We start from the raw sequence: 115,343 nt of genomic DNA on the forward strand, positions 1-115,343 counted from the left end.
GTTTTTACGTTTACTTCAAATCATTGATGAGTTGCGTGAAAAATGTCCTTGGGATAAAAAACAAACCATTGAAAGTATCCGGCATTTAACGATAGAAGAAACTTATGAGTTAAGTGATGCAATATTAAGTGGTAAAGCAGATGATATAAAAAAAGAGTTAGGTGATATTTTATTGCACATTGTTTTTTACGCTCGAATTGCCAGTGAAACAAAAAAATTTGATATTGTTGAGGTAATTAACACCTTATGTGATAAATTAATATATAGGCATCCGCATATTTATGGTGATGTAAAAGCTGAGAATGAAGAACAGGTGAAACAAAACTGGGAGCAACTTAAGCAAAAAGAAAAAAACGGGAATACTTCTGTTTTAAGCGGTGTGCCTAATAGCATGCCTGCTCTTTTAAAGTCGTATCGTATTCAGGAAAAAGCAAGAGCGGTGGGTTTCGATTGGGAAGAACCTACGCAGGTATACGAAAAGGTAAAAGAGGAGTTGAATGAATTTGAAGAAGAAAGGAAAAAAGGGAATACAGTAAATGCAGAAAAAGAATTTGGCGATGTGCTTTTTTCTTTAATCAATTATGCCAGATTTATTGGAATCAATCCGGAGGATGCATTAGAACAAACCAACAAAAAGTTTATTCATCGTTTTAATTATATGGAAGAAAAAGTAAAAGCCAGTGGCAAGCAAATTTCGGATTGCAAGCTGGAAGAACTTGATTTATATTGGAACGAAGCCAAAGAAAAATAACTTGAAAACCCTCTCAAAAAATAATATCCTGCTTTTAATAGCCTACGTGTTTTTCTTAAGCATTGCAGCTTTTTATTTAATGAGCTATGGAAAAGTTCAAATTCATTTATATTTGAATCAATTGGTTGGAAATCCCGTTGTGGATTATTTTTTTTATTTTATTACGTACCTGGGTGATGGTGCTTTTACTTTGTTATTACTGCCCATCATTTTTTTTTATAATATTCGATTGGGTATTTGTGCCGGACTATCATTTGGTATCGCCGCGCTATCTACAAATTTAATGAAATACGGTTTTTATGATGAAGTGGTACGCCCCTGGTATGTTTTTCAATGGATAGTACACGAAAAAATAAATTATGTAGATACTAGCAGTATGCATTTACATAATAGTTTTCCGAGCGGTCATGCAACTCAGGCCTTTGCCATTTTTTTTGTTTTAGCATTATATGCAAAAAATTTATCAGTAAAGTATTTTTTTCTGGCCATTGCTTTACTTACAGCCTTTAGCCGAGTTTATTTGTCTCAGCATTGGTTAGTAGATATTACCATTGGTAGTTTAGTAGGCAGTGTAAGTGCAATTATTTTATTTTCTTTAATGATTCAAAAAAATAAAATGGAACGTTTAAATGTGCCATTGCTTAAACTTAAAAACAGCTGAGCTTTATTCTAAAAAATAATTTTTTAAGTCAGATTTTGATTGTCATCCTGGGCGCTGGTATTTTTATGCCCTTTCTTGGAAATTGTCCTTTATTTGATTGGGATGAAATTAATTTTGCAGAATGCGCAAGAGAAATGCTGGTGAGCGGCAATTATGAACGAGTGCAATTAAATTTTCAGCCCTTTTGGGAAAAGCCACCTGTTTTTATATGGATGCAGGCTTTTTTTATGAATATTTTTGGGGTGAATGAATTTGCTGCTCGTTTTCCAAATGCCTTGTGCAGTATTATTACGCTTTTATTCTTATTCCATGCCGGCAAAAAATTTCATTCTACGCAATTCGCTTGGTTATGGGTATTATTATACATCTCTCTTATTTTACCGCATTTATATTTTCGCTCCGGAATTATAGATCCTTGGTTTAATCTGTTTATTTTTTATGCCATTTATCAGCTTATGAAAATATTAAATTCTATTGGTGGAAAGTCAGAAATAAGTGCCGCGCTTTTAGCCGGAATTTCCTTAGGTCTTGCTGTTCTTACAAAAGGTCCGGCTGCTATACTTATAGTGGGATTAGTAATCCTTTTTGTGGTGGTACAAACTAAAAATTTTCAAATTGTAAAACGAAAATCATTTCTATCATTTGTTATGGCCACCGGTGTTGTTTCACTCAGTTGGTTTATGGTGGAGTGGCTCCGAGGAAATGGTGATGTGATTTCTGAATTTATAAATTATCAGAAAAGACTTTTTAATACCGGTGATGCCGGACATGATGGTCCGTTTTATTATCATGTTTTAGTTTTGTTATTAGGTTGTTTTCCGGCTTCCGTTATTTTTATATTTCTTTTTCGTAACAAAGAAAATTTAACGCCTTTTCAATTATTATTTCGAAAAACTATGCTTGTTTTGTTTTGGGTTGTTTTAATATTGTTTTCCATAGTAAAAACCAAAATAGTTCATTATTCTTCACTTTGCTATTTCCCATTAACTTTTATTACTACCATTGGTATAATGCAATATTCAGGCAGGTTGCAAAATAATAAATCTTTCAGGTTTTTATTTTGGTTGGTTGCTATACTTTTCACCATGGCTTTATTGGCCATATCTTCAATTCGTTTTTGGAAAGAAAATTTAATCCAGTCCGGTTTAATTAAAGATGCCTTTGCGCAGGCCAATTTAAATGCGGATGTGAGTTGGTCGGGATTTGAGTTTTTATTGGTCCCTCTTTTTGTGATTGCTTCTTTTATCATGTTTAAAGGATTACGGATGAACAACCTTAAAAAAGTTTTAGCGGCCATGATGCTTTTAATTGTATTTATTACAATGGCCACAGCTATTTTAATTCCTCGAGTTGAAATGTATTCGCAGCATGCGGCTATTGCATTTTATAAAGCTTGTGCAAAGCATAGTTGTTATGTAGAAACACATGGATTTAAAAGTTACGCTTATCTTTTTTATTCCGATCGTAAACCGGATGATTTCTCCAATCCTCAACAAAAACAATTCATTGAAAAATTTATTAATGAAAGAGAAGGAGAAGGTAAGGTGAGGTACGCTTATTATTCCAATGCCTATTGCCATTGGATGAAGTATGAAAAAATTGATAGGCCGGCCTATTTAGTTTGCAAAACCAAACAAGAAGATGAAATGAATGAAATAGGCTCATTTAATAAGTTGTACGATCAAAACGGATATAGTTTTTACGTTCGAATGCCTTAAATGTTAAGAACTGTCAAATGGGCACACTTTTTTAATGGCATAATTTGTGATTTTACTATATTTAAAGTTAAAGATATGATGTTTAAAGATTTAGAGGATATACGTTTGCAAGGTGGAAATGAGGATGATATGGATTTTATCCCGCTGCTAAGCAGTGAGGATGAGGATGCCATGCGAAAGGAAAAGATACCGGAGATACTGCCAATATTGCCACTTCGTAATACGGTTTTGTTTCCGGGAGTAGTAATTCCGATTACTGTGGGGAGAGATAAATCAATACAATTGATAAAAGATTATAATAAAGGCGATAAAACTATTGGCGTTGTTACGCAGAAAAGTGATACCATTGAAGATCCACAAGCTGAAGATTTATACGAAGTTGGAACAGTAGCTTTTATTATCAAAATGCTTCGCATGCCCGATGGAAATACAACTATTATTATTCAAGGTAAGAGAAGATTTAAGGTGGAAGAATATGTGCAGAGCGAGCCTTATCACAAGGCAAAAGTGGTTGAGTTTAATGAAGAGCGACCGGAAACAACAGATAAAGAATTTCAAGCTATCGTTTCTAATTTAAAGGAAACATCAGCGCAAATCATAAAGTTATCTCCTAATATACCTAGTGACGCAGGATTTGCCATCAATAATATAGATAGCCCGGCTTTTCTCGTAAACTTCATTTCCTCCAATATGAATGCAAAAACGGAGGATAAACAAAAGATGCTCGAAGTTCCGAATTTAAAGGAACGCAGTTTATTGGTGTTAGAGTATTTAAATAAAGAGTTTCAGATTGTAGATCTTAAAAATCAAATTCAAACCAAAACAAAAATTGATTTGGATAAACAACAGCGGGAGTATTACCTCAATCAACAATTAAAAACCATTCAGGAAGAATTGGGTGGGAATAATTTTGAACAGGAGATAAATGAATACCAGGAAAAAGCTAAAAAGAAGAAGTGGAGTAGCACGGTAAAAGAAGCCTTTGAGAAACAACTTTCCAAATTACAACGAATGAATCCGCATGCGGCAGAATATGGTATTCAAACCAATTATGTGGAACTTTTGCTTGAATTACCCTGGAATGATTACAGCAAAGATAATTTTGATTTAAAGCATGCGCAGGAAGTGCTTGATGAGGATCATTTCGGATTGGAAAAAGTAAAGGAAAGAATCATCGAACATTTGGCTGTACTCAAATTAAAAGGTGATTTTAAGTCTCCCATCATTTGTTTATATGGCCCTCCGGGTGTGGGTAAAACTTCGCTTGGGAAAAGTATTGCTCGGGCAATGGGACGAAAATATGTTCGAATGAGTTTGGGTGGTTTAAAAGACGAGAGTGAAATACGTGGACATCGGAAAACATATATAGGCGCAATGCCCGGCCGCGTATTACAAAATTTAAAAAAGGTTCAATCTTCTAATCCGGTTTTTATTTTAGATGAGGTTGATAAAATTGGAAATGATTATCATGGAGATCCTTCTTCGGCTTTGCTCGAAGTTTTAGATCCGGAACAAAATAATTCCTTTTATGATAATTTTTTGGAATTGGATTATGATTTGAGCAAGGTCATGTTTATTGCTACTTGCAATGATTTGTCAACTATACAACCTGCTTTGCGTGACCGTATGGAAATGATTGAAGTGAACGGGTATACCATTGAAGAAAAAATAGAAATTGCTAAACGACATCTAATCCCCAAACAGATTGAGGCTAATGGCTTGAAAAAAAGTCAGCTTAAATTAAATGATAAAATTATTTCTTATATCATTGAATCTTATACTTCCGAAAGCGGAGTTCGAAATTTGGAAAAAAGAATTTCTAAAATTGCCCGGCATGTTGCCGTAAACGTAGTAAAGGAAAACGAGCTGGAGAAAATTACAGAAGAGTTAGTTATAAAAATACTAGGTCCTTCACACACCAAAGATAAATACGAAGGGAATGAACATGCCGGAGTTGTTACCGGATTAGCATGGACCAGTGTTGGAGGAGATATCTTGTTTATTGAAACGAGTTTGAGTAAATCAAAATCTCCTAAATTAACGCTAACCGGTAATTTGGGTGATGTGATGAAGGAAAGTGCTACACTGGCTTTGGAATATTTAAAAGCGCATCCCGAATTGATTGGAGCCAAACAAGAAATATTTGATGAATACAGTATCCACATTCACGTACCGGAAGGTGCTACACCTAAAGATGGTCCAAGTGCGGGTATAGCCATGTTAACTTCTATTGCCAGCGCTTTTACAAAACGAAAAGTGAAAAAGGCTTTAGCCATGACCGGTGAAATTACCTTACGCGGAAAAGTATTACCTGTTGGTGGAATAAAAGAAAAAATATTAGCTGCTAAACGGGCAGGGATAAAGGAAATTGTTTTGTGTAAAGAGAACAGAAAAGATGTGGAATATGTAAAGCAAGATTATTTACAAGGCTTGTCCTTTAAATATGTGTCGGAAATGAATGAAGTGTTGGACTATGTTCTTTTAAATGAAAAGGCAAAACTTTAATTTTTGAAAAAAGTTTTAATACTTACTTATTATTGGCCTCCATCGGGTGGAGCCGGAGTTCAGCGCTGGCTTAAATTTGTAAAGTATTTGCGTGAGTTTAATTGGGAGCCTGTTGTTTATACCGCTTTGAACGGAGAAATTCCGGTAATCGATCATAGTTTAGAAAAAGATATTCCTAAAGGTATCACCGTACTCAAAACACCAATTTGGGAACCGTATAATTTTTACAAAAAATTCAGTGGCCGTAAAAAAGAAGATAAGATAAACGCATCCTTTTTAAACGAAAATAAAAAGGCGGGTTTAGCTGAAAAAATAAGTGTTTACATTCGTGGAAATTATTTTATTCCCGATGCCCGAAAGTTCTGGATAAAACCCAGCATTCAATTTTTAAGTGATTACCTGAATAAAAATAAAATAGACTATATCATTAGCAGTGGTCCTCCTCACAGTATGCACCTAATTGCTTTAGGGATAAAGGAAAAATTCCCGAATATAAAATGGCTTGCGGATTTCAGAGATCCCTGGACAAATATAGACTTCTATGAAAAATTAATGCTGAGTAAAAGAGCAGATCGTTTGCACCATGAAATGGAATTGAAAGTTTTGATGAATGCGGATTGTGTGTTAAGTATTGGTCAAGCAATGAGCGAAGAGTTTAAGGAGATGTATTTGAAAGCCGGAGGAAAAAACAAGGATAAGTTTAAAGTAATTACCAATGGTTTTGATGAAGAAGTTTCCGAAGAATTGAAAGTTATTCCGGATGCTAAGTTTACAATGGCTCATATCGGAACTTTGGTGAAAGACCGAAATCCGGAAATACTTTGGCGGGTTTTAAAGGAATTAATTTCAGAGAATATTGAATTCGAAAAAAAGTTTGAATTAAAATTAGTGGGTAAGGTGGATATTTCGGTAATGGAGGATTTGGAAAAGTTTGGCTTAAAAAAATATTTAAACAAAATAGATTATTTACCGCACGACCAGGTAATACTTGAACAAAAAAAATCGGCGGTACTTTTATTATTGGTGAACAATACCAAAAATGCCAAAGGAATATTAACCGGTAAATTTTTTGAATATATGGCCTCAGGCCGGCCAGTGTTGGCGATTGGACCCGTTAACGGAGATTTGGCGGAAATAATAAAAGAAACGAGTTGCGGTTATATCAGTAATTTTGATGATGTCGTTTCATTGAAAAAGAATATTTTAGAGCTGTTTGAAAACAGAAATGTGCCTTCCTCCAACGGAAATATTCAAAAATACAGCCGGAAAAGTTTGACTGGGAAACTGGCTGAGGTGTTGAATAATATTTTATAAAGGCTTACACGCTAATTCTTGCTTATCAGGATTATTACTTAATGTAACATTTCACCTGTTTTTGTAAATCCCGGGAAGTCTGCCTGGAATTGGTAGCAATAACATTTATATCAAGTTTAATCCTTTTTCAGATAAATATGCATTCTATTTTGAATCTTCAAAAATTATACTATATTTGGTATATCAATTAAACACCTGTATGAATTCATTTTTATTGAAATCTAACCAAAACTCTTTCACCCCCCCCCCTGAAAGAGAAAAGTTCTTTAATCAGCTTTAAACAATTACTAACGGGTATTTTTATGCTGTTTGCATTAACCAAAATACAATCACAGGCGCCCGGAAGTTCTTCGCTTATTCCCATCATGGTTCCGGCGGGAAATCAGATACTTTCCAATCAAAATCCCATTGGCAATGAAATGTGGTATAGTTTTTCACTCAACAGTCCGCAGTTTTATTCACATGTAAAGTTGAATACGCAGGGTGAAATTTATCCATTAATAGGAGCTGATTTTTATGTTTATGATCAACTCGGAAATCCAATTTTATTTCAAACCGATAGCCTTGTAAATGATAGTTCTTTTCTTTTCACCTACAACACCAATAACTTTAGCGATCAGATTTTTTTAAAATTAAAATTTAATGATGCCTGTGATTTGTGTTTGGGATTGACTAATTACAATTTGATTATTTCTTCACCGATTTCTGCCAGTTGTATTGCAACACCAACAACTTGCCAATACGTAGCAAATCATAGTTTTGAAAATTATCCTAATATGCCAAATATTTGCAATGGATTTTCTCTAACAACAACCGGAAATTATAATTTTGATGCATGTCAATGGGAGCAGCCTTGCAATACAGGAACTGCTTTAAACGGAACACCGGATTACTATAATGCGTGTGCTTTTATTAATAGTGCCTATATTCATCCGAATAATTCATATAATTTTTACACTCAATCTTATCCCGGAGGAATTGGACATGCCGGCTTATTTCTTTACTTAAAAACCACTGACGGACCACCTTCGAATAGAGAATATTTGAAAACAATATTGAACTCGAGCTTAACTCCCGGTAATACTTATACATTTTCAATTTGGACAAAAGCTGCAAATCTAAGTCACTTTTCCAACGGTTTGCAGGTAACATTTTTTACAGCCCCTTCAGCCACCTGTCAAAACAACGCGTATCCAATACCCCCACAAAACTCCCCAATTGCACAAACTTATACCATCACCAATGCAATCATTAGTAACACTACTTCATGGGTCAATTATAGTTTTTCATTTTCACCACCTTCGCAACCATGGAATAGCATCATTATCGGAAATTTTAATGACAACAATAATACAGCATTGGTTTTTAACCCGAATGGTGCTCCATTAATTTATGGGCAACCTTCTGCATATGTTTACATTGATGAGGTTTCAATTATCGGACCTGATGTACCAATTACTGTTAGCGCCTCGCCAACTAATATTTGTTACGGAACTTCTTCCACTTTAACTGCAAGTTCACCAGGCATTTCTTCCTTTACCTGGAATCCGGGAAATATTATAGCTAACAGCATTGTTGTTTCTCCTACCGTTTCAAGCATTTACACAGTTTCTGCAACCAACGCGGTGAATTCTGTAACTTCTCAAACGGTAGCCGTAAACGTTTACACAGCAACACCAAGTTTTTCAATCAATATTACCAATGAATTCTTTTGTATTCCGAGTGGACAAACATCAGGCTCCGTTAATTTAGTTGCAAGCCCGGCCGGCGTTTATTCTGTCATGTCACAAGGCTTACCTCTAACTCAATTTACCAATTCTATTACTTTATTTCCAACGGCAACTTCGGTGTATTCTGTTTTATCCACAGATGGGCAAGGTTGTATTACTAATAAAACATTTACATTGACTAAAATACCTTGTGCGTGTTTAGCAGCCTCGGGTCCAACCGTTGGGGGGTTAGTGAATGGAGGAGTGTTTTCGAATTATCTTTCAAAATTAAAAGTTGTTAGTGATGTTACTTTAGCAATTGTTCCTATACCAAACTATGAATGTGAAAACTTCAATATTCAATTAGCTTCTACTGAATATATTGTTTACCCCGGCGTAAGGATTACTTTACCAACTTCTCGCAATGGTACTGTAGCCATAGTTGGAAGTTATTTCCATGGATGCGGTGAATTATGGGAAGGAATTCATGTTCCTTCAAAACATGTAAGTGTTTTAATTCAACCTATATATGCCCCCGGCGGGTTTACAACCACGCTAATTGAAGACGCTAAAGTGGCTATTGAATTTACAAATCAATTCGATATACCTTGCACAACTAATATTCATTTGGATGCAAAGGAGGTTACCTTCAACAAAAATATTACCTCTATTAAAATTTCTAATTATCAGGTAAATCAAAATAATTATCCTTTTAAAATAGAAAATTGTTTATTTACCTGTAGAAGTTTACCAATTATACAAAATATAAATCCATTGAGTATTTCATCTTGGTCCAACACCCAGGATATTAAAAATTCTCCAAGTGGAAATACCAGTTCCTTACAAACGCCATGGATCAGTAATACTTTATTTCCTCCAAGTGCAATAACAAGTACTTTGTATAATTACTTCGGATATCCATCTAATGGTTTAGTATTGAACAATGTTGGTTATACTCAAATTCCGGCATACTTTTTTAGAGAAATGAAAATCGGAAAAAATGGCCCCAATGATTTTAACTGTTTTGATAATTTAATGGAGGATATTACAGCATTGAACTCAAATTTTTCAGTAATCAATACAGTATTTCAGGAAGGTCGACGAGCACGAGGAAGTACCGGAATTACAGGTGGCAAAGCCGTGGTTGCTAGCAGCGCATTTAATGAATATGAGGCTAATTACAATCGGGTAAAAATAGAAGCCGGAGCGGGTAATGGTAATTTTAATTGTCGCTTCTATGAAAAAGTGGCGGCCGTTGAAACTAATAATTATTACGCAACTTTCATTAATAACACTGAGGTATTCAGTTATGTGAATGATTACGCTTTGTTTCCTCAGAATAATACTTTGGGCGAAAGAGGTTTTAATATAAGAACCAATCATTATCAGATGATCGACATCAAAAAGAACAAACTGTACAATATTAAGAATGCCGTTATGATCGGATTGGATAATGTTGTTTTATTTGGAAATACATTCAGAGAAATAGGGTCAATATTTGTGGAAGAAAATAGTGTAAACCGTTACCTTGGTCCCATTCCCGGAACAGCGAATCCATATGTGAACATAGGAGTAAGCATCATGGATCCTCTTGCCCTTCCTACCCAAACTAATGTTGCAGTTTCTGCGGGAAATTTTGTCAATGCAAACACCTTCAGTAATGTGCACAATGCTGTGAGTGTGATGAATATCAGTCACAGCCCAACGGGCATCAATAACAATACCATCACCATGATAAACTCCACGGCGGCTTTTGCCTTTCAGCGAGGTGTGCACGGGGCGCAGTGTTTAAAATCATTGGGTATCACAAAAAATACAATAACCGGCCCTCCCAATTACATCACCAATCCATCATTGGGTGTAATGAAAGCCATTAGTGTTTCTATGAGTTCATCCTTAGCTGTGCGTTGTAATTCTACAAGTTCAACCACAAGAGGTATAGAATTTAATGGTACTACACAGTTCACTGATTATTTTGAAGACAATCACATGAGTAATCAGCAATACGGTTTGGTATTAGATAATAATGCGGTTATTTCAGGAAGTAATGCGGTTGGTGGCATAAACCGACCAACCAACAATGTTTGGAATGGAACCTGGTCTGTGCCGAATTATAAAACGGCCGCGTTCAGTGGAAGTACTGCTCAAAACAGTAGACTTTATATTTATTATGGATTAGGAAATATTGATCCAAATGGAAGCGCTGAACCATCTATTGGGCCTATAGATAGATTCTTTCATAATGCGCCTGGTTTTTTTCAAAATACACTCATAAGTTCAAATTATGTTTCTCTCGGTTGCAGAATCGGAGGTGGTAATAACGGTGGAGGAAATGGAAACGGCAATGGTGGTGGAAATATGGCAGCACGACTTTTATTAGAACAAGCGGTTAATAATTCTATTTCATACGCAAATAATGTAATCGAATCACAACATATCGATAAAACAAGTGCTTACAGGAGCCTTAAGGCCAACCCAACAATTATGAATGGCTCATCAATATTGAATACTTTTTATATAACTGCACAAACAAATTATTTGGAAGAAATGCTTAATGTGGAAGAAAGTTTAGCTATCAACAGCCTGAATATTGCTCAATCACAAATTTCAGCCTTAACTCCAACAAATGCAATTGAAAGTAACTATCAAAACTTTTACCAGATACATAAAAATTATAAGAACGGGTCTTATAACATAACAGACAGTTTAAATCTTATTTATATAGCAAATTTGTGTCCTTATGTTGATGGAGCAATTGTATTTCAAGCAAGGGCATTATATAATATTATTTATCAGGGATATTATACTTTTTTTGATAATTGTGTTATAGAACAGAATCGAATGGCTGAATCAACAAAATATAATGACAAAGGTGGGTTACAAAATCTTGTTAATTTAAAAACAAGTATTTCTCCTAATCCTAATAATGGTAAATATTCAATTTATCTGAATGAAGAATTAATTTCAAGAACGGTTTTTGTTAAAGTTTTTGATATTACTGGCAGGATTGTTTTTGAAAATAGCTATAAAAACGAAAACCAAACAAAAATTCAGGTTGAAAATAAACTGGTTAATGGCATTTATTTAATGGAAATTAGTACAGAAGAAGGAATTTTAGATATTCATCGACTGATAATCACCAATTAAGAATAATTAAATTATTTTTAAAAATGAACATTATAAGTAAATATAACATTATAATCATGTTATATGTTTTTCCTAATATTTCTTTTTGTCAAAAAGAAAATGCAATTTGGTACTTTGGTGGTAATCAAGGTGATATGATTCAAGTAGGTGCGGGAATAGATTTTAATTCCGGTTCTCCTGTTACTCTTACAAATAGTGCAATGCCTTTTACTGAAGGCTCTGCAGTTCAATGCGACAGAAATGGTAATTTGATGTTCTACACAAATGGTCAAACAATTTGGAATAAATCACATTCTGTTATGCAAAACGGAACGGGTCTTTGTGGACATTGGTCATCGCAACAATCCGCAATCATTATACCATTCCCATCAGACACCAGCCTATATTATGTTTTTTCTAATGCCGGGTATCCAACTGGTGGAGGTGGAGGTCTTTATTATTCGGTGATTAATAGCACGCTAAATGGAGGATTAGGAGCTGTTACCAATACTAAATGTGTTTCCTTATTGCCCTCCACAGGTGAAGGTTTTGCTGCTACATGGCACTCTAACACGAATGATTATTGGGTTGTAGTTAGTCAAAACAGCACAAGTGTATTATTTTCATTCCATATTTCTGCTCTAGGAATTTCGCCACCTGTCTTATCAAATTTAAATATTAATAATAAGTGGTGTTGGAAAATAGACTTTAATAATAAGGGAAACATGTTAACTTTACTTTCAGAGAAAAATGTTGCTGGAGTTTCTACGGCAAGATACATTTCATATTTTAATCAAAATACAGGACTAATTTCTACTCCGTTTTATGTTGATACAACAATTGGGTTTAGTGGTGCCTGTTTTTCAACAGATGACAATCTAATATATTATTATGGCGGTCCTACAAATTTGACATTGTATCAATGCGACTTAAACGCACCTGATATTCCTGCATCTAAGTTGCAAATTAAGCAATTTAGTTCAGGTATATTTCCATATTTAGATATGAAATTGGGTCCAGATGGGAAAATTTATTGTAATAAGAGTTTTAGTGCTGATTCAATTGATAGAATTAATTTTCCTAATATTCTGGGAGTTGGTTGTGCCTATGAATCAAACGCTATTTATCTTGGAGGTAAGAAATCGGGTAATCTTTTTTCAAGTAAAACTTTTGGTAAAAACATCAAACCAACTGGTTTAATTTATATTACAAAAAGTAATTCATTAAAAAGTTTTGTTCATCCCAACCCAAATAATGGAAGTTTTGTATTAAAACTTAAAGATTCAAAACATCAAGAATTTGAAATAAGTATTTATGATGTAGCCGGCAAACAGATTTATTTTGAAATGAAAAAAGAAACAATGCACGAAATAAAACTAAATTATAATTTAGTTAATGGTTTTTATTTTGTTAAAATTAAATTCGAAGATGGTACTGTAGATGTTCACCGATTAATCATAAGTAATTAATTTTAAAATTTTTTTGGAGATTATGTTCCTCTCAAAAAATAATAAGCCTAGGCTTCTGTTTTTTGTATTAAACGCAATTTTAACTATAAGCTTTGCACAAGTTAATTTAGTTCCGAATCCAAGTTTTGAGAATGTAATAGGTTTCGGTAATTTCCCCTGCAATTGTAATTTAATTGATAAAGCACCTCCTTGGGATTCTCTTAGGGCTGGTGGCGGTGGTGGTAATCTTGTTTTGTCTGGTTCAAATTTTTTAGGATATCAAATTGCCAGGACTGGCAATTATATGGCAAGTTTAAATTATTATTATGAGCCTTTAAATGCAACATGGAGAAGTTATATACAATCTCCATTAACTAAGAATTTAAAACCAAATAAGTCCTATTGTGTTACTGGTTATTTCAATTTACAAAATAAATTATCAAGGTTTGCGGTTGATGGGCTTAGCATTTATTTTGACAATGGAAGTATATTTGCAATTGGTTATGGACAAGTAGCGCAAGCCAATCCGCAAATAAAAAGTCCACCAAATCAATTTTATTCTGATACATTAAATTGGATGAAGGTCCAAGGAGACTTTATTGCAATTGGCACAGAGAGTTATTTAACAATCGGTAATCATAAGAACAATGCTAACCTTACCTACAGTTTAGTAAATCCTAGTGCTGTTTCGCTAGGCTCAGGCTATTTTGTCGATGACATCTCTGTAATAGAAGCCGATTTACCCGCTTATGCAGGCAGAGATACAGTTTTATGCATAGGTGATAGTGTTTTTATTGGTCGCCCACCAGAGGTAGGTTTAGAATGTATTTGGAACAGCACTTCGACGGGCTCAGTGCCCATTGCAACAGGAGGGGGATTTTGGATCAAGCCCGCAAGTAGTCAAACCTATATTGTTACACAGGATGTTTGCGGTTTAATTAAAAAAGATACCATACAAGTACAAATAAAACCTCCCTATAACGGTCCGCCAATTGGTTTAATTGCAAACACAGCAACCGCATGCCCTTCAACTACAATTAATTTAAGCATTCAAAACAACCCACCTGTAGTAAATGGTTATAATTGGTTGCCTTTAGGTGTATACGTTCAAACCAATAATATTGCTGCCAATGCAATGATTTCACAAAGCACCACATTTACATTAAACATAAATAATTTAGGTCAAGATGCTTTTTGTCCTTTTCAAAGAACAGCAAGTGTGAGTGTTTCCGTTCCGGTGTTTACAGATTCACCTATTCTTGTAAGTAATCAAAATCCAGTATGTCCAAATGATACTATAATTCTTTCCTATTTAAACCCAGCGCCCGGCAATACAGTAACATATCAGTGGTTGCCAAGTTCTGCTTATACATCTACCAATTATCTTTCCGCAAAAACAATTACTCAATTAGGTGATACTTATTTTTTAAATGTGATGAGTACTGGCAACAACAGTATTTGTGCCTTTACCAGAAGTTTGAGTATAACGATCAATGTAGCAGATACTTGTTTCAAAGAGCAGGTTATTCCCAATATTTTCACACCCAATAACGATAACGTGAATGATGTATGGAGTATCAAGTTCCCATTTGGGAGTACACTGAGCTCCGTCGAAGTGTACAATCGTTGGGGCACTTTAATATTTCATAGGGAGAATTTAAAATTCAGTAAACAAGGCTTTGCCAACATACATTGGGATGGTAGAAATGGTAGTGGAGAAGAATGCAGTTCAGGGGTTTACTTTTATGTGTTGAACTATCAAGATCGTTCCGGAGAGCAGCTGGTGAAAAAAGGAAATATTACTTTGATGCGGTGAATTTACACTGTCGCTACGAGTAGACAATAGTAGAAATGGTTATTGTCATATCGAGAAGCGTTGCTTTAAACACGCCTCGATACAATGCTCGTTGCCTCGCATCACTCGGCGTGACATTGTGGTTTTGTTATCCCGACGAACGAAGGATTTTTATCATAAAGATTTCCGGATGGATATTTCATTCCCCCTTCGGCATGGTTCGACAGGCTCACTATCCATCTCAGGGTTCAGTCAGGATGACATTTGGGAATCTGCGTGAGGCCTGCCTGCCGGTAGGCAAGGACAGTAGCGAAAAGCCCACAGCCCCGAATGCTTTCGGGGCGAGGACTTGCAGCGTATGGCCCGACGGCGAGTGAAGCTTATCAATGATAAAGCCGGCTGAACCTCGCCCGCACGCCCAAAAATTTAAAAGTTTAAACTGAAACAATAAAAAAAGAAATCGAGAACAATCACTGAATCAATTATTGAGAACGGACGCTGAAACAGAACAGATGCTGAAACAAGTTCAGCATGACCGGGTATTTTTTATTTCGCCTTCCTTTCCCAATACTTTTTTATCTTTTCCAGATCAGCTTTGTCTACGTATTTGCGGTAGTCTCCGTGAGATTTAATTTCACTGATGATTAATCCTTCTCCATTTTCTTCTCCTAAAAAGTATTTGTAAACATGGTAATCATTTTGGTTTGCGATTTTAGGACCGGCAAAACTTACTTTACCGAAATATATATTAGATAAAACTAAATGAGTAACAATTGTCTTAGATGTATCGTTTAATGCCAACAGTAATTGTTTTGAAATTTTCTTTCCTTTTCGAATTAATTTGTTTGCTGTTTTTCCCTCTAAATTAAAATCCGCCTTGTGTTCATGATTGATGATGAATTGGGTATTGTTTAACTCCGCAATCAGTTTCTCGGTACTTTTAAATTGAGCTTGTAGGCCAAGCGTTAGGATAAATGATATAAACAAAAGAAAACTTCGCATATCTTAAGATACACAAGTTTTATGCCTTTAAATGTTAAGATAATGCAAAAATAGAGTAGTGTTATACTAAAAAAGGAAGTAAATATTTTCTATTAACTATGTTTGCTTTAGGCTAGTGTTTAAAGCTCTTTATATATTGAGTTGGATAAGCTATATCAGTCTTCTATTGTTCCTGAAGAAATGGCGCATTTCGAAATCTTAATTGGTATTCTAAAAAGGCTTATCTTTATTTTCATTATTACAATATGAAATTAATTAAACTGCTTTCTTTTTTTAGCACTATATTTCTAGTAGGTTGTAAGACACCAACGCTTGGTTATTTTACCGTACAACCAAAAATTACCGAGAGTGATTTAAAATACAATAAAACGATTACCTTGGTTATTAACCAAAACATTCCGGATTCACTTATAGTCAGTAATGGTAAAAAGCATAAACTGATAGTTACAAAATTTAGACTTACTTTGGAACAGGGGCTATATAGTATTTTTAAAAATACCCACACCGACATAGTTATATCAAGTAAGGTTGATCCTAACGGAATGAACTTAGTATTAGACGGTATTATGCCGGATTGGGAATGGTACATGCCGGGATCTAGGAATACAGGTGGAAGTGTTGAGTTAGAATGTAAAATAACTTACTATGCATTTATTTATTCTAATGGGCGTAGAATTGGGAAAATAGATCGTACAATTTTCAGTAAAAAGAAGACAATTAATAGGCAAAGAAAACCTGAAGTATTTATGGATGGAATCAGAGTTATGTTTGAAGATGTTTACAGCCATACAATAAGCTATTATTAATTTACAACACCTGAAATTTTGAAATATTTGACTATTTATTTCACTAATCAAGGCGCATTTCAAGCTCAATATTCTAAAAGGATAATAGAATATAAATTTGTTATTTAGCCGGTAAAACGGTAGCTGTGCAATCTCCAAATCCTACTCGCTTTCCATCTTTTTCGCAATGTCCGCGTAAAATAATTGTGTCACCGTCGTTTACAAATTTACGCTCTGTACCGTCGTTTAATTTAATGGGTTTTGTTCCTTTCCAGGTTAATTCTAAAAAGCTTCCGTATTCGCCTGCTGTTGGTCCGCTAATGGTACCGCTTGCCATCAAGTCTCCCACATTAATATTACAGCCGTTTACTGTATGATGAGCTAATTGTTGCTCCATGGTATAATACATGTATTTGTAATTGCTGTTACAAATTAAATTTTCATTACCGTTTTCCGGTTTTAAATAAACTTCCAGTTTAATATCAACATTTTTTTCTCCTTTGTATTTTAAATAAGGAAGTAATTCCGGTTTTTGATCATACCCTTTTACGCGGAAGGGTTCTAAAGCATCCAAGGTTACTATCCAGGGTGAAATTGTACTTGCAAAATTTTTGGCCAAAACGGACCCAGCGGAACATATTCCCAGGTTTGAATATCGCGTGCGCTCCAATCATTAAACAAAACCATTCCGAAAATATAATCGTCGGCATATTCGGTACTCACGCTATCGCCCATTTGTGTTGACTTACCAATTACAAATGCAGTTTCTAATTCAATATCCAATAATTTACAAGGACCAAATACCGGATTTTCGGCGTCGGCAGGTTTGGTTTGTCCCTTTGGTCGGTGAAAACTATGGCCGCTTACGCAAATACTACTCGCGCGTCCGTGATAACCAACGGGCAAATGTTTCCAATTAGGTAAAAGTGCGTTGGCGGGATCTCTGAACATAGTGCCCACATTGGTTGCGTGATCAATGCTGCTGTAAAAATCGGTATAATCTCCCACCTTCACCGGCATAAGCATCTGCACATCACTTTGTTTTTTAAAAACGGTATTGAAGAATTTTTTATCCTTATTCAAAATATTATTTTCATCGCAAAGAATTTCCTGTAGTCTCTTTCTAACTTCACCTGTTCTTTTTTTGCCGAGTTTAATAAAACTGTTTAAATATTTTTTATCGAATACATTTCTGTTCAAATCCAACAAATCAGCGCTTTCCAGTTCAAATAAATCAATGATGTAATCGCCAATGGCAGAGCAGGCTCTGTATTTTACGTCTTTATCACTATAAATTCCAAAAGGAATGTTGTGAATGGAAAAATCAGAATCCGGTTTTACGTCAATCCAGGTTTTTAAGTGAGTAGCCATAATGAAATTTTTAATCAATTGTTTGTACTGCTTTTTCTTTTAGGCAGTTTATTAAATCGTCAATAAGTTCTTTATTCGGACTTGTACTTTCTTGAGCCAATTGCATGCCCTGTGTTAAAATTTTGGAATCAATTTTTGTTTCAATATTCTGAACTACAGTTAATGCTTCCATGGCAATAGCAAAGTCGTTTTCGCATGCAAGTTTGGTAAAAAGTAAAAAATAATTTGAGGCATCAAGACCGCTTTCCCATACTGCAGCAACTAACTTCGCCTTTTGTTCCTTGGATTTTACGGTGTTGATTGATTCGATAAGCATGGTTACATTTCCAAGCTCTTTAATGCTTTTGTAAATCTGATCTAACTCTTCTCTGGTAACTTCATTATCCAGCAATTTTTCAATCAAATCAGCAGAGTCATTTTGTTTTTTGGAAAATCCATCGCGATTTATCACTAAGGTTAAAAATTTTGAACTATCGAATAGTTCTTTGGGATTTAAAGCTTCGTCATCTAATAATTCGTCAATGGCCATTTTTACAAAATTTTATTTATAATATTTTCTACACTTACTCCTTCCGCTTCTGCTTTATAATTTAAAACTATTCTGTGGCGTAGGATTGGAACAGCAATTGCTTTCACGTCCTCAATATCCGGACTAAATTTCCCATTTATTGCTGCGTGGCATTTAGCACCGATGATTAAATACTGAGAAGCACGCGGACCCGCACCCCACAATAAATATTTTTTCGCTTCTTCACTGCTAAACTCACTATTCAATCTTGTTTTGTTCACTAATTTAACGGCATATTCCACTACGTTATCGGCAACCGGAATTTTACGAATCAATTCCTGATAAAAAACAATTTCTTCTGCATTTAATATTTTATTCAGATTAACTTTAGCATTAGCTGTGGTTAATTTTACCACTTGTAATTCTTCCTGAAATTTCGGATAATCCAGCCAAACGTTAAACATAAAACGATCGAGTTGTGCTTCCGGAAGCGGGTAAGTTCCTTCTTGCTCTATAGGATTTTGAGTAGCCAGAACAAAAAAGGGATTATCTAAAATATATTTTTTTCCGGCAGCGGTAACTTGTCTTTCCTGCATGGCCTCTAATAAGGCAGCCTGCGTTTTAGGTGGAGTACGGTTAATTTCGTCTGCTAAAACAATATTCGCGAAAACCGGACCTTTAATAAATTTAAAATTACGTTGTTCATCCAAAATTTCGTTTCCGATAATATCTCCGGGCATTAAATCCGGTGTAAATTGAATTCTGGAAAAGGAAAGGCCCAAAGCTTCTGAAATAGTATTTACTAATAAGGTTTTGGCTAAGCCCGGAACACCAACTAATAAACAATGGCCTTTGCTGAAAATGGCAATTAACACATTTTTTATGGTTTCTTCCTGCCCAACAATTACTTTGCCAATTTCTTTATTTAATTCTTTGTACTTCGCAACAAATCCTTCAATTGCTTCGGTATCTGATTTGTAATTCATAAGATAATAGTGGATTTAAATATAGGAATAAAATTGCAAGAGCAGTGTAAAACAAGTATGATTTTGGCATTTTTTTTCTTTTCTTTGAGCTATTAAAAACTCACCATTATGCAAGAAGGTTTTGTTAAGTCAAATATTGAAAACGGAATAGGAACTATTAGCTTTTTTCATCCGCAAAGCAATAGTATGCCCGGGTATCAGTTACGAGCTTTGGCCGATGAAGTTGCAAAACTTGGAAATGACGATGGAGTGAAAGTGATTGTATTAAAAAGTGAAGGGGAAAAAGCATTTTGTGCCGGAGCAAGTTTTGATGAATTAATCAGTATAAAAGATATAAATACCGGAACAACTTTTTTTAGTGGATTTGCCGGTGTAATTAATGCCATGCGTAAGGCCCCAAAATTTATTTTAGTTAGAGTACAAGGTAAAGCCGTAGGCGGAGGAGTTGGCATTGCCAGTAGCGGTGATTTTACTTTTGCATTACAAAGTGCTTCTGTTAAACTTAGTGAGTTGGCTGTAGGCATTGGACCATTTGTGGTGGGCCCCGCAGTAGAAAGAAAAGTAGGTAAGAGTGCCTTTTGTGAATTAACTATTAATGCAACAGAGTGGAGAGATGCGCAATGGGCTAAGGAAAAAGGATTATATAACGAAGTTTACGAGAATAATGAATTAATGGATAAAGCCTTGCAGTCGCTTGCTGTAAAGTTGGCGGGCAGCAATCCGGAAGCGATGGCCATGCTAAAAAAAATAATGTGGGAAGGGACGGAGCATTGGGATAAACTATTGATGGAAAGAGCGGGAATGAGCGGGCAATTGGTATTGAGTGAATTTACAATCAATGCTATCAATCAATTTAAATCCAAATAAAGCGGAATGATTACTTACACATTCCTTGCTATCATCTTAATATTTTCTGTGTATTGTTTTAACAACAAGCAAGCGATGAATAAATATTTATTTCATCCGTATTCGATTTATCATTTTAAGGAACATTATCGATTTTTAACGCACGCATTTATTCATGGGGATTTTATTCATCTCGCATTTAATTGTTTGGCTTTTTTAAGTTTCGGATTAAGTATTGAAAATCATTATTTCCCGGTATTATTCGGAGAAAAACTGGGGAAAGTTTTATATTTATTATTGTTTACGGGTGGAATATACGCCGCATCTATTACCGAATTTTTCAGAAATAAAAACAACAAGGATTATTCTTCATTAGGCGCGAGTGGTGCTATTTCTTCTGTGATGTTTTGCTGGATTATGTTGAGTCCGCTCGGAACTATCGGTTTTTTCTTTATTCCCATGAAGGGGTGGATTGCAGGATTGTTGTTATTGGGCGTGAGTTATTATTTAATACGTCGGAAAAAAACAAGCGATTACAATGATAATATTTCGCATGAATCTCATTTTTGGGGTGCGTTATTTGGAATCGCATTTATATTGGTAGCCAAACCGGCGGTGGCAAGAGCATTTGTGCAGCAGGTTTTCGGGATAAATTTGTAAATTTGTATCATGAAAAAGCTGATCATTTTTTCGATATTATTTTTGTTCTATAAAAGTAGCAAGGCGCAATGTATATTTGTTTATGCCAGTCAACGTATTAAAGGTGTAGAGATTCCGATTGAGCGTACCGAATTTGATATTGTTATTAATGACACGATTAAAAAGCACGCCACCAGTGCCAATGATGGTTCTTTAGGTAGAATTTCATTACCCCAGGGTATTTATGAAGTGAAAATTTCCAATCCTGAGTTTAATATTGGAATCAAAAAAAACGTAATTGTTCGCGAATCCAGAACAACCGATGTGATAATTAATTTAACAATGGCCGGAACTGTAAAAGAAGAAGATAAATTGAAAAAGATAATACAGGATTAATTATTAAATCTCTTCTTTCATTACCATTTGATGGGTGTTTCTGCTCCTTTGTTCAATTAAAATTAATTTTCCCCCACTTAGTTTAGCAATAATTTCTTCATTATAATTTCTGATGGTCATCAGCTGAACAGGCGTATTGTATAAAGTATTGAATTGTAATTGCAACTCTGCAATTAAAGGGTCAATTTTATGTACATCATAATCTAAACAAACACTAAAACTTATAGCCGAATTTTGAATCATGTTAGCGTGTACTTTGTGTTTGGAAAATAGACTAAAAATAAGTGCGAGATTTTCTTCGGCGATAAAACTAAAATCTTTTGGTTGAATAGAAAGTAAAATTTGATTTTCTTTAAAAATATAACTGGTTATGTTATTCCGTTTTTCATTGTCTTTAATAACTGTTCCTTTCTCGTCAGGTTTTAAAAAGGATTGCACATAAAGGGGTATATTTTTATTTTGCAGCGGTTTGATTGTTTTAGGATGGATAACCGAAGCGCCGAAGTAAGTTAACTCAATGGCATCATGATAGGTAAGTTCGTCTAGTTTTTTGGTATTCTTAAAATACTTCGGATCGGCATTTAATACACCCGGAACATCTTTCCAGATAATTACTTTTTCGGCATTGGTAAAATAGGCCATAAGCGCTGCTGTATAATCACTTCCTTCACGTCCGAGTGTAGTGCTGAAATTTTCGGAAGTACCTCCTATAAATCCCTGGGTGATTAGAATATTGCACTGTTCAAAAAGGGGCATTAAATTTTTCAGAATTAATGATTGACTGAGTTCATAATCTACTTTTCCTTCGCGGTAATTGTTGTCGGTTTGAATAAAGCTTCGCGCATCGAGCCAAATATTTTTAAGTTGAATGTGATTTAAATAAGCCGAAACAATTTTTGTGGCTAAAATTTCACCCTGAGAAACAATTTGATCGTAATGAAAATTATATGAACCCGAAATTTCTTCTTCTGTTGCCCATTCAATTTCGGTACAAACATTTTCAATTTCCTCTTCTATTTTTTTATGATTCTCACCAAACAATTCACGAATGATTTGTAAGTGAAATTGTTTTAATTCATTTAATAATTGATTTTGATCTCCTTCTTTATAAAAGTAGGCATTAGTAATTTCTTCCAGTTTGTTCGTGGTTTTTCCCATAGCTGATATAACAACTAAGGTAGCCTTGTCGGCTTTTTTCCGAAGTATGTCGGCTACATTCCGTACAGCTTCCGCATCCTTTACCGAGGCCCCGCCAAATTTAAAAATCTGCATAGTTGGTAAAGATAGATGATATTCATGAAAATTGAAATTAAGCGAACAAAAGCAATTGTAAAATACCCCTGAAACTAGTGTTTAATTCAATCAAATATTGTATTTTTTTATGAATTAATGTCTAGTTTCCGTCTCATTGAATTTCGTACTTTTAGTCCGTTGAAAAAACTTTTATACATAGGACTAGGATTACTGAGTCAGTTTATCATTTTGGCGCAGGAACCACCTGTTGTTCTTGATCGGGTAATTGGGGTTGTGGGCAAGTATCCTATTTTGTTAAGCGATTTGCAAACTACGATGGTAGAGCAGGAGAAAAGAGAAGCACCGTTAGATCTTTGTAAAGCGTATGAATTAATGGTGTTCCAAAAATTATTGATTGCCCAGGCTGATAGAGATAGTGTTACCGTTGGGGATGCAGAAGTAGAGAATGAATTGAATCGTAGAATGGCGTACTATATTCAGATGTTTAAGTCAGAGGAAGAATTAGAGAAATTTTACGGTAAACGTACCAATGTGATTAAAGATGAAATGCGCGGAGAAGTGCAAGAGCAATTGGTGGCTCAAAAAATGCAGGGCAAGATTACCGGTGATGTAAAACCAACGCCTGCCGAGATTCGATTATTTTTTAAATCTATACCCGAAGATAGCTTGCCCTTGATTAATTCGGAAGTAGAATTGCAGCAAATAGTTCGTAAACCCAACTACAGTTTTGAAGCCAAACTGGAGGCTAAAGAACAAATCGAATCTTACCGTCAGCGAATATTGAAAGGTGAGGCCTCTATGAGCACGTTGGCCAGGTTATACAGTGAAGATCCGGGTTCGGCAAAAGAAGGTGGCTTTTATGCCAATGTAGCCCGGGGAGTAATGGACCCGGCTTTTGAAGCAGTAGCCTTTAGTTTAAAAAACGGAGAAATTTCTAAAGTATTTGAAACTACTTACGGCTATCACTTCATTGAGTTGGTTCAACGTAAAGGAGAGCTTTTAGATTTACGTCACATTCTCATGATACCAAAAATGAGTAATTCTGATTTTTTCAGATCCAAATTGTTTTTAGATAGTGTGTATACTTTAATTCGAGAAGGGAAATATACCTTTGAAGAAGCCGCATATAAATTTAGCGATGATAAAGAAACCAAGCAAAATGGAGGTTTAATGATTAATCCTTCCACAGCAAGTACAAAATTCGACAATGAAGATTTAAGCCAGATAGATCAGAATTTAATTGTGACTTTAAATAGTATGCAAATAGGGGAAATAAGTAAACCTATGCAATTTACCGGAACTACAGATGGTAAGCCTGCTTTTCGAATTGTAAAATTGAAAAACAGAATTGATCCGCATAAAGCTAATTTGAAAGACGATTATCAAAAGTTGGCTTTAATGGCAACATCGGAACGAAACAGAAAAAACATCCGCGACTGGATAAGAAAAAGATCAAAGATAACTTACATTAAGTTGGATCCTGAATTTGCTTGTACTTTTGAAAGCGATTGGACGATTAATAGCGATTAGTTGTTTTTAAGTTTGTATTACTCCCACATTGTACTTTTTAGTGATTGGCGCATGATTAGCCATTTCAATTCCCATGCTTATTACTTTACGGGTTTCCAATGGGTCAATAATAGCATCTAACCAAATGCGTGATGCGGCGTAATAAGGTGTAGTTTGTGTATCGTATCGATCCTTTATTTTATTAAAAAGCTCTGTCTCTTTTTCCGGAGTAATTTCCTCACCCTTGGCTTTTAAGCTGGCCACTTCAATTTGCACCAACACTTTAGCCGCTTGTGCTCCACCCATTACGGCAACCTGTGCCGTGGGCCATCCAACAATTAAACGCGGGTCGTAGGCTTTGCCGCACATGGCGTAATTGGCGGCGCCATAACTATTACCTACAATAATGGTAAATTTTGGAACAACTGAATTACTCATAGCGTTAACCAACTTGGCGCCATCTTTAATAATTCCCCCGTGTTCAGATCGGGAGCCCACCATAAATCCGGTTGCATCTTGAATAAATACCAATGGAATTTTTTTCTGATTACAATTCATAATGAAGCGTGCAGCTTTATCGGCACTATCACTATAAATTACACCGCCAAATTGCATTTCTGTACTACCTCCCGGTTTTTTTCCCTTTACTACTTTTCTTTGATTAGCTACTATACCAACAGCCCAACCATCTACGCGAGCGTAACCACAAATAATACTTCTGCCATATAATTCTTTATACTCATCAAACTCACCATTATCAATAAGACGAGCAATTATTTCATACATGTCGTATTGTTTATCTCTAGTATCCGGAATGATTCCGTAAATTTCTTTTTGTTCTTTTTTAGGGGGCATGGGTTCAGTGCGATTAAATCCGGCCTTATCATAATCACCAATTTTGCTCATGATGTTTTTGATTCGCGTTAAGCAATCGGCATCATCTTTGCATTTGTGGTCGGTAACTCCGCTAATTTCACAATGCGTAGAGGCTCCGCCTAAAGTTTCATTATCAATATTTTCACCTACAGCGGCTTTCACCAAATAACTTCCAGCCAAAAATATTGAACCGGTTTTATCTACTATCATAGCTTCGTCACTCATGATGGGTAAATAAGCCCCACCGGCTACACAAGAGCCCATAACTGCTGCAATTTGTAATATGCCCATGCTGCTCATTACCGCATTGTTTCTGAAAATTCTTCCAAAATGTTCTTTATCCGGAAAAATTTCATCCTGCATAGGTAAATAAACTCCGGCGCTATCCACTAAATAAATAATGGGTAAATGATTTTCCATTGCAATTTCCTGCGCCCTTAAATTTTTCTTGCCGGTTATCGGAAACCAAGCGCCGGCCTTTACGGTAGCATCATTGGCTACCACTATACATTGCTTTCCGCTTACATATCCGATAACCACAACCACACCACCGGAAGGACAGCCGCCGTGTTCGGGGTACATTTCGTAACCTGCAAATGCGCCAATTTCTATGCGTTGTGTGTTTTTGTCAAGCAAAAAATCTATACGTTCACGAGCTGTCATTTTACCTTGCTCGTGTAATTTATCAATTCGCGATTTTCCACCACCTAAATATATTTTTTGCAGACGTTGTTCCATTTGCGAAATAAGCAAACGCATACAGTCATCATTTTTATTGAATTCCAGATCCATAATAAATTTTAATTCTTAAAAATAAGTAAAATCTGTTGAAGAGAAATGATTTATTTAAGGCAATTGAATAATAATAACTCCAGATAATGGAATAATCCGTTTAAATCTTTTTTATCCCTAAAACTGGTTAAAGTAGTTAAATTATTCATGAAGAATTTCTGACTATAAGTGGTTTCAATAAGGGTTGAAGCCAAAGAATTAGCATATTTGAATTTAGGCTTAAATTCGAGAATGAAATCTGAAATGCATTTCGTTAGGCTTTTCAAAGGTTTAAAATGTAACTCGCGATTGTCCACGGTGACATGTCGGGTTAAATAAGATTTAGCTCCCTCATAAACGAGTAATTGGTATATGTCTTTTTCAGATAAGTAATCAGATTGGTGTTTGGTATTTTCAGGTTTAGCCAAAATTTCAAGCACTTTAATCAGCTTATCTTTGGGATTTTTAATATTATTGGTATGATATATTATTTTAAATTCTAAAAACGACCAATACCAGGAAATGAGGTACGTTAATAGGCGATGTTTATTTTCAAAATATCTATAAATGCTGGCTTCGGTTGTGTTTATTGACTTGGCGAGTTTTTTAAATGTAAATTCTTCAAAACCAATAGAATTGATAAGTTCCAATCCTTTGGTTACAATTTTACGACCCAATTCCGACTGTTCAGGATCCTTTACAAAAAGATGTGAATTCATTTTTATTTTAACATCTATCATCATAACTCGGCACAAATATATATAAAAAATACTAAAACTGTCAAAAATGATAGTAAAACTATTATAAATAAGTTATTTGCTATTATATTTACAGCATGAAAACTCCATTTGACCTTTTTGTTACCTGGTTAAAAAATGAACGCAAAACCTTATCAAAGGTGTATTTACTGTCGGGTGTACAGGGCTTGATGTATTTATCTATACCCCTTTGTATACAGGGAATTATTACCTATACCATGGCAGGCAGATTTACTTCTTCCTTATTTTTAATTGCTTTTGTAGCCATATTAGCTGTAGTTTTTTTAAGTTATTTTCAGTTGTGGCAGTTAAGAATTAATGAAACCATTAATCAAAAACTATTTGCCACTTTAACAGACCGTATTTCTTCCTTATTACAAGTGACCAGTGACAGGGAACAAATTTCATTTAAAATTAATCAGTTTTTCGACGTGGTTACTTTACAAAAAGGGGTAGGTAAAATTTTATTAGACTTTACTTTTGCCATTATCAGTATAGTTATTGGATTACTCATTTTGCCGGTTTACAGTTCCTGGTTTTTAATATTTACCTTATTGATGGTTGGAGGTTTATATTTTATTATCCGAACAAAAGGTAGAGGCGCAATTCAGTCCAATTTGGAAACCTCCAGAAGCAAATATCGTTTGGCTAAGTGGTTACAAGAATCCACCTTGAAAATCATTAAAGAAGAAGATGATGAATACGAAAAGAGTGATAAATTTTTGGATGACTATTTATCGGCAAGAAAAAAACATTTTAAATCGCTGGAGTGGCAATTCAAAGGGATAATGATTTTTAATATTGTATTTGTTTCTATTTTATTAATAGTTGGTATTTTTTTGGTTCAAAGTGGTGAGTTAAATATTGGGCAGTTTGTAGCCACTGAAATTATCATTTTCTTAATTATTAACTCCGTAGAAAAATTAATTTTTAATTTGGATACCTGCTATGATGTAGTGGTTGCATTGGTGAAAATTGATGAAATGTTTGCCTATCATCCCGAAATTTCTTTTCTCGACAACGAACCCAATAAAATGCCGGCTGCGCAAAATTACTATAGCCATCACTATTCTAAAAAAATAAAAATGGCATTTTACGGAATCCTAATCGCTATAGTTATTGTTGTGTTTTTGCCGTGGACACAAACCATACGTGCCGATGGGAAGGTTACTGTAATTAATCCGGAAAAACAACCACAAACCATTCATACTCGCATTTCTGGACGAATAGAAAAATGGTACGTGAGCGAAGGGCAGTATGTAAAAAAGGGAGATACCATTGCTTTTATTTCAGAAGTAAAGGACGAATATTTGGATCCTTCCTTATTAACAAGATCCGAATCGCAAATAAAATCGAAGGAGCAAAATATTGTTTCGTATGAGAATAAAATAAATTCAATTGACGAACAAGTAGATGCTTTAACTAAAAACCTGCAATTAAAAACCGAGCAGTTAAAAAACAAAAGATTACAAGGTAAAAACAAAGTGGTATCTGATAGTATGGAGATGGTTACCGCAAAAAACAATTATATAGTGGCAGAAGAACAATTGAAACGCTATGAAGAATTGCTAAAAAAAGATGTTATATCAAAAACTGATTTTGAAAATCGGAAAATAAAATTGCAGGATGCCGGGGCCAAAATGATTTCAGCGGAAAATAAATGGGCAATCAGTAAAAACGAATTATTGAATATTGACATCGAATTAAATTCAATTCGGCAGGAATTCAATGAAAAACTAATGAAGGCTGAATCTGAAAAATTTTCCACTTTTTCAACGCTATATGATGCAGAAGCTACATTAACAAAAATGCAAAATCAATTGGCAAATTATTCCATTCGTCAAAATTATTATTATGTTTTGGCGCCGCAAGATGGATTAGTGATGCAAACATTTTATCAAGGTATTGGTGAAATTGTGAAAGATGGAGCTTCCATTTGCAGTATTGTTCCGGAAAGCAACGAACAAAGCGTTGAAGTATACGTAGATCCGATTGATTTGCCTTTGATAGAGGAGGGTAGGGTAATTCAATTGCAATTTGATGGTTGGCCTGCCTTTGTATTCAGTGGTTGGCCCGGGGTTAGTTTTGGAACTTATTCTGCTGAAGTTATTTCTATTGATCGAAATATAAGCGATAATGGAAAATTCAGAGTGTTAGCGATGAATAAATTAGCACAAAAATGGCCTGAAGCTATTAAGCCCGGCGGAGGAGTGGAAGGTTTTGTGCTCTTAAAGGATGTGCCATTGATTTATGAATTATGGCGAAAAGCCAACGGTTTTCCGCCGGAATTTTATAACTCATTAAATAAGAAGGATAACTCAGTAAATAAAGATAAAAAAGAAGAGGGTAAGCGTGAAGACAAATAGAAACATATTATTTTTATTTTTTGTAATTCAATATTTGAGTATTCAGTCGCAGAAAGAATACGTGTTTACATTTGATTTTTTCATGGAACATGTGAGTACCGATAATCCGCTGGCCGAAAAAGCTAATAATATTCAAAAAATTTCGAATAATAACTTTAAAGCATTTCGCGGTCAGTACGACCCACAAATAAATGCTTCAGTGGACAATAAACAATTTGGCGGGAAAGAGTATTACAATATGATTGGTGGTGAAATAAAACAGCCGATTTTTACTTCGCAATATTTGAAAGCCGGATTTGATTATGCAAATGGAGATTTTTTAAATCCGCAAAACAATTTGCCGGTGGCCGGTTTACCTTATGCCGGAATTGAAATGGGTGTGTTACAGGGCTTGATGATCGATAAGCGGAGAGCTGATTTATTAAAAGCCAAAGAACAAAAAACCTATTTTTCACTTGAAAAAGATATACAATTAAATAATTTATTTTTTGCCGCCAGTACTACGTATGCTAATTGGGTATTTGTTCAAAAGCAATTGAAATTATACGATTACTTTATTAAACTGGCTCAGATTCGATATTTAGGAATAGTTGAATTAGCTAAAATAGGTGAGCATGCCGGAATTGACAGTGTTGAAGCTTCCATTAATTATAAATCGAGATTATTAGATTTTCAAACTGCATTAATTGAATATCAAAAACAAACAGCTAATTTAAATGTGTTTTACCCTGCATTTTCAGATTCTTTAAATAGTGAACAATTCAACACGCCCGATTCATTAGAACGGATGTATTTACGTTTTAGAGGTTTTGCCGAGAAGGAAATTACTAATGTAGAGAATAACAATCCCTTAATTTCTCAATATTTATCTAAAGAAAAAATACTAACTATTGAGCGAAGGTTAAAACGAGAAATGATAAAACCAAAGCTGGATTTCAGGTATAATTTTTTATTAGGCCAAAATAATTCGGATGCCATTCTATTCTCTTCTAATAATTACAAGTGGGGGGCAGGCTTGAGCTTCCCCTTATTTTTATCTAATCCCCGAAATAATTTAAAAATTGCAAATCTTGAAATTGCGAATAATAAAATGGAAATGGAAAATAAAAGCAGAGAGTTAAATAATAAACTGTTTTATTTAAAAGAAGCCATTGTAGTTCTTTCTCAGCAAATAAATAACGCAATAAACAATGCTGAACTCAGTAAAAAATTGTTGGAAGCCGAAAAACTTAAATTTTACAATGGCGAAAGTTCCCTGTTTTTAGTAAATACCCGTGAAAATAAGTGGCTCGAAACAGAACTGAAAGAGAGCGAGTATAAACTCAAGTATATAAGTTATGTGCTCACCATGATTTATATTCAAGGTAATTTAAATTATAAGATATGATAACCTTTCACATTATATCATCCCATGAAGACGAAGCCAAGGAGATTGCGCGCGAAATTTTAGTTGCAAAATATGCTTTACATATGCAACTAGACCAGGAAAGAAAAATGATTCTGAATAATAATGGTGAATTAATGGATACCGTGAATTATAAATTGAGCTTTATTACCAAAGCCCTGTTATATTCGGAAATAGAATTATTTGTGAAAGAGATTGTGAAAGGAAAATTTGTTTACATGTATTCCCTGCCGATAAGTCAAATGAATGTTGAGCATTCGGCCTATTTGAGAGAAAATTTAAAATAAAAAAATTTTTACTCTAACAATTCAGATCTGTAAATGTCTCTTACTGTAACTGTTTTGTTTGTATAACCGGTGGTGCTTAGGTCTTTTTTACTGTCTGCCGATATGTTTAAGTCTTTTGGTTCGCATAATTTTACTCCCAAAGTGGACATGTAAATTTTCCAAACAAATTCCGCATTAAATAACTCCTCACTATTCAAACTTTCTGTATTGTCTTTTTTGTCTCCTATTTTTGCATTGCAATAGGTTTGCATTGTATTTACTGCCGATTGATCTACTAAATCTTTTTCCGCCAACCATTTAACGCTGTATTTTTTACCTTCACTTAAATCAATAAAATCCCAAATAATCATTTTCTTAAAAACATCGTCCATAAAATACACATACGCGTGTTCTTTATCGTGGATGATTAAACCTGTACAATTAAAATTTTTCTTGTCGCCGGGTTCATTCGCGGGCGGCATTTTCGGATTTTTGATAAATATAATGTCTCCATCCTGCCAGGTACTTTCAGTAATTCCCTGACTAAACGACTTAATTGAAAGAAGAATAATGATTAAAATGAGGGTATGTTTGATTGCTTTCATAAGTCTGGTGTTAATTCCTACTAATGTATACGTAAAAAACCATTTAAGGTTTGATTTTAGCTAATAAATATTGATTTTTGTCCAAATCCCAACCTTTTACTAAATTGTTTTAAATGCTAAAATTATACTTTTTTCAGTAACATTAATCCGTCTCTAACAGGTAAAAGGAGGCTTTCTACCCTTTTATCTTGTCTTACTTTAGTGTTAAAATCATGCAAGGCTAAGGTATCGGGGTCTTTTTTCTCTAATAGTATTTTGCCACTCCAAAGTACATTATCGGCAATGATTAAGGCTCCGGATTTTAGTACGTCAATTAATAAATCAAAATATAGGGAGTAATTTATTTTATCGGCATCAATAAAAATCAAATCGGGTTTGATATTTAAGGTAGGAATTAATTCGGCAGCATTACCCGTTAAAAGTTCTATTTGATTTTTGTAAATACTTTTTTGAAAGTATTCACTAGCAATTGCCTGAGTTTCCGGGTTGTTGTCAATGGTTATAAGCTTTCCATTTTTATTCAGCCCTTCGGCTAAACAAAGCGCTGAATATCCGGTGTAAGTGCCCAATTCCAGTATACAATCCGGTTTTTGCATTTTTGAGAGAAATGACAAAAGTCGCCCTTGTAAATGCCCACTTAACATCCTTGGCATTCTTGCTTTTAAATGAGTTTGACGGTTTAATTCACTTAGCAATTCATTTTCCGGACTCGAGTGCATTTCGCTATAAGCTAACAATTCATTACTTATAAATTCCATTTTAGTTATTTTTATTATTTAAAAATTTATTCATTGCATCATTCATAAAAGTATTGAAATTATTTTCCAGTAAATCGCGATTTTCAATGAAAACCGGTAATGATTCGTTCAAAGCAATTTTATGATTTATTCTATGCGAAAAGTGGGTAAGTATTTTTTCAATGCCTTCTTGTTTTGAATAATTAAAAAAGGCATTATGATTCAATACATAATTTAAAAATTGTTTACTTGATTCAGGGAGGTATTGACTGTTATTAGTATAGATTTTGTATACAGAATCACAATAATCCTGTAAATTAATAGAAGAATACATTTCAAATTTTGATCCAAGTAAATGGTCGAAATAAAAATCCACCAAAATACCGCTGTATTTTTCAAATTTATCGTAAAATACTCTTTTGCTATCTTTAAACAAGGGATGCGAATCTGTAAACGAATCTATTTGCCTGTGCAAATGAATTCCTTCCATAATTTCCAAAGGGTAATTTTCAGGTATCTGACCTTTAATATGATCAGCAATAAAATTACCAATTAATAATCCTTCTTGATTGGACGAAAGAAAAGAATGGGCCAGGTAATTCATACGTATAAAATTACGTATTTTTATCGGGTGAATATATTTCTAGCCGAAATACAAAATAAAAATGCTATTCTGAATGAGGAAGAAAGTTTGCATTGTGCAAAAGTGCTTAGAATGAAAGAAGGGGATGTTATTCAGTTGTTGAACGGAAGCGGTAAAAAATTCAATGCTGTTTTAACAAGGATTAATGCTAAACAGTGTGAAGCGGAAATTCAATCGGAGGAAAATAATCCATACCCAAGAAATTATTACTTGCACTTGGCCATTTCGCCCACCAAACAAAATGAGCGAATAGAGTGGATGCTGGAGAAGTGTGTGGAAATAGGTATTGACGAAATTTCTTTTATTCGATGTAAAAATTCTGAACGAACAGCCATTAAACTAGAGCGTATGAATAAAATTGTGTTGAGTGCTGTTAAACAAAGTCTGCAGTTTCAAATTCCAAAAGTAAATGAAATTAGATTATTCAATGATTTTATCGGAACTGTTTCTTCCGATTGTCAAAAGCTAATTGCTCACTGTGCAAATTCCGAAAAAAAGGACTTTAACGGATTCAAATTCAAAAATGAAAAAACACTTGTTTTGATTGGTCCGGAAGGTGATTTTACAAACGAAGAAATAGCTTTGGCAAATAATCAATCATTTGTCCCGGTATCGCTTGGAAATAATCGTTTAAGAACAGAAACGGCTGGCCTGGTAGTTTGTCAGACTGTTTCTATTTTAAGTGCGTTTTAATTTTGTTTAACAAGTCAATCGTTTCCTTATATTCGTCTTCACTCATTTCTTCTTTTTTTGCACTGGCGATTGCCTTATTCGCTACTTGTTCAGCTTCAGAATATTTTTCCAATTTAAATAAAATAGCAGCTTGCGTATCTTCATACATATACTGGGCCTTCAATTCACAGGCGCGGCGTGACATTTTTAGTGCGTCTTCCAGCAATTTTTTATCACTTACTTTTTCATAAAACTGCCAAGCTATTTGATTTAAGGCAGCTGCATTATTTGTGCTGTGCTTCAAGTGATATTCGGCAGCCAGGGGATAATACTTTTCTGTATCAAATTTCTGATAGAGGCTTAAATCGCTATTTATTAAAATTGATTCTGACATTGGATAATTAGATTTTGTGAATTCGGCCTTGGCATTTTCATAACCTGTTTTATCATATTCTTTGGCGTAAATAAATTTGCCAAAATAAGATTTACCTAATTTCAACATTTTCCCCTCAACGGTGTCCTTACCAAAACTGTTTTCGAATGTAGAATAGTTCGCTATAAAATAAGTTGCCGGTTTTGATTGAAAGTTATTGATATAATCTCTAAACAAAACCCAATTTGTTCTTTTCAAATAGTCTTTATCGTTGAGGTTTGCTAAGTAATTGTTTATTTCATTGCTTGGATCAAGGCAACATCCGCGCAATAATTGCGCATAACTTAATATTGTAGCTTCATTTAATTTTTCTTTTTCATAATTTGTTTTAATAGCTGTAAAATTTTTATCACTCGAATAGCCGTTTTTCCCAAAAGCAAGGAAACTTTCAACAGGTAAACCTCCGGCGCCGCGATGAACCAATTCACCTGAACTATTCAGAACAATTAAATTCGGGTAACAGCTTACATTGTATTTTTTTGCGAATTCTAATCCTTCGCCCTTCTCCATATCCAATTTATAATTGATGTACGACGTATTATAATAATCTGCTACTGTATCATTGGTAAAAATATTTTTAGCCATCCATTTGCAAGGGCCGCACCAAGTTGTGTAAGCATCAATAAATATAAGTTTATTCTCTTTTTTAGCTTTTTCAAAAACAGAAGCTAAATTTCCGTGTTCAAATTGTATTTCTTTATTTTGTGCCTGTAGCCCAAAAACAAATGTTAGAAACCCGGCAATTATTATTTTTTTCATGATGCTTAATTTAAACAAATATAGTAAAATTGTAAAAGGGATGAATTACCATTTAGATACAGATTGGCAAGTTTTATTGAAAGATGAATTTATTAAGGATTATTTTATTCGGCTATGCGATTTTTTGGATGAGGAGCGGGAGAATTATAAAATTTATCCGGAACAGGAATTGGTATTTTCTGCATTCAACCGAACAAAACCCACGCAAATAAAAGTTGTTATTTTAGGACAAGATCCTTATCACGGAATAGGGCAGGCCAATGGTTTATGTTTTTCGGTAAATGATGGAATGAAAATGCCCCCTAGTTTGGTTAATATTTTTAAAGAATTAAAAACAGATATAGGATGTGATATTCCGATAACCGGAAACTTAGAACACTGGGCTGACCAAGGCGTGTTTTTATTAAATTCGGTATTAACTGTTCGAAAAGATAATGCAGGAAGCCATCAAAAAAAAGGGTGGGAGCAATTTACCGATCAGGTAATTAATATAATTTCGGCTAAATACGAAGGAATTATTTTTATGTTGTGGGGAAATTACGCAAAGGAAAAAGCCGTATTAATAGATCATAACAAACATTTGGTGTTACAAGCGGCGCATCCTTCGCCATTAGCTCGGGGAGCATATTTTGGAAGCAAACATTTTTCTAAAGCCAATGTTTACTTGAATTCTATTGGTAAATCACCCGTTAACTGGTGTTTTTGATTACAGTAAAGAAGTGATTTCGTCACTTAGTGGAGTTACTTTGCTATTAAAAAATTTAATTACTTTTCCGTTTTCATCAATGAGATATTTACAAAAATTCCAAACGGGCGCATCATTACAACAACCATTTTCATCTTTATTTTTAAGAAATTGGTAAAGTGGATGGGTGTCATCGCCTTTCACACTTATTTTTTCCATCATAGGAAAAGTAACACCATACGTACTTGTACAAAAATTTTTAATTTGTTTATTATCGCCGGGTTCCTGCGCTCCAAAATTATTAGCAGGAAAACCTATCACAACCAATTTATCATTGTATTTTTCATATAAGGCCTGAAGGTCTTTATATTGTGGGGTATAACCGCATTCGCTGGCAACATTCACTAACAATAGCTTTTTCCCCTTGTATTTTGATAATGAGATACTTTCACCGTCAATAGTTTTAATTTTGAAATCGTATACATTTTTGCCGCCACTGGGGTGATTCTTTTTAAATGGCGTGAAGCTTAATAAACTCATAACTCCAATGAAAATTATGGATCCGGATTTGCGTATTATTTTATTGAGTTTCATATTTATTTTTATTATTGATTTAATAGTGTGCTGGCTTCTGCACCGAACAATTTAACCCCATCTTTATAAACTGTTATAAAAGCATCTGTAATACCGGCGTTAATAGCTTCTAGTTTTAAACTTTTAGCGAACTGCGCTGAGGTAAAGTTTCCAATATTATAAATAAACAAAGAGTTTACCTGCTTGTTTTCAATTGGCCAGGTTTTTATACTCATAAATTTAGCGGCCACATCATTTGGCACTTGTTTACTGTATGCGCCTATTTGTACTTTAAAACATACGCCTTCCTGACTTTCTTTAATTCCATTATCAGGTGTAGCTTTAGGGTATGAGCTTACATTATTTGTAAAAGGTTTTACATCTGTTGGAGCATTGTTTTTAGGTGTATTATTTATAGGTTTTTCAGGTTCCGGATTATTGTTTTCGTTTGCCGGATTAGCCGGAAAAATTATTGGATTTTCCGCTTCCAATTGGGTGGCCGCATTTTCTTTGGCTGTTTTTCCTTCAGCGAAACTAATACGTTTGCCATTTAAATAAGCACTTACAAAAGCATCTTTTACTCCATAAGTAACCACCTTAGCTTTATCACTCAATAGTTTTTCGGTATTATTATAAACGCCTGCCGTATATCTGAATAACCCGGTTGGCAGTTTTTCCGTATAAATCGGACTTAAATTCAATAATTGTTTTTTACTAGCTTGTTTTGAATAGACTCCAATTTGCACGGTAAATAGTAGGCCATTAATTTTTTCTAATTCTTGAGTAACATTGGCTGTTTCGTTATTAAGTGTGGCCGGTGGATTATTTACTTTAGGGATATTTACATTGGAAGTAATGCCCATAGAAGTTGGCGCATTGTTATCAATTTGCTTTCCTTCATTAGACATGATTGCAAGAGCTTCGGTTAATGAAATGCGTTTACCATTGTAATACACTACAACAAAAGCATCGCTATAGCCTAGTTTTTGCAAATCGTTTTTAACGGCATTGGCAATTTCAATTTTATTAAAATTTCCGGCTGTATAACGAATATATCCATTTGGAGCATTTTCTCCGTTTAATGGATTTAGTCCTTTAAATGTATTATTTGGCAATTGCGTTTTAAAGGCACCAATTTGAACGCGGAACATTAATCCATCAGGCATTTTTGCGTCGATTGGAATGGGTTTGGCGTCGGAATAAGCATTTCCTTTTACTACCGCAAGCCCTTCTATTTTTACAGTTTCATTACCACCGGTATTATTATTTGGCAATTCGGCTTTGGTTTTATTCTCTTTGTTGTTTTTGTTTTCGTTAGAATTATTTTGAGCAACATTCTCCTTCGGTTCTTTATTGGTTTTAGTTGTATTTACCTTATTAGTTTTGTTTTCTTTTAAAACATTTGTTTTTGTTTCTTTATTCGTTTTAGTTTTATTGTTAACGGCCAATTGATTATTGGATTTGTTTTGCGGGGTTATTTTATTTAGTTGTTCAACAGATTTTTGACCGATTTTAGCAGCTAAGGCCAGCTTATTATTTTTTTCCTCAAGATCGGATTCATTTTCTGCTTGAATTAAAATTCGTTTTGATTCAGCATTTAATTGTTCTGCATTCTGTTTCACTAAATTTTGATCTTCGTTTAAATTCTCAGGAAGATTGGTTTTATTCATTTCAAACTCCAAACTAAAAGCATTGGTTAACTTGGTTAATTCGCCTGATTCTTTTTGACCTAGTTCTTTTTTCTTCCGGGCAATTTCTTCAGGATTACTGTTGTCACTTAAATTCACAACAGCTTTTTTAGTCGTGTAATTTGGATACTGATTTTTTAATTCCATCAACACGGTGTTTTGAAGTATGATTAATTCATCTTCTTTTTCTTCTGCATTCATCATGGCTCCAATTTTTGCGTTGGTATTGGTTTGCCCGTTAGCTTCTTCCCTCAATTGATTGGATTGTGTATTTAAAGTATTTATATCATTTAATTTATATTCCAACTGTGAAGCTAAGGTTGGGTTGTCTGTTTTTGCCTTTTCCATTAACTCATTAATTGATTCTTTATTGGATTCGAAAATGGATTTATTGGCTGATTCGGTGAGTTGAACTGCGTTTAATTTTTTGGCTTGCGATTCTTTTTCGTGATTCATCGCTATATTCATGATGCTATCCTTTTCTTCTCCTTCCTTAGTATTTGCCAGTGTTCTTTCGTTATAGGCTTTCACACTTAGCTCTTCAGCTTCCTCTAAAAGCAATTCAGCATCGGATTTAACATTCTCGGCCGGTGAAATTTTCACATCAGCATTGCCTTTATTCTCATCTAGGTTTGTTTTTTGTTTTTGAATTTTTTCAAGTGAAGCAAGGGCTTCTTTCATTTGGGCATTGGCACCGGGATTAGTTATTAAATTCGGATTGGTGGATAGTTCTTCAATAACATTTTTAGGGGAAGTTTTTTCATTGCTTAATTCTTCAATAGAATATGTTTTTGTTTCAACTGCAATCGGATTTTCATTTGAATTGTTCTTTACTGCTTTATTATCCGTTGTATTGTTTTTGTTGTTATTTGCATTTTCGGTTACCGTATTGGTTACAACAGGTTGTTCTGTATTTTCATTGGTAGAGTTTTCAGTATTATCAGATCCCTTATTTTCATTACTTGTTTTGTTCTCCAAATTTTCATTGGATTTTGTGTTGGTGTTTACAGCAAGAGTTTGCGATGCTTTTTTATTAATTTCATTTAGCAATAGAATGGTTTCGATTTGCTTTTTGGAGGCGTTAATTAAAATATTAAGTTTTTCGGCTGAATTTTGTTGACTATCAGAATTTGATTTGTCTGTTTCATAAGCAGTAATGTTCGAATTGATTTTATTTACTTCACTTTTAAAGCTCGGGTTATTCAGTGCACCTGATTCATTAAGGCTAGATTTTAGTGAATTTATTTCAGATTGATTGGCTTCATACAATTTGAGATAGGCACCTAATCTGGAATCATTTAAATTATTTATAGTGTTGTTTACGTCGGCAAGTTGATTATTCAAGTCGGGGTTAGGAGCTGAACTAGAATTTATTTGAGGTTCTTTTAATGCAATATTGCCGGATGTTTTTTGCATGATATAAAGAGCTTGTTTTTGTTTGGATAGCGCTTCTGCTTCCTTTTCTTCAGCATTGCTGAAATTGCCGAGTTTGGCAGCCACATTAGATTGTGCGTTTCCTTCTTCGCGTATAGCAGCTGCTTGTTTAAAAGAAAGGTTAGCTTCTTCCATTAATCGATTGGTTTCATTAACATCCATCTCACTGGCTTTATTTAACTGAAGAAGTGTTTTTAAATTTACGGTATTGGTATTGAATACTTCTTTGTTATTGGATTCAAGAATTGCAACTGCCTCTAAATGCTTTTCATCTGCCTTTTTATCATTTTCATTCGCTTGCGCAATTAAATTATCTTTTTCGGTTCCGGTTTTTGTATTCGCTTCTTTTCTCAATTCAAAAGCCTTTAAACTTAATTCTTCTGCTTCAATATTTAGTTTTTCATAATTTGCATTGCTATTGGTATTATTTGAATTTGAGTTTTTAACCTTTTCGGTTGCCGCTTCAATATCTTCTTTTAGCTTTTTCTGTTGAACAACAGATTCATTAATTTTCGCATCTGCTTCTACCTTTAAACTTTGGGCTTCTGTATTCTGGTAGCTATTATAATCAAAGTTGGCATTATCATTTATCTTTAAGTTTACTTTTAATTTATCAAGTTGATTTAAGGCCTCTTGATTATTGTTGGCTGAGATAGGATTAATATTTGTATCAGAATTGGATTTTTCACTTTTTGCAAGTTGATCTAATTCACTGATAGATTTTTTGTTGGAAGCGATTAATTGTTGATTTTGCTTTTTAGTATTTTCTAATTTTTTAATTTCTTGCGATAGTTTTTGTTTATTGCTTGCATTTTTAGTTTTAGCTAATAGAGATTTGTTTTTATTTATAGCCGCATCTATTTCTTTGTTATAGTTGATTAATTGGGTATTTGCGATTTCGAAAGATGTTTTCTCTTTCGGGTTAGATACAGTTATTTTTTCCCCGTATTTATCAGCTAAAAGTTTGCTGTCATCAATTTTTTCAGCCGATGTATTGTTGTTTTTAGTTGGAGTTATTTCTGTTGTTTTGGTTTCGTTATTAGAAGCAACATCAATAGGTTTAGCTATATTTTCTGTTTTAATTTTGTTGGCTAATTCAATCGTGTTTTTGGCGGCCTCCATTTCATTTTTTGCAAGAGCAAGTGAGTTTTCATTATTTTCCAATTCTTTTTCTTTTGCGTTAAGCTCTTCGTTTAATTCATTTATTTTCGTCTGTATTGGCTCTTTGTCTTTTTTCTTTCGTGTGGTAGAAAGTTCCGTTTCTTTTACTTTGATTTCAGTTTTTATATCCGCAATGTCGTTTTTAATTGTTGTGTTTGCTGATTCAAGCGTTTTGAATTCCAGCTCTTTTTGATCTGCATTTAATTTCAAGTTGTTGAGTGTATTTTCGGAATTATTTTTCTTACTCGATGCTATGTCAATTTCTTTTCGGATGGTTTCGAGTTTTTCAAGGGACTCCGGATTTTTCTTTTTAGAAATCATTACTTTATCTAATTCGTCTACGTATTGTTTATTTAATACCGCAATTTGATTTTTGTTCTTGGCGTCGTCATCCAACACTTTAGCATAAGTAATAATTTCATTCGCGCTTTTTAATTCAGCTTCGCCTTCTTTAATTATTTTTTGCGCCTCCTCCGTTGCTGTCTTTTTTTCCTGTTCATCGGTTATTGACTCCGCATTCTGGAGCATTTCGTTTCCATTTTTTATTTTTTTCTCAGCTTCAATTTTTGTTAAGTTTCCAAGTTCAAAACCATCATTTGCATCTTGTTGCAGATTTTTAGCCTCAGTGCTAGATTCTTCTGCGTCTTGCTTAGCGATTTTTGATAATTCCTCATTATTTAGTTTGCTTGAGTTGGATGCAACAATACTATTGCTTACAACAGCTTGTGTTTGAGTTTTAACAGCCGTTGTATCTTCAATAACCGACGGTCCGGTATTGGAATCGGTATTTCCTAAATTACTCTTGATGGTATCGTTTTTAGCAATGGCAGTATTCAGGTTATTCTTGCCTTCATTTACTTCCAACTTAGCCTTTTGTTCAATTATTTTTAGATATTGTACGTAACTGTCATCGCTTGCTGTTCCTTCAAAATAATTGGTAATTTTTAAAACTCCCTTATCATAAGTAATCGTTTGCTTTAAAGCTTTAGAAGTTGTAGCTAATGGAAGAGAAACTTTATCTGATTGGGTACGTATTCCGGGCGTTTCCACAGTGAATAACAATTTGGATCCATTGGGTAAATCCATTAAATAATCGCCGTTTTCTTCACTTTCATAAACCCCAATCAAATTTCCACCATCTAAGTTTTTAACTGTTATTTTGCTTTTTACACTTTGCGATTCATTTTCTTTTAAAACGCTTCCTTTTAAAGCCAATACATCAATAGGTTTTCTTTCGGTATTAATTTTAAGTACATCAATTTTACCCGGTAAACTTTGTCGCCCTGTACTAAAATAGGCAGTCTTTTCTAAGGAATCTGTTACAAATAAAAAGTCATCGTCAGGTGAATTGATTGGAAATTCTAAGTTTACCGGTGCGGTCCATGAATTAGTTTCTTCAATAAAATTAGATTTAAAAATATCATATCCACCCATACTGTTGTGGCCTTTACTGGCAAAATATAAGGTTGTTCCGTTTGGATGAAGAAAAGGATAGTCTTCATCAAATTCGGTATTAATACCTTTAACAAGTATAGGCTCTCCAAATTGCCCATTAGCTTGTTTAGTCCGATAATAAATATCTTTTCCGGTTTCTTTATTAGGGCCGTAACTGCTATAGTAAACTACGTCATTTGATTTTGGTAGATAAACAATAGACTTATCCTTTTTTTTCTTATCCGTTGAAGTTTTAAAATCTTCGGGAGTTACTAATAATTTGCCGCCCAAACTTTTCACTTCATAACTTCGGAAAAAGTCTGCTTCGTTCAAGGTTTTTTTGTTTAGAATTTCAAGGTCTGTTAAATTGCTTAAAAGCCGTTTCCCATTCACGCAAGCGCGAATTTCGCGGTCAACCTGTAATTTTTTTAAGTTAGCTTTGGAGCCAATTTTTTGATAATCGTTATAATATTTTAGCGCTTCATCAAAACGATAGTTTATGTGCATGGCTTTCCCCATGTAAAACTTAACTTCTTTTGGGGCTTCTTCGGGTTGTTTATTTGCAATTTCTAAATAAGGAATACATTTTTTCTTATCCACTTCACTATAAATCATACAAACCCCAAGTTTAAAATTATATACTGGATCTTTAGGATAATTGGCTACAATCTGAGCGTATAATTTGTAGGCTTTAGTAAACTCATCTTCTTCGAATAGGCGGTTCGCTTCTTTGATAGTTTCCTCATTGGTCACTTGGCTAAGTACTTTATTATTAAGACTTAACAAAAAAACAAGACCAACAAAATTCCTTAAAAGAATACCGGGCGAGTTAAAATATAAGGCATTGAACCTTAATAGCATAATGAAGGTTTAAAGTTAATAATTCTTATTATAAAGATGCAATAAAAAGTAATATTTCATAATATATTCTCACACAATAATGTTAATTAATGAAAATAATAGACAATCTCATGCTGTATATATAAACTTTACCAATAAAATACGCTTAAGCTACTTAAATTTCAATTTAATTTCTGATTGGATTTAGATTTTGATAAGTAAAATAATAATTGACGATAGCATTTTATTGAAAAAGTTAGCATTTAATTTTATATTTTTGGCCTAATAACCAATAAAAAAAACTAAAATGATTAAAAAATTACTTATGGCCTCTCTATTAATAGGAGGTTTAGCTGCAAAAGCGCAAAATAAAGTTGAGCCGGAAATGTCATCATTTGTTAATGCTCCCCTTGAACAAAGCAACACTCAAAGTGTTAATAAAACTTCAGTAGTTAACATAACAGATACATTACTGTATTTTTTAAACAAGAATGAATGGAAGTATGGAAACAGTTATTTAACTGTAAAAACTCCTCATACAGGGTCTGTGCAAGTAAACACTGAGTTTGGTAGTTCTTTTTTGAACACAAGCGGAACACCAGTAACTATTACTAAAGCGCTTGTTTTAGCATCAAGACAAGCAAATTCAACATCAACAATGATACCACTAACGGTAACTCTTTATACAGCAAGTCCAACTGGTGTACCGGGCGCTTCAATTACTACTGCTACTTGTGCAATTACTAGTACAGCTGGACAGTTTGGTACATTTGCCACCTTTACCGCTCCTGTTGTTGCAAGTGGCGCTTTTTTCCTAAGTTATAGAGCAAATCCGATCAATCCTGCAGATACCTTACGTGTATTTTTTACTGCAGCACATACTGCAACTTCTGGCGCTCCAGCCACCCAAAAATTTGGTGAAAGTTTAGGATTTATCAGAAACAATGGTAATTTAATTTCTACAACTAACTATTACAACACCGGAACTCCAGGATCAGATTTAGAGGCAGTAGTTGTGCCATTTGTATCGTTTAATTTTACAGCTGACGCAAATGTTTCAGCTCCTAATTCAACCGCAACACCTGGTGCATATTGTGCAAATCTTGGCATTACGTATACAAACACTACTTCGGAAATAGCAAATAACCGCCAGTTTAACTATAATGCTTTTGCAACTTATTGGGCTCCGAAAACAGGTACAATGACAACGCCTGCTGTTGATCCTGTTTACAATTGGTCATTTAATGGTCCTCCAACGCCAACCGGATCGTATACTACGGCTAACGTTACGCATACTTATGCTACTGCAGGAAATGCATCAGCTGATATTATCGTTAAATACATGTACGGATTTAGCAAAGTAGGAAAAACTTTAGATACTAAAACTTGGACATTACAAATTGCTAACTGTGGAATTGTAGGTGTTGCTGAAAACCAATTAAACGCTAATTTAAATGTTTATCCAAATCCTGCAATCAGCGGTAAAGTAAACATCAGCGGTTTAGAAGGAAGCAATACAATTACAGTTTATAACAGTATTGGTCAATTAGTAAGTACACTTGTTTCTGAAACAGAAATTACTACAGTTGATTTAAGCGCTCAACCAACAGGTGCTTATTTAATTCGTGTTACTGATTCAAATAAAGCTTCAAAAGTTGTTCGTGTAATTAACGAATAGTAGAAGATAAAAACACAAATTAAAAGCCCGGTTTATTACCGGGCTTTTTTTTTCATAAATTATTTATGTTAAAGGCAATCGGAAGCAAATTTACAATGGATTTGCTAATGTACACCTCTCCTTTTTCTCCACTCATGATTAATCGAATCGGATAATTAAACTTCACTTCATATTCCAATAAACTTTGACGACAAGCACCACACGGACTTACCGGAATATCTATGCATCGATTTTCAGATTTTACGCTTATAGCAATAGTTTTGAATTTAATATTTGGATATAGAGACGATGCATGAAAGGCAGCCACACGTTCAGCGCACATTCCGGAGGGATAAGCCGCATTTTCCTGATTGTTTCCTGTAACAATTACATCGTTCTCCAACAATATCGCAGCGCCCACTAAAAATTTTGAATAAGGCGCATAAGCATTATTTAGGGCCACTTTAGCACTTTGCAATAAATGTAGATCTTCCTTATTAAGATCATTTTCATTGGCAAACACATCAAACGCAGCTTCTATTTTTAATTGATTCATGAGTGATAAATGTATTGAAATTATTTTAAGTCTTTGCTATTTTTTCAGCGGCTATTTTACCAACTAAGCTTCCAATGGCAACACCCATTCCCCCCATTCGAACAGCCAGTAAAATGTTATTAGAATAAAATTGAATAATGGGTTTTTTTTCTGAACCTACACCCATTATGCCACACCATCGATGTTCAATTTCATGTGGTATATTTTCGATAATAATATTTTTAAGCATTTCATCTAATTTGTTTTGTATAAGGGAATTCAATTGGAATGCTGATATAGTTTCTCCTTCAAAATCCAAATTTCTTCCTCCGCCCAATAAAATTCTATTATCAATATTTCTGAAATAATAATATCCTTTATCGTAGTGAAAACATCCTTTCAATTTCAAATTCTTTATAGGTTTTGTGATTAAAACCTGAGCTCTTGCCGGTAATACATCTTTTAATGGAATTAAATCTTTTACAAAACCATTGGTTGCAATTACTACTTTTTTGGCTTTAAATACACCCACGTTAGTTTGAAGTTCAACGCCATTTAAAGCATCCGATGTTTTACTTACATCTACCCCATTTAACAGCTTAACTCCGTTCGAAATTGCTAATTGCAATAAAGATTCCATCATTAATCCGGTGTCAATTTGCCCCTCATGTTGATTAATAACTAATCCTTTAATCAATTTTGGGTTAAAAAAATCTAATTTTTTTTTCTTGAACGTGTTATCTAATCCTATAGTTTCTTTAATTTTTTTGTTCAAAAAGACTAATTTATCCTCAATAAAATGCAATTCCTGTAGTGAATTAAATACTTCATAGCCGCCGCATGCAATAAAACGAATATTTTTTGAACCAAGTGTTTTTAAGAGCAATTGCAAGCCTTTCCATCTCATTTCAACTGTTTCAAACACTGTTTGCTCGTCACTTTTACTTAAGTCGTCGAACAATTCTGTTGCACTACCAAAACAAGCAAAGCCGGCATTTTTTGTGCTGGCACCATTCGGAAACAATCCTCTTTCAAGAATTAACACGTTAGCTTTTTTGTTTTTTAATTTAAACTGAAGAGCCGTGGTTAATCCTACAATACCTCCACCCACAACTATTAAATCATTTTCATTGAAATATTGTTTTAGTTCCCAATAACTGTTATTAACATTTTTATTCATAAAGAATTTTTTACTTCATTTCTTATGTGGTAAATTTTCGTAAATTTAATAGCGAATATTGTACTTTCAAAGCTATGGCATTTAAACGCTTAATTGTTCTTCTGTTGATTTTTTCTGTCAACATGCTTTGTTCGCAGGAAACAGTTACGCCTGTGCCAATTAAATTCCAGGGGGCTATTTCTGATGACCGCGGTGATGTAGGGGGTGCCATATTACAAATATCAAAAGGAGGTAAAGTAATTTCCAGTGTAACTAGCAATGCAAGCGGTGAATATAATTTTTCCATTGAACAGGGCGGCGAATATTTAATTACTGTGATAAAAGATGAATACGTTTCCAAAAGATTTTTTGTAAGTACATTGGGAATTCCACCTGAAAAAGCCGGTAATTCTTTTCCTGTTGTACAAGCTGATATGTCGCTTAATAAGCGAGTTGAAGGAGTAGATTATTCATTACTTAACCAACCCATAATTAAGTATAATTACAATCCTAATAAAGATAATCTGGAATATGATAAAGCTTATTTAGATAGAATGTTAGCAGGACTTCAAGCCATTAAAGAGGCTGAGAAGGCCATGAAAAATAAAGAAAAGGAAAAAGAAGCGAATTACCAGGCGGCCTTAAAGGCAGGCGATAAATCTTTTCAAAAGAAAGAATGGCAAGTTGCCATTTCCAGTTACGAACAAGCCAGTAGCATTAAACCGGCTGAAGCATATCCAAGAGAACAAGTTGCATTGATAAAAAAAATGATTGCGGAAGCCGAAGCAAAAGCTAAGGCTGACGCCGATGCAAAGGCGAAAGCTGATGCTGAGGCAAGAGCAAAAGCGGAGGCAGATGCTCTGGCAAAAAAGAAAGCCGAAGAAGAAGCTGCTGCAAAAGCAAAAGCGGAGGCAGATCGTTTAGCAGCAGAAAAAGCAGCCAAGGAAAAAGCAGATGCAGATGCAAAAGCAAAAGCCGAAGCAGATCGTTTGGCAGCTGAAAAAGCAGCCAAGGAAAAAGCAGATGCAGATGCAAAAGCAAAAGCCGAAGCAGATCGTTTGGCAGCAGAAAAAGCAGCCAAGGAAAAAGCAGATGCAGATGCAAAAGCAAAAGCCGAAGCAGATCGTTTGGCAGCTGAAAAAGCAGCCAAGGAAAAAGCAGATGCAGATGCGAAAGCAAAAGCCGAAGCAGATCGTTTAGCAGCTGAAAAAGCAGCCAAGGAAAAAGCAGATGCAGATGCAAAGGCAAAAACCGAAGCAGATCGTTTAGCAGCAGAAAAAGCAGCTAAGGAAAAAGCCGATGCAGATGCGAAAGCAAAAGCTGATAAGTTAGCTGCAGATAAAGCCGCGAAGGAGAAAGCAGATGCGGATGCAAAAGCAAAAGCCGAAGCAGATCGTTTGGCAGCAGATAAAGCCGCGAAGGAGAAAGCAGATGCGGATGCAAAAGCAAAAGCCGATAAGTTAGCAGCAGATAAAGCCGCGAAGGAGAAAGCAGATTCGGATGCAAAAGCAAAAGCCGAAGCAGATCGTTTGGCAGCAGAAAAAGCAGCTAAGGAAAAAGCCGATGCAGATGCGAAAGCAAAAGCTGATAAGTTAGCTGCAGATAAAGCCGCGAAGGAGAAAGCAGACGCGGATGCAAAAGCAAAAGCCGAAGCAGATCGTTTGGCAGCAGAAAAAGCAGCTAAGGAAAAAGCAGATGCAGATGCGAAAGCAAAAGCTGATAAGTTAGCTGCAGAAAAAGCAGCTAAGGAAAAAGCAGATGCAGACGCGAAAGCTAAGGCAGATCAACTCGCTGCGGATAAAGCAGCAAAAGAGAAAGCAGAAGCAGATGCTAAGGCCAAAGCAGAAGCTGATAAATTAGCTGCTGATAAAGCTAAAGCCGATGCCGAAGCAAAGGCAAAAGCCGAAGCAAATGCTAAGAATCTTGAATTGGAAAAGAAATATAAAGAGGCATTGAAAAAAGCCGACTATGATTTTGAATTAAAAAAATACCGCGAAGCTAAAAAGTATTATGAAGAAGCGTTAGTATACAAGAATAATGATCCATATGCTAAAGCAAAAATGATTGAATGTACTAAACTATTAACATCAGATAATTCTACTGCCGGAGTAAACAGAAAAAAAGATTTGTTATCTAAATATAAACAAGGAGTTACGGAAGAAACAATAACCGCGCCCGGAGTTACTATTTTGCAACGCGTGGTTGTAAAAGATGATTTAGTATGGGTGTATCAGAAAAAAATGTTTGATTGGGGAGGCGTTTCTTTTTTCCGTGATACCAATCCAATTACCGAACTAATTTTTGAACAGGAAACTAAACCCTAATGAAAAGCATTCCTTCTTTTATGGCCGAAGATATTCGGTGCTGTGTATGTTCTAATTCAAATTCAGAAAAATTTAATCTGCTTTATGAGAAATCGAATTGCGCTATTGTAAAATGTGTTGAATGTGATTTCACTTTTATTCCGCCTTATTATCGTAAACAAATAAAGTACGAAAATTATAAAAACGCAGATGTGACTGCTGCCGTAAGATCCGGGAATAATTGGATTAAAATTCAACGACATAAACTTCGATTTAAGTTTATACAGAAATTTGTGAAGAGCGGTTCTTTATTTGATCTGGGAGCGGGTTGGGGACATTTTATGTTGGCCGGAAAAGAATTGGGCTATGAAGTGTATGGGATAGAAATCGCAGAACAGCCCTATCAATATTGCGTAAATGATCTGAAATTGCCTGTTGATCATATTGATTTTTTTAAAATGAATGAAGAGAAAAAATTTGATGTGGTTACCATGTGGGATGTGCTCGAGCATATTGATCATGCTGATGTTTTTTTGGATAAATGCGCAAAGGTTACAAAGCCGGGTGGTTTTTTGTTTTTACAAGTTCCGCAAATTGATAGTTATTTTGCGAAAAAATACAAAAGTGAATGGAAGATGATGGGTTTGGATCATGTGAATTATTTTGGTAAGTCAACAATTAAAAAAATTCTTGCCAATCATGGTTTTGAAGTGGTGGAAATAAAATCTTCTTTTGAAATAAAACTTTTTATTATGTACACCATATTGCCGCTAATTAAAAAATTAAAATCGAAAGAAAAGCAAACTATAAACGAAGCGAGTACAACAATTAATGCGGCCGAACGACAAAATTATTTTAATAAATTCACCAAGCGCCCTATGTGGCAACTTAAATTATTTGTCTTTTTTCATAATTTCATTTATAATACCTTGTCGTTTTTTAATATCGGCGAAGAAATGATGGTGGCAGCGGTAAGAAAAAAGAATTAACATTAGTCTTAAATATACTGTTACTTGCTTAATCGCTTTATATTAAATTTGTCCACTTGAACTTATGAATATTGGTATGATTTGTTTTCCCACTTATGGTGGAAGTGGAGTAGTGGCCAGCGAATTAGGAATCGCCTTGGCAAAAAAAGGGCATAAGGTGCACTTTATGTCGTACACGCAACCATTCAGATTAAATATTTTTAATCAGAATTTATTTTACCACGAATTTAGTGTGAATGACTACCCTTTGTTTGATTATCAGCCCTATGAAAGTGTTTTGGCTAGTAAAATTGTGGATGTGGCTATATTTGAAAAGCTGGATGTTTTGCATGTGCATTATGCAATTCCGCATGCCTCCGTTGCTTACATGGCCCAACAAATTTTATTATCAAAAAACATTAAACTTCCTTATTTAACAACTTTGCATGGAACTGATATTACACTAGTGGGTCGTGATCCGGCATTTGAGCCGATTATTTGTTTTTCATTAAATCACAGCAACGCTATTTCGGCGGTTTCTGAAAGTTTAAAGAGAGAAACAAGGGAAATATTTCATATTGATAAACCAATTGAAGTGGTTCCTAATTTTATTAATGTGAATGAGTTTTCGAATACTGTAGATATGGATTTAAAAAAATCTTATGCGCCGGATGGTGAAAAAATAATTGTACATGTTTCTAACTTCCGCAAAGTAAAAAGAGTAGATGACGTTTTAAAAGTATTTGATCAGATTCGAAAAAAAATTCCGGCTAAATTAATTTTGGTAGGTGATGGTCCTGAGCGCCCGAATATAGAAGCCTTGTGCCGTCATTTAAATACATGTAACGACATAATTAGTTTAGGAAAAATAAATAATCCAAAACAGGTTTTGAGTATCGCAGATTTATTTGTACTCCCATCTGAAACAGAAAGTTTTGGATTGGCCGCATTAGAGGCAATGGCGTCCGGGGTTCCTGTAATTAGTACAAATACCGGTGGTTTATCAGAAGTTAATATTCATAATCAAACAGGTTATTTATGTGATGTAGGTGATGTAACAGCTATGGCGAATTTCGCGATTCAATTGTTGTCGAATGATGATTTGTTATCAAAGTTTAGAATGAACGCATTAAAACGTGCTTCCGAATTTGATGTAAATAATATTTTACCGATGTACGAAAAAATTTATGCCAATCTGGTCAAGAAGGGAATTTAGCTTTTAGTTTTCTATAAAGCGATCTTTAATCTGGTGCTCTGTATTAATTATGTGATTTATGAATTTAATGATATTCAATAAATGCAGTTGTTGATTTGAAGAAGAGATTAAATGGTATTTTTCAGGATGCGTTAATTGTAAGGAGGATGCAACATTGTAAACCGTTAGTCCGGCAACAGTATCATAATCGATAAATTGATTCTGAACAGATCCAAAATAATTCACAACTACATCTTGCAAATTATTCAATTGAATTTTTTGATCAATATTTAAATAGGTAATTGTAGCAGCTCCATATAATTTTGGACTAAGAACAGGTGTGTAATCCACGAGTTTAAAAAGGTTTGTACCTTCAATTAAAACGTCCATTTCCCCATTAGAATACGTTTTAAGTACACGTTTAATTTTCACTTCACAACCATAATCCATAACTTCTCCCTTTTCAACATAAGTTACTGCAAAAGAAGCCAAATTGGAAAGGCAATCTTTTACCAGTTCCTTATAGCGTTCTTCGTAAATATAAAGCTTGGTAGTTTCACCGGGCAATAATACTATGCTCAACGGGAGCATGGGTAAGGTTAGTTGACTTGATTTCATAATGTATTGTTTTAATCAAAAACTGTGCTAAAAAATAAACAATCGTAATTTGTTTATTATACAATACGAAACCAACCTCAGAAACGGTTGGATAATTAACAAAATTTTAGCCTTAAAATATGCTTTTGCTTCAGGTGATGCTATACAATTATTTAATTAGCAACACTTTAATTTATTGTGTAATTCCAAGCTTTTTCGCAATGGCAGCCGGTATAGCCTTTTTGTGTAACACAATACTAGTGGTTTTATAAAGCACATAGCTTTCGCTGGCATACAAATAACCGTCGCATTGATTACTTTCTTTCCCCCAACTGTTTTTAATAATATAATAAATTGTACCATTTTGATCTTTTACCTGACCAACTGCGTGCATGCCATGATCATCTTGCGTTTCATAATTATCAAATGCTTTTTGACGCATTTCCTGAGTAATTACAGCTTGCGCCACCGGTTCTTTTGCTGCTTTAGTTCTATCTTCTGCTGATTTAAAAGGAACTTCCGGAACAATAGCTAGGCCATCAGCAAACATAAATCCTTTTTCGCTTACGTCAGCAGCCCAGCCCCAGGTATAACCATTCAAAATTGAAGTACTCATTACTTCTTTCAATTCATTTAAAGGAAGATTATACATGTGCTCCCAATTCCAATTATCCGGTACTTCTAATACAAATTTTGAATAGAATGGATGATGTGTGAAAGAAGTTAGGAATACATAATCATCGGGATTAATTCCGGTGGCCTGCGCATAGGTAAGGGGAGTATATTCTTTTCCCTTATACGTAAATTTTTCAGGTGATTTACCCAGATATTCATCACAGGCCATTTCAACTAAGTTATGCAAAAACTGAAAGTCGATATGTTGTGTTTCGGTTGCTGCCGGAGATAAAATATTTTTTAATGTGGTTTCTAACAAAGCATGATTGTGTTGAGCGCCTGCTTCTTTTTTTCCGCTGAATATTTCCTCTGGCATGGCTCCGTATTTTTTAAATACACTTAAGGCGTCGGGAAAACCGCCACCTTCACCAAAATTTGTTTTACCATGCATACGAATAAACTTATCTGCTTTCCAGCTATAGGCTTTTTTGGCAATATACATTTCACTCAGATTAAAATCCTTACCCTTACCCATGCGTATTAATTCACTTTCTAAAAAAGATAGAGAAGAAAAAGACCAACAGGTACCTGTCATATTTTGATTCTGAACTTCTGTAGCTTCCAAATTTTTGACAACAGTAAATTTATAATCGCTTTCTTTCTTATTTGATTTTTCTTGCGCTGATAGCTTAGCAACGCATACCAAAATAAATAAACTGTAAATTATTTTCTTCATATGTTCTGGTGTTTAATAAAGTTTAGCAAATATCTAATTTCAAAAATAGTAAACAAAATATAATGCAATATAAAATGTACTGAAAACGAAATTAAATGGCTTTTATCGTAAAGTGCATATAGAAAAACTGCAAAAAACAACAATATTGTTTTAATGATGATAACGGATAGTATTATTTCAGTATTTTTTTGAGCCGATTTGAAATTGAAAAACCGGATTAATGATAATATGGATAAGCTTATAAAAAAAATTAAACTCCACCACCAATCCGAGTTATGCGCAATGTATGTATAATGTAGAATTAAGGAAAAGGTTAGGGAAATAACAGTACAAAACAATGTTGTTACTAAACCTTTAGCCATTATTTTTTTGGTTTAATGAAATCTTTAAGCACCAAATACATGGCTGCGGTAATACCGAATAAACTTAGTAAAATTGTACAAATGGGTTTGGCGTTCTGATAATGTTCATCAAGCTTTTTACCTCCCCACGCAGATAAGCCTATGGTAAGTGCCATTTGTACAGCAATGTTACTGTACTTAATGTAAGGATTAGGCTGTTTTGGAGGCGGCATTTAATCCTTCGCCGGGTTGATTGATATTTTTCACTTTCGCGCCCATATTACAAGTACCATTGAATATAGCACCAGATTCTATAGCTAATTTGCCAGTAATAATATCTCCCTGTATCCGGGCCGTTTTTTTAAGCGATAAACTTTCAGAAATTTTAATAGTACCTTTAATTTCACCGCTGATATCTGCGTTTCCGGAAATTACATTACCTTCTATAACTCCCTGAGGGCCAAGAACAAATTTGCCATTTGTGCTTAAATTCCCAACTAAATACCCATCAATACGGATATCACCGTTTGAGTTAATGTCGCCAACAATCTTGGTTCCACCACCGATTAAATTAACTGAACCTGTTTCGGTGTTACTTTGTTTTCCGTTAATACCAAGCATAATAAAAGTTTGTGCAAATGTACAAAAATGGATGGTTTTGAGCCCTTAAATCCTACTGTTTTTGGGTGTTATTTAGGAATTTTTTGTAATTATCAGCATAAAACAAGCCATATCCTTCAATATTCTTCTTTTTATACAATACAGGCATATTGCTGCCCAAAATCGGAAAAACATCAATTAATTCCTTTTTAACATCTCCGGTGAATATATCTTTATCTAATTTAAAATTTTCCTGATACGTCATTACTTCTTGGGCATTTAAAAATGATTTTAAAATCACCAGTTGTTTTCCATCTTTAAAAATATTTCCGCTCATGCTAAATACTCGGGTTGAATAATATTTTTTATTGAATGCATCCATATTCAGTTTAAATGCGTTGGCAATTTTAGGGTCATCCGGAACAATGGCAATAAAAAAATGTTCGGCATCAAAGTTTACGCTAAATGTATCTGTTTTCATGTTTAAGTCGTCAGGCGAACGAAACATTTCTGGATGTTTTTGTTTTTTAATGGATAATAAAATATCATTGGCTAGTGGTGTAACCGTTGATTTGGGATATTGAGCAACTAATAATTTCAATCCAAATTCTAAGGTGTCGGTCCCGTGCAATTTTCCCAAACTCATGGCCTTGATGAATTCAAACTGCGGACGATAATCATGCTTCCCGAACTTATTTATGCCTTCTTCTGCCAGGGTATAAGCGGAAGTGAAATCTTCTTTCTTATAAGCTGCAAACACCTGCGTGTAAAATTGTTCGGCTTCACTTTGACGTGAATTTGCTTCTTCAGCATATTTTGGATTTTTAATGAGCAAGGCAAATTCACTTTCCGGAAATTCAGTCAATATTTTTTCTTTGTATTCATCTGCCAGGTCATTTTTCTTTTCCGATTGATAAATCCGGTATAATGTATAATAGGTATTTAATAAATATTTGTTTTTCGGATAACGTTTGTTTAGTTCTTCAAAAGTATAAATCGCCTTTTTATTATTTTTCAGTTCTTCTTTATAAATGGATCCGGATAAATAGAAAGCTTCAATAATTTTATTATCACTAATTTTTATTAAAGAATCATTTAAGGGTAAATTTTTCTCAAATAACTCTTTAATTTTTTTCGGATTTTTAGCAATACTTGAATCTATTTTTGTTATTAAAGTGTTTTCGGTATTGCTATTATCCATGCTTAAGGCTTTGTTTGATCTTCTCCAGTTTTCTTCATAATTTCTGTTACCCCATCTTTTTGTGAATTCAGAAATACCAAACGCCACCGTATTTGGATTATAAAAATAAAAAGAAGCAGCATTATTATTTGTCTCTGCATTATTTTGGTTAGCGGCATTGACAATAGGACTGTTGTTATTGCTTAAGGCTTGCTCTTTGAGCTTTCTTTTTCGTTCTTCTTCTTTTTCAATATTATCAATTACTTTAAAAATGTAAGCATCCCGCTCACTTTCGCTCATGCGCGCTACACGTTGCAAACTATCCTCGTTTTGAATGGTTTTAATTTGCGTGATTAAAGTTTCTAAGGTTTTTTTACGGGCAACAATTACCTGATAATCCGGATGATCTTTAGGCAAAGTAACCACAGCACTATCGTAATAAGAGCCGGAAGGTTGATAATTTGCTCTTTCAAAATTAATCTCTGCCAGTTTTAAATAAGAAAGTGCTTTTTGCGTTTGATTAACTGAACTGGTTTGCACCGACCGCTTATAATAATGCTCTGCTTTGTCAACATGTTTTTCTTTTTCTTCTATATTACCCAGGGTATAAAATATCACATCAAAATAATCGCTGTTTTTAAATTCGCGCGACATTTTTAATAAATCTTTTTTAGTTTTTTCAGAATTGTTTCTTTTTACATCCAACAAACGCGCAATATTTATTTTGCTGTAAAAAACCAACTCGTAATTGGGTTTTAATTTTATGGTCTTTTGGTAGTATTGTATAGCCCTCTTATTTTCTTTTTGTTCTTCGTATAACTGCGCTATAATAAAACTGTATCGGGCTCTTTTGCTTTTAGGAACTCCGTTAAACATATTGGTATTTCTTACACAGGCCATCAACTGGGTGGCTGCTTCGGTGTATTGTCCGCGGCGGATATAATAATCTGCTCGTATGGCAGGCAATTCATTTTTTACTTTTTTAGGAAGTGTTTTTTCGTTCTTCAGCAAGCTTATCATTTGTTCGGAATTACTTACCGAGCCTATTTCATTATTTACTTTGGCAATCCAGGCCATGGCAACAAACTTATCTTTGGAGGTGTTAAATGTGCGCGCTACGTATTCAAAAGATTCTAATCCGCTGAAAATTTCTCTTTTATAAAACTGTGAAATACCAATATTAATCCAGCAATCATCAATCCATTTACCGGAAGAAGGAATTACTTCACCCTTTTTATCTTTAATGGCGTGCCGTTGTATACAATAAGAAGATTTTTTAATGGCTTTATCAAATTCGGCAAAAGTAGCTTTAGCCTTTTGTTGTTCGGGATAAATAAAAACCGGAAGAATTTTAGTGAAGTTGTCTTTATTGTTTTTTTCAATCTTGTATATCCCTTCATTTATATTTTCACAAGCATAATAATAACCATTATACCTTGCGGTAAGGTTATGATATCCTCTGCTCACCACCGTATTGCGTTTTGTACTGCAGGATGCCAGAATAAGGCCCAGTAAACTATAAATGGCTATTTGTTTCAGCATTTAAAAAGTATAACGCAAATACGTAGCAATTAGTGTGTTAAAAATTGAGATTATACCAATGAAATATCAAATTGTACCAATTCCACAAATTCCTGAATTCGCTCATCTACATCTGAATTTTTTAAACCAATTAAACGCTCTGTTCCAAAACGTTCAACCGTAAAACTCGCCATGGCGCTACCAAAAATAATGGCTCTTTTCATATTCTCGAAACTGATATCTTTTGTTTTAGCTAAATAACCAATAAATCCACCGGCAAAACTATCGCCTGCACCTGTTGGATCATACACTTCCTCTAATGGTAAAGCCGGCGCAAAAAATACTTCCTCTTTGTTAAAGAGTAAGGCTCCGTGCTCGCCTTTTTTAATTACCAAAACTTTAGGGCCCATTTTTAATATTTTTTGGGCGGCCTTTACCAGGCTGTATTCACCCGATAATTGTCTGGCTTCTGAATCATTTATGGTTAAAACATCAACCATAGCAATCGTTTTCATTAAATCTTCCATGGCAATATCCATCCAAAAATTCATGGTATCCAATACAATTAGTTTTGGTCGTGTGGTTAATTGTTTAATTACACTTTGCTGTACCGCAGGAGCGAGATTACCCAGCATTAAAAAATCCGGACTCTTACTGTTTTCAGGAACAACAGGGGTAAAATGTTCCAAAACATTCAATTGAGTTTCTAAAGTATCTCTTGAGTTGAGGTCGTTATGGTATTTACCACTCCAAAAAAAGGATTTTTCGCCCTTTTTTATTTCGAGGCCATCTAATTTTACTCCTTGGGCTTGTAAAGTTTTTAAAAATTCATTGGGAAAATCATCTCCGATAACGGATACCAATTGAATATCTCTGTGAAAATAAGAGGCGGCCAATGAAATATACGAGGCAGCGCCGCCAACAATTTTATCGGTTTTTCCGAACGGAGTCTCAATGGCATCAAAAGCAACCGTTCCAACAACTAATAGGCTCATGTAAAAGGTTTTAAATTTTGAGTAAAGTTATTGTTTATTTCGAAAAATGGTAGTAATATTGCAACCCTAATCAGAAAAAATCAGGTTTGCGCTTTGATTGAAGAAATTAGCGCAAATTTGAGAAAATTCCTTCTTAGCTCTCCCGATTAAAATCGGGATGGTTAGAGTGGAAAAGATTCCTTCTTAGCTCTCCGCCGCGGCGGATGGTTAGAGCGGAAAAAAATTCCTTCTTAGCTCAGCTGGTTAGAGCACATGACTGTTAATCATGGGGTCCCTGGTTCGAGCCCAGGAGAGGGAGCAACCCTGAAGCAGAATAAATTCTCTTCAGGGTTTTTTGTTTGAACATGTTTTTCGTCTATATTTTATATTCCCAAAAGCTTTCAAAGTACTATATAGGCACAACTGATAATATACAGGAACGATTAGTGGAACATAACCAAGGAGAAAATCGGAATTCATTTACTTTAAGAGGTCGACCCTGGGAATTATTTTTTTTAATTGAAGGTTTGGAAAGTAATCAAGCTTACGAAATAGAAAAACATATTAAACGAATGAAATCTTCAAAATTCATTGAGAATTTAAAGAAATATTCAGAGCTGGCGTATAAGCTTAAGGGGAGGTATAAATAGGGGTCCCTGGTTCGATCCCGATAGCTATCGGGACAGGAGAGGGAGCAAAAAGAGAAACGAAAGTTTCTCTTTTTTTGTTTTGGCCTGGGCGAGAAGTTTATCCCGCTGATGTAAGAAGCGGGAAGCCCAGGAGAGGGAGCAAATGAAAGCTTTGTAATTATTGAGTGACAGATTTTTTGTTTTAGAGATGAAGTGGAGTCACATAAAACAATGCGGCCTATTTTAAATATACGCAATGTGCACGTGTAAATTACCTTGAGAGCGCGGGTATAAATACCACTGATCCTGAAAATAAAAACAGCTTTGCGGTTGCCCATTCTTCCTGCCAATTTAAAGCGCCCTTAATTTTTCCCGGTTCCATAAAAATAATAACAAGTGTCGACTGGTTTAAAAACACCAGCCTGCAAACAATTATAAAATATACAATACAGAAAGCGATTTGGGAAATTAGATTAATTGGGCAAAAAAATTGATAGATTATGCGACTCGCCTTCCTTTAAACGATAATAGGCAAAATTTGGCCGATCAAATGTAACAGCATAGGAATGACTATTCTTAGTTTTAGCAGAAAAATAAAACTTTCCATTTGAATCTGTTTGGGTAATTAATGTGGCTGTTTCTTTATTTTTATAAATATCAATCAAGTAAACTCCTTTATTTGGCAGTGGCTTCCAATTAACATCTTCAACTTTTCCCTGACATTCCGTGTTTTTATGACAAAAAGTAAAAAATAGGATAAAGAAAATAGGTAAGCAAATATGCTTGAAAATACTATGTAATGTTTTCATAGATTAAAGTTTTAATTAGTATTTATTGAGCTAAAAAAAAATCAATTTTATTAATTTCGCCTTTCAATATTACGACACTCCCTGTGCGAGTAAACTCCGTACTTAAGACATAACTTCGATCCCTTTTGGATTTAAAGGTAAAGTTATAATTTCCGACTTGATCTGAATAGAATACTTTCTTGGATAAAGTTACCCCTGCTCTAATTTCCCTAAATGTTATTTCTCTATCCGGTACGGAGGTGGCACCATTAAGTAAATAAAGAGTTCCGGAACATTCTGTTTTTTTCCCACAAGAACACAACAATGAGATTAACACCAAAAGGAAAAATATCGTTTTCATAGTATAACTATTTTTTTAAATATGGTTTCGAATGTAACATTTTAGGAAAATTACCTTTATTACTGTGGTAAAATAATATCTTTTCGGTATTGTTTTCCGTGTTCAAGTGTAAAATACCCGTATCCTTCTGTCCCAAAAGTTACATAATAAGAATGACTTCGTTTCGTTTTTATTGTAAACTGATAATTTCCGTCGATGTCAGAAGTTGTTACAATTTTAGTTTTATTCTCAGATTTTTTTGAATCTGTTAAGTAAACGTTTTTGTTGGGAAATGGATTGAAATTTTTATCTGTTATTTTGCCGGAACAACCAGTTTCTTTTTCGCATGAGATTAAAACGAAAATCACAGATATTAATATACTAAATCTTTTCATGCAATTTACTTTTAAATTTGTTATTTATAAATGAACAAATCAAATTTATTGTTTTCGCCATTTATTAATATTATTGATTCGTAACAAGAATCACAGCCTAATGCATAAACTTTATTTTTTTTAGCGTTAAAAGAAAATTGATAAAACCCAGCAGAATTTGTTGTAGCAACAATATTCTTTGAGGAATTGAATCTGTTTGATACTGATTCCGACATATAGATAGGTCTGTCAGGAATTGCTTGCCCTGTTGTGTAATATAATGTACCTGAACAATTTGTTTTTTTTTGACAAGAAAACAGTAATAAAGAAAACAGAATTAGGATTAAATTTTCATTCATAATATTACTATTTTTTTAAATATGGTTTCGCCGGAATTTAATGTGAACTTAATTATATAAGTACCGGTATTGATATCAATTAGCTTAATGATTTTACTTTTAATTAGTTTGAGGGGGGGTAAACGTTGTTTTCATAAAAATGGATTGGTATAACGAATATAGTACAAATTTTTTATAAAACAAGTTTAATGAGATAAGCTTGTCCTTTTAGAATCAACAAAACTTTCTCATTCGTAATGATACGCGATGCGTGACTTTTTATCTGTAACCTTTTTTTATTTTCTGAATTACAATTAAAAAGAAGACTTATGAAAAAAATATTCGCAATTATTATACTGGCAAATTTCACATTATTAAAATCCCAGTCCTTAATTCCAAATGCTAAAATGGCCTTGTTAAATGGTACGGTTACAAATTTTAAAGGGAAAATTTTGGCCAACGAAATTATTTTTTTTGCCAATGAAAAAAACAAATCACTCTACAAAGCACACACTGATGCGCGCGGAAAATTTCAGATTTTAATTCCGGTGAATGCCGTTTATGCTTTGAAATACAAAAATTTTACAAGTGATGTGGAATACACCAAAATGAATGTGCCGGCTGATGCCGATGCAACTTATAAGGTGCAGATTAAAATTGATCCGCCCAAAGATTATATTTTAAGCAATGTTTATTTTGACACCGGAAAATCAAGTTTAAAACCCAGCTCAAGTAAAGCGCTGAATGATTTAGTGGAAGTTTTGAAGTTAAAATCGAGCATGGTTATCGAAATTCAAGGACATACGGATGATGTAGGCCAAGCCGGAGATAATTTACGTTTATCGCAACAACGTGCGGAAGCCGTGAAAACTTATCTTAGCCAGAAAGGTATTGCAGCTAAACGAATACGGGCGGTTGGTTACGGTTCATTGGAGCCTATTGCAGATAATTCAAGCGAGGAGGGCAGATCGAAAAACAGAAGAACCAGTTTGAAAGTGATCAGCGAATGAACTAGTGTGAACCCCAACGGTAACTGGGATTTTCTAAACCCGCTAAATCAATTATACGGTTAACTACTGTCATTGCTACTTCATCAATCGATTTTGGGTTATTGTAAAATGATGGCGAAGCTGGACAGATAATTGCTCCTGCTTCGGTAACGGTCTTCATGTTGTTGATGTGAATTAAACTTAAAGGCGTATCGCGTGTTACTAAAATTAATTTTCTTCGTTCTTTTAGAATAACATCGGCTGCTCTGGTGATTAAATCATTACTGATTCCTGTCGATATTCTGGCCAAAGTTCCCATGCTACACGGACAAATAATCATAGTATTGTATTGGGCTGAACCGCTGGCAAATGGTGCATAAAAATCCATTTTGCTGTATAATTTTACGCCCTCCGGTAATTGAAACTCCTCCTGCAATTCTTCTTTCCAAACCGTGTTAGCATTATCACTCATCACCAAAGCCAATTCTTCAATTTGATTATTTAAAGCGCCAAGACGATGTAAAAGTAATTTGGCATAAATACTTCCGCTGGCACCGGTAATGGCTACCACCATTTTATTTTTCTTCGGGTTCACGATTTTTTTTCTTTAAGTCGAGTTTATATCCAATCATAAAGGTAAGCACATTGTTGTATAATCCCTTATTAAAAAATGCGGCAACGGCATTGGGGTAAAATACGGCATTGGCAATTACCCCGTAACTTCGAATGGGCGTAATGGAATTGGAGGAACGTACTTCTACAAAAAATTTCTTTTTGATTAATTTACCCAAGGCAATATTCAAACCCAGTTCATAATTCTCAAAGGGATAAACACCGGTCCAATCTCCTCTTTCCGTTTCTTCGTAATATGAAATTAAGTAAGCAAAAGATGGACCACCACATAAATAAAAATCTTTATTCAGCTGTAAGTTGAGTGACAAAGGTAAATCCAGATAATTCAGATTCACAAAGTAAAAACTATAATCGTTTTTTTCGGGATTGGGATTGTGGCGCGAGCCTTTTTGAGAAAAATAGAAACCCTGATCTATACTTAATCTTTTACTCAATCGGGCATTTACCGATAAGCCACCAAACACACCGGCTTTATTAAATCCGTTGTAACTGTCGCCATGTATTTGCGCGCCGTTTAAACCAATTGCGGGACGCAAAGAAAAAACATTTTCTTTTTGGTCTTGCGCAAAAGCGTTCATATTTGAAATGAGGAGAAACAGTGCCCCTAAATAATACGGACAAAAAAAGTGACGGAGAATATTATTTTTCTTTTTTATCAATTAAAATTTATATCCGAATCCAATGGCAAAAGTTGAAATAATTTGGACACGCGGACCAAAAATATCATTCTTATGATCATACTTACCATCCTGATTCCAATCGCGTTTTATAGTAATATCATCATCATATAACATTTGAGATATGATTGTAGCCGTAAAATATTTATTCAGTTTAAAAGTGATTAAGTTATTAAACACGATGTCAATATTTTCGGGATTGTTCATGTAATTCGAGAATAAATCGAGATAAGAGTCAACGTTTACATGTTTTCCAATGTCTTTTTTAAATTTCAAAATGAATCTTCCTCCAAATTCCGTTCTGGTTTTTTTACCCGGAGTGATTATTTTTCCGGCAGTATCCAAAACGGCTTTTTCCACACCGTAGGCGCCGGCATCGGCCAGGTATTGTCTGTCAACCACGGTTATTTTTCCGGCAAGAGGTGCAAAAGTAGCGGTGAAATATTGTGTTGGTTTAAAATCAAGACCAATGGCCAACTGAATATATCCGGGCGACATAAAATCAGAAGTAGCATCGCCTGCAATAGAATCGCCCACATAATTATAACCCGGTGCTAATTGTGAACGAAAATCGGCCTGTGCCGCATAAAACCAATATTTATTAAATGCATTGAGATTATATTTGGTGACAGCAAATAACTGATCAATATTCTTTTTAAAAATTTTGGCTTCACCGGGTTTTATTAATCCGTATTGCGCATCAATTTTATTCAGCCAATAATGTTTTCCTTTTTTGTATTCTAATTGCGCATTGATAATGGCATTGATGGCCACATTGTCTTGTCCACCACCTTGCCAATTACTTAATGCCGTTTGGCTGGCATTTAAGCCGAGAAATCCGGTAGATTTCCAAGAGGTGTCTTTTTGCGTTTTGGTTTTTAAAGAATCGGGATTTGCATTTTGCCCCATGGCAAAAATGGAAATTAAACAGAAAAGCAGTGCGGTTTTTTCATTTTAAGTATATGTTTTTTTTATGTTGTATAAAGTATCGCGTTCAACAGGAATGCGATTTACATTTTGAATGAGTTCCACTAATTGTTCGGTAGTAAGTTTTGGATTTTGTTCTTCGGCGCCGGCCATGCTGTAAATTTTGGTGGTATCATCAATAGTTCCGTCTAAATCATCTGTGCCGAAATTGAGGGAGAGCTGTGCAGTTTTTCTCCCAATCATAGCCCAATACGCTTTAATGTGATCAAAATTATCCAAATAAATTCGGGAGATGGCGTAATTTCGCAGGTCTTCAATTACACTCACTTCGGGCACATGAGCCATTTCGTTTTCCTTATTGCGAAATTTTAGGGGAATGAAGGCATTGAATCCTTTAGTTTTGTCTTGCAATTGTCTTAACCTGTCCATATGATCAATGCGATGTTCAAAGCTTTCTATATGTCCGTACAGCATGGTTGCGTTAGAGAAATTTCCCATTTGGTGCCAGGTTTCATGAATTTCAAGCCATTCTTCCGCTGTACATTTACCTCCGGCAATTTGGTCGCGTATTGTTTTATCAAAAATTTCAGCGCCTCCTCCGGGTAAACTGTCTAATCCTGCATTTTTCATAATTTGCAATCCTTCTTTATAAGAAAGTTTTGCTTTTTTAAATATGTAATGAAATTCAACCGGGGTTAATGCTTTAATGTGTAAATCGGGACGGTGTTCTTTAATTCGTTGAAATAATTCGGTATAAAATGCAAGATCTTGTTTAGGTACTACGCCTCCCGTGATATGTACTTCAGAAACATTTTTTCCATCGTATTTTTTAATGATGTCCATTATTTCATTCACGCTCAATTCCCATCCGTCTGTTCTGTTTTTTATTAAACGAGAGTAGGAGCAGAAGGAGCAGGAGTAAACACAAACGTTAGTGGGCTCTACATGAAAGTTGTGATTAAAATAAACCAAATTGCCATTTTTCTTTTCCCGAATAAAATTAGCCAGTGTTCCTAAGAAACCTAGTTCACCATGCTTATATAAATAAACGCCCTCTTCAAATGAAATGCGTTGTTGAGCTAATACTTTATTTGCAATTTTTTGCAGCGTATCATCGAGGCCTTTGAATAGGGAGGGATTTAAGTTTTTAGCAGGTGCAATTGACATGGGTTAAAGGTAAGAAATAGATAAATAAAAAAACCCCCGTTGCAACGAGGGTTTTTTAAAATGTTTAAAAAGAAACTATTTTTCTTTTTCAGAAGATGTTTCAGCTGAAGCTTCAGCTTTTTTCTTGCAACAAGATTTTCCTTCAGCTTTTGCGCAACCTTCTTTCTTTTCACCTGCACAAGCTTTTGCTTCTTTTTTGCAACATTCCTTTTTCTTTTTTCCTTTATCGTCGTCACCACAATTTGCGAATGCAGAAGTTGCGAATAAACCGGCGAATGCTGCTAATAATAATACTTTTTTCATAATAAATTTGTTTAAACTAGTTTAGTCAAAGTTAATAATAATAATGTCGGAAAAATGTTAAATTATTACAAGTTAATTAACGTAAATCAACAATATCTAATACTACTAAAATGGCAAATAGCCAATATAGGAGTATAAAATGCAATAATAGATCAATCCAAAAATTGAGTGTTATATCGCCATCGTGTAAATAAACAGCAATTAAGGCCAAAATAGGAAACAGTGATAAAATAACCAGTACAACAATATTAACGTCGCTGTCCTTTTTATTTTTGGAATTAATTAAGCTTATAGAATCATGCGTCTTCAACAGTTTTGAAATGTTAATTTGATTAGACGTAGAAGTATATCCTAATTCAGGATTTGCTGGGTTGTTTAGTTTTGATTGTTTTTTAATAAAGTTTTTAGCCTTTAGTTTCATTTCAGGAGATTGATTTATTGAAGCAACAACAGGCTGCTGTATAAATTCATCAGAAGGGACATTGTTAATTACTACAACTTCCGGTTTTTCAAGTTCTACTTTGGATTGTGATTTAGATTGAATAGTGGTGTTTTTTTGTTTACCGCTATGAGCAATATAATAACCTTTATTGTACTTTCTTTTTACTATGCCGATTTTGCTGGAACAAGAAGCCAACATTAAAACGGCCAAACAGGCGATCGCTAAATTTTTCATATGAATAGGTTTTGGAGTAAAATTAAAAAAATAATTAAACCGAAAGACTATTGTTCAAAAAATGCAGTAATAGGATAATGATCTGTTAATGTTTCGCTGCTGCGCGTAAATTTTAAACATTTCAATTTTTCGCTGTGTAAAATAAAGTCGATTCTGAATTGCGGCCATTTACCGGCATAAGTTCTGCCAAACCCATAGCCTTTCTCCAAAAAACTATCTTCCATGTTTTCGGATAAGGTTTGGTAGGCATAAGAGGCTGCAGTGTCATTAAAATCTCCGCATAAAATAATTGGATATTTGCAGTTGTTCATATGAGCTTTAACTACATCCACTTGTTTGCACCGTAAATTAAAGGCTCTTTTTAAGCGCCTCACAATATTTTTACTTTTTTCAATTTCATTACTGGTGTTTTTATCCGACATCATTTCTTCCATAAACTTGGTGTCTTTATCACTGAATGAAATAGACTGCAAATGGAGATTATAAACGCGAACGGTATCCGAATTAATGACAAGATCGGTAAATATACAACCGTTATTTTCGCTGGTGTTGAATTGAATGGCACCTCTATTGATAATGGGGTATTTACTAAATGTGGCAATTCCCCAATGGTCGGTGCTGTCTTGTGTGAAAATATATTCAACATGATATTCCGGCAATTGAAAAAGTTGAATCACCGTATCAACATTGTGATAATCTTTCGGATTTTCAGAATTGTAAAATTCCTGCAAACAAAGTATGCCCGGATTGTTTTCGGCCAAATTGGAAAAAATAATCGGCCGGGTTTTTTTATTGTTTTTCCAATTGTATAAGTCAAACAACATGCTGTTATAGGTGGTTATTTTTATTAATCCGCTTTTATTTACGGATTCATCTTTAGAAAGATTAAAGTACCGCATAGCAGTAGGCATAGCTATAGCCATGGCCATGATTGGATAAAGTACAATGTGTTTTAACTGAAATAACCAGTAAAAAATAAATAAAAAATTAATAATAAAGATGAAAGGAAAGGCTAATCCAAAAAAGGCGGGAATCCAAAAGAGAACAGGGGGTATGTATTTTGCCGAAACGGAAAAAAGCAAACAGAGCATGAAAAAATAATTAATCCAGAGAATAAATTTGTTGAAACGGGAAAGTTTTTGCTCCCGTTTTAATTCTACATAATCTCTTAAATCGGAAAAATTTATTTTTTTCAAAATAAGTTTACTTTATTGAAGCGATTGCTTCTTCAATGAATAAATAGCTGCTTAATATTTCAGGTTTCCCATCGATAATAGCCACATCATGCTCATAATGCGCGCTTGGTTTACCATCTGCAGTAACAATGGTCCATCCGTCTTTTAATTGTTTAATATCTTTTTTACCCATATTAATCATGGGTTCAATGGCAAAAACCATTCCATCTTTTAATTTGGGTCCGTCTGTTTTCTTACCATAATTGGGTACTTCGGGTTCTTCGTGTAAATTTTTTCCTAAGCCATGTCCTACCAATTCTCTAACTACACCAAATCCGTTTTTTTCGGCATGTTGTTGTATGGCAAAACTAATGTCTCCAACTCGATTGCCGCTAATCATTTGTGCTATTCCTAAATAAAGACATTCTTTGGTAACCTCCATTAATTTCCGAACTTCCGGTTTTACTTCTCCCACAGCAAAAGTATAAGCGTGATCGCCATAAAATCCGTTTTTCTTCACCCCGCAATCCACCGAAATAATATCTCCTTCTTTTAAGGGATTATTGGTGGGTATACCGTGCACAACAGCTTCATTAATGGATATGCATAAAGTGGCCGGAAAATCAATTCCACCGCTTGCGCTTTTGTAACCTTTAAATGCAGGAACGCCGCCATTATCTCTAATATACTCTTCAGCTAACTTATCTAAAAAGAGGGGTGTAACACCGGGTTTAACTTCACGGGCAATCAATCCTAATGTACGCGAAACCATCAGTGCTGATTCGCGCATCAATTCAATTTCTTCTCTGTTTTTTAAATAAATCATTTTCCGAATAATTTTTTAAATAATCCTCCACTTTCTCCTTTGTTATAATTATGATGTGCTTCCGCATTTTTTAATTGATGTAAAAAATCTCCACCTTCGGGATGTAAGTGTTGCCAAACCTCACTCCATCCTAAAAATCCGCCCACGTTTCTATCGTCAATATATATATCGGCTATAATTTTTCTGGAAATATTTTCATCCAGCACTTCTTCGGGATAATTTTTATTCACGGCATAAAACTCAACACCGTTTTGTTTACAATATTCCACAGCTTCATCTAATGTTTTACCGGCTCTGTATGTCCATAGTATTAAACGATGTCCTTTTTTTTGTAATTCTTTTAATGTAGCAAAAGCAAATAACATTTCTTTTCCGATTGCCGGATATTTATGTTCAACAACAGTGCCGTCAAAATCTACGGCAATTATTTTTCCTTCGTTGCTTAATAAGTTGCTCATTTTATAAATTTTTTACGGATTGAATACTCATATCGTTGTTTAATTCGTAAAGGCGGGGTTGAGCGGTTCCTATTTCAAATTCTAATATTTGCGCGGGTGTCATCTTTTCCAAATACATAATCAAGGCACGTAAACTATTGCCATGGGCTGTAATAATTACATTTTTACCCGCCTTTAATTTGGGAACAATTTCTTTTTCGAAATAGGGAAGTACTCTTTCTGCTGTATCTTTTAAACTTTCGCCATTAGGCGGTGGAATATCAAAACTTCTTCTCCATATTTTCACCTGATCGTCTCCGTATTTTTTTGCGGTTTCTGCTTTATCCAATCCCTGCAAGTCACCATACATTCTTTCATTTAAAGCTGCATCGTAAATTGGAGTAAGTGGAGTATGACCTGCAGCCTGCATGGCCAGTGTTAAGGTTTTTTGCGCGCGGATGAGGGCAGAGGAGTAAGCATAATCAAATTGAAAGCCTTTAATTTTTTCACCTGCAGTTTTTGCTTCTTCAATTCCTTTTGGTGATAAATCTACATCCACCCATCCGGTAAATTTATTTTCCAGATTCCAAACACTTTGTCCGTGACGAAATATTACTAATTGTGCCATAATTTCAATGGCCAAATATAAGATTTAATTAAAAATGAATCGGGTAAAAAAATACCTAATTTTTAAATAGAAATGCTATTGTGAGCTACCTTGAAAATCACACACACATCTGAATCCCAGCCAAGCTGTTGTTCCGGTATAGGGAATATCATTTCCTGCTCTGCACTCTTCAAATAAATGTCTCCATCCTCCACCTTTGCAAATGCCTTTTTCGGCAGTCATTTCGGCTACATTGCCAAATAAATTATAAATTCCGAATCTGTTTTTTTGATAGGACAATATCGGTGCAGTTACATCTGCGGGATTGTTGGGTGTGTTAGCTGCATCGACGCTATCGGCGGCATACCTGTGATTAAATAAAATACAACCTTTGCTATTTCTGGCATATCCATACATTATATCTACACCACCCAAACTGATTTTTTCCCATTCTTCTTTGCTGGGTAATCGGTAATTAATTTTTAAATCTTTTTTATAACGGATGATATAAAATTCTTTTACTTTTTCTGTCCGCCATTTACAAAAAGCTAAGGCTTGTTCGTAGCTGATGCCAACCACCGGATAATCACGATACGCCGGGTGTCGATAATAATATTGCACATAGGGTTCGTTGCTGGAATTTTTTTGTCGCCATACCAAAGTATCGGGTAACACGGCAATATGTTCCTTAGAAAATTTTCCGTATTTAATTTTTGTGGCAGTTTCAAACTCTCTCCAGGCAGCGTTACTGATTTCGGCTTCGTCAGCAAAAAAGTTTTCGGTAATTGAAACTGTGCCGGGTGGTATAAATTTTTTAGGTTTGAAAAAAGTAAAAGAAAAACAGAAGCTTAAAAGCAGAAATAACCCGGACAAATAAATGTACTTTTTAAAACTTATCATTTAGGATTCTAATGCTTTTCTGAAATCAGCTACGTTTCCTGATTTTTCGGTTATATCACTTACTTTAAATTTGTTTTGTGTTTTGATTAAAGTCTGACTTACTTCATCTTTTTCAACTTTATAAATATTAGCACCGGCAAATACGATGATAGAATAAGATTCGTTTTTATCAAATGATAAAGTATTAAAACTTGGAGCTTGATATGTACCAACCATATTTTTAGTATGATTAACTACATACACATCTGTTGGAAAAACTGGCTTTAAGTCGGCCGTCACAAAGATAGGCTGAATGGGATTTACCATTGGTGCATAATGCGGACAATCAGAATTAAAAACACCAAATTTACTAAGATTAAATATTCTTCGCGTGAAAGTAGAATTGTTTAAGTTATTTCTGTTCTTATCCAATTCCTTCACTAAATTTTGTTGATATTCTACAGCTTTTTTGGCTTTCAATTTTTCGTATTCTTCTTTTTTCATCGCTATATCTTTCAAATACGCATCTTTCTTTTTCTCCATTTCCTCAAGCAATAATTTTTCATCATTTATTCTTTTCCCGGCAATGGCTTTATAATTTTCAAATTTCTTTTCATATTCACTTTGCGCTTTGGCATAATCATTTCCGGTAAGCACAGGATATACTACCAGTTTTTCAACGCGTTGATTATAGCGAAGCGTTAGTAAATAATTTACGCCTTTTGTGGGTCCTTCACTAATTTTTACATCGTGCCAGGTAATGGCATTCATCTCAGGCGTATAGTTTTTATTTTCGTTGCCCAATTCAAATACAAAATTTCCAAAGGCCTTTAATTCCGGAAAATCATCGGTACTGGCATCAATATTAAAAGTTTGTTTACCACTGGCTTTGCGAGGCTTCAATGGCTCTTTGTATTTAGGAAGAGCTGCCGTTTTTTTGCTGTACACTACTTTAACAGAATCAATTTTTTTAGGAATAATAACTTCTATTTCTTTTTTCAGTGTTTTTAACTTTTGACTTCCCCCTTCTAAATTATGACTTCCGCCTTCTAAATTTTCTAAGTTGTCTCTTCGTAAATATTCCCAATTTTGTTTAAGTGTATCCAAATAGTATTGATTAAATCGGTCTTGCGGATTAGCAGAAGCCAGTTCAACTTCTATTTCGTTGCGAATAAAAACCGGATCTCCGTTTTGCGAGCCTTTAATGTCAAACATGCCGGCACTTTCTAAATTGTATTTTTTTCCCGCACTATCATAAGCCATAGGAATACCGCTGGCAATAATATCGGCTTTATCATGAAATTCGCGATACTCAATGGTTACTTCGCCTACAATTTCTTTTCCGTTTTTATCTACGAATGCATTTTTTGGAATTTTTATTTTGCTGGAAGAAGGATGATTTATTTCTCCACCCGAACGACTATCAACTTTGTATTTGGAATAAGCAATATTGAGTTTAGCAGAAGGCGGTGCAATGAATTTCCTTTCTTGATTCTTGTTTTTTGTTGGAAGTGGAGAATTTTGAGTAATTAATGTTTCATTCGTTTTTGATTTTTCGGATTGGTTATGGAATAAACTGAGGTAAGTAACGGTGCAAATCACTGTGGCACCTGCAATAACGGCGGAGTATCGGACTTTTTTGCTCTTCCACCAACTCTTGTCGTGTTTCGCTTTATTTATACTTTGTTCTTTAAACTGATTAACCAGCTTTTCGAAATTTTTGTGTTTATTGATCTCTTCATCACTTACTTTCGGACGATCAATATTAAATTTTGGTTCCATTAGGTTTTGAGTTTGCTCAATTGTTTTTTTAGTTTTTCAATAATCCTGTACATGCGTACTTTAGCGTTTACCTCGGTGATATTCATAATCTCCGCAATTTCTTTAAAAGCTCTTTTTTCAAAGAAACGTAATTCCACCATTTGCAATTCCTCTTCTTTTAATTCTTGAATTAATTTTTTAATAGCCGGAATATATTCTTCAAAAAAAGGTTCTTCATTTTCCTCACAGATATATCTTAAATCACTCACATCTGCATTAATGGCTCTTTTATCTTTATTCATTCTGAATAACTGCATGAGTTCATTGTATGCGATACGATATAACCAACTTGCGAATGGCACACCTTTAAATTGATAAGTAGAAAGGTTGCTGAGTGCTTTTAAAAAAACCTGACTCGTTAAATCGAAGGCAGTTTCTTTATCATCCATCCGCTGATACAAATAATTAAATATTTGTTTGTAATACTTATCATACAAAGGAGCGAATTGTTGAGGATTAAGTTTTGCAGCCTCAATGATGGTCATTTCTTCAAGCAACTGATCGTTGGTATGATGATAGTGGGGATTTATGGCTGCAGCTTTTAAACTCATTACAAGGTTATAAGGCAAACAGGCATTTGGGGTTACGCCAGGATTTCAAAAAACTTTAACTATATAAGTAAGTACCTGAACCTCAGTTACAATATTTACACATGGAATGAGTGAAACATTGTTAATTTTGGGTGAAATGAACTTTTTAATGAGTGAATGGAGCAAAAAGGAAGGTATATGGAATAAATGTTCCGCTTCAAAAGCTATTTTTCGGGCATGTTTTTGCCATTAATTCACAATCCACTTATGAAAGAAAACTAGCCACCTGAACATTTTAAGAATTGCCCGTATTAAAAATTGCCTAACTTGGTATAAACAAAATTTTATGAAAAAAATATTTACGTTTTTATTGGTGATGGGAATTTATATTATGAATTCTCAATGTAGTTATACTATGGATATTCTAAGTCAAAATGGATATACGATTACCTGTGCAAATCCAACCATAAATTTAATTGCAATACAAAATTCAAATTACTTTTATCCAAATCATCTATGGACGGGACCTTCTTTCACTACCAATCTTCCCTACGCGAACGTTACTCAGCCGGGAATTTATACTTTAACAATTAGCGAAGGAATTACGAATTGTACTTTGACAACAACCGTTTCAATTGGAATAAATACAGCAGTTCCATCTTCATCAGTATTTCCAAATTCCGCTTCTGTTACCTGTAATAATCCGGTTACTTTTACCGCAATGGCTCTTACTCCAACATCCAATATTATGCACTCGTGGTACGTACCAGTAAGTCCATTTCCAAATGGTAATGAGAGTTATTTGAGCATTAATGTCACTGAAGTAACTAATTTTTACTCAGGACCTGGGGTTTACACACATAAACTTAAAGATTTAACAAATGGATGTTTTGTAACCCAAACCGTTAGTGTAACTTCTCCAGATGCCTATCCAACTTTTTCATTAGGTTCTTCAACCAACTATTCTTTCGGCTGTGCGCCATTAAATCAAACTACTATTTCTATCATTAATCCGGTTTCTACACAAACACCACCTGCAACTTGTAGTTACACTTTTATGGCACCTACATTTACCGGTATAGTTACGCCAAGTGTTATTTTAGGAAATAATTCTTCAACTGTTACTACTAGCCCAGGAACATGGTCAATAATTGTTCAGGATAATTCTAATTTTTGCCGAACTATGGTGGATGTTACTGTAAGTCAAAATACATTGGTTCCAAATGTGATAGCTTCAATACCGGCAAATACTTTAACTTGTAATAATCCTACATTTTTAACTCAAGGATTTTCTAGCACAAAACACTCAATAATTAGTTGGCAGGTTCCAATTCTTGGGCAACCTTTGACAACGACCTTGATTATTGGAGACATTTCTAACGGCCCACCGACAAGCACCATAGCCTTGTTTTATGCGAATTTTACTGTCGTTGCCACAAATTCAATAAACGGATGTCAAACATCTTCAATCATTCCCATCTACCAGGATTTTCGTGCCCCAAAATCCATTCCTGCAATTACAGGAACGCCAACTTCATTTTGTAAACCCGGTGATGTGGTTACGCTCAACTCCAATAATTCTTATGTAACTTCTGCGGGTCCGAGTCCGAGTATTATCGTCAATTCATGGATGGGTCCGGCTCCCCAAACCAGTGCAAGTACCAGCACTTATTCGGCTTATGTTACGGGTAATTATTCTTTAACAGTGGAAGATAGTTATAACGGCTGTAAAACCACCAGCATTATCAATGTACCCACTAACGCTCCGCGGTTTGGTTTACAGGGCACAGCTCCAAGCAGTTCGGCGAGTTGTGATGGAACAGTAATTGTAACTACACAAATTCCCAATGGCTATACTTTGTCTGCCACCACCGGTTTGTTAGATGGAACTACCATTAGTAATTTATGTTACGGTTGGTTAAAAGTATGCATGACCTTTACAGCCGGAGAATGTTACGCTTGTGATTCTATTTTGATCAATGCAGCCACTTCAATACGAGAAATTAATTTTAAGGATGAGATTTTGATTTATCCGAATCCGAGCAACGGAACTTTCTATATTAAAAACACATCAGGTAAATCAGCCACTATAAAAATATTTAATGTAGAAGGGAGGCAGGTTTCGGTGGCTGAGGCACTCGAAGCCACCGGCTCAGGAGCGTCGACCCTTCGAGAACCTCAGGGTCCGAAGTATTTGGAAATAAAAAATTTAAATGCCGGAATTTATTTTGTTGAGGTGAATATTGATGGATCGATAATCAGAAAAAAGATAGTGGTGTTGAAATAGTTTTCATTTTCTGAAAAGTCAAATATTTCATAAAATGAAAGCGTGTCAGGCGCCCAATAAACAAATATTCCTGCAATTATTTTTTTTCGCTAAGTAATTTTTTATACAACTTATCCATATCCGAACACAAGCGTTCGTAAGAGAATTTTTTAATGATCTCTTCCTGTCCCATTTTTGCATTCGCGCTAAAAATTTCAATATTTTGAAGGGCTTTTAAAAGATTTTGAGAAAATGCTGTTAAATCTCCTTTCGGAGAAAGCAAACCGCATTGTGGATTTAAAATATCTTCAATACCTCCTACATTAGTACTCACCACAAACTTACCCGCAGCCTGCGCTTCAATTAAGCTTACGGGTGTACCTTCATTATCGGAGCTCATACATACCAAATCAAAAGCCGGCAAAACCTGTTCCACTTCTTTTTCCCAACCCGCAAAAATAAAATCGGCGGTTAAGCCGGTATAACTTAATCCTTCCGATTTAATCAATTGTTGCATTTCATTTTTTAAAGGTCCATCGCCCACAAAAACAGCCTGAATTTTTTTTGCCGTGAAATTTTTAAGTACAAAAGCAACAGCTTTTATAAATAAAAAATGATTTTTTATGGGTGCAAATCTCCCAATAATGCCTATTAAAATAGTGTTTTCATCCACCGTATATTTATCACGAAACTTGCTGCGTTTTTCGGCTGCATTTTCCTGAAACTTGGCTAAGTCGAAACCAAGCGGAATAACATGAATTTTTTCGGGTGCACAAATTTTATAAACTTCGCTTAGTTCTTTTTTTTGAATTTCGCTGATGGCCACAATGGCACTGGATCGGGAAGCAAAATATTTTTCGAGACGAATAATGAACGCAGTTTTTAATTTAGAAAAGTAACTGTGGAAAACATGGCCATGAAAAGTATGCACTATAACAGGCACTTTACAACGTATGGCAGCCAAACGGCCAATGGCGCCGGCTTTGCTGGCGTGGGTATGAATAATGTCGGGTTTAAATTCCTGTATAATTTTTTTAATTCGTAAATAAGCAAAGTAATCATTTAGCGGATTAATGCTACGTTGCATTTCGGAAATAACTAAGGGTTTTAATCCTAAATTTTCAGCAATGTAGAGTGAGCTCACTTCACCGGGTTCTTCAGGTCCGCCTGCCAATAGCGTGTTATAAGCAGGTTCAAGAAACTTACTTAAGTACGAAACGTTATAGCTCGGTCCTCCTAAATTAAAGCGGTTGATTATACGTAAAATTTTTGGCAAAAAGCTTTATAATTTAAATTGTAAATATACTTTATTCAATGTGTAAAAAATAATTAACTTTATTGACTTAATTTGAAAATAGGATTTAAATATTACCTGCTTATTTTTTGCGTATTTTCCTTAGCACTTGGTGCGCAGCAATTGCGTTTTAAACACATCACCAACGAAGATGGATTAAGTTCGTTAATGGTGAACTGCATTTTGCAGGATGATAAAGGCTTTATGTGGTTTGGTACACAAGACGGATTAAACCGTTACGATGGTTATCAGTTTAAAGTATATAAAAATGACCCAACCGATTTAAACTCTTTAAACAGCAGTGAAATTACGGCTGTGAATCAAATCAGACCCGATTTAATGGTAATTGGAACAAGGGAAGGTTTAAATTATTTTAACCCGGTTAATGAAACATTCACTTCCCTTAGACATTTAAAACCATTAAAAAGTAAAATAAATTGCATTATTAAAGCCGATGAAAAAAACGCATGGATAGGCTGTGAAGACGGATTATTTTTATTGAATATTGAGCAAAAAACAATAAGGAATTATGAATTTGTTGTTAAGCAAAAAATAAGTGTTAATGCAATTGCCGTATTAAAAGGTAAGGTTTTTGTAGGCACTAATGGTGACGGTTTATGGTTAATTGATCATGGAAACGCAAGTAAAGTAGACTTTACAGATGAAGAATTGATTGAAGTAAAAGCGCAGGAACTTGATGTAATAACGGATATTAAAGAATATGCCGGAAAATTATATTTGGGAACTTACGGTTACGGTATTTTTAAGATGGACGATAGCGGGGAATTAGAAAAGCGAATTTGGATGGTGGAAGGTAATAAACCCGATGGTGGAAACTTTATTAAGAAAATGGACATACGTGACAGTAAGATGTATGTAGCCAGTACCTACGGATTTTTTATATGCAATTTACTTTCCGAAAAAATATTAACCACCATTCATAAAAATGAAAAACTTGGAGATCAAAGTTTGTCAGGTGAAAAAATTGAAAGTTTATTTATTGATAAGGTAAAGAATATCTGGGTAGGATTTAGTACCGAAGGAATAAATGTTTCCTTTTTTCAGGCGCAAAAATTTCCGGAAGCCAATAATGGATTGGATTTGAGTATCGGAAATATATATGCTTTTTGTGAGGATGCTAATGAAAATTTAATGATTGGTGGCGTACAAACATTACACTATTTTGATAAGCACAGCAATTTAAAAAAGAATTTAACCGGTTTATTAAAAGGTGGAGCCGCAATTTGTATTTACAATCAAGATCCTAAGTTTTATTGGATAGGAACATGGGGTAACGGCCTTTATCGATTAAATGTAGAGATGGGAGAATTTAAACAAGTAATCAGCAACAAAGAAGGAGGAACCATTTTATGTTTAGTTCCGGATGGGGAAGGTAATTTGTATGCCGGCACCGTTGGAGATGGATATTTTAAAGTAAACATGCAGGATTTATCGTTTGAACAATTTAAAAATGATCCTGCATTAAAGGAATTTAATATTAATGCCATTTATCAAGATAGAACAAAACATGTTTGGTTGGGAACCTATGATGGCGGGTTAATGAAAACAGAAGGCTTTCCGAAAAACGGAAAATTTCATATATCAAAAATTTATAAAAATGAAGGCAAGGCAGGTGATATTGCATCCAACACAATATTGGCCATGAATGAAGATTTAAAAGGAAATATTTGGTTTGCCACAAGCGCAGGTGTAAGCAGATTGGCACCTAACGGAAAATTTGTGAGTTATTATGAGAAAGACGGATTAGCTAATGCGTATTTATATTCCATTCTTCGTGATAGTATTGGTCATTTCTGGATGAGTTGCAATAAAGGTTTAATTAAATTTAATCCTCTGTTACCTGAAAAAGATATTATTTTCAGAAATTATGATGTAAAAGACGGACTCATCAATTCAGAACACAATAGCGGCGCAGCATTATTAGGCACTTCAGGTAAAATGTACTTTGGCGGATCAAACGGATTCAATGCGTTCAGGCCCGCACAAATAAAAGATAATTTTAATGCGCCGGGTGTTTATGTGGTGTCTTATCAGCGAGGAGGCTTGGATGTACCGCTCGATTCGAGTATTACCTATAAAAAGAATATTGAGCTGGAGTGGCGTGAAAATTATTTGCAGTTTGAAGTGGTGGCATTAGACTACACGGATCCAAGTAAAAATAAATTTAAATTTATGTTGGAAGGTTATGATAAAGATTGGTCGGCTCCTTCCAATGTAAGATATATATCATATACCCAATTATCAGGAGGAGATTACACCTTTAAAGTAAAAGCCGCCAATAACGATGGGGTTTGGAATGAAACTCCGTTTGAAATTAAGATAAGCGTTATACCACCTTTTTGGAAAACCAAGATATTTTATGTTTTGGTTGTGCTGATTATTATTGCAGGAGTATATGGATTTACGCAATACAGAACTAAAAGTATCATGCGTGAAAATAAAATTCTGGAAAACAGAGTAGAAGAGCGGACCAAAGAATTGGCCGAAAAAAACAGAGATATTACCAGCAGTATTGAGTATGCCAAACGGATTCAAGAAGCTATTTTACCTTCGCAGGATGACATATTTAAAAAATTGAAAGGCGCATTTATATTGTATAAGCCCAAGGACATTGTAAGTGGAGATTTTTATTGGTTTGGAGAAAAAAATAATCAGAAAGTTTTTGCTGTGGTAGATTGTACCGGGCATGGTGTGCCCGGAGCTTTTATGAGTATGATAGGTCACAATTTACTTAATCAGATTGTTTTAGAAAAAGGAATCACAGCGCCGGATGAAGTGTTGAATAATTTACATAAAGGTGTACAAGATGCATTAAGACAAGGCCAAAATGAAATTACTACCAATGATGGAATGGATTTATCTTTAATTACATTTAATGATCAAACCGGAGAAATTCATTGGGCGGGAGCCAACCGACCTTTGGTTATGGTGAGTAATAAGGGAGAGTTTAATAAGATTGAAGGAGATAAATATCCGGTAGGTGGTGCGCAAATAAACAGCGTACGCAAATTCACTAAACATGAAATTAATGTGAGCGGACCCACAATGCTTTATTTATTCAGCGATGGATATGCAGATCAATTTGGAGGAGATCGCGGAAAGAAATTTATGGTTAAAAAATATTATGATGTTTTAAAAGAAATACATTTAAAATTCCCTGAAGAGCAAAAGCAAATTTTACTTAGTGAATTTGAAACATGGCGCAAAAATCACGAACAGGTTGATGACGTTTTAGTTGCCGGTATTGCGATTTAAAAATATTATGTTATTTTTGTATTAATTCAAATTATTATGAAAAAATCAATTCAATTAATTTTACTTGTTTGCGGGCTTGCAACTCTTATTTTAAACGGATGTAAGAAAAAAGAAACTATTGATGTTGATAATGAAACGCAGTCAGCTTTGGATAATGCCATTGCTGATCAAGAATTCGCCGGAATTGTACCTACCACCAACAATCATGCAATTAACACCAAGGGTACGGGCGCTCAAAACGGAAAAATGGCTGCTCCTTGTGATACATTAAGTAAAATAAGCGGCGATACGTTATTTGGAACAATAGGTCATGTTGATCCTGTTTTTGAATTGAATTTAGGAGGTGCTTGCGGGCAATCTTTTACAGATGGAAAAATTCGTTCGGGTAAATGGCAAATACGTTTAACTAATAAAATTAAAATAGCCGGTGCCAAAATGATTATTAAATTAATCAATCATAAAGCTAGTGGAATAACCTATTCTTGTGATAGCATAGTAGTAACTACACTTTCTTTCACTCCTAATTTTGTTAAGTTCAATTATAAATTAATAAATGGGCAATGTCAAGGACCGGGATGGACCATTAAATACTCCTCTGACCGTACAATAACGCATTATCCGAAAGGGAATCCGGGAGGTACAGACCCTTATACCGAATTATTTGGCACTTCGGATGGAACGAATAGACAAGGAAGAACTTTTACAGTGAATATCCCTGAGGCTACACCATTGGTAAAGTATAAATCTTGCCAATACATTCAAAGAGGCATTTTAACACTTACTCCAGCTGAATTTAAAGAAAGAAGCATAGATTTTGGTTATAGTGTAGGGTCAAATCCGGCCGGAGGCTGCGATGATGATGCAAGTTTTACAGTAAATGGCAATACAATAGCATTTAAATTAAAATAATTATTATTTTTGCTCTTCTCTAAAAAATGGTAGACGTTTTTGATATATACGAAAAGATGGAAAGAAATAACATTCTTTTGTCTTTTAAAGGTGAAATAACGTCTGATTTATTAACCTCTATACTTCAGATTATGGAAAATAAGATGGAGAATTTACAAGAGGAGCCTAAGATGAGGAAAAAGGTTTACAATGTATTAGTGGAATGTTTACAAAATCTTTACCATCATTTAGATGATGTGGCTGAAGGGCAAACCAATGATAAAATTCGTTCCGCAATCTTTATGATTGGGAAAATGGATAATAAATATTCCATTTTCACAGGAAATTACATTTTAAATGAAAACATTCACGGTTTAAAAAACCGTTTAGATGAAGTTAATTCGTTAAATAAGGAAGAATTAAAAGAATATTACAAGAAAGTGCTAAATAATGGCGAAATGTCATTAAAAGGCGGGGGTGGATTAGGAATGATTGACATTGCCAGAAAAACTGGTGAAAAATTAGACTATAATTTTTTGGAAATTGACAATAAAGTTTCTTTCTTTACATTAAATATCAAAATTACACAACAACAAAACTAATAAACAAAAAATACAATTATGGATAAGTATTCAATTGAAGGCACACCGAAAACACCAAGCATTACATTCGATCTTGCCGGTGGAGTTTTAGAAATTAAAGGGCGTTCAATACCTGAAAATTCAATCGAGTTTTATAAACCTTTGGTTGACTCTTTAGATAAGTATTCAAGCGCTGCAAAATCTGCTACAACAGTAAATGTTCAGTTGGAATATTTTAACACTTCCTCTTCAAAGTGTATTCTTGATGTTTTCAAAAAATTGGAAGGCATTCATAAAGGAGGTAGTGCAGTAACAATCAACTGGCATTATGAAGAAGATGATGAAGATATGTTAGAAGCCGGTGAAGATTATCAGGCAATTATTAATGTGCCATTTAAGATGGTAATGGTTAACGAATAATCATAAAATTATGAGTATTAAACCCCCGCCCAACGGGGGTTTTTTTATTATATTTGCTCTCCGAAAATTTAATCATATGTCAAGTAAAATTGTAGAGTTATTGGGTGGTAAAGCTGATGATCTTTTGAAGCACACCTGCAAAACAATTTCAAAAGAATCCATTCATCTTCCGGGTGATGATTTTGTAGACCGGATTTTTATGGGTTCAAATAGAAATCCACAAGTGCTTAGAAGCTTACAGCAATTGTATGGAACAGGTAGATTGGCCAATACCGGATACATGAGTATTTTACCCGTAGATCAGGGAATTGAACATAGTGCCGGCGCCAGTTTTGCTCCAAACCCTATTTATTTTGATAGTGAAAATATTGTGAAGCTTGCCCTCGAAGGAGGATGTAATGCAGTTGCATCAACTTATGGCGTGTTAGGTTCCGTTTCAAGAAAATATGCGCATAAAATCCCATTCATCGTTAAAATAAATCATAATGAGTTTATAAGCTATCCGAATAAGTTTGATCAAATCATGTTTGGTACGATTAAAGATGCTTGGAATATGGGGGCTGTAGCTGTAGGTGCTACTATTTATTTTGGATCGGCTGAGAGTGGAAAACAAATTGTTGAAGTGGCAAAGGCTTTTGAAATGGCACATGAATTAGGTATGGCTACCGTTTTGTGGTGTTATACCCGAAATAGCGCATTTAAAAAAGATGGAGTAGATTACCATACTGCTGCCGATTTATCATCACAAGCAAATCATTTAGGAGTAACTATTCAGGCCGACATCATCAAACAAAAACTTTCTGATAAAAATGGAGGGTATACGGCAGTTGGACATGGAAAAACACACCCAAAAGTATATAGTGAATTAACCACCGATCATCCAATTGATCTTTGTCGTTACCAAGTTGCGAACTGTTATATGGGTAGAATGGGATTGATAAACAGCGGAGGTGAAAGTAAAGGAGAAAGCGATTTATCAGAAGCAGTAACCACTGCGGTAATTAATAAACGCGCAGGCGGACAAGGCTTAATAAGTGGAAGAAAAGCTTTTCAGAAACCGATAAAAGATGGAATTCAGCTGTTAAACACTATTCAGGATGTGTATTTGGATAAATCCATTACAATTGCTTAACATTTTATTTAATTTTTAAAAAAGAAAATGGGTTGGTTTAAGAGATTAAAAGAAGGGATTACTACTTCTACCAAAGAGAAAAAAGAAACGCCGGAAGGACTTTGGTACAAATGCTCATCATGCAAAAAAATTCATACTTCCGATGAACATGTTCAAAATAAACATGTTTGCATCGATTGCGGTTATCACGAACGTATAGGCAGCAAAGAATATTTTGAAATTATTTTTGATAATAATGCATTTACCGAACTGCATGAAAATTTAGTGAGTGGCGACCCACTGAATTTTACCGATACAAAAAAGTATACTTCCCGATTAAAAGATACGGTAAATAAAACAGGACTAAAAGATGCTTTACGAAGTGCATACGGAAAAGTAAATGGAAATGATTTGGTTATTTGTTGCATGGATTTTAGTTTTATTGGAGGTAGCATGGGAAGTGTAGTTGGAGAAAAAATAGCCCGCTCAATAGATTTTTGTATAAAAACCCGAAGCCCGCTTTTAATTATCAGCAAAAGTGGTGGTGCGCGTATGATGGAAGCTGCATTTAGTTTAATGCAAATGGCTAAAACTTCTGCCAAATTGAGTCAGCTCGCTGCTGAAAAAATTCCATATATATCTTTGTTAACCGATCCTACAACCGGCGGAGTAACCGCAAGTTATGCTATGCTTGGCGATTTAAATATTGCCGAACCGGATTCCTTGATCGGATTTGCAGGACCAAGGGTTGTGAAGGAAACAATTGGTAAAGATTTACCTAAAGGCTTCCAAACCGCGGAGTTTGTTTTAGAACATGGTTTTTTAGATAAAATTGTCCCACGTACAGAGTTGAAGAATCACTTGGGTTCTATGCTTAAAATGTTAAAAAACTAAATATTTTTTAGATAAAGGGCCTTTACAGACCTATAAAGTCTTCATTTTCAACCAACGTTTCGTTATCTTTAATCGTATAATAATAAAAGAGGGCGATTATCACCTTCATTATTGAGACGTTTTAGAAATTTATGAATATTCAGCCTCAGTTAATAGCTTCTTGTATTAAGCGCGAGCGTAAAGCTGAGTATGAACTATATAAAAACACGTATAGTTATTTAATGAGTATTTGTTTGCGTTACACACGCGATAAAGATTCAGCTTCAGAAATGTTGAACGTTGGATTTTTAAAAATTTTAAAAAATCTTGAAAAGTATAACCTGGCTATTCCGTTTAAAGTATGGATTCGCAAAATCATGGTAAATACATTAATTGATGAGTATAGAAAGAATAAAAGAGAAAGAGAAAAAATTACTTACGTTGAAGAGTATTACGATTCTTCTTCTTATGCAGATGCGAATGAAGCATTGAGTAGAATAGATTGTAAACAAATTTATGACTTAATTAATCTCCTGCCTGAAATGAGCAAACAAGTTTTCAATTTGTTTGTAATTGACGGGTACTCTCATAAAGAAGTCGGCGATATGCTTGGCATTAGTGAGGGAACATCTAAGTGGCATTTAAATGCAGCGCGTACTAAATTAAAAGAACAACTAATTGAAAAAAATATTGTAACAACAACCCTGTAAGATGAAACAAGAAGATAAATTCGACAAAATTATCAAAGAGAAGCTCGATGAAAATGAGTTTCCATTTGATGAGTCAAATTGGTTAAAGGCCAGCAAAATGCTGGATGCCGAAAAAGGAGCCAACATTGGTGCTAAAAGCAGTAAATTATTTTTAATGGTAGGCGCAATCCTTATTGGGGTAGCAGCCGGAACTTTCGCCTTTTTATATTTGGGACATCAAGAACAATTACAATCTTTCAATTCCATTACTTTGGATATGAATAATTCTGACAGGGAGAATCATTCAATAAATCAAGTGATAGAATCTGAAAAAGGAGAATTGAGTGAAAACACCTCAATAAATAGTAAGCAATCTGATGCTGGCGCGGAAAATATTTCGAATGAAAGTGCATCTATAAATGCACATGAAGGTTCTATAGCCCAAGGCACTCGTCCCTCAAACACTTCGAATAGAAATCCAACTCTTGGAAATAATTCTTCTAACCCCGGCGGTTCTAATATAGGATCTTCTTCTGTTGGAAAAACTAATATTACCGGTGGGCATTCTACCTACAAACAAAAATCTAATAAGTTGAATAAAAAGGAAACAGAAAATGTTGTTTCGGCTGATGTTTTTCAATCCGCTAACAATTTAGCTTCAACTGCAAGTGCTGATTATCTTGAAATGCATTCTTCTATTTTAGATATGTACACCCGTGAAGAAGCAATCAAGTCAAGTCCAAATGAGTTCATCCGTATAAATGAAGACTATTATAACAAATCCAGAAGAAGATTACATTTTATAAACGCTGAAGCCGGACTTAGTTATTTTAATGGTTGGAATTCCTTGTCACAAAAAGATGCCGCCGGATTAAATTATTTCGCCGGATTGAATTACGGAATTTACATCAAGAAAAAGATGAGCATTAGTGCAGGAATACAGTATTACAATATTTCGCACATCAAAACCGCATTTTACACCAGGCAAAATTTTCAATATGATTTTGGATACAACGGAAATTTCACAAACATTACTACAAACTCGCTTCAATATTTATCCGTTCCGTTACGCGCTTATTATAACATCAGCCGAACAGGAAAGCTGGGTCTGGGTGTAAATGCAGCCTATTTGGTAAATGCAAGCAATACGGTTGAGACCTATACCGAAAGAGATTTAGTTAAAACAAATGTTGTAACTGAAACGAAGAATGGCGTTTTCGAAGGAGTAAATCCGATGAATATTATGTTATCTGCAAATTTCAGTCATCGTTTAAACAGAAGGTGGTTTGTTAATGTTGAATTCAATTACGGATTATCTGATACTTATCAATCGAAAGCAACAGGAAATAATACCAAAGAAAATAATAAGGGAATTCGTGTTGGCCTACAATATACTTTGTTCGAAAAATAATGAAACGTACTATAAATTACATATTATTAATAATTGTTCTTGTTGCATTTTCGTGCAAGAAAAATCCTTTGCCGGATGAGGTAGAGAGTGAAAGTCCGGTATTTTATGTTCAGGCTAATGTTAATGGCACCCATGTGAGATTTGAAGCTGGTAAACAGGAATATTACATGTATTCTTCTCATCATCAGCAAAACAATGGTGTTTATGTATATAAAGCAGAATTAAAACAAAGCAATTGCACAAATTTTTGTGGTTACGGTATTTCATTTTCCATTAACGATGTTGATTCAGTTGCGCAGAATTCGTCAATGAAACCGCAAGATGCATTGTTCATCGGGCAACATCCGTTTAATGATGGAAATTTGCCTGCCTTGGGTTATTATGGAACGTTTGTATCTCCCATGCCAACTGTTGCTGATTTTACCTGGACAATTAACGGTTCTGTACTGCAAACTACAACGCAAGCTATGAGTTATTACTTTGATGAGAATAAAACATATACGGTAGGTTTAAAAGTGAATAAACTTGGTTGTGAATCACAACACAACAATGTCTTTAAAGTTGGAAATCCACTTCAAGGTAACATCGGTGTTTCTAAAACGAACATGCAATACAATTTCAGCGCTATGCCTAACCCAACCGGGGGAAATATTCAATACACCTGGGATTTTGGAGATGGTACTTTTGGTAATTCAGCAAACGAATACCATGAATATCAAACTCCGGGAGATTATATGGTTAAGTTAACTATGATTAAAAGTGGTCTTACTTCTGATACTTGCCTATCACATTATTTAGCCAGAGCATCAACCTTAGATTATTGCCACGCTAATTTTACCAATGCCTTTACCCCTAAATTGAATAGCAAAGCCTTATCAGCCATTACAATAAATTTAACTGATCCCGCAACCGGAGCTGTATATTCTTCGTCGGCTATGGATCAATCTACTTCAAATTCTTTTGAAATCGTTTCTGTGGAGGATTATAAAATGAATGCGAATGGCGACGCCACAAAGAAAATTAAAATTAGATTTAACTGTTCTGTTAAGAGTAATAATTCTGTAATCCAAATCACAAACGGTGAGGCTGTTTTAGCCGTTTCGTATAAATAAGAATATAATTCAGTGCTATCCTAAAGAACTTGTATCTTCGCTGACTTATGTCTGCCTCTATTTCTAAAATAAATCATTTAAAGGAAACCATTGTTTTGGCTTGGCCACTTGTAATAACGCAGTTAGGTCACGTTGTTACCGGCATGGTAGATAATGCCTTTTTAGGACAGTTAGGTGCAACCGAACAGGCGGCAGGAATTTTATGCAATAGCATTTTTATTTTAGTTTTAGTTTTTGGAATTGGAGTAAGTTTTGCCATTACTCCATTAGCAGCCGGGGCAGATGAAAAAAAACTAGAAGAAAAAAAAGTTTCATTATTCAAGAATTCGCTTTACGTTAATTTAGCTATTGCTTCAGTTTGTTTTGGGATTTTATATTTAGCATCACCCTTACTTCATTCAATGAAACAACCGGAAGAGGTAATTGACTTAGCGATGCCTTTTTTTGATGTGGTAATACTTTCGATTATTCCCTTATCCTTATTTTTTACCGGGAAACAATATTGCGAAGGGTTAAGTAATACCACATTAGCACTATACATCAGCGTTTTCGGAAATTTGATTAACATAGTATTAAATTACGGTTTAATTTATGGTAAATTGGGATTACCTGAATTAGGATACATGGGTTCTGCTTGGTCAACTTTTATTGCAAGAGTAATGATGGGTTTTGCGTTTTTATTTATTTTATTTTATGTAAAAGGTAAATGTAATGTAGCCGAACATTACAGAAAAGTAAAAATAAATATTAAGGAATTAAAGGAATTAATGGTGATTGGAATAAATTCGGGATTGCAATTTACTTTTGAAGTGGCAGCCTTTGTAATTGCCGGTTTAATGGCCGGAAGTTTTGGAAAAGAGGCAATGGATGCACATGGTATTTCAATTCAATTAGCGGCTTTTACCTATATGTTTGCAAGCGGCATAAGTAGTGCGGCCACTATTCGGGTGGGGAAATATAACGCAGTAAATGACTGGCAAAATATTTCTAGCAGCGGGAAAACGGCCATAAAACTGGTTGTACTGGTTATGGGCGGGTTTGGGGTTTTGTTTTTAATTTTCAGGAGTATTTTACCTATGGGATTTACAAACGATCCGGATATCATTTCATTATCGTCTAAATTATTAATTATTGCGGCAATTTTTCAATTATTCGACGGGTTGCAGGTAACCGTTATAGGTTTATTAAGGGGATTAGAAGATGTGAAGATTAGCACCTGGGTTACGCTAATAGGTTATTGGGGTATTGCACTGCCGTTGGCGTACTTTTTAGCTTTTTATTGTAAAATGGAAGTAGTTGGAATTTGGATTTCTTTATTGATAAGTTTAGCGCTGGTTGGAATTTCTCTTTTATTTAGATTTAATTTAATACTAAAAAGAAATTTGAAAGTTTAAGTTTCGCTAATTCTCACGTCTTCTATAACCAGTTGTATACTTTTTGTTCCGCGGAATTCATTTTCCTGAATTTTAAAAGCAATATCCATAGGCGTTTTTCTTTGAAAAAAATTCACAAAGTCGCCTTTGTCATAAGCTATAGCCTGAAAACGAAAATTCGGATTGGATTTCTGAAATAACTCAAGCTTTAGGTGATTACTGCCAACAACACGACCCCAACCGGTATCAAAAACATTTCTTGCGCAAAAAATAGGGGTCATGTTTTCAGGGCCATGCGGTGCAAATTGTCTTAAAATGCGAACCAATTTTTCTGTAATTTCGCTTAAATCTATTTCAATATCAATATCAATTTTTGGAATGAGTTGTTGCGGTGTAATGGTTGAACTAACTATTTGCTCAAATTTTTCTCTAAAGGCATTTACGTTTTCGGGTTTCAAAGTTAATCCCGCTGCAAATTTGTGACCACCAAATTGATCGAGCAGATCACTACATTTTTCTATGGCAGAGTAAATATCATATTCCTTCACGCTTCTAGCGCTACCCGTTGCTTTGCCATCGCTTTCTGTTAAGATAATGGTAGGTCTGTAATATTTTTCAATAAGTCTGCTGGCTACAATTCCAATTACGCCTTTATGCCATGATTTATTAAATAATACGATACTGGATTTACCACTTAATTCTTCTCCTTCCAGATATTCTATAGCTTCGTTGGTTGTACCTAAATCCAAATCTTTTCGTTGCGAATTGGTATCATTAATTCGCATGGCCAATTCATTCGCAATTTCATCATCTTCACAAATTAGTAATTCAACAGATTTGGAAGCATGTTCAATTCGTCCTGCTGCATTTATACGGGGTCCTAAAACAAATACCAAAGAGCTGATGTTTACTTCACTTTTTGTTTGGTATAAATTTAAAAGTGCCGCTATACCCGGTCTTGGTTTGGTATTTAATATTTTTAAACCGTGATAAGCCATTACCCGGTTTTCTCCGGTAATGGGTACAATATCTGCGGCTATACTGGTAACGGCCAGGTCTAAATAAGAATAACAAATTTCGGGCGGAAGAATATTTTTGATTGAAAAAGCTTCTATTAGTTTGAAACCGATTCCGGCACCACTTAATTCTTTGTACGGATAATTACAATCGTTTTGTTTTGGGTCTAATACTGCAAATGCATTAGGTACTATTTCACCGGGCAGGTGGTGGTCGCAAATAATAAAGTCAATATTTTTTTTGTTGGCGTATTCAATTTTATCAATTGCTTTTATACCACAGTCAAGCGCAATGATTAATGAGAATTGATTTTCAGCAGCGTAATCAATACCGGCATAGGATATTCCATAGCCTTCCCGGTAACGGTCTGGAATGTAAAATTCAATTTCCTGGATATAGTTTTTAAAAAAGCTGTAAACAATACTTACGGCAGTAGTTCCATCAACATCGTAATCCCCATAAACCAAAACTTTTTCATTTATGGCAATGGCACTATTAATCCGGTGAATGGCCTTTTCCATATTTTTCATTAAGAAGGGGTCGTGTAATTGGCCTAATTCGGGTCTGAAAAATAATCTTGAACTTTCGAAATCTTTAATCCCTCGTTGCATTAAAAGTGTGGCAACAATACGATCAACGCTTAATTCTTGCTGAAGGTGTTCAACAGTTTCTTGATTTGTTGCTGTTATTTCCCACCTTTTTTCCATCTTATGCTATATTATGATAAACGGCTTCTATATCATCGTCTTCTTCCATCTTTTCAATCATGCTCATCACTTCGGCTTCTTGTTCCGGCGTTAACTCTTTTGTAGTAGTAGGAATATAAACTTTGCTGGATTCCAAAACGGCTATCTTTTTTTCTTCGAGTGCAGATTGCATTTTTCCAAAGTCAATAAATTGAGTTTGAATGATAAATTGATTATTTTCTTCATCTACATTCAATTCTTCCAGGCCGTGGTCAATCAATTCTAATTCCAAATCATCTTTATTTAAACCGGCAGCATCTATTTTGAACATTACTTTTCTTTCAAACATAAAACTTACCGACCCATTCGTTCCTAAAGAACCTTCAGCTCTTGAAAAATACATACGTACGCTTGCTACGGTACGTGTTGGATTATTGGTTGTGCATTCTACCAATACCGGAACTCCGTGTGGGGCATAACCTTCATAAATAACCTCTTCATAATTCGCCGAATCTTTTTCACTAGCCCTTTTTATGGCAGCCTCAACATTAGCTTTTGGCATGTTTACTGCCTTAGCATTTTGCATAACCATTCTCAATCTAGGATTAGAATCAGGATTTGGTCCGCCTAATTTAACAGCCATTACAATTTCTCTTCCAATTTTTGTAAAAGCTTTAGCCATTTTAGCATAACGCTTAAACATGGTGGCTTTTCTTTTCTCAAATATTCTTCCCATGGTATTTTTTTAAGGACTACAAAGTTACTTTTTTAATCGATTTGGGGAATAAAAAAAGCAGATTTCGAAATGAAACCTGCTTGTTTTGTATTGAAATTTTATATTAAATACTAAAGAAGAAGTGAGCTACTGCATTCCACACCGGAGGTGTAGTATCGATCCAGTTTCCAATAACTACATTAGCCACAGTTTTAACCTGTAATGTAGTGCGTAAGTGACCAATTACATTGTTAGACGCATCTTGCACATCATAATTATCCATAAACTGACCAACAATAACATTATTGGCATTTTTAATTACTCCATTTTGTTCTATTGAACCAATTTGAACATTATTTGCGTTTGTAATAACGTTGTTATTAATATAACCTCTTACAATTCCGCCAATCATTATTGTTCCGTTTGGATCAACTTGAACATTGGTATTTCCTGTAACAGGAGTAATAGTTTGGGCCTTAAATCCTAAGGTTAATGATAAGAAGGCTAATACGAGTAGTTTTTTCATTTTTAACAGATTTATACCGCTAATTTACCTATTTTTTAGATTCCCAAAAACGCAAAAGGCCCAATTTAAGCCAATAATGAGTATAATATGCTAAAGAGTTAGTGGAAGGTGTATGTTAAAAAGAAAGAAAACAAGCAAATGATACTCTAAATTTTAGGTCGATTTCAGATTGTTCTACTTTTTAGGTCCCAAAATGCTAAAACCCCAAGTCATTCACTTTTATAGTAAGCAAAGCAATATCATCCGGAAAATTCAGGTTTCCCTTAAACTCATTTGCAAAATCTAAAATATTTGAATTAATGATGCCCGGTTTTTCGTTTATATTCTTTTTAATTAATTCTTTCAAGGAATCAAGTTCTAAAGATTTACCTTCAGCGTTTACAGTGTCCGTTAATCCATCGGTATAACAAATTAGTGAAAACTCACTGGCGTAATTAAATATTTCTACATCAATATTGATGATGCGTTCGGTTAAGCCAAGTAAAGTACAGCCATTAATCAGATGGATAAATTTATTTTCGTAATAAAGCAAAGGAGGATTATGGCCGGCATTTACATAAGTTAACTGTTGACTTTTGGTATTTATTTTTCCAAGAAATAAACTTAAAAATTTTTCATGCCGAGCATTGGTAATTACTCGTTTATTGATTTCTAAAATTAGGTCTTTTAAGTTATGGGTATAATTTATTAAGCTATGCAGAGTGGCCTGAATGTTGCTCATCAAAAGTGCGGCTGCAATTCCTTTTCCGCTCACATCAGCAATACAAAAGATATATTCGTGATTATTTAATCGTATAAAATCATAATAGTCTCCTCCAACTTGCTGATGAGGTTGATATAATGCGGCTACTTGTAAAAATTCATTATCGGGGAATTCAGAGGGAAATAACATGTTTTGCATATTTTGCGCAACCTCTAATTCTTTTTGTATTTGGGCCCGGTTCACACTATCCTTAAATAATTTTTTATTCTCAATGGCAACAATAATTAAATTGGTAAGTGTTTGCACAAAGGGGAGGTGTTTAATAGCAGCACTTAATTCTAATTTTTGCTGATCCACATCTCCCATTAAAACATAGGCTAAAGGAAACTGTTTGTGATTTACCGGCACTACGATTTCAAAATTTTTACTTAACTCACCTTTGGTAAAAGTGATGGTTTCAATTTCCGTGATGTTGAGTAACTCCGGTTCAAACTTTAATTCAGAAGCTTCTTCTTTAATTCCATAAGTTAGTATGCATTTCCAGTCCGTGTCAAAACTAAACAACACTAATTTCCCAACTCCTAATCTTTTTTGTAAAATGTCCTGATACAAATCCAGCAAATCCTGAGTAGGCGAATTTCTATTGATTGCTTTTGTAACTTCCAGCAAGGCACTCAGTTTTAATTCCTGAATGTATTTCTGTTCTAATATTTTTGAATTATCATCCAATTCTTATACCAAATACACCAATTCTTTTCCTTTTTTAGAAAATTCGGCTTCAATCCTTTCTTGTAAAGTTGTACTTAAGCGCAAACCAACAAAATCGGCTCTCACCGGAAATCGCTTATAGCTCCTGTCAACTAAAACGAGTGTGCTTAATTTTTTAACGGGTTTATCTAAAAATAGTTTCACGGCATAAATTAGTGTTTTACCGCTATTCATAACATCATCTACCAATACAACTACTTTATTTACATAATCTTTTTCGGTGAAATCAATTTTACTTTCTGTTTTCCAAGGTTCTTCTTTATCCATGGTGATTTTACCTAATTTGAATTTTTGATCGGATATCTTATTTAGTTTTTCAACAAGCACGGCGGCCATTTTATAACCATTCCCATCAATTCCTACTATTAGCAATTCTTTTTCGTTAAAATTATTTTCGTACACCTGATAGGCCAAGCGATTTAATTTTTGAGTGATTTCTAAGGTGTTTAGTATTTGAACCTTTTTTCCCATGCAATTAATATTTATTCGTATTAATAAGCTTTAATTAATTTTTTTAATTTTTCTTTAACCTGATTATTGGGTTCGCATAAAGGTAATCTAACGTAAGCCTTGCATAAATTTAATTCACTAAGTGCATACTTTACTCCACCCGGATTACCATCAGCAAATAACTGATCGGTAACATCCATAATTTTGTAATGTAAGCCACAAGCTTTGTCAAAATTACCCTTTAAACAAAAATTTACCATAGTGCTAAAATCTTTCGGAAAAACCTGCGCCACAACCGAAATAACTCCAACAGCACCTGCAGCCATTGCGGGCAAAGTTAAATTATCATCTCCACTCAAAACCATAAAATCTTTTGGTTTATTTTTAATGATTTTCATTATTTGCTCTATATTCCCACTGGCTTCTTTTGTTGCCACAATATTTTTAAAGTCTTTCGCTATTCGTAATTGAGTTTCCCAAGTTACGTTACTTCCGGTTCTGCCGGGAACGTTATAAAGTATGATGTCTTTTTTTGTACTGGCAGAAACGGCCTTGTAGTGTTGATAATATCCTTCCTGATTAGGTTTGTTGTAATAAGGAGCAACCGAAAGTATGGCTTCAAAATTCTTGAGATTGGCGTTTTTAATATTTTCCACAACTTCGGCTGTATTATTTCCTCCAATACCTAAAACTAAAGGTAATTTGTTCGCGTTTTTCTGAATTATAGTTTTTATCACCAATTCTTTTTCAACTTTAGTTAAGGTTGCACTTTCACCGGTAGTGCCCATAACTACGATGTAATCTACACCCCCTACATGTAAGTGAGAAACTATTTTCTTTAAAGCCTCCACATCTACATTACCTTTTTTATCAAAGGGCGTTACAATGGCAACGCCGGTTCCTTTTAATTTTTTATTACGCATAATTTTTATTTCAGTTTAAAATATTCAGTGGCCATTAATGCAATTTCATTTCCATAAGCCAAGCTTGCTGTTGCGGCCGGACTTGGACTATTAATTACATGCATGGCATTATCATGTTTTTCAATTTTAAAATCATCAAGCATTTCACCATCGGGCCCAAGCGCCATAGCTCTAATTCCACATCTAGCAGCAACAATGTCGTCCATTTCCAAACTTGGTATTAATTTTTGCAAACGTTTTAAAAAATAAGGTTTGCTAAATGCTCCTCGATATTCATCCAATCCAAACTTCCAGTGTTTAGCAAAAAACTTCCAGGTTCCTTTAAAGCCGAATGCTTCAGTTGTATCCTTTATGCTAAAAGCAGTTTTAGAATATCCCTCTCTATCAAAAACGAATACCGCGTTTGGTCCACATTCGGTTCCGCCTTTAATCATACGTGTAAAATGCACACCTAAAAATGGAAATTTAGGATTAGGCACAGGATAAATTAAGTTTTTAACCTTGCTTAATCCTTTCTCGGTTAGGTCATAATAGTCACCTCTAAATCCAACTATGGCCGCATCGGTTTTGGCACCTTCTTTTTTGGTGACACGATCGGCCTGTAAACCTGAAGTGCTGATGATGTATTTACCTTTAAATTCATTTTTTTCTGTAATTACTTTGCTTATTAATCCATCTTTTTCAAATCGAATAACTTTTTGTGAAGTTAAAACCTGACTGCCTCTGGCAATAATAAGTTCAGCATATTTTCTTGCTACATCACCATAATCAATAATTCCGGTACATCCAACCCATAATCCGGAAATGCCTTCACAGTAGGGTTCAATTTCTTTAATTCTTTTGCGATCTATGATCTCAATATCTTCTACACCATTGGCAATCCCGTTGTTGTACACCTTATTCATGTGAGCGAGTTCGCTTTCATGTGTGGCTACAATAATTTTTCCGCAAATATCGTGTTGTATATTATAATCCTTCGCAAACTTTACTAATTCTCTCCTTCCGGCCACACAATTTCTGGCTTTATAAGATCCGGGTTTGTAATAAATTCCACTATGGATTACGCCGCTATTGTGAGAGGTTTGATGGAAAGCAACCTCTTTTTCCTTTTCAAGTACTAGTACTTTTTTATTGGGATGCATTTGCGTTAGTTTATAAGCTGTAGCTAAACCAACAATGCCGCCACCAATTATTATTATATCAAATTCGGAGTTCATATTTATCTAAGCAAATGTATTAATTTAAAGGCTAAAAAGCATTACTTTTACGTAACAACAAATTAATATTTTATACGTGAAAATTATTTGTATAGGGCGAAATTATGCCGAACATGCTAAAGAAATGAAAGCCGAATTGCCCAAAGAGCCGGTGTTTTTTATGAAACCCGATACGGCATTACTTAAAGAAGGTGATTTTTATATTCCGGATTTTACAAACGATTTGCATCATGAACTGGAGTTGGTTTTAAAAATATGCAAAGCGGGGAAATATATTAAAACAGAATTCGCATCTACTTATTATGATGAAATAGGTTTGGGAATAGATTTTACCGCAAGAGATTTGCAGGCTAAATGTAAAGAAAAAGGTTTGCCGTGGGAAATAGCCAAGGCCTTTGATTCGAGTGCGCCAATCGGAAAATTTATAAAAAAAACCGATTTAACTTTAAATGATATAGCATTTGAATTAAAAGTTAACGGGGAAAGTCGTCAAATGGGCAATTCAAAAGACTTAATATTTAGTTTTGAAGAAATAATAGCTTATGTTTCTAAGTTTGTATCTCTAAGAGTTGGGGATTTAATATTTACAGGAACACCAAGTGGAGTTGGACCGGTAAAAATCGGTGATAAATTACAAGGATTATTAAATAACAACGAGCTATTGAGCCTAAATATTAAATAGTTTGAAAAAGATTGCGATATTATTTGTACGATTTTACCAATATGCCATTCGACCCTTATTACCGAATGCCTGCCGTTACACTCCGTCCTGCAGTGCATATGCCGTAGAAGCTATTCAAAAATATGGCGCGTGGAAAGGAAGTTGGTTAGGCTTGAAAAGAATTTCGCGTTGCCATCCCTGGGGTGGACAAGGTTACGATCCGGTTCCGTAAAACAGCAAAGATCAGAAGTGTTTAATTCATTTTAAATCAGATTTGTCTAGATCGCTAAATTATTATGCAAATTATTCTAATCAAGGCATTCGACTCAAACTCACTTCGTTTATTAAAAAGTGAATGAACTGTTAGTAATAGCATATAAAGTTTATCACCCCTTTCAAATTTTTCCTTAACTTTGTATACAGTTTGCAGAAAACTGTTATGTCCACAACTAAATACATTTTTGTAACCGGAGGGGTTACGTCTTCTCTTGGAAAAGGAATTATTTCGGCCAGTTTGGCTAAGTTATTGCAGGCTCGAGGTCATACAGTAACCATTCAAAAATTAGATCCTTATATAAACGTTGATCCAGGTACTTTAAATCCTTATGAACATGGCGAATGTTATGTAACTGATGATGGAGCTGAAACTGATTTGGATCTTGGGCATTATGAGCGATTTTTAAATGTGCCTACTTCTAAAGCAAACAACGTAACCACCGGAAGAATTTATCAATCAGTAATTGAAAAGGAAAGAAAAGGTGAGTTTTTGGGAAAAACCGTTCAGGTTATTCCGCATATTACGGATGAAATTAAAAACAGAATAAAACTACTTGGTAAAACAGGTCAGTTTCAATTTGTAATTACAGAAATTGGTGGAACTGTTGGTGATATTGAATCTTTACCCTATGTTGAGGCGGTTCGACAATTGAAATGGGAATTGGGTACTGATTGTATGGTAATACACTTAACTTTAATTCCGTATTTATCAACTACTGGCGAATTAAAAACCAAACCAACACAACATTCGGTAAAGTTATTATTGGAATACGGAGTTCAACCTGATGTTTTGGTGTGCCGATCAGAACATCCGCTGAATAAAGACATCAGAAAAAAAATTGCCTTGTTTTGTAACGTTGCTCCGGATGCAGTTATTGAGTCAATTGATGCCAGCACAATTTATGAAGTTCCATTATTGATGGAAAAAGAAAAACTGGATGTTATTGTTTTAAAAAAATTAGGCATCAATACAACTGAAGCTCCAAAGCTCGATAACTGGAAAAATTTTTTATATCATTTTCATCATCCGTTAAAAGAAATAAGAGTAGGAATAATTGGGAAGTATGTTGAATTAAAGGATTCTTATAAATCTATTTCAGAAGCATTTATTCATGCTGGTTCCGTAAATGACTGCAGGGTAAATATTGATTGGATACATAGTGAAAGTTTAACTGAAGAGAATGTGGCGCAAAAATTAAGTGGATTGAAAGGAGTTTTAGTGGCTCCCGGATTTGGAAACCGAGGAATTGAAGGTAAAATTGCCGCAATTAAATATGTACGTGAAAATAATATTCCCTTTTTGGGAATTTGTTTGGGTATGCAATGTGCCGTAATTGAATATGCCAGAAATGTATTAGGGTTAAAAGATGCGCATAGTCGTGAAATGAACCCGGCAACCAGCAGTCCGGTAATTGATTTGCTGGAGAATCAGAAAAGCATTTCCCATATGGGAGGTACTATGCGTTTAGGAGCATATACTTGTGAATTAGAAGAGGGCAGTAAAGTTTGGGAAATATACAAGAAGAAAACAATTTCAGAGCGTCATCGCCATCGTTACGAATTTAATAGCGAATACAAAAAACAATTTTTGGAATCAGGGATGCATCTTTCTGGCGTTAATCCTGAAGCAGAACTGGTTGAAATTATAGAATTGCCAACTCATCCCTTTTTCATTGGAGTTCAATTTCACCCGGAGTATAAGAGTACTGTTGAAAACCCGCATCCGCTTTTTGTGAATTTCGTTAAGGCCTGTTTATCCTGATGCGGCTTGAAGAAATAGGATACATCAGTAAAGCTAAAGGAATCAAAGGGGAACTTATATTAAAGCTCGAGAAAGAAATTAATATTGATTTGTTGAAAGCCCTATTTACAGAAGATGGTGGGAGTAAAGCGCCGCATTTTATTGATTTTACTTCAAACTCCAACAGTGGTTTATGTATAAAGTTGGAAGGAATTGATTCAATTGATCAAGCAAAAAAACTTATAGGAAAAAAAGTGTTTGTTGATGATCAGCTTATTATTGTTGATGAAAATGAAAATTGGTTAGTGGGTTATGAATTAATTGATAATGTTCATGGAAGTTTAGGGCCGGTTTTGGAAATTGAAGATAACGGCGCACAACTATTAATGCATTTAACTTATCGAAATCATCAAGTTATTTTGCCTTTAGTAGAAGACTTTATTGAAAAAACTGACGAGAAAAATAAACAGATTTATTATAATGCACCAGAAGGTTTAATAGCTATTTATTTGGAAAAAGATTTGGAGTAAGAATTTTACTTTTCAATAAAATTAAATTTCAATTGAAGGTTTTCCTCAAATAATTTTCCCTGATCTACCGAGTCATCATCTTCCTTTTCGTGTCGCCAATTTACTGTTAGTTCACAATTTTGGTCTGTTAAGGTTTTTAGTTTTTTAAGAATTAGCGAATAAACTTTAACGCTGGTTGAATTAATGTACTCTAAATCAAAAGTTACATTCACCCTTTTTGGAGCGCTGGCAATAAATTGATCAATCCAAGTAAAACATTCTTGATAAAATTTATGAGGATTTTCCGGTTTTGAATTCCCTGTAATCATAATTTCACCGGTATACGTCAATATTATTTCTGGTGATTTATTGGGTACCTCCAAAAGAATATAATTTCGCATAGTTCCTAAAAATTAAGTTAGTGAATTTGCATAATTAAAATGACAAATCAAATTTAATGGAGCATTGAATTTTTCTTCATTCAATTCAATCTCAAGAATAAAGGTGCTTACCTTCATTCCAACCAGCCTTTGAAAGTAATTGTTTGCCGGAATCAATGGCCCCTTCTTCTATCTGAGTGCCCATGGAGTCATTCCACCTGTTTAGATAGCCAAATAACGCAATTACCCCTAAAATTTCAACGATTTCAGCATCATTCCAGTGTTTTCTAAGATTCTCCGAAATTTCATCAGTAACGGCATTAGGAATAACAGATGCTGCCAAAGCTAAGTCTAATGCAGCTCTTTCGGCCTCGTTAAAGGATGGGTGTGTTTTATAATCCCATATGTTTTCAAGTTGTTCTTTTTCTGCGCCATATCTTTCTGCAGCTCTTATAGTGTGTGCTTGACAATATCGGCATCCACCCGCATTGCTGCTGATATAGCCTATGAACCTTTTTAAAGCACTTGTTACTCTTCCTTTATTTTCCATTACAGCCTTGTTCATTTCTATAAAGGCATAAGCAATTCTAGGACGGTGATACATGGTTTTTACACTATTCGGACAAAAGCCTAATGTTTCATTAAAAAACTTAATCAATTCGTTGAGTTCCGGATCGTGAATGTCGTTTACAGGACTAACAAGTGGTTTCTTCATATAATTAAATGTTTAAAGAAGCAATTTAATTAATATACACTAGAAATGGAAAAATAAAGTTGAACATACTCGTGATGTATACCATTTACTTACCTAAGTTTTAAAACTTTCTTGGCGGTTAAGCGCTTCATTTTTTTCTTACGCATCCCTCTCTTGGCTGCATCAACGGCTTGCAAAATAGATAAGTGCATATCGTCAGAAGTTTTACTACTGATAATATCTTTGCCGGCAAGACTAACAATTACAGTACATGAAAAATCATTCCTTTTAGCGGAAAGATTAAATTCAGCGCAAATTGCGTTTTTATCCAACTTTACAAAATTTAAAGATTTTTCTTTTATGAATTTATTAAGTGAAGGACTTGATTTAAAGTTGGTTGATTCAATAATTGTTTTCATAATTTTTAATTTTAAAGTATTTATCCTATTAATGGATTTGTAAAACTATATTCAAATTCGATGGTATTCGGCACACTAAGTACCGGAATAGGTGAGTGGTTTACAAACTGTTGCGTGTAAGAGCCTTTTATCAATTGTTTTAAATTAAAATCATGTTTACTCATTGTGGTGATTAGATCGATTTTATTTTTTTTAGCAAACTTCAAGCTATCTTCTGTAAAATTATCTGATTTCAGCAAACAACTTTCATTAGGAATTGCAGTATCATCTAAAAAGGACTTTACCTGTTTCATGTAAGCTTGTACTTTTAACTTATCTGATTTACTATTGCTTTCCAGATAACCAACAATATAAATTTTAGAAACAAATACTTTTGCCAAAGTAGCTACAAAATTTACTTTTTGCCTGGAGTTTAATTCCAAACGAATAGGTAATAAAATTCGCTTGAAAGAAATTCCTTTTATTCTTTTTTGCAAGGTAAGAACCGGACATTTCGCTTCTGAAACTACCCGATATGCATTGCTGCCAGCAAAAAATTCTGAAATTCCGGAAGTGCCATGAGTACCCATAATGATTAAATCAACTTTCTTTTTTGAAGCAAACGAAATTATTTCCTGATGAATAACATTTAATTTTGAAGAACAACTAATTTTCACCCCCTCATTTTTTGTAATTTCTTTGGTGATTTTTTTCAAGTTATTTTCTGCTTGCTTTAACAAACGATTATAAAAACTATCATTGGTGGGTAACAAGGCACTCGAATTAGCATCCAAATATACCGGCGCAATTACATGTAATAATTCAATTTCAGCCATAAAACATTTCGCAACAAATATTGCTTCGCGCAAGGCATTAGACGAAAACGGCGAAAAATCAAAAGGAACTAAAATACGTTTGATTTTAGAAGTTTTAATGGGTTTGATTTTATTTGAAGTTTTCATGTTTGATGAGTTTGTCTAAAGTTAGGACTATTATTTTAAAAGAAAATTGATTTCTGTCATTTTACTGAACTTCATTAAACCTATTGTGGAATAAAATAACATTTGGTAAGATAAAGTTCATTTTTAAAATAATAAAAATAACATAAAAAGTGTCATTCAAAGGCGATATTTGTATATTTATAATTCGCAATTTTTCAATTTGCAAATTCAACGCTTCAGTTTTTTTTGTACATTTTGTAAGTAAAGTTTTCATGATTTCTTCAAAACAAAAAAACCCACTACCGTGGGTTTGCTTTTATTTGAGTGCGGAGTGGGGGGGATTCTCCCCAACAAGTTGGGGACCGGTACACGGTAAAGCGAAGCCCCAATTTATTGGGGATTCCTTACGGCTGTAATGTTTAAAATATTTTTACCTGATTGAAATAACTGTTGTAGTTGAGCGTGACTGTATTTTTTGAGTACTTTTTCTCTTTTTAAAGTAGATTTTTTATCGGTAAATATTTCCACGTGAACTAACTTCCAAGGCATTTTGGTAGAAGTATATTTTGACCAAGCATTATTGTGTTGATTGAGTCGCTCAATATAATTCTCACTGAATCCTTTATAAAAAGAACCATCAAATTCACTTTGTATCACATAAACATAAAAAGACATTTATAAAAAAACCCACTAAGGTGGGTTTGCTTTTATTTGAGTGCGGAGTGGGGGGGATTCTCCCCAACAAGTTGGGGACCGGTACACGGTAAAGCGTATCCCCAATTTATTGGGGATTCCTTACGTCTGTAATGTTTAAAATATTTTTACCGGATTGAAATAACTGTTGTAGTTGAGCGTGACTGTATTTTTGAGTACTTTTTCTCTTTTTAAAGCAGATATTTTATCGGTAAATATTTCCACGTGAACTAACTTCCAAGGCATTTTGGTAGAAGTATATTTTGACCAAGCATTATTGTGTTGATTGAGTCGCTCAATATAATTCTCACTGAATCCTTTATAAAAAGAACCATCAAATTCACTTTGTATCACATAAACATAAAAAGACATTTATAAAAAAACCCACTAAGGTGGGTTTGCTTTTATTTGAGTGCGGAGTGGGGGGGATTCTCCCCAACAAGTTGGGGACCGGTACACGGTAAAGCGTATCCCCAATTTATTGGGGATTCCTTACGTCTGTAATGTTTAAAATATTTTTACCGGATTGAAATAACTGTTGTAGTTGAGCGTGACTGTATTTTTTGAGTACTTTTTCTCTTTTTAAAGCAGATATTTTATCGGTAAATATTTCCACGTGAACTAACTTCCAAGGCATTTTGGTAGAAGTATATTTTGACCAAGCATTATTGTGTTGATTGAGTCGCTCAATATAATTCTCACTGAATCCTTTATAAAAAGAACCATCAAATTCACTTTGTATCACATAAACATAAAAAGACATTTATAAAAAAACCCACTAAGGTGGGTTTGCTTTTATTTGAGTGCGGAGTGGGGGGGATTCGAACCCCCGGTACACGGTAAAGCGTACGACAGTTTAGCAAACTGTTCCTTTCGGCCTCTCAGGCACCACTCCTAAATTCTAAAAATAGAGTCGCAAATTTAGAAAAAAAACAGTATTCTAGTATTTTTTGGACTAGATAATTTTAACTTAAACCTTCACGTGGCTCCAAATTCCATATAAAAATCTAAAACAGAGGTTTTTTGACCATTTTATAATTAAATAAAGCAAAAATCTGTAAAAAAACCGCAAACTGTATTAAATTTGTACTAAGGAGTAAGAAATGGATATCAAGTCACAATTAGTTGAAATTTTGTCTAAAGAAAACTATACTTTTTCTCAATTGGCAGAATACTTAAATATGAATGAGGATGATCTCACTAATGCTTTAAATAACAAAACATTAGAATTAAGAAATTTAGAGTTGATCTCAAAAGCGTTACGTGTTCCTTTATATAGCTTTTTTAGAGGTAATGAATCGGAAATCAATTACAACGAAAAGCCGTATTATATTAATAAATTATGGACCGGTGATGATACGGTTAAAAACGAAGGTCAACTCCAAAATGAAATTGGATTACTTAAAGAAATCATAGGCCTTAAAGAAGAGCAGATCAAAAAAATTCGCCCTTGATCCTCAAAATTCTTCTTACGTAAATTATGATTAGTGAATTATTTATTACCTTTTTTTTAGTTTTAGTAAACGGTTTTTTTGTTGCCACAGAATTTGCTTTGGTAAAAGTACGCGGGTCACAGCTCGACCTGAAAATTCAAAAAGGCAATAAAAGGGCAAAACTTACTAAATATTTAACTGAACATCTGGATTCTTATTTATCCGCTTCTCAACTAGGAATTACTTTATCCTCTTTGGCTCTGGGAGCTGTTGGCGAATCAGTAATTTCCCGAATTGTTGAAACTTCTTTTATTCGATCCGGATGGATTCTCGATGGATTAACTATTCACAGTATTTCACTACCCATTGCTCTTACTTTATTAACTTTTTTACATGTTACTTTTGGAGAACAAATTCCTAAAATGATAGGAATAAAATACAGTTTAAGTGTTAGCTTATTTATCGCCTGGCCAATTCGCATTTTTTATTTTTTATTAAGTCCATTTATCTGGTTGCTGAATAAAACTTCAAATGTAGTACTTCGACTTTTTGGTATTAAATCAGTGGGTGAAGAAGTACATACTGAAGAGGAATTAAGATTAATTTTAACCGAAAGTGAAGAAGGCGGAGCTATTAAACCCAGTGAAAATGAGTTAATTCAAAATGTTTTCGATTTTGACGACCGAATCGTAAAACAAATAATGGTTCCACAAAACAGAATGGTTGCCATTGATGTAGAGTTAGGCCGAAATGAAGTAACCAAATTAATTATTGATGAAGGTTTTTCCAGAATACCTATTTATCTAGGTGATATCGATCATGTTGTTGGCGTAATTCACACCAAAGATTTATTGAAAGCACTAATCAATAATAGTTTTCGTTCATTAAAAGATATTATGCGCCCCGCTCATTTCATACCTGAAAGTATGAAGATTAACGAATTATTAAGAGATTTTCAACGTCATCATATTCAAATGGCCATTGTAACAAATGAATTTGGATCAACTGCAGGAATTGTTACTATGGAAGACATTATTGAAGAGTTGGTTGGCGAAATTCAGGATGAACATGATGAAGAGAAACCAAATGTTGAAGTTAAAAGTGACACCGAATATATTGTGAATGCCCAAGCCTCAATTACCGACGTGAATTCGGCTATTCCTATTGCACTTCCAATCGATTCACATTATGAAACAGTCTCTGGTTATATCAATTTTATTTATGGTCGTATTCCGGCGGTGAATGATAAAAGAATCAAAGACGGATATGAAATAACCATTTTAAAAAGGAGCAGGCAAAGTGTTGAAAGTGTTCGCCTGAAAGTTGTCGAATCTTGATTTTAGATAAAGTATATTGGAGTGAAAGATATAAGAATGAGCAAACCGGTTGGGATATTGGTTATGTTTCTACCCCGTTAAAAAATTATTTCGATTCATTATCCGACAAAAGTATTAAAATACTTATCCCGGGTGCAGGTAATGCTTATGAAGCGGAATATTTACACCATTTAGGATTTGAACATGTTTATGTTTGTGATTTAGCGGCCGAGCCTTTAAATAATTTAAAAAAAAGATGCCCTTCTTTAAACAAAAATTATTTAATACAAGAAGATTTTTTTAAACTCAATCCTGCTATTTATCAATTTGATTTAATAATAGAGCAAACTTTTTTCTGTGCCTTAAACCCAGCATTACGTCAAAATTATTTTGAAAAAATGTTAGAGTTGCTTACCCAAGGCGGAAAGTTGGTTGGTTTGTTGTTTAATTGCAAATTTGAACAATCGCCGCCATTCGGAGGTGATGAATTAGAATATCAATTGTATATAAGAGAACTTTTTAAAATAAATACATTTAAGCATTGTGAAGATTCTATTCCGGCAAGAACCGGAAAAGAATTGTTTATGATTTTAGAAAAAGCATGAATCAGCGCGAGTTATTTTTAAAGCATGTGGCGCAAACTAGTTATTCGCCCATGATGGGCATTGATTTGAATATCGTTAGTGCGCAAGGTTCTGTATTAGTTGATGTAAATGGAAAATCGTATGTCGATTTGATCAGCGGAATTTCTGTGAGTAGCATTGGGCATTGTCATCCAAAAGTGGTAAAAGCAATTCACAATCAGGCTTCAAAGTATATGCACTTGATGGTTTATGGTGAATATAATCAAACTCCCCAAGTAAAGTATGCGCAAGTAATTTCCAGCCATTTACCTTCAAATTTAAATTGTGTTTATTTCACAACAGGAGGCAGTGAAGCTGTAGAAGGAGCCATGAAGCTGGCGAAGCGTGTAACAGGTCGTACAAAATTTATCAGTTTTAAAAACGCTTACCATGGAAGTACACAAGGTGCACTAAGTTTAATGGGTGATGAATATTTTAAAAATAGCTTCAGGCCTTTGTTGCCGGGCGTGGAGATTTTAGAATTCAATAATATTAATGATTTAAATAAAATAAATACAGACTGTGCCGCTGTTTTCATAGAACCGATTCAGGGGGAAGCGGGTGTGATTGAGGCCACAGTTGATTTTTTAAAGGCTTTGCAAATAAAATGTAAAGAAACCGAAACGCTTTTGGTTTTTGATGAGATTCAAACCGGATTTGGCAGAACCGGTAAATTGTTTGCCTTTGAACACTTCAATATTGAACCTGATATTTTATTGGTGGCTAAGGCCATGGGAGGAGGTTTACCAATCGGTGCTTTTATTTCCTCCAAAGAGAATATGAATCATTTTTGTGACAATCCGGTTTTAGGACACATCAATACTTTTGGAGGAAATGCAGTTTGTGTTGAAGCAGCACTTGCTAGTTTAAATGTAGTGCTGGAAGATAAATTGGTTCAAAGAGCAATGTGGATTGAAAACTTTGTTAAATTTAATTTAAAGAATCCAAGGATAAAATTTTTAAGAATGAAAGGAGCCTTGGGCGCAATAGAATTTGAAAGTGTTGAATTTTGTCAACGGGTTATTAAAAAATGTATTGAGAATGGCGTAATAAGCGATTGGTTTTTATTTTGCGACAAGGCTATGCGTATTGCCCCGCCACTAAATATAGAAGAGGCTGATTTAAGCCATTCCTTAAAAATTATTAATAATTCTATAAACGATCTTTAAAGGTTGCAAAAGTTTATTGGGATTTGTAGATTTACATATATAAAAAAATAAAAATGGGTTTATTTAATAAATTGAAGAATGAATTTATCGACATCATTGAATGGGTTGATAGTTCAAATGATACAATAATCTGGAAATTTCCAAGATTTCAGAATGAAATTAAAATGGGTGCTAAGTTAACTGTGCGTGAAAGTCAAGTAGCGGTATTTATGAATGAAGGTAAAATTGCCGACGTTTTTCAGCCGGGCATGCACACGCTTCAAACACAAAATATGCCTATACTATCTACTTTAATGGGATGGAAGTATGGATTCAATAGTCCCTTCAAAGCAGATGTTTATTTTGTTAGCACCAAACAATTTATTGATCAAAAATGGGGAACTAAAAATCCAATTACATTAAGTGATCCTCGTTTTGGTTTTATAGAATTGAGAAGTTTTGGAACTTTTGCATTTCGAGTTACGGATGGCGGAAAGTTTATTAAAGAAATTGCAGGTACCGACGAGCATTTTACAACGGAGGAAGTTACCAATCAACTCCGCAGTATGATTGTTACAAAATTTACAGATGCTGTGGGAGAAGGTAATATACCGGTTGAGAAATTTGCTTCTAACTTAGAAGAATTATCAACCTTAGGAAAAGAAAAGTTAAATAATGATTTTCAGGAATACGGATTAAACATTACCAAGTTTTTAGTTGAGAATGTTTCAATGCCTGAGGAATTGAAAAAAGAAATTTTCAATTACTCTCGTTTGCAATCCGGAATTGACATGAATAAATTGGCTCAATTCAATACAGCTAATGCGATAAAAGATGCGGCTAAAAATGAAGGTATTGGTGGTGCTGGAGTAGGAATGGGTGTAGGCTTTGGAATGGGAAATATGATGACCAATATGATGAATCAAAGTGGAGCTAATAATTTAGGAACAGGAAACAACACACCTCCACCACCTCCCATTATTCAATTTCATGTTGTTGTAAATGGAGCACAAGCCGGTCCTTTTCAACTAGAACAATTAAAGGCAATGATCACAAATGGTCAACTTACTAAGGCTACTATGGTTTGGAAAGCCGGAATGGCCAATTGGGCATCTGCAGAGTCGCAGCCAGAGTTGATTAATTTATTTAGTCAAGTTCCACCACCACCTCCTATAGGATAATGCCTGTAAAAATTAAAAAAGCGCAATAAATTATATTGCGCTTTTTTTTTATTCTTTTTCCGAATTAATTAGCTTCCTTCAAATAATTCAAAATTAGTTTCCAATAATTTATTTTTAACCGCAAACATAACCACACCGGCAGTGTTACTAACTCCTAATTTACTCATGATATTTTTACGATGTGTATTTACTGTGTGTGTACTCAATGATAATTTATCCGCTATAAGTTTATTGGATAATCCTTCAGCAATGGCAATAATGATTTCAATTTCACGATTGGTAACACTTACACCATGACAGCCAATTGATTTAATGTACGAAGGACTTTCAACAATTTCGGGAGCTGTAGTTAAAATAGAAAGAATTTTACTACAAACAAACTTCTCTCCTTTCAAAGTAGAGCTGATTGATTCCAATATCTCTGTTTTATCACAATCTTTAGTCAAAAATCCAAAGGTGCCACTATCCAATACTTTTTTTAAGTCTGGTTTATTCAATAATTCAGTAATCACAACAAATTTAGTTCTGTTGTATTTTTGAATCAATTTCTTTAAACCTCCAATAGATATACCCAGTGATAAAAAGTCTGCTATTAGTAGATTCGGTTTTGAAATTTCAAGTTGGCTCTCTAAACTCTGAATATCTCCACAAACTGTTGGTAATAAATCAAAGCCATTTAATTCACCTACAAGTAGTTCGAGGCCTACTCGGGTAAGATAATTTTTATCGGCTATTAGTACTTTTACCATGTTATTTAGAATAACTTTAAACAAAAATAGACAATATAGCCTAATATTAAAAACTAAATATTGAATTTTTTACCATCAGTTGCTAATTCACTATTGGGAAAAACAGTTTTTGATTCTGTTAAAAACTGATCAAGATCAGGATAACGGGTAGAAAAATGCCCTAAAATTAATTTTTTCGCTTTAGCGTTTTTGGCAATTTCTGCCGCTTGTTTAGCAGTGGAATGAAATGTTTTTTTTGCCCTGGCCAAATTATCTTCTAAAAAAGTGCTTTCGTGATAAAGTAAATCAACATTTATAATGTGATTAACTACCTCTAAATTGTAAATCGTATCACTGCAATAAGCAAAGCTTCTAGAAGGAAAAGGATCTAAGGTTACTTTTTGATTTTTCACGGTTTTTCCCGAATTGTTTATTACATCTAAGCCTTTTCGTAAAGCCGGAATATCCGCTGTGCATAATCCAAATTTTTCCAAGTTTTCTTTATCTATTTTTCTAGGTAGAGGTTTTTCCTTGAACAAAAAACCGGTGCAGAAAATGCGGTGCTTTAATGGAAAAGAAAATATTTCAACTTTATCGTCTTCAAAAAGTAAACGAAGCTTGTCATCTTTTGTGAAAGTCCACTTAATTGAAAAGGCTAAAGTAGATTCCGAAACATGTAATGCTTTATCAATAAATTCTTTCAAATTTTCTGGCGCATAAATATGTATGTCGGTTTTTCTGCCTAATAAATGCATTGAGCTAAGTAAACCGGGTAATCCAAAAAAATGATCTCCGTGTAAGTGCGAAATAAAAATATGATTGATAGCTTGCAGCTTACTTTTATATTTTCTCAGTTGAATTTGAGTGGCTTCACCGCAATCAATTAAAAACCAACGCTCGCAAATATTTAGTATTTGTGAAGTTTGATTTCTCTCGGAAGTGGGAATGGCAGCTGAAGAACCTAAAATTAAAAGCTCAAATTTTTGTCGGTTCATTTTTTAATCTGCACTAACAACAAATCTTTTTGTTTCGGTATAGTTTTTATAAGAAATAGAATAAAAATAAACACCTCCGCTTAGTTGATCACATGGAATTGAGTGACTATTTACTCCAACTTTTGATTCTGTTTTTATTTCTTTGATTAATTCGCCTAATATATTGTAAAGGGAAATATTAACCGGCGCCACATCTTCAACCTTAAATTGTATGGTGGTTAGGGAATTGGCCGGGTTTGGAAAATTTTTAAGTTGAAGTGAATTTTTATTCACTACCTCTTTTATTCCAGCCGGATTGACAATATTAATGATATAGTATGCGAGTATTGTTGGCGCGCTTAATGCGCTACCTCCTGCCGTGTTTGGACTACTTGGACAAGAAACCACTGCGGGTGTCATGTAAGGTTGAACTTTAAACTGTAATGTATATGATCCTGCTGTTGTAGGTGTACCGCTTATTTGAGCGCAAGTATTTGCGTTACCCGGAAATTTATAAGTTCCGGAAGTAACGGTAACATTAGTTCCTCCCAACATATTTAGTCCCGGCGGTAAATTAAAGTTAGTTACCAAAGTGGTAGTGCTTACTTCAATCCGGTTAAAACATAAGGTTAATGGATTGGTAACCGTATCCTTAGGAACTTTAATGGTAAGATTTTGAGAATATGGAATTCCAACTGTACCCGATAAAAAATTGGTGGCACTATCGGGCCAAATACCTTTTTTATTGGAGGCTACAAAGGTAGGGTCCAGGGTACAAGAAGCAACTTGTGATTTCAAAACAGATAATAACCCAAAAGTTAAAAGTAAGATGTATATTTTTTTCATATTAAAGGGATTAATTAAAGCTAAGGTAAGCAAATTCATATCAAATTAAAAAGAACGAACCAACAGCTAATTTTTTGTGAAAGCCTTTATTATTAGTAAATTTGCCTTCCAAATTATAAATATGACAACTAACAAAACTTTCACCATGATAAAGCCGGATGCTGTGGCTGCCAACAATATCGGACCTATACTAGCAATGATTAATAAAGCCGGGTTTAAAATTGGAGCTATGAAATATATGCAACTTTCAAAAGAACAAGCCGGTTTGTTTTATGAAGTGCATAAGGAAAGGCCTTTTTACGGTGAATTAACAGAGTATATGAGTAGTGGCCCAATAGTTGCTGCAATTTTGATTAAAGATAATGCGGTATCTGATTATCGGAAGTTAATTGGAGCTACCGATCCAACAAAAGCCGAAGACGGAACAATCAGAAAACTATTTGCCAAGTCAATATCAGCAAATGCAGTTCATGGTAGCGACAGCGATGAAAATGCTGAAATAGAAGCTGACTTCTTTTTTTCAAAGCTAGAGAGATATTAATCTATAAAATTCCATTCAAAATCAACCCCTTGAACTTTGATTCTTGGGGTTTTTTTGTTAAAATAACCAGAAATGGGTTAAAACCGACCACTTCTCAAAAAAAAGGGTCAGGTTAAAAAAAAGGGGCATTTTAGGCTTTGTTATTCCATAAAAAATTAACATTTTTGTTAAAAATAACTAATTTACTTTAATCGCATACTATGAATAAATTTCTATCAAAATCTTTAGCTAAAACTTGTGGTTTTTTAGCGCTTGGCTTAATAAGTATTTCTTATGAAGCTGTTGCGCAATTTAATTGGTCTTCGGCAGGTCCGGTTTATACTGCCGGTCGTGTGAGAAACATGGTTATTGATAAAAATAATTCTTCTTATTTATTAGTAGGAAGCACATCCAGTGGAATTTTCGTTTCTGGTAATAGTGGTGTTGAATGGGGGCCATTGGATGATCAAGGAAGCGTAAGAAATATTAGTTACATGGCTGTTTCTAAAGACGGCGATATTTTTGCCGCTACCGGCGAAGGATTTTTAAGAGCCACACAAAAGGCAAAAGCTTTATTGGGTACTGGTTTATATAAAAAATCAGGTGCTAATTTAGTTATTGTAGCGGATTCATCTAAAACAGGTACTGTTATCAATAAAATTGCCTGCAGTCCGGTTAATAATAACATGTTAGCCTTAGCAGGAAATAAAGGTATTCTGTTATCAACTGATGGAGGAGCAAATTATTTTGTTGCACCAGGCACACCTTCAATGGTTGGCCAGGATATAAAATTTGATTCTAATGGAATTTTATACTGCTCGGTAGGTTATGAATCTACTGCCGCGGGTTCCGCTTCTACTACGGTATGGAAAGCTAGTACTGCTGATTTGGGCTCAGCAACATTTGCCAATATTACTCCAACTTCTATTGCAGTAACAAATTCTAATTATGGTCGAATAGAATTAGCCATTGCACCTTCAAATGCTAATGTTGTGTATGCATCCTGTGCTGCAAAATACATTACCGGTAATAACGGTTCACCCACTTTGTCTGGTTTATTTGTTTCTTATGACGGTGGAACTACCTGGGGTACAATTTTGGTTGGTTCTGCTCAGTTAGATCCATTGTTTAACGGAACAACAAGAGCATCCGGTGACTTCGCACATTGTTTAACTGTTAGTCCAACTAATCCTGACTATCTTTACATGGGTGGCTATTTTCTTTATACTTTCCAAAGAACTGGAGGAACAAACAGCAATCCGATTGGTAATTGGATTAAAAGAGGAAATCCTTTGTTTTTAAATTCTCAACTTTATGTTCATGAAAATATTCATGATGTAAAAATTATCGGTTCTTCGGTTTATGCAATTACCGATGCTGGAATTTATCGTTCTGTTGATGGGATGTTAAGTTGGCAACCATTTTACAAAAATTTAATTACCGGCCAATTTAATAGTGTTAGTATTGAGCGTTATCCGCTTTCCAATAACAATGGAGGGGCAATTACACCAAATATTGGATTTATTGGAGGAACAGGAGGTAATGGTAATATTTATTTTAGAGGTGCTTTAACCGGGAGTAATGTTAATGTTAATCAGGAGGTGAGTTCAATAGGTGGAGATATCTTTGCTACTCAATTCTCGAAAATTCTACCTAGCGCAGCTTATATGACTGCAAACGGACCACTTTACCGAACAACAAATGTAGAAACTTCTGATCCAATGGTTACTGAGCTTGTAGCTAATACCGCGAATCAATCCGTGGTAAATATTACAGGTTCTAATTTCACATTAACAGGTACTCCATTTAAGATGTGGGAATATTATGGACAAGAATCGGCGCCTATGGTAACTATGGCCAATCCGGATAAACTTTACTTTTATAATGACACATCTTTTGCTTTAAGCACAGTTCCTTCGCTAACGACATCAACTAATTTTACTTTTACAGTTGGTCGTCCACAGAAAAAAGCCGTGATGGATCATATTGTGATTCGGGCAACCCTTGTAAAAATTGTTGCAACACCGGCTACAATTACGATTCCAACATTCACCACAGTTGACACCGAAACGTTGGCTATTCAAATGAACACCTTTGTTTTGCCGCCTACCGGTACGCTTAATGCACCAATTATGTCGATTGATGGATACACGAGTGCTCCTACCTATTCATTAAATAAAGTAATTATTAATTCAACAAATCAACTTGACGAAGTACATGTTGCGTTAGCCGGGCCATTGTTTACCACTCAACCAGCTTCAAGTCCATCTGTTCCGAATATAGAGTCTTATGTTCGATTGAAGGCAACTGTGTATTACAGATATGAAGCCGGAGATTCCTTAATCATTTTATATGATAATATTTCTACAAAAGGATTAACATATTCTGTTACTACACCTACTTCGATGCGTTGGACACAACCGGCCTCAAGTACGGTAAATGCCACATCAAACCCGCTTCAGAAGTTTGATTTAAAATTCTCGGCCAGATTAGCAGTAGCGTATGGTAATAATGCAGATGCGGCAATTTATATCAGCAAAGCACCATTGGATTTAAATACACCACTAAGCTTCGTGAAACTTAGTGCAAACAAAGCTCTTACCACAAACTCTCTTGGAATTCCATTATCAGGAATCAACGAAACGGTTGCTATAACGGGTACGCCAACAATTATTGAATGGAGTCGTTCCGGTACAGAGTTATATTATGCTACTAATCAAAATTATCTATACCGCGTATCTTATATCACAGATATATTAGATTCAACGGCTAAGAGTTATAATGGTAAATTACATACCGGAATTTTCACTTATAGTAACACTCCTGCACCGCCACAATACACAGCAACCGGCTTCCAAACACCTAATCCTCGTTGTCCGTATCGTACCACTTTATTAGGAAATTTCCCAAATAAAATTACAAGCATTAGTATCGCACAAAATGACTCAATGATGTTGTTAACTTTTGACGATGCTTCCGCAACCGGAACTTTTGCAATGGCAAATACAACCAGTATTAAAAAATCAGATTTTTCAAATATCGGTTTTGTAAATAAAAGTGGTTCGGCTACTGATCCTTTTCAAACTGTTTATTGTTCATTATTAGAAAAGAAAGATAATAAAAAAGCATTTATTGGAACAGAAAGAGGTATTTATTATACAAATGACGTTTCAGCGGCTAGTCCTAGTTGGTCACTGGCTAACAACAACCAATTACCGCGCGTTCAAATTTTTGATATCAAACAACAAACTATGAATTCATGGGAATGTTATAATTCCGGACAAATTTACGTAGCCACAAATGGTCGTGGAATTTGGACGAACAATGAGTATTATACACAAACAGTTATTGGAGTGGAAGAAATTGTAAAATCTGCTCATTCGAATAATCTTAAACTTTTCCCTAATCCAACAAATGATGAGGTGAACATCACGTTCCGCTCATATGATGGTGAAAATATCGGAGTACATATCATGGATATTAACGGAAGAATTGTGAAAGCACAGGAATTCGGTAAATCAAATAACGGAGACGTTACAATTGTTATGGATGTGGCCGAACTTTCAACCGGAATGTATATTGTTAATGTGATTAGCGATTCAGGAATGAGAAGAGTTTCTAAATTAATTATTACTAAATAGTTTCAAAAACTTTATAATAAAAAGCTGTCCGAATACGGACAGCTTTTTTTTTGAGTACATTTAAAAAATGAAAACAACAGAAAAAGACTCTAATTATAATGATCTGGAAAAGATGAGCGTTGCAGAGTTGCTAACGAGCATGAATAAGGAAGATAAAACTGTTGCCTTTACTATTGAAAAGATTCTACCGTTTATTGAAGTGTTGGTTTCTGCTATTGTACAAAAGATGCGCTTTGATGGGAGATTGTTTTATTTAGGAGCCGGAACAAGTGGAAGATTGGGGATTGTTGATGCCAGCGAGTGTCCGCCCACTTACGGCATAGAACATGGCAAAGTAATAGGATTGATAGCGGGAGGAGACGAGGCGATTAGAAAAGCCGTTGAGTTTGCCGAAGATGATATGAATCAAGGATGGGATGATTTGCAGGCGTATAATATTTCAGAAAACGATGTGGTTGTAGGAATTGCGGCTTCTGGTAGCACTCCATATGTGATGGGAGCACTTGAAAATTGTAAGAGAATGGGAATACTAACGGCCTGCATTTGTTGTAATTTAAATACACCAATCGGAAAAATTGTAGATTTCCCTATAGAGGTTGATTTGGGACCTGAATTTGTTACTGGTTCAACACGTATGAAAAGTGGCACAGCTCAGAAATTAATATTAAATATGATTTCTACTTCTGTGATGATTAAATTGGGAAGAGTAAAAGGAAATAAGATGGTTGATATGCAACTAAGTAACAATAAACTAGTGGAGCGAGGAACCTTAATGGTAATGAAAAATACAGGATTGTTAGATAGAGAAGAAGCAAAACAATTGTTATTAAAATACGGAAGTGTTAGAAAGGCAACGGAAGCTTTTCAGAATAAAAAATAATATTACTGCACTCTTAGTTGTTGTCCGGGCCGTAAATAATATCGTTTGGAAACACCATTATAGGCTAATAATTGCCTTGTTGAAATCCCATATTTTTGAGCAATTACTGACCAGCTTTCGCCTTTACTCACGGTGTGTAATGAACAATTGCTAGGGTAAGCCGTGAGTTTATGCTTTGAATTTTTAATAGTAATGGTATGATAACAAAGTTTGAATGCTTGAAAAGAAATAAAAGTGGCCGGATTCATCGGGTGACTCAAATACCGCACTTCAAAATGTAAATGAGATCCGGTGCTATGCCCTGTACTCCCACCTAAGCCAATTGTTTGCCCACTTAATACTACATCTCCGGTTTTTACTTTTATTTTGGAAAGGTGTGCGTAAACTGTTTCAAGGCCATTAGGATGCATGAGTATTACCAGATTTCCAAATCCTCCTTGCCGTTTGGCAATACGCACTTTACCGTCAAAAGCTGCACATACTTTATCACCTTTGTTTAAATCAATGTCAATACCATTGTGCATTTTCCCGTCTCTCCATCCATAATTGGAGGTTACTACCCCTTTAAACGGCGGATGATAGTGGCTTAAATATTCATTTTCTAAAACCAAATTAAAGGATGTTGGAATTTCTTCTGTACTGGTAAATGGAAATAATAATTTTTCATCTTCAGGTGAATAGAAACTTAGTTCAAAAAGATTAAACTCAGAAATTCGAACAGAATCTGCTTTGGTGTTTTGCAGTAAGCTGGAATAATAATTGAGTTTATCAATTTCTTTCGACGAAATATCGTCGGAATCAAATATTAAATCTATTAGTTTAACAAGTTTAGTTTTAGAAATATACTTGATGGAGTCAATAGGGAAATTAAACGCTTTTAAGTCTACTTTCACCAAGTAAATAAAGCACAACAGAATCCAATATTTTCTCTTGATTTGCAAAGAATGCTAAAATACAATTTTTGAAGTATTTTACTAGATTTTCATCACGGTTTTAATCCGTAAATCACCTTATTCTGTCCGAACTTTTAATAAGCTCAACATCTTTTTTAATAAAATGTGCTGCTAAATAAGCCGAAATAGACGCCACAATAAGAATTACATAGGCAAAAATATTATCACTTACAGTCATGTTCTGGTTAATTTCTGTAAGCGGGTAAAACGATATTATGCATATCATAATTACAAATAGTATAACTAACAGATAACATAACTTTATCTGTAATTCCCTTTTTTTAAACATAAATAAGGTAATTCCACTTATTATAACGGTCAGTATATTTAAACCTAAAATTCCGTAAAGACCTTCACCGGGTTGCAAATCTATGGATGAATTTGGTACTAAAGTAATGGGGTGTACCAATCCATTGTTTGAAATATGCTGTACAGGCACAAAGAATAACGAAACACACAGAAAAATAATTTCAATAAGAAATAAAGATTGTATACGCTGAATCATTCCACAATATTACCAATTATTCATCTGCAATAAAAATTTATCCTGGGTTGATTGTCTAAAAATTAAAAACCGACTATTGTTGATTAAAATTACCCCGGGATTTTCAGTTTTAGATAAATTAAATAAGGACGTAATTTGGTAAACTTTCTTAACCGGGCTTATCATCGATATGTTAAGCATGTTCTTTTTACTGTCATTTTTTTGCAAAAGCCATATTGGGTTTCTCATTTCATCTAGCTTATAAGCTATCTGTATTGGAAATGTTAAGTTTGAAGTGAATGCTTTTTCAAATTCGATTAAGGTGTCGATACAAATCTTCCCGCTTAAATCGTTTTCTTCCGATTGCCCGTAATATTTTTCAAATAACAGATTTGTCCCAATATTTTGATTTTTAGCTGTAAAGACATTATTATTTTGGTTTAGTTCCAATTTGAAGGTGTTTATATGTTGATAGCACCAGTTTTGTTTAACCGACTTAAAAATATTGGCAATAATATTAATTGTTCCGTTTGTATATTGCTCGATCTCCGCTAAACGAATAATATAATTAATCGGTATTTTATTCGCATAGCCTTTCGGTTCTAGGATAGGAAATGCAAACTCGAAGTTTCCGCACTCTTCTCCCAAACTGTCTATACAAAATGCAAAAAGTTTAATTTGCTTTTTTCCGTCCAAGTTTAATTTATTGTTATTCTGATCAACATCAAATTCAGAATATTTCTGACCAAAAACATAAAACTTTCCATTACTGGAATCCGATAAAGCTTTTGAGAAATTAAAATGCGATAAGCCACCATTATCGGAAATTTTAGTTCCTTTTATTAGTCTGCCGGATTTGGCATGAATGTTTAATAACCATTGGCCTTTTTTATTACCATCTATTATATTCACAAATAATCTTACGCGTGAATAATCTGCATGTATTATTAAGGCTGAATTGATGTCCTTTTTTTCGAAAGGAAATTGCCATGCTTGTTCGTACTCAAAGTTAGGTTTGTCTTTTTTTAATCGATGCTTGTTTAAATAAAACTGAATTCCGCTAGTGTCTTTGATGGTTTTAATACTGTACACATCATT

The 115,343-nt window shown here is 34.4% G+C and carries 105 protein-coding genes, 2 tRNA genes and 1 pseudogene (2 of these 108 running past the window's edge); 48 read left to right on the top strand and 60 right to left on the bottom strand.

What is annotated here, in order from left to right; all coding sequences use genetic code 11:
- The 8 genes from mazG to IPM51_02955 form a co-directional block, all read left to right on the top strand.
- Positions 1 to 751: the 3' portion of a nucleoside triphosphate pyrophosphohydrolase gene (gene mazG / locus IPM51_02920; GenBank protein ID MBK9283250.1), read on the top strand. The gene continues 20 nt to the left of window position 1, outside the view; only the last 751 of its 771 coding nucleotides appear in the window; its start codon lies off the left edge, out of view; its stop codon occupies positions 749 to 751.
- Between the two features lies 1 nt (position 752).
- The gene (locus tag IPM51_02925; protein ID MBK9283251.1) at positions 753 to 1,412 is read left to right on the top strand and encodes a phosphatase PAP2 family protein; all 660 of its coding nucleotides are present in this window, start codon (positions 753 to 755) and stop codon (positions 1,410 to 1,412) included.
- Positions 1,413 to 1,447: 35 nt separating this feature from the next.
- Positions 1,448 to 3,130, top strand: a complete 1,683-nt coding sequence (locus IPM51_02930; GenBank protein ID MBK9283252.1) for a glycosyltransferase family 39 protein — start codon at positions 1,448 to 1,450, stop codon at positions 3,128 to 3,130.
- 75 nt (positions 3,131 to 3,205) lie between these two features.
- Positions 3,206 to 5,635 (top strand): endopeptidase La, encoded by a 2,430-nt coding sequence (gene lon / locus IPM51_02935; protein MBK9283253.1) that lies wholly within the window; start codon positions 3,206 to 3,208, stop codon positions 5,633 to 5,635.
- 3 nt (positions 5,636 to 5,638) lie between these two features.
- A complete protein-coding gene (locus IPM51_02940; protein MBK9283254.1) occupies positions 5,639 to 6,949 on the top strand; it encodes a glycosyltransferase family 4 protein in 1,311 nt (436 codons plus the stop codon).
- 302 nt (positions 6,950 to 7,251) lie between these two features.
- On the top strand, positions 7,252 to 11,805 hold the full coding sequence (locus IPM51_02945) for a T9SS type A sorting domain-containing protein (protein ID MBK9283255.1): 4,554 nt from the start codon (positions 7,252 to 7,254) through the stop codon (positions 11,803 to 11,805).
- A gap of 23 nt (positions 11,806 to 11,828) precedes the next feature.
- Positions 11,829 to 13,253 (top strand): T9SS type A sorting domain-containing protein, encoded by a 1,425-nt coding sequence (locus IPM51_02950; GenBank protein ID MBK9283256.1) that lies wholly within the window; start codon positions 11,829 to 11,831, stop codon positions 13,251 to 13,253.
- Positions 13,254 to 13,275: 22 nt separating this feature from the next.
- Positions 13,276 to 15,048, top strand: a complete 1,773-nt coding sequence (locus tag IPM51_02955) for a gliding motility-associated C-terminal domain-containing protein (GenBank protein MBK9283257.1) — start codon at positions 13,276 to 13,278, stop codon at positions 15,046 to 15,048.
- Between the two features lie 525 nt (positions 15,049 to 15,573).
- On the opposite strand, the gene IPM51_02960 is transcribed toward IPM51_02955, so the two are convergent.
- Positions 15,574 to 16,029 (bottom strand): hypothetical protein, encoded by a 456-nt coding sequence (locus IPM51_02960; protein MBK9283258.1) that lies wholly within the window; start codon positions 16,027 to 16,029, stop codon positions 15,574 to 15,576.
- 245 nt (positions 16,030 to 16,274) lie between these two features.
- On the opposite strand from IPM51_02960, the gene IPM51_02965 reads away from it, so the two are divergent.
- Positions 16,275 to 16,835 (top strand): hypothetical protein, encoded by a 561-nt coding sequence (locus IPM51_02965; protein MBK9283259.1) that lies wholly within the window; start codon positions 16,275 to 16,277, stop codon positions 16,833 to 16,835.
- A 100-nt stretch (positions 16,836 to 16,935) separates the two neighbouring features.
- On the opposite strand, the pseudogene fahA reads toward IPM51_02965, so the two are convergent.
- The 3 genes and pseudogenes from fahA to IPM51_02980 form a co-directional block, all read right to left on the bottom strand.
- Positions 16,936 to 18,185: pseudogene (gene fahA, locus IPM51_02970) on the bottom strand (fumarylacetoacetase).
- A gap of 10 nt (positions 18,186 to 18,195) precedes the next feature.
- Positions 18,196 to 18,714, bottom strand: coding sequence for a hypothetical protein (locus IPM51_02975; protein MBK9283260.1), 519 nt, complete (start codon positions 18,712 to 18,714; stop codon positions 18,196 to 18,198).
- Between the two features lie 2 nt (positions 18,715 to 18,716).
- Positions 18,717 to 19,679: a MoxR family ATPase gene (locus IPM51_02980; GenBank protein ID MBK9283261.1), complete on the bottom strand. Its 963-nt coding sequence runs from the start codon at positions 19,677 to 19,679 to the stop codon at positions 18,717 to 18,719.
- A gap of 108 nt (positions 19,680 to 19,787) precedes the next feature.
- Between IPM51_02980 and IPM51_02985 the strand changes: the two genes are divergently transcribed.
- The 3 genes from IPM51_02985 to IPM51_02995 all read left to right on the top strand — a co-directional run bounded on the left by IPM51_02985 (position 19,788) and on the right by IPM51_02995 (position 21,560).
- Positions 19,788 to 20,546 (top strand): enoyl-CoA hydratase/isomerase family protein, encoded by a 759-nt coding sequence (locus IPM51_02985; protein ID MBK9283262.1) that lies wholly within the window; start codon positions 19,788 to 19,790, stop codon positions 20,544 to 20,546.
- Positions 20,547 to 20,621: 75 nt separating this feature from the next.
- On the top strand, positions 20,622 to 21,185 hold the full coding sequence (locus IPM51_02990) for a rhomboid family intramembrane serine protease (GenBank protein MBK9283263.1): 564 nt from the start codon (positions 20,622 to 20,624) through the stop codon (positions 21,183 to 21,185).
- A 9-nt stretch (positions 21,186 to 21,194) separates the two neighbouring features.
- Entirely contained in the window at positions 21,195 to 21,560 is a 366-nt protein-coding gene (locus IPM51_02995) for a hypothetical protein (protein ID MBK9283264.1), read from the top strand.
- 3 nt (positions 21,561 to 21,563) lie between these two features.
- Here IPM51_02995 and IPM51_03000 read toward each other — a convergent pair whose 3' ends face one another.
- Positions 21,564 to 22,832, bottom strand: coding sequence for an aspartate kinase (locus IPM51_03000; protein ID MBK9283265.1), 1,269 nt, complete (start codon positions 22,830 to 22,832; stop codon positions 21,564 to 21,566).
- A 159-nt stretch (positions 22,833 to 22,991) separates the two neighbouring features.
- Here IPM51_03000 and IPM51_03005 point away from each other — a divergent pair, with 159 nt between their 5' ends.
- Positions 22,992 to 24,344 (top strand): peptidylprolyl isomerase, encoded by a 1,353-nt coding sequence (locus IPM51_03005; GenBank protein MBK9283266.1) that lies wholly within the window; start codon positions 22,992 to 22,994, stop codon positions 24,342 to 24,344.
- 6 nt (positions 24,345 to 24,350) lie between these two features.
- Here IPM51_03005 and IPM51_03010 read toward each other — a convergent pair whose 3' ends face one another.
- Complete coding sequence (locus IPM51_03010; GenBank protein MBK9283267.1) at positions 24,351 to 25,991, bottom strand: acyl-CoA carboxylase subunit beta; 1,641 nt, start codon at positions 25,989 to 25,991, stop codon at positions 24,351 to 24,353.
- A gap of 50 nt (positions 25,992 to 26,041) precedes the next feature.
- On the bottom strand, positions 26,042 to 26,713 hold the full coding sequence (locus tag IPM51_03015; protein ID MBK9283268.1) for a TetR/AcrR family transcriptional regulator: 672 nt from the start codon (positions 26,711 to 26,713) through the stop codon (positions 26,042 to 26,044).
- A 92-nt stretch (positions 26,714 to 26,805) separates the two neighbouring features.
- Between IPM51_03015 and IPM51_03020 the strand changes: the two genes are divergently transcribed.
- From IPM51_03020 to cutA, 3 genes are read left to right on the top strand one after another with little or no spacing between them, the layout of a single operon-like run.
- Positions 26,806 to 29,094 carry an HlyD family efflux transporter periplasmic adaptor subunit gene (locus IPM51_03020; GenBank protein ID MBK9283269.1) on the top strand — a complete coding sequence of 763 codons (2,289 nt, stop codon included), beginning with the start codon at positions 26,806 to 26,808 and terminating at the stop codon, positions 29,092 to 29,094.
- Positions 29,081 to 30,481 (top strand): TolC family protein, encoded by a 1,401-nt coding sequence (locus IPM51_03025; GenBank protein MBK9283270.1) that lies wholly within the window; start codon positions 29,081 to 29,083, stop codon positions 30,479 to 30,481. The genes IPM51_03020 and IPM51_03025 overlap by 14 nt, the downstream gene beginning before the upstream one ends.
- Positions 30,478 to 30,786, top strand: a complete 309-nt coding sequence (gene cutA, locus IPM51_03030; GenBank protein ID MBK9283271.1) for a divalent cation tolerance protein CutA — start codon at positions 30,478 to 30,480, stop codon at positions 30,784 to 30,786. The genes IPM51_03025 and cutA overlap by 4 nt, the downstream gene beginning before the upstream one ends.
- An 8-nt stretch (positions 30,787 to 30,794) precedes the next feature.
- Here cutA and IPM51_03035 read toward each other — a convergent pair whose 3' ends face one another.
- The 3 genes from IPM51_03035 to IPM51_03045 form a co-directional block, all read right to left on the bottom strand.
- Positions 30,795 to 31,370 carry a hypothetical protein gene (locus tag IPM51_03035; GenBank protein ID MBK9283272.1) on the bottom strand — a complete coding sequence of 192 codons (576 nt, stop codon included), beginning with the start codon at positions 31,368 to 31,370 and terminating at the stop codon, positions 30,795 to 30,797.
- A gap of 122 nt (positions 31,371 to 31,492) precedes the next feature.
- On the bottom strand, positions 31,493 to 32,128 hold the full coding sequence (locus IPM51_03040; GenBank protein ID MBK9283273.1) for an O-methyltransferase: 636 nt from the start codon (positions 32,126 to 32,128) through the stop codon (positions 31,493 to 31,495).
- Between the two features lies 1 nt (position 32,129).
- Positions 32,130 to 32,711 carry a DUF479 domain-containing protein gene (locus IPM51_03045; protein MBK9283274.1) on the bottom strand — a complete coding sequence of 194 codons (582 nt, stop codon included), beginning with the start codon at positions 32,709 to 32,711 and terminating at the stop codon, positions 32,130 to 32,132.
- Here IPM51_03045 and IPM51_03050 point away from each other — a divergent pair.
- Positions 32,694 to 33,443 (top strand): 16S rRNA (uracil(1498)-N(3))-methyltransferase, encoded by a 750-nt coding sequence (locus IPM51_03050; protein MBK9283275.1) that lies wholly within the window; start codon positions 32,694 to 32,696, stop codon positions 33,441 to 33,443. The two genes, IPM51_03045 and IPM51_03050, sit on opposite strands and share 18 nt — an antisense overlap.
- Here IPM51_03050 and IPM51_03055 read toward each other — a convergent pair.
- Complete coding sequence (locus IPM51_03055) at positions 33,424 to 34,614, bottom strand: thioredoxin family protein (protein ID MBK9283276.1); 1,191 nt, start codon at positions 34,612 to 34,614, stop codon at positions 33,424 to 33,426. The two genes, IPM51_03050 and IPM51_03055, sit on opposite strands and share 20 nt — an antisense overlap.
- Before the next feature lie 40 nt (positions 34,615 to 34,654).
- On the opposite strand from IPM51_03055, the gene ung reads away from it, so the two are divergent.
- A complete protein-coding gene (gene ung, locus IPM51_03060) occupies positions 34,655 to 35,320 on the top strand; it encodes a uracil-DNA glycosylase (GenBank protein ID MBK9283277.1) in 666 nt (221 codons plus the stop codon).
- On the opposite strand, the gene IPM51_03065 is transcribed toward ung, so the two are convergent.
- On the bottom strand, positions 35,321 to 35,893 hold the full coding sequence (locus IPM51_03065) for a glutathione peroxidase (protein ID MBK9283278.1): 573 nt from the start codon (positions 35,891 to 35,893) through the stop codon (positions 35,321 to 35,323).
- An 11-nt stretch (positions 35,894 to 35,904) separates the two neighbouring features.
- A complete protein-coding gene (locus tag IPM51_03070) occupies positions 35,905 to 42,450 on the bottom strand; it encodes a PD40 domain-containing protein (protein MBK9283279.1) in 6,546 nt (2,181 codons plus the stop codon).
- A 286-nt stretch (positions 42,451 to 42,736) separates the two neighbouring features.
- Here IPM51_03070 and IPM51_03075 point away from each other — a divergent pair, with 286 nt between their 5' ends.
- On the top strand, positions 42,737 to 44,107 hold the full coding sequence (locus IPM51_03075; GenBank protein MBK9283280.1) for a T9SS type A sorting domain-containing protein: 1,371 nt from the start codon (positions 42,737 to 42,739) through the stop codon (positions 44,105 to 44,107).
- 52 nt (positions 44,108 to 44,159) lie between these two features.
- Here the strand turns inward: IPM51_03075 and IPM51_03080 are convergent, their stop codons facing one another.
- Positions 44,160 to 44,642: a cytidine deaminase gene (locus IPM51_03080; GenBank protein ID MBK9283281.1), complete on the bottom strand. Its 483-nt coding sequence runs from the start codon at positions 44,640 to 44,642 to the stop codon at positions 44,160 to 44,162.
- A 25-nt stretch (positions 44,643 to 44,667) separates the two neighbouring features.
- Positions 44,668 to 45,801 (bottom strand): FAD-binding oxidoreductase, encoded by a 1,134-nt coding sequence (locus IPM51_03085; protein ID MBK9283282.1) that lies wholly within the window; start codon positions 45,799 to 45,801, stop codon positions 44,668 to 44,670.
- Positions 45,802 to 45,875: 74 nt separating this feature from the next.
- Here IPM51_03085 and IPM51_03090 point away from each other — a divergent pair, with 74 nt between their 5' ends.
- From IPM51_03090 to bshA, 3 genes are all read left to right on the top strand, one after another.
- Positions 45,876 to 48,104, top strand: coding sequence for a hypothetical protein (locus tag IPM51_03090; protein ID MBK9283283.1), 2,229 nt, complete (start codon positions 45,876 to 45,878; stop codon positions 48,102 to 48,104).
- On the top strand, positions 48,104 to 49,072 hold the full coding sequence (locus tag IPM51_03095) for a class I SAM-dependent methyltransferase (protein MBK9283284.1): 969 nt from the start codon (positions 48,104 to 48,106) through the stop codon (positions 49,070 to 49,072). The genes IPM51_03090 and IPM51_03095 overlap by 1 nt, the downstream gene beginning before the upstream one ends.
- Positions 49,073 to 49,136: 64 nt before the next feature.
- Positions 49,137 to 50,267 (top strand): N-acetyl-alpha-D-glucosaminyl L-malate synthase BshA, encoded by a 1,131-nt coding sequence (gene bshA / locus IPM51_03100; GenBank protein ID MBK9283285.1) that lies wholly within the window; start codon positions 49,137 to 49,139, stop codon positions 50,265 to 50,267.
- 3 nt (positions 50,268 to 50,270) lie between these two features.
- Here bshA and IPM51_03105 read toward each other — a convergent pair whose 3' ends face one another.
- The 6 genes from IPM51_03105 to IPM51_03130 form a co-directional block, all read right to left on the bottom strand.
- A complete protein-coding gene (locus IPM51_03105) occupies positions 50,271 to 50,864 on the bottom strand; it encodes an LON peptidase substrate-binding domain-containing protein (protein MBK9283286.1) in 594 nt (197 codons plus the stop codon).
- Positions 50,865 to 51,036: 172 nt separating this feature from the next.
- Positions 51,037 to 52,194 carry an aminopeptidase gene (locus tag IPM51_03110; protein ID MBK9283287.1) on the bottom strand — a complete coding sequence of 386 codons (1,158 nt, stop codon included), beginning with the start codon at positions 52,192 to 52,194 and terminating at the stop codon, positions 51,037 to 51,039.
- A 361-nt stretch (positions 52,195 to 52,555) separates the two neighbouring features.
- The gene (locus tag IPM51_03115) at positions 52,556 to 52,768 is read right to left on the bottom strand and encodes an AtpZ/AtpI family protein (protein MBK9283288.1); all 213 of its coding nucleotides are present in this window, start codon (positions 52,766 to 52,768) and stop codon (positions 52,556 to 52,558) included.
- Positions 52,746 to 53,156 (bottom strand): polymer-forming cytoskeletal protein, encoded by a 411-nt coding sequence (locus IPM51_03120; GenBank protein ID MBK9283289.1) that lies wholly within the window; start codon positions 53,154 to 53,156, stop codon positions 52,746 to 52,748. The genes IPM51_03115 and IPM51_03120 overlap by 23 nt, the downstream gene beginning before the upstream one ends.
- Positions 53,157 to 53,208: 52 nt before the next feature.
- Positions 53,209 to 55,857 (bottom strand): tetratricopeptide repeat protein, encoded by a 2,649-nt coding sequence (locus IPM51_03125; protein ID MBK9283290.1) that lies wholly within the window; start codon positions 55,855 to 55,857, stop codon positions 53,209 to 53,211.
- Between the two features lie 50 nt (positions 55,858 to 55,907).
- On the bottom strand, positions 55,908 to 56,831 hold the full coding sequence (locus tag IPM51_03130) for a bifunctional hydroxymethylpyrimidine kinase/phosphomethylpyrimidine kinase (GenBank protein MBK9283291.1): 924 nt from the start codon (positions 56,829 to 56,831) through the stop codon (positions 55,908 to 55,910).
- A gap of 224 nt (positions 56,832 to 57,055) precedes the next feature.
- Between IPM51_03130 and IPM51_03135 the strand changes: the two genes are divergently transcribed.
- Both IPM51_03135 and IPM51_03140 read left to right on the top strand, forming a co-directional pair.
- Positions 57,056 to 57,129, top strand: a tRNA-Asn gene (locus IPM51_03135).
- Positions 57,130 to 57,175: 46 nt separating this feature from the next.
- Complete coding sequence (locus IPM51_03140) at positions 57,176 to 57,460, top strand: GIY-YIG nuclease family protein (GenBank protein MBK9283292.1); 285 nt, start codon at positions 57,176 to 57,178, stop codon at positions 57,458 to 57,460.
- Positions 57,461 to 57,912: 452 nt separating this feature from the next.
- Here the strand turns inward: IPM51_03140 and IPM51_03145 are convergent, their stop codons facing one another.
- From IPM51_03145 to IPM51_03160, 4 genes are read right to left on the bottom strand one after another with little or no spacing between them, the layout of a single operon-like run.
- Positions 57,913 to 58,248, bottom strand: a complete 336-nt coding sequence (locus IPM51_03145; GenBank protein ID MBK9283293.1) for a hypothetical protein — start codon at positions 58,246 to 58,248, stop codon at positions 57,913 to 57,915.
- A gap of 22 nt (positions 58,249 to 58,270) precedes the next feature.
- Complete coding sequence (locus tag IPM51_03150) at positions 58,271 to 58,588, bottom strand: hypothetical protein (GenBank protein ID MBK9283294.1); 318 nt, start codon at positions 58,586 to 58,588, stop codon at positions 58,271 to 58,273.
- A 59-nt stretch (positions 58,589 to 58,647) separates the two neighbouring features.
- The gene (locus IPM51_03155) at positions 58,648 to 58,962 is read right to left on the bottom strand and encodes a carboxypeptidase regulatory-like domain-containing protein (protein ID MBK9283295.1); all 315 of its coding nucleotides are present in this window, start codon (positions 58,960 to 58,962) and stop codon (positions 58,648 to 58,650) included.
- A gap of 20 nt (positions 58,963 to 58,982) precedes the next feature.
- Complete coding sequence (locus IPM51_03160) at positions 58,983 to 59,300, bottom strand: hypothetical protein (protein ID MBK9283296.1); 318 nt, start codon at positions 59,298 to 59,300, stop codon at positions 58,983 to 58,985.
- A 308-nt stretch (positions 59,301 to 59,608) separates the two neighbouring features.
- Here IPM51_03160 and IPM51_03165 point away from each other — a divergent pair, with 308 nt between their 5' ends.
- A complete protein-coding gene (locus tag IPM51_03165) occupies positions 59,609 to 60,289 on the top strand; it encodes an OmpA family protein (GenBank protein MBK9283297.1) in 681 nt (226 codons plus the stop codon).
- Position 60,290: 1 nt separating this feature from the next.
- Here IPM51_03165 and IPM51_03170 read toward each other — a convergent pair whose 3' ends face one another.
- The 13 genes from IPM51_03170 to IPM51_03230 all read right to left on the bottom strand — a co-directional run bounded on the left by IPM51_03170 (position 60,291) and on the right by IPM51_03230 (position 70,893).
- A complete protein-coding gene (locus tag IPM51_03170) occupies positions 60,291 to 60,842 on the bottom strand; it encodes a UbiX family flavin prenyltransferase (protein MBK9283298.1) in 552 nt (183 codons plus the stop codon).
- A 1-nt stretch (position 60,843) separates the two neighbouring features.
- Positions 60,844 to 61,479, bottom strand: a complete 636-nt coding sequence (locus IPM51_03175; GenBank protein ID MBK9283299.1) for a PorT family protein — start codon at positions 61,477 to 61,479, stop codon at positions 60,844 to 60,846.
- 81 nt (positions 61,480 to 61,560) lie between these two features.
- Positions 61,561 to 62,487, bottom strand: coding sequence for a DUF3078 domain-containing protein (locus IPM51_03180; GenBank protein ID MBK9283300.1), 927 nt, complete (start codon positions 62,485 to 62,487; stop codon positions 61,561 to 61,563).
- Between the two features lie 45 nt (positions 62,488 to 62,532).
- Entirely contained in the window at positions 62,533 to 63,672 is a 1,140-nt protein-coding gene (gene mqnE, locus IPM51_03185) for an aminofutalosine synthase MqnE (GenBank protein MBK9283301.1), read from the bottom strand.
- Between the two features lie 75 nt (positions 63,673 to 63,747).
- Positions 63,748 to 63,975: a hypothetical protein gene (locus tag IPM51_03190; protein ID MBK9283302.1), complete on the bottom strand. Its 228-nt coding sequence runs from the start codon at positions 63,973 to 63,975 to the stop codon at positions 63,748 to 63,750.
- Between the two features lie 76 nt (positions 63,976 to 64,051).
- Positions 64,052 to 64,651 carry a hypothetical protein gene (locus tag IPM51_03195; GenBank protein MBK9283303.1) on the bottom strand — a complete coding sequence of 200 codons (600 nt, stop codon included), beginning with the start codon at positions 64,649 to 64,651 and terminating at the stop codon, positions 64,052 to 64,054.
- 47 nt (positions 64,652 to 64,698) lie between these two features.
- Positions 64,699 to 65,742 (bottom strand): endonuclease/exonuclease/phosphatase family protein, encoded by a 1,044-nt coding sequence (locus IPM51_03200; GenBank protein ID MBK9283304.1) that lies wholly within the window; start codon positions 65,740 to 65,742, stop codon positions 64,699 to 64,701.
- Between the two features lie 112 nt (positions 65,743 to 65,854).
- Positions 65,855 to 66,652, bottom strand: a complete 798-nt coding sequence (gene map / locus IPM51_03205; protein MBK9283305.1) for a type I methionyl aminopeptidase — start codon at positions 66,650 to 66,652, stop codon at positions 65,855 to 65,857.
- Entirely contained in the window at positions 66,649 to 67,110 is a 462-nt protein-coding gene (locus IPM51_03210; protein MBK9283306.1) for a hydrolase, read from the bottom strand. The genes map and IPM51_03210 overlap by 4 nt, the downstream gene beginning before the upstream one ends.
- A 1-nt stretch (position 67,111) precedes the next feature.
- A complete protein-coding gene (locus IPM51_03215) occupies positions 67,112 to 67,717 on the bottom strand; it encodes a 2,3-diphosphoglycerate-dependent phosphoglycerate mutase (GenBank protein ID MBK9283307.1) in 606 nt (201 codons plus the stop codon).
- A 75-nt stretch (positions 67,718 to 67,792) separates the two neighbouring features.
- Positions 67,793 to 68,596: an SUMF1/EgtB/PvdO family nonheme iron enzyme gene (locus IPM51_03220; protein ID MBK9283308.1), complete on the bottom strand. Its 804-nt coding sequence runs from the start codon at positions 68,594 to 68,596 to the stop codon at positions 67,793 to 67,795.
- Positions 68,597 to 70,357, bottom strand: coding sequence for a hypothetical protein (locus IPM51_03225; protein ID MBK9283309.1), 1,761 nt, complete (start codon positions 70,355 to 70,357; stop codon positions 68,597 to 68,599).
- A complete protein-coding gene (locus tag IPM51_03230) occupies positions 70,357 to 70,893 on the bottom strand; it encodes a sigma-70 family RNA polymerase sigma factor (protein ID MBK9283310.1) in 537 nt (178 codons plus the stop codon). Before IPM51_03230 ends, IPM51_03225 begins: the two co-directional genes overlap by 1 nt.
- A gap of 379 nt (positions 70,894 to 71,272) precedes the next feature.
- Between IPM51_03230 and IPM51_03235 the strand changes: the two genes are divergently transcribed.
- Positions 71,273 to 73,213 carry a T9SS type A sorting domain-containing protein gene (locus tag IPM51_03235; GenBank protein ID MBK9283311.1) on the top strand — a complete coding sequence of 647 codons (1,941 nt, stop codon included), beginning with the start codon at positions 71,273 to 71,275 and terminating at the stop codon, positions 73,211 to 73,213.
- Between the two features lie 76 nt (positions 73,214 to 73,289).
- Here the strand turns inward: IPM51_03235 and IPM51_03240 are convergent, their stop codons facing one another.
- Complete coding sequence (locus IPM51_03240) at positions 73,290 to 74,468, bottom strand: glycosyltransferase (protein MBK9283312.1); 1,179 nt, start codon at positions 74,466 to 74,468, stop codon at positions 73,290 to 73,292.
- Between the two features lie 72 nt (positions 74,469 to 74,540).
- On the opposite strand from IPM51_03240, the gene IPM51_03245 reads away from it, so the two are divergent.
- The 10 genes from IPM51_03245 to IPM51_03290 all read left to right on the top strand — a co-directional run bounded on the left by IPM51_03245 (position 74,541) and on the right by IPM51_03290 (position 86,241).
- On the top strand, positions 74,541 to 77,762 hold the full coding sequence (locus IPM51_03245) for a SpoIIE family protein phosphatase (GenBank protein MBK9283313.1): 3,222 nt from the start codon (positions 74,541 to 74,543) through the stop codon (positions 77,760 to 77,762).
- 36 nt (positions 77,763 to 77,798) lie between these two features.
- Complete coding sequence (locus tag IPM51_03250; protein ID MBK9283314.1) at positions 77,799 to 78,671, top strand: hypothetical protein; 873 nt, start codon at positions 77,799 to 77,801, stop codon at positions 78,669 to 78,671.
- A 26-nt stretch (positions 78,672 to 78,697) separates the two neighbouring features.
- Positions 78,698 to 79,252 carry a hypothetical protein gene (locus tag IPM51_03255; GenBank protein ID MBK9283315.1) on the top strand — a complete coding sequence of 185 codons (555 nt, stop codon included), beginning with the start codon at positions 78,698 to 78,700 and terminating at the stop codon, positions 79,250 to 79,252.
- Between the two features lie 18 nt (positions 79,253 to 79,270).
- The gene (locus tag IPM51_03260) at positions 79,271 to 79,651 is read left to right on the top strand and encodes a DUF1987 domain-containing protein (GenBank protein ID MBK9283316.1); all 381 of its coding nucleotides are present in this window, start codon (positions 79,271 to 79,273) and stop codon (positions 79,649 to 79,651) included.
- A gap of 76 nt (positions 79,652 to 79,727) precedes the next feature.
- Entirely contained in the window at positions 79,728 to 80,783 is a 1,056-nt protein-coding gene (locus tag IPM51_03265; GenBank protein ID MBK9283317.1) for a class I fructose-bisphosphate aldolase, read from the top strand.
- 27 nt (positions 80,784 to 80,810) lie between these two features.
- Positions 80,811 to 81,656, top strand: a complete 846-nt coding sequence (locus IPM51_03270) for an acetyl-CoA carboxylase carboxyltransferase subunit beta (GenBank protein MBK9283318.1) — start codon at positions 80,811 to 80,813, stop codon at positions 81,654 to 81,656.
- 131 nt (positions 81,657 to 81,787) lie between these two features.
- Complete coding sequence (locus tag IPM51_03275; GenBank protein ID MBK9283319.1) at positions 81,788 to 82,345, top strand: RNA polymerase sigma factor; 558 nt, start codon at positions 81,788 to 81,790, stop codon at positions 82,343 to 82,345.
- Position 82,346: 1 nt separating this feature from the next.
- Complete coding sequence (locus IPM51_03280; protein ID MBK9283320.1) at positions 82,347 to 83,735, top strand: PorT family protein; 1,389 nt, start codon at positions 82,347 to 82,349, stop codon at positions 83,733 to 83,735.
- Positions 83,735 to 84,847 (top strand): PKD domain-containing protein, encoded by a 1,113-nt coding sequence (locus IPM51_03285; protein ID MBK9283321.1) that lies wholly within the window; start codon positions 83,735 to 83,737, stop codon positions 84,845 to 84,847. Before IPM51_03280 ends, IPM51_03285 begins: the two co-directional genes overlap by 1 nt.
- Before the next feature lie 47 nt (positions 84,848 to 84,894).
- Positions 84,895 to 86,241 (top strand): MATE family efflux transporter, encoded by a 1,347-nt coding sequence (locus tag IPM51_03290; protein ID MBK9283322.1) that lies wholly within the window; start codon positions 84,895 to 84,897, stop codon positions 86,239 to 86,241.
- Here the strand turns inward: IPM51_03290 and recJ are convergent.
- The 7 genes from recJ to lhgO all read right to left on the bottom strand — a co-directional run bounded on the left by recJ (position 86,238) and on the right by lhgO (position 93,225).
- Positions 86,238 to 87,944: a single-stranded-DNA-specific exonuclease RecJ gene (recJ, locus tag IPM51_03295; GenBank protein MBK9283323.1), complete on the bottom strand. Its 1,707-nt coding sequence runs from the start codon at positions 87,942 to 87,944 to the stop codon at positions 86,238 to 86,240. The two genes, IPM51_03290 and recJ, sit on opposite strands and share 4 nt — an antisense overlap.
- 1 nt (position 87,945) lies before the next feature.
- Complete coding sequence (locus IPM51_03300) at positions 87,946 to 88,659, bottom strand: YebC/PmpR family DNA-binding transcriptional regulator (protein MBK9283324.1); 714 nt, start codon at positions 88,657 to 88,659, stop codon at positions 87,946 to 87,948.
- A 103-nt stretch (positions 88,660 to 88,762) separates the two neighbouring features.
- Positions 88,763 to 89,164 (bottom strand): hypothetical protein, encoded by a 402-nt coding sequence (locus IPM51_03305; protein MBK9283325.1) that lies wholly within the window; start codon positions 89,162 to 89,164, stop codon positions 88,763 to 88,765.
- A 196-nt stretch (positions 89,165 to 89,360) separates the two neighbouring features.
- On the bottom strand, positions 89,361 to 90,596 hold the full coding sequence (locus tag IPM51_03310) for a SpoIIE family protein phosphatase (protein MBK9283326.1): 1,236 nt from the start codon (positions 90,594 to 90,596) through the stop codon (positions 89,361 to 89,363).
- Positions 90,597 to 90,599: 3 nt separating this feature from the next.
- Complete coding sequence (locus IPM51_03315; protein ID MBK9283327.1) at positions 90,600 to 91,106, bottom strand: phosphoribosyltransferase; 507 nt, start codon at positions 91,104 to 91,106, stop codon at positions 90,600 to 90,602.
- 20 nt (positions 91,107 to 91,126) lie between these two features.
- A complete protein-coding gene (locus IPM51_03320; protein ID MBK9283328.1) occupies positions 91,127 to 92,008 on the bottom strand; it encodes a 4-hydroxy-tetrahydrodipicolinate synthase in 882 nt (293 codons plus the stop codon).
- 5 nt (positions 92,009 to 92,013) lie between these two features.
- Positions 92,014 to 93,225: an L-2-hydroxyglutarate oxidase gene (gene lhgO, locus IPM51_03325; protein ID MBK9283329.1), complete on the bottom strand. Its 1,212-nt coding sequence runs from the start codon at positions 93,223 to 93,225 to the stop codon at positions 92,014 to 92,016.
- A gap of 76 nt (positions 93,226 to 93,301) precedes the next feature.
- Here lhgO and IPM51_03330 point away from each other — a divergent pair, with 76 nt between their 5' ends.
- From IPM51_03330 to IPM51_03345, 4 genes are all read left to right on the top strand, one after another.
- Entirely contained in the window at positions 93,302 to 93,907 is a 606-nt protein-coding gene (locus tag IPM51_03330; GenBank protein MBK9283330.1) for a fumarylacetoacetate hydrolase family protein, read from the top strand.
- Between the two features lies 1 nt (position 93,908).
- The gene (gene yidD / locus IPM51_03335) at positions 93,909 to 94,118 is read left to right on the top strand and encodes a membrane protein insertion efficiency factor YidD (GenBank protein MBK9283331.1); all 210 of its coding nucleotides are present in this window, start codon (positions 93,909 to 93,911) and stop codon (positions 94,116 to 94,118) included.
- Positions 94,119 to 94,325: 207 nt separating this feature from the next.
- Entirely contained in the window at positions 94,326 to 95,924 is a 1,599-nt protein-coding gene (locus IPM51_03340; GenBank protein ID MBK9283332.1) for a CTP synthase, read from the top strand.
- Positions 95,924 to 96,433 (top strand): hypothetical protein, encoded by a 510-nt coding sequence (locus IPM51_03345; protein ID MBK9283333.1) that lies wholly within the window; start codon positions 95,924 to 95,926, stop codon positions 96,431 to 96,433. Before IPM51_03340 ends, IPM51_03345 begins: the two co-directional genes overlap by 1 nt.
- Positions 96,434 to 96,438: 5 nt before the next feature.
- On the opposite strand, the gene IPM51_03350 is transcribed toward IPM51_03345, so the two are convergent.
- The 8 genes from IPM51_03350 to IPM51_03385 form a co-directional block, all read right to left on the bottom strand.
- Complete coding sequence (locus tag IPM51_03350) at positions 96,439 to 96,813, bottom strand: DUF1987 domain-containing protein (GenBank protein ID MBK9283334.1); 375 nt, start codon at positions 96,811 to 96,813, stop codon at positions 96,439 to 96,441.
- Between the two features lie 91 nt (positions 96,814 to 96,904).
- A complete protein-coding gene (locus IPM51_03355) occupies positions 96,905 to 97,507 on the bottom strand; it encodes a carboxymuconolactone decarboxylase family protein (GenBank protein MBK9283335.1) in 603 nt (200 codons plus the stop codon).
- A gap of 89 nt (positions 97,508 to 97,596) precedes the next feature.
- On the bottom strand, positions 97,597 to 97,905 hold the full coding sequence (locus IPM51_03360) for an HPF/RaiA family ribosome-associated protein (GenBank protein MBK9283336.1): 309 nt from the start codon (positions 97,903 to 97,905) through the stop codon (positions 97,597 to 97,599).
- A 20-nt stretch (positions 97,906 to 97,925) separates the two neighbouring features.
- Positions 97,926 to 98,846: a universal stress protein gene (locus IPM51_03365; GenBank protein ID MBK9283337.1), complete on the bottom strand. Its 921-nt coding sequence runs from the start codon at positions 98,844 to 98,846 to the stop codon at positions 97,926 to 97,928.
- A gap of 369 nt (positions 98,847 to 99,215) precedes the next feature.
- Positions 99,216 to 99,500, bottom strand: a complete 285-nt coding sequence (locus tag IPM51_03370) for a GIY-YIG nuclease family protein (protein MBK9283338.1) — start codon at positions 99,498 to 99,500, stop codon at positions 99,216 to 99,218.
- A 135-nt stretch (positions 99,501 to 99,635) separates the two neighbouring features.
- Entirely contained in the window at positions 99,636 to 99,890 is a 255-nt protein-coding gene (locus IPM51_03375; GenBank protein MBK9283339.1) for a GIY-YIG nuclease family protein, read from the bottom strand.
- Between the two features lie 106 nt (positions 99,891 to 99,996).
- Positions 99,997 to 100,281: a GIY-YIG nuclease family protein gene (locus IPM51_03380; protein ID MBK9283340.1), complete on the bottom strand. Its 285-nt coding sequence runs from the start codon at positions 100,279 to 100,281 to the stop codon at positions 99,997 to 99,999.
- A 43-nt stretch (positions 100,282 to 100,324) separates the two neighbouring features.
- Positions 100,325 to 100,413: transfer RNA gene (locus tag IPM51_03385), tRNA-Ser, on the bottom strand.
- Between the two features lie 208 nt (positions 100,414 to 100,621).
- Between IPM51_03385 and IPM51_03390 the strand changes: the two genes are divergently transcribed.
- From IPM51_03390 to IPM51_03410, 5 genes are read left to right on the top strand one after another with little or no spacing between them, the layout of a single operon-like run.
- On the top strand, positions 100,622 to 100,972 hold the full coding sequence (locus IPM51_03390) for a hypothetical protein (protein ID MBK9283341.1): 351 nt from the start codon (positions 100,622 to 100,624) through the stop codon (positions 100,970 to 100,972).
- 26 nt (positions 100,973 to 100,998) lie between these two features.
- The gene (locus IPM51_03395; protein ID MBK9283342.1) at positions 100,999 to 102,288 is read left to right on the top strand and encodes an HlyC/CorC family transporter; all 1,290 of its coding nucleotides are present in this window, start codon (positions 100,999 to 101,001) and stop codon (positions 102,286 to 102,288) included.
- Positions 102,285 to 102,872, top strand: a complete 588-nt coding sequence (locus IPM51_03400) for a methyltransferase domain-containing protein (protein MBK9283343.1) — start codon at positions 102,285 to 102,287, stop codon at positions 102,870 to 102,872. The genes IPM51_03395 and IPM51_03400 overlap by 4 nt, the downstream gene beginning before the upstream one ends.
- The gene (locus IPM51_03405) at positions 102,869 to 104,059 is read left to right on the top strand and encodes an aspartate aminotransferase family protein (protein MBK9283344.1); all 1,191 of its coding nucleotides are present in this window, start codon (positions 102,869 to 102,871) and stop codon (positions 104,057 to 104,059) included. The genes IPM51_03400 and IPM51_03405 overlap by 4 nt, the downstream gene beginning before the upstream one ends.
- 53 nt (positions 104,060 to 104,112) lie before the next feature.
- A complete protein-coding gene (locus IPM51_03410) occupies positions 104,113 to 105,219 on the top strand; it encodes an SPFH domain-containing protein (GenBank protein ID MBK9283345.1) in 1,107 nt (368 codons plus the stop codon).
- Positions 105,220 to 105,287: 68 nt separating this feature from the next.
- Here IPM51_03410 and IPM51_03415 read toward each other — a convergent pair whose 3' ends face one another.
- From IPM51_03415 to IPM51_03425, 3 genes are read right to left on the bottom strand one after another with little or no spacing between them, the layout of a single operon-like run.
- A complete protein-coding gene (locus IPM51_03415) occupies positions 105,288 to 105,968 on the bottom strand; it encodes a response regulator transcription factor (GenBank protein ID MBK9283346.1) in 681 nt (226 codons plus the stop codon).
- 53 nt (positions 105,969 to 106,021) lie between these two features.
- The gene (locus IPM51_03420; protein ID MBK9283347.1) at positions 106,022 to 106,942 is read right to left on the bottom strand and encodes a ribonuclease Z; all 921 of its coding nucleotides are present in this window, start codon (positions 106,940 to 106,942) and stop codon (positions 106,022 to 106,024) included.
- Between the two features lie 3 nt (positions 106,943 to 106,945).
- Positions 106,946 to 107,767 (bottom strand): T9SS type A sorting domain-containing protein, encoded by an 822-nt coding sequence (locus IPM51_03425; protein MBK9283348.1) that lies wholly within the window; start codon positions 107,765 to 107,767, stop codon positions 106,946 to 106,948.
- A gap of 121 nt (positions 107,768 to 107,888) precedes the next feature.
- Here IPM51_03425 and IPM51_03430 point away from each other — a divergent pair, with 121 nt between their 5' ends.
- The 3 genes from IPM51_03430 (at position 107,889) to murQ (ending at position 112,808) form a co-directional block, all read left to right on the top strand.
- Positions 107,889 to 108,308 carry a nucleoside-diphosphate kinase gene (locus IPM51_03430; protein MBK9283349.1) on the top strand — a complete coding sequence of 140 codons (420 nt, stop codon included), beginning with the start codon at positions 107,889 to 107,891 and terminating at the stop codon, positions 108,306 to 108,308.
- 200 nt (positions 108,309 to 108,508) lie between these two features.
- Positions 108,509 to 111,928: a T9SS type A sorting domain-containing protein gene (locus IPM51_03435; protein MBK9283350.1), complete on the top strand. Its 3,420-nt coding sequence runs from the start codon at positions 108,509 to 108,511 to the stop codon at positions 111,926 to 111,928.
- A gap of 67 nt (positions 111,929 to 111,995) precedes the next feature.
- Positions 111,996 to 112,808: an N-acetylmuramic acid 6-phosphate etherase gene (murQ, locus tag IPM51_03440; GenBank protein ID MBK9283351.1), complete on the top strand. Its 813-nt coding sequence runs from the start codon at positions 111,996 to 111,998 to the stop codon at positions 112,806 to 112,808.
- Between the two features lie 2 nt (positions 112,809 to 112,810).
- On the opposite strand, the gene IPM51_03445 is transcribed toward murQ, so the two are convergent.
- The 3 genes from IPM51_03445 to IPM51_03455 all read right to left on the bottom strand — a co-directional run.
- Positions 112,811 to 113,701, bottom strand: coding sequence for a peptidoglycan DD-metalloendopeptidase family protein (locus tag IPM51_03445; protein ID MBK9283352.1), 891 nt, complete (start codon positions 113,699 to 113,701; stop codon positions 112,811 to 112,813).
- Positions 113,702 to 113,813: 112 nt separating this feature from the next.
- Complete coding sequence (locus tag IPM51_03450; protein MBK9283353.1) at positions 113,814 to 114,266, bottom strand: DUF4293 family protein; 453 nt, start codon at positions 114,264 to 114,266, stop codon at positions 113,814 to 113,816.
- Positions 114,267 to 114,275: 9 nt separating this feature from the next.
- Positions 114,276 to 115,343 carry the 3' portion of a hypothetical protein gene (locus tag IPM51_03455; protein MBK9283354.1) on the bottom strand. The gene runs 423 nt beyond the window's last position, so the window shows 1,068 of its 1,491 coding nt (coding positions 424-1,491); its start codon lies beyond the right edge, outside the window; its stop codon occupies positions 114,276 to 114,278.

This window comes from Sphingobacteriaceae bacterium, from assembly GCA_016715905.1.
Classification (GTDB): domain Bacteria; phylum Bacteroidota; class Bacteroidia; order B-17B0; family Aurantibacillaceae; genus Aurantibacillus.

Excerpts from the sequence above, each read along its gene's own strand:
- lon (MBK9283253.1), top strand. The coding sequence starts at position 3,206 with ATGATGTTTAAAGATTTAGAGGATATACGTTTGCAAGGTGGAAATGAG.
- IPM51_02945 (MBK9283255.1), top strand. The coding sequence starts at position 7,252 with ATGCTGTTTGCATTAACCAAAATACAATCACAGGCGCCCGGAAGTTCT.
- IPM51_02950 (MBK9283256.1), top strand. The coding sequence starts at position 11,829 with ATGAACATTATAAGTAAATATAACATTATAATCATGTTATATGTTTTT.
- IPM51_02955 (MBK9283257.1), top strand. The coding sequence starts at position 13,276 with ATGTTCCTCTCAAAAAATAATAAGCCTAGGCTTCTGTTTTTTGTATTA.
- IPM51_02960 (MBK9283258.1), bottom strand. The coding sequence starts at position 16,029 with ATGCGAAGTTTTCTTTTGTTTATATCATTTATCCTAACGCTTGGCCTA.
- IPM51_02965 (MBK9283259.1), top strand. The coding sequence starts at position 16,275 with ATGAAATTAATTAAACTGCTTTCTTTTTTTAGCACTATATTTCTAGTA.
- IPM51_02975 (MBK9283260.1), bottom strand. The coding sequence starts at position 18,714 with ATGGCCATTGACGAATTATTAGATGACGAAGCTTTAAATCCCAAAGAA.
- IPM51_02980 (MBK9283261.1), bottom strand. The coding sequence starts at position 19,679 with ATGAATTACAAATCAGATACCGAAGCAATTGAAGGATTTGTTGCGAAG.
- IPM51_02985 (MBK9283262.1), top strand. The coding sequence starts at position 19,788 with ATGCAAGAAGGTTTTGTTAAGTCAAATATTGAAAACGGAATAGGAACT.
- IPM51_02990 (MBK9283263.1), top strand. The coding sequence starts at position 20,622 with ATGAATAAATATTTATTTCATCCGTATTCGATTTATCATTTTAAGGAA.
- IPM51_02995 (MBK9283264.1), top strand. The coding sequence starts at position 21,195 with ATGAAAAAGCTGATCATTTTTTCGATATTATTTTTGTTCTATAAAAGT.
- IPM51_03000 (MBK9283265.1), bottom strand. The coding sequence starts at position 22,832 with ATGCAGATTTTTAAATTTGGCGGGGCCTCGGTAAAGGATGCGGAAGCT.
- IPM51_03010 (MBK9283267.1), bottom strand. The coding sequence starts at position 25,991 with ATGGATCTGGAATTCAATAAAAATGATGACTGTATGCGTTTGCTTATT.
- IPM51_03015 (MBK9283268.1), bottom strand. The coding sequence starts at position 26,713 with ATGATGATAGATGTTAAAATAAAAATGAATTCACATCTTTTTGTAAAG.
- IPM51_03020 (MBK9283269.1), top strand. The coding sequence starts at position 26,806 with ATGAAAACTCCATTTGACCTTTTTGTTACCTGGTTAAAAAATGAACGC.
- cutA (MBK9283271.1), top strand. The coding sequence starts at position 30,478 with ATGATAACCTTTCACATTATATCATCCCATGAAGACGAAGCCAAGGAG.
- IPM51_03035 (MBK9283272.1), bottom strand. The coding sequence starts at position 31,370 with ATGAAAGCAATCAAACATACCCTCATTTTAATCATTATTCTTCTTTCA.
- IPM51_03040 (MBK9283273.1), bottom strand. The coding sequence starts at position 32,128 with ATGGAATTTATAAGTAATGAATTGTTAGCTTATAGCGAAATGCACTCG.
- IPM51_03050 (MBK9283275.1), top strand. The coding sequence starts at position 32,694 with ATGGGCCAGGTAATTCATACGTATAAAATTACGTATTTTTATCGGGTG.
- IPM51_03045 (MBK9283274.1), bottom strand. The coding sequence starts at position 32,711 with ATGAATTACCTGGCCCATTCTTTTCTTTCGTCCAATCAAGAAGGATTA.
- IPM51_03055 (MBK9283276.1), bottom strand. The coding sequence starts at position 34,614 with ATGAAAAAAATAATAATTGCCGGGTTTCTAACATTTGTTTTTGGGCTA.
- ung (MBK9283277.1), top strand. The coding sequence starts at position 34,655 with ATGAATTACCATTTAGATACAGATTGGCAAGTTTTATTGAAAGATGAA.
- IPM51_03065 (MBK9283278.1), bottom strand. The coding sequence starts at position 35,893 with ATGAAACTCAATAAAATAATACGCAAATCCGGATCCATAATTTTCATT.
- IPM51_03070 (MBK9283279.1), bottom strand. The coding sequence starts at position 42,450 with ATGCTATTAAGGTTCAATGCCTTATATTTTAACTCGCCCGGTATTCTT.
- IPM51_03075 (MBK9283280.1), top strand. The coding sequence starts at position 42,737 with ATGATTAAAAAATTACTTATGGCCTCTCTATTAATAGGAGGTTTAGCT.
- IPM51_03080 (MBK9283281.1), bottom strand. The coding sequence starts at position 44,642 with ATGAATCAATTAAAAATAGAAGCTGCGTTTGATGTGTTTGCCAATGAA.
- IPM51_03085 (MBK9283282.1), bottom strand. The coding sequence starts at position 45,801 with ATGAATAAAAATGTTAATAACAGTTATTGGGAACTAAAACAATATTTC.
- IPM51_03090 (MBK9283283.1), top strand. The coding sequence starts at position 45,876 with ATGGCATTTAAACGCTTAATTGTTCTTCTGTTGATTTTTTCTGTCAAC.
- IPM51_03095 (MBK9283284.1), top strand. The coding sequence starts at position 48,104 with ATGAAAAGCATTCCTTCTTTTATGGCCGAAGATATTCGGTGCTGTGTA.
- bshA (MBK9283285.1), top strand. The coding sequence starts at position 49,137 with ATGAATATTGGTATGATTTGTTTTCCCACTTATGGTGGAAGTGGAGTA.
- IPM51_03105 (MBK9283286.1), bottom strand. The coding sequence starts at position 50,864 with ATGAAATCAAGTCAACTAACCTTACCCATGCTCCCGTTGAGCATAGTA.
- IPM51_03110 (MBK9283287.1), bottom strand. The coding sequence starts at position 52,194 with ATGAAGAAAATAATTTACAGTTTATTTATTTTGGTATGCGTTGCTAAG.
- IPM51_03115 (MBK9283288.1), bottom strand. The coding sequence starts at position 52,768 with ATGCCGCCTCCAAAACAGCCTAATCCTTACATTAAGTACAGTAACATT.
- IPM51_03120 (MBK9283289.1), bottom strand. The coding sequence starts at position 53,156 with ATGCTTGGTATTAACGGAAAACAAAGTAACACCGAAACAGGTTCAGTT.
- IPM51_03125 (MBK9283290.1), bottom strand. The coding sequence starts at position 55,857 with ATGCTGAAACAAATAGCCATTTATAGTTTACTGGGCCTTATTCTGGCA.
- IPM51_03130 (MBK9283291.1), bottom strand. The coding sequence starts at position 56,831 with ATGAGCCTATTAGTTGTTGGAACGGTTGCTTTTGATGCCATTGAGACT.
- IPM51_03140 (MBK9283292.1), top strand. The coding sequence starts at position 57,176 with ATGTTTTTCGTCTATATTTTATATTCCCAAAAGCTTTCAAAGTACTAT.
- IPM51_03145 (MBK9283293.1), bottom strand. The coding sequence starts at position 58,248 with ATGAAAACATTACATAGTATTTTCAAGCATATTTGCTTACCTATTTTC.
- IPM51_03150 (MBK9283294.1), bottom strand. The coding sequence starts at position 58,588 with ATGAAAACGATATTTTTCCTTTTGGTGTTAATCTCATTGTTGTGTTCT.
- IPM51_03155 (MBK9283295.1), bottom strand. The coding sequence starts at position 58,962 with ATGAAAAGATTTAGTATATTAATATCTGTGATTTTCGTTTTAATCTCA.
- IPM51_03160 (MBK9283296.1), bottom strand. The coding sequence starts at position 59,300 with ATGAATGAAAATTTAATCCTAATTCTGTTTTCTTTATTACTGTTTTCT.
- IPM51_03165 (MBK9283297.1), top strand. The coding sequence starts at position 59,609 with ATGAAAAAAATATTCGCAATTATTATACTGGCAAATTTCACATTATTA.
- IPM51_03170 (MBK9283298.1), bottom strand. The coding sequence starts at position 60,842 with ATGGTGGTAGCCATTACCGGTGCCAGCGGAAGTATTTATGCCAAATTA.
- IPM51_03175 (MBK9283299.1), bottom strand. The coding sequence starts at position 61,479 with ATGAACGCTTTTGCGCAAGACCAAAAAGAAAATGTTTTTTCTTTGCGT.
- IPM51_03180 (MBK9283300.1), bottom strand. The coding sequence starts at position 62,487 with ATGGGGCAAAATGCAAATCCCGATTCTTTAAAAACCAAAACGCAAAAA.
- mqnE (MBK9283301.1), bottom strand. The coding sequence starts at position 63,672 with ATGTCAATTGCACCTGCTAAAAACTTAAATCCCTCCCTATTCAAAGGC.
- IPM51_03190 (MBK9283302.1), bottom strand. The coding sequence starts at position 63,975 with ATGAAAAAAGTATTATTATTAGCAGCATTCGCCGGTTTATTCGCAACT.
- IPM51_03195 (MBK9283303.1), bottom strand. The coding sequence starts at position 64,651 with ATGAAAAATTTAGCGATCGCCTGTTTGGCCGTTTTAATGTTGGCTTCT.
- IPM51_03200 (MBK9283304.1), bottom strand. The coding sequence starts at position 65,742 with ATGCTCTGTTTGCTTTTTTCCGTTTCGGCAAAATACATACCCCCTGTT.
- map (MBK9283305.1), bottom strand. The coding sequence starts at position 66,652 with ATGATTTATTTAAAAAACAGAGAAGAAATTGAATTGATGCGCGAATCA.
- IPM51_03210 (MBK9283306.1), bottom strand. The coding sequence starts at position 67,110 with ATGAGCAACTTATTAAGCAACGAAGGAAAAATAATTGCCGTAGATTTT.
- IPM51_03215 (MBK9283307.1), bottom strand. The coding sequence starts at position 67,717 with ATGGCACAATTAGTAATATTTCGTCACGGACAAAGTGTTTGGAATCTG.
- IPM51_03220 (MBK9283308.1), bottom strand. The coding sequence starts at position 68,596 with ATGATAAGTTTTAAAAAGTACATTTATTTGTCCGGGTTATTTCTGCTT.
- IPM51_03225 (MBK9283309.1), bottom strand. The coding sequence starts at position 70,357 with ATGGAACCAAAATTTAATATTGATCGTCCGAAAGTAAGTGATGAAGAG.
- IPM51_03235 (MBK9283311.1), top strand. The coding sequence starts at position 71,273 with ATGAAAAAAATATTTACGTTTTTATTGGTGATGGGAATTTATATTATG.
- IPM51_03250 (MBK9283314.1), top strand. The coding sequence starts at position 77,799 with ATGAAAAAATCAATTCAATTAATTTTACTTGTTTGCGGGCTTGCAACT.
- IPM51_03255 (MBK9283315.1), top strand. The coding sequence starts at position 78,698 with ATGGTAGACGTTTTTGATATATACGAAAAGATGGAAAGAAATAACATT.
- IPM51_03260 (MBK9283316.1), top strand. The coding sequence starts at position 79,271 with ATGGATAAGTATTCAATTGAAGGCACACCGAAAACACCAAGCATTACA.
- IPM51_03265 (MBK9283317.1), top strand. The coding sequence starts at position 79,728 with ATGTCAAGTAAAATTGTAGAGTTATTGGGTGGTAAAGCTGATGATCTT.
- IPM51_03270 (MBK9283318.1), top strand. The coding sequence starts at position 80,811 with ATGGGTTGGTTTAAGAGATTAAAAGAAGGGATTACTACTTCTACCAAA.
- IPM51_03275 (MBK9283319.1), top strand. The coding sequence starts at position 81,788 with ATGAATATTCAGCCTCAGTTAATAGCTTCTTGTATTAAGCGCGAGCGT.
- IPM51_03280 (MBK9283320.1), top strand. The coding sequence starts at position 82,347 with ATGAAACAAGAAGATAAATTCGACAAAATTATCAAAGAGAAGCTCGAT.
- IPM51_03285 (MBK9283321.1), top strand. The coding sequence starts at position 83,735 with ATGAAACGTACTATAAATTACATATTATTAATAATTGTTCTTGTTGCA.
- IPM51_03290 (MBK9283322.1), top strand. The coding sequence starts at position 84,895 with ATGTCTGCCTCTATTTCTAAAATAAATCATTTAAAGGAAACCATTGTT.
- recJ (MBK9283323.1), bottom strand. The coding sequence starts at position 87,944 with ATGGAAAAAAGGTGGGAAATAACAGCAACAAATCAAGAAACTGTTGAA.
- IPM51_03300 (MBK9283324.1), bottom strand. The coding sequence starts at position 88,659 with ATGGGAAGAATATTTGAGAAAAGAAAAGCCACCATGTTTAAGCGTTAT.
- IPM51_03305 (MBK9283325.1), bottom strand. The coding sequence starts at position 89,164 with ATGAAAAAACTACTCGTATTAGCCTTCTTATCATTAACCTTAGGATTT.
- IPM51_03315 (MBK9283327.1), bottom strand. The coding sequence starts at position 91,106 with ATGGGAAAAAAGGTTCAAATACTAAACACCTTAGAAATCACTCAAAAA.
- IPM51_03320 (MBK9283328.1), bottom strand. The coding sequence starts at position 92,008 with ATGCGTAATAAAAAATTAAAAGGAACCGGCGTTGCCATTGTAACGCCC.
- lhgO (MBK9283329.1), bottom strand. The coding sequence starts at position 93,225 with ATGAACTCCGAATTTGATATAATAATAATTGGTGGCGGCATTGTTGGT.
- IPM51_03340 (MBK9283332.1), top strand. The coding sequence starts at position 94,326 with ATGTCCACAACTAAATACATTTTTGTAACCGGAGGGGTTACGTCTTCT.
- IPM51_03345 (MBK9283333.1), top strand. The coding sequence starts at position 95,924 with ATGCGGCTTGAAGAAATAGGATACATCAGTAAAGCTAAAGGAATCAAA.
- IPM51_03350 (MBK9283334.1), bottom strand. The coding sequence starts at position 96,813 with ATGCGAAATTATATTCTTTTGGAGGTACCCAATAAATCACCAGAAATA.
- IPM51_03355 (MBK9283335.1), bottom strand. The coding sequence starts at position 97,507 with ATGAAGAAACCACTTGTTAGTCCTGTAAACGACATTCACGATCCGGAA.
- IPM51_03360 (MBK9283336.1), bottom strand. The coding sequence starts at position 97,905 with ATGAAAACAATTATTGAATCAACCAACTTTAAATCAAGTCCTTCACTT.
- IPM51_03365 (MBK9283337.1), bottom strand. The coding sequence starts at position 98,846 with ATGAAAACTTCAAATAAAATCAAACCCATTAAAACTTCTAAAATCAAA.
- IPM51_03370 (MBK9283338.1), bottom strand. The coding sequence starts at position 99,500 with ATGTCTTTTTATGTTTATGTGATACAAAGTGAATTTGATGGTTCTTTT.
- IPM51_03375 (MBK9283339.1), bottom strand. The coding sequence starts at position 99,890 with ATGTCTTTTTATGTTTATGTGATACAAAGTGAATTTGATGGTTCTTTT.
- IPM51_03380 (MBK9283340.1), bottom strand. The coding sequence starts at position 100,281 with ATGTCTTTTTATGTTTATGTGATACAAAGTGAATTTGATGGTTCTTTT.
- IPM51_03390 (MBK9283341.1), top strand. The coding sequence starts at position 100,622 with ATGGATATCAAGTCACAATTAGTTGAAATTTTGTCTAAAGAAAACTAT.
- IPM51_03395 (MBK9283342.1), top strand. The coding sequence starts at position 100,999 with ATGATTAGTGAATTATTTATTACCTTTTTTTTAGTTTTAGTAAACGGT.
- IPM51_03405 (MBK9283344.1), top strand. The coding sequence starts at position 102,869 with ATGAATCAGCGCGAGTTATTTTTAAAGCATGTGGCGCAAACTAGTTAT.
- IPM51_03410 (MBK9283345.1), top strand. The coding sequence starts at position 104,113 with ATGGGTTTATTTAATAAATTGAAGAATGAATTTATCGACATCATTGAA.
- IPM51_03415 (MBK9283346.1), bottom strand. The coding sequence starts at position 105,968 with ATGGTAAAAGTACTAATAGCCGATAAAAATTATCTTACCCGAGTAGGC.
- IPM51_03420 (MBK9283347.1), bottom strand. The coding sequence starts at position 106,942 with ATGAACCGACAAAAATTTGAGCTTTTAATTTTAGGTTCTTCAGCTGCC.
- IPM51_03425 (MBK9283348.1), bottom strand. The coding sequence starts at position 107,767 with ATGAAAAAAATATACATCTTACTTTTAACTTTTGGGTTATTATCTGTT.
- IPM51_03430 (MBK9283349.1), top strand. The coding sequence starts at position 107,889 with ATGACAACTAACAAAACTTTCACCATGATAAAGCCGGATGCTGTGGCT.
- IPM51_03435 (MBK9283350.1), top strand. The coding sequence starts at position 108,509 with ATGAATAAATTTCTATCAAAATCTTTAGCTAAAACTTGTGGTTTTTTA.
- murQ (MBK9283351.1), top strand. The coding sequence starts at position 111,996 with ATGAAAACAACAGAAAAAGACTCTAATTATAATGATCTGGAAAAGATG.
- IPM51_03450 (MBK9283353.1), bottom strand. The coding sequence starts at position 114,266 with ATGATTCAGCGTATACAATCTTTATTTCTTATTGAAATTATTTTTCTG.